Annotated in this window: 106 protein-coding genes, 5 tRNA genes and 1 pseudogene (1 of these 112 only partly in view); 80 read left to right on the top strand and 32 right to left on the bottom strand. The window is 72.1% G+C overall.

Annotated elements, in window-relative coordinates; genetic code table 11:
- From proB to ACZ6AQ_RS11730, 5 genes are all read left to right on the top strand, one after another.
- Nucleotides 1-666, top strand: partial view of a glutamate 5-kinase gene (gene proB, locus ACZ6AQ_RS11750; RefSeq protein ID WP_468759809.1) — the 3' portion only. It extends 438 nt beyond the left edge of the window; only the last 666 of its 1,104 coding nucleotides appear in the window; its start codon lies beyond the left edge, outside the window; it ends in the stop codon at nt 664-666.
- A 149-nt stretch (nt 667-815) separates the two neighbouring features.
- The gene (locus ACZ6AQ_RS11745) at nt 816-1,343 is read left to right on the top strand and encodes a hypothetical protein (RefSeq protein ID WP_388693153.1); all 528 of its coding nucleotides are present in this window, start codon (nt 816-818) and stop codon (nt 1,341-1,343) included.
- Nucleotides 1,344-1,461: 118 nt separating this feature from the next.
- Complete coding sequence (locus ACZ6AQ_RS11740) at nt 1,462-2,745, top strand: glutamate-5-semialdehyde dehydrogenase (RefSeq protein WP_468759399.1); 1,284 nt, start codon at nt 1,462-1,464, stop codon at nt 2,743-2,745.
- 76 nt (nt 2,746-2,821) lie between these two features.
- Nucleotides 2,822-3,373, top strand: a complete 552-nt coding sequence (locus tag ACZ6AQ_RS11735) for an SCO2584 family spore wall biosynthesis protein (protein ID WP_468759397.1) — start codon at nt 2,822-2,824, stop codon at nt 3,371-3,373.
- Nucleotides 3,374-3,523: 150 nt separating this feature from the next.
- The gene (locus ACZ6AQ_RS11730) at nt 3,524-4,606 is read left to right on the top strand and encodes an SCO2583 family membrane protein (protein WP_468759395.1); all 1,083 of its coding nucleotides are present in this window, start codon (nt 3,524-3,526) and stop codon (nt 4,604-4,606) included.
- Here the strand turns inward: ACZ6AQ_RS11730 and ACZ6AQ_RS11725 are convergent.
- Entirely contained in the window at nt 4,591-5,697 is a 1,107-nt protein-coding gene (locus tag ACZ6AQ_RS11725) for a M48 family metallopeptidase (RefSeq protein WP_468759393.1), read from the bottom strand. The genes ACZ6AQ_RS11730 and ACZ6AQ_RS11725 overlap by 16 nt on opposite strands.
- 128 nt (nt 5,698-5,825) lie before the next feature.
- Between ACZ6AQ_RS11725 and ACZ6AQ_RS11720 the strand changes: the two genes are divergently transcribed.
- The 8 genes from ACZ6AQ_RS11720 (at nt 5,826) to ACZ6AQ_RS11685 (ending at nt 10,636) form a co-directional block, all read left to right on the top strand.
- Nucleotides 5,826-6,044, top strand: a complete 219-nt coding sequence (locus tag ACZ6AQ_RS11720; protein WP_468759842.1) for a hypothetical protein — start codon at nt 5,826-5,828, stop codon at nt 6,042-6,044.
- An 83-nt stretch (nt 6,045-6,127) separates the two neighbouring features.
- Entirely contained in the window at nt 6,128-6,289 is a 162-nt protein-coding gene (locus tag ACZ6AQ_RS11715; protein ID WP_185893249.1) for a hypothetical protein, read from the top strand.
- Nucleotides 6,290-6,340: 51 nt separating this feature from the next.
- A complete protein-coding gene (gene nadD, locus ACZ6AQ_RS11710) occupies nt 6,341-6,961 on the top strand; it encodes a nicotinate-nucleotide adenylyltransferase (RefSeq protein WP_388693163.1) in 621 nt (206 codons plus the stop codon).
- A 19-nt stretch (nt 6,962-6,980) separates the two neighbouring features.
- Nucleotides 6,981-8,690: an LCP family protein gene (locus tag ACZ6AQ_RS11705; RefSeq protein ID WP_468759392.1), complete on the top strand. Its 1,710-nt coding sequence runs from the start codon at nt 6,981-6,983 to the stop codon at nt 8,688-8,690.
- Between the two features lie 184 nt (nt 8,691-8,874).
- On the top strand, nt 8,875-9,342 hold the full coding sequence (gene rsfS, locus ACZ6AQ_RS11700; protein WP_388693229.1) for a ribosome silencing factor: 468 nt from the start codon (nt 8,875-8,877) through the stop codon (nt 9,340-9,342).
- Nucleotides 9,339-9,992 carry a histidine phosphatase family protein gene (locus tag ACZ6AQ_RS11695; protein ID WP_468759808.1) on the top strand — a complete coding sequence of 218 codons (654 nt, stop codon included), beginning with the start codon at nt 9,339-9,341 and terminating at the stop codon, nt 9,990-9,992. The genes rsfS and ACZ6AQ_RS11695 overlap by 4 nt, the downstream gene beginning before the upstream one ends.
- Nucleotides 9,993-10,088: 96 nt before the next feature.
- Nucleotides 10,089-10,161 (top strand) — tRNA-Ala (locus tag ACZ6AQ_RS11690).
- Between the two features lie 241 nt (nt 10,162-10,402).
- Nucleotides 10,403-10,636, top strand: coding sequence for a hypothetical protein (locus tag ACZ6AQ_RS11685; protein WP_015033559.1), 234 nt, complete (start codon nt 10,403-10,405; stop codon nt 10,634-10,636).
- On the opposite strand, the gene ACZ6AQ_RS11680 is transcribed toward ACZ6AQ_RS11685, so the two are convergent.
- Nucleotides 10,615-11,961: a glycosyltransferase 87 family protein gene (locus ACZ6AQ_RS11680; RefSeq protein WP_468759390.1), complete on the bottom strand. Its 1,347-nt coding sequence runs from the start codon at nt 11,959-11,961 to the stop codon at nt 10,615-10,617. The genes ACZ6AQ_RS11685 and ACZ6AQ_RS11680 overlap by 22 nt on opposite strands.
- A 121-nt stretch (nt 11,962-12,082) precedes the next feature.
- On the opposite strand from ACZ6AQ_RS11680, the gene ACZ6AQ_RS11675 reads away from it, so the two are divergent.
- The 7 genes from ACZ6AQ_RS11675 (at nt 12,083) to ACZ6AQ_RS11645 (ending at nt 22,083) form a co-directional block, all read left to right on the top strand.
- Nucleotides 12,083-12,155: transfer RNA gene (locus ACZ6AQ_RS11675), tRNA-Ala, on the top strand.
- Nucleotides 12,156-12,443: 288 nt separating this feature from the next.
- A complete protein-coding gene (gene leuS / locus ACZ6AQ_RS11670) occupies nt 12,444-15,314 on the top strand; it encodes a leucine--tRNA ligase (RefSeq protein WP_468759388.1) in 2,871 nt (956 codons plus the stop codon).
- Between the two features lie 147 nt (nt 15,315-15,461).
- Nucleotides 15,462-16,184 (top strand): hypothetical protein, encoded by a 723-nt coding sequence (locus ACZ6AQ_RS11665; RefSeq protein ID WP_468759386.1) that lies wholly within the window; start codon nt 15,462-15,464, stop codon nt 16,182-16,184.
- A 122-nt stretch (nt 16,185-16,306) separates the two neighbouring features.
- On the top strand, nt 16,307-17,152 hold the full coding sequence (locus ACZ6AQ_RS11660; protein WP_468759385.1) for a DegV family protein: 846 nt from the start codon (nt 16,307-16,309) through the stop codon (nt 17,150-17,152).
- A 471-nt stretch (nt 17,153-17,623) separates the two neighbouring features.
- Nucleotides 17,624-18,355 (top strand): ComEA family DNA-binding protein, encoded by a 732-nt coding sequence (locus ACZ6AQ_RS11655; RefSeq protein ID WP_468759383.1) that lies wholly within the window; start codon nt 17,624-17,626, stop codon nt 18,353-18,355.
- Complete coding sequence (locus ACZ6AQ_RS11650; protein ID WP_468759382.1) at nt 18,352-20,862, top strand: ComEC/Rec2 family competence protein; 2,511 nt, start codon at nt 18,352-18,354, stop codon at nt 20,860-20,862. Before ACZ6AQ_RS11655 ends, ACZ6AQ_RS11650 begins: the two co-directional genes overlap by 4 nt.
- Nucleotides 20,863-21,189: 327 nt before the next feature.
- Nucleotides 21,190-22,083, top strand: a complete 894-nt coding sequence (locus tag ACZ6AQ_RS11645) for a YceI family protein (RefSeq protein ID WP_468759380.1) — start codon at nt 21,190-21,192, stop codon at nt 22,081-22,083.
- Here ACZ6AQ_RS11645 and ACZ6AQ_RS11640 read toward each other — a convergent pair.
- Entirely contained in the window at nt 22,080-22,322 is a 243-nt protein-coding gene (locus ACZ6AQ_RS11640) for a hypothetical protein (RefSeq protein WP_468759379.1), read from the bottom strand. The genes ACZ6AQ_RS11645 and ACZ6AQ_RS11640 overlap by 4 nt on opposite strands.
- Before the next feature lie 163 nt (nt 22,323-22,485).
- On the opposite strand from ACZ6AQ_RS11640, the gene holA reads away from it, so the two are divergent.
- A complete protein-coding gene (holA, locus tag ACZ6AQ_RS11635) occupies nt 22,486-23,478 on the top strand; it encodes a DNA polymerase III subunit delta (RefSeq protein ID WP_388693180.1) in 993 nt (330 codons plus the stop codon).
- Between the two features lie 378 nt (nt 23,479-23,856).
- On the opposite strand, the gene rpsT is transcribed toward holA, so the two are convergent.
- Nucleotides 23,857-24,123 (bottom strand): 30S ribosomal protein S20, encoded by a 267-nt coding sequence (rpsT, locus tag ACZ6AQ_RS11630; protein ID WP_388693182.1) that lies wholly within the window; start codon nt 24,121-24,123, stop codon nt 23,857-23,859.
- Nucleotides 24,124-24,306: 183 nt separating this feature from the next.
- Between rpsT and lepA the strand changes: the two genes are divergently transcribed.
- From lepA to hemW, 3 genes are all read left to right on the top strand, one after another.
- Nucleotides 24,307-26,175, top strand: coding sequence for a translation elongation factor 4 (gene lepA / locus ACZ6AQ_RS11625; protein WP_388693183.1), 1,869 nt, complete (start codon nt 24,307-24,309; stop codon nt 26,173-26,175).
- Nucleotides 26,176-26,436: 261 nt separating this feature from the next.
- A complete protein-coding gene (locus ACZ6AQ_RS11620) occupies nt 26,437-28,314 on the top strand; it encodes an AMP-dependent synthetase/ligase (RefSeq protein WP_468759377.1) in 1,878 nt (625 codons plus the stop codon).
- Nucleotides 28,315-28,373: 59 nt separating this feature from the next.
- Complete coding sequence (gene hemW, locus ACZ6AQ_RS11615) at nt 28,374-29,606, top strand: radical SAM family heme chaperone HemW (RefSeq protein WP_468759375.1); 1,233 nt, start codon at nt 28,374-28,376, stop codon at nt 29,604-29,606.
- 19 nt (nt 29,607-29,625) lie between these two features.
- Here hemW and ACZ6AQ_RS11610 read toward each other — a convergent pair whose 3' ends face one another.
- Both ACZ6AQ_RS11610 and ACZ6AQ_RS11605 read right to left on the bottom strand, forming a co-directional pair.
- Nucleotides 29,626-30,426 (bottom strand): DUF3097 domain-containing protein, encoded by an 801-nt coding sequence (locus ACZ6AQ_RS11610; RefSeq protein ID WP_468759374.1) that lies wholly within the window; start codon nt 30,424-30,426, stop codon nt 29,626-29,628.
- A 10-nt stretch (nt 30,427-30,436) separates the two neighbouring features.
- A complete protein-coding gene (locus ACZ6AQ_RS11605; protein WP_468759373.1) occupies nt 30,437-31,165 on the bottom strand; it encodes an MBL fold metallo-hydrolase in 729 nt (242 codons plus the stop codon).
- Nucleotides 31,166-31,311: 146 nt separating this feature from the next.
- Between ACZ6AQ_RS11605 and hrcA the strand changes: the two genes are divergently transcribed.
- From hrcA to era, 14 genes are all read left to right on the top strand, one after another.
- A complete protein-coding gene (gene hrcA, locus ACZ6AQ_RS11600) occupies nt 31,312-32,331 on the top strand; it encodes a heat-inducible transcriptional repressor HrcA (protein WP_388693193.1) in 1,020 nt (339 codons plus the stop codon).
- Entirely contained in the window at nt 32,332-33,468 is a 1,137-nt protein-coding gene (gene dnaJ / locus ACZ6AQ_RS11595; RefSeq protein WP_388693195.1) for a molecular chaperone DnaJ, read from the top strand.
- A gap of 184 nt (nt 33,469-33,652) precedes the next feature.
- On the top strand, nt 33,653-34,753 hold the full coding sequence (locus tag ACZ6AQ_RS11590; protein WP_468759372.1) for a nitronate monooxygenase: 1,101 nt from the start codon (nt 33,653-33,655) through the stop codon (nt 34,751-34,753).
- A complete protein-coding gene (locus ACZ6AQ_RS11585; protein ID WP_468759371.1) occupies nt 34,750-35,493 on the top strand; it encodes a 16S rRNA (uracil(1498)-N(3))-methyltransferase in 744 nt (247 codons plus the stop codon). Before ACZ6AQ_RS11590 ends, ACZ6AQ_RS11585 begins: the two co-directional genes overlap by 4 nt.
- 106 nt (nt 35,494-35,599) lie before the next feature.
- The gene (locus ACZ6AQ_RS11580) at nt 35,600-35,959 is read left to right on the top strand and encodes a histidine triad nucleotide-binding protein (RefSeq protein ID WP_388694775.1); all 360 of its coding nucleotides are present in this window, start codon (nt 35,600-35,602) and stop codon (nt 35,957-35,959) included.
- A gap of 3 nt (nt 35,960-35,962) precedes the next feature.
- Complete coding sequence (locus tag ACZ6AQ_RS11575; protein ID WP_388694773.1) at nt 35,963-36,868, top strand: ribonuclease Z; 906 nt, start codon at nt 35,963-35,965, stop codon at nt 36,866-36,868.
- 2 nt (nt 36,869-36,870) lie between these two features.
- On the top strand, nt 36,871-37,878 hold the full coding sequence (locus tag ACZ6AQ_RS11570) for an adenosine deaminase (protein ID WP_468759807.1): 1,008 nt from the start codon (nt 36,871-36,873) through the stop codon (nt 37,876-37,878).
- 222 nt (nt 37,879-38,100) lie between these two features.
- Entirely contained in the window at nt 38,101-39,219 is a 1,119-nt protein-coding gene (locus ACZ6AQ_RS11565; RefSeq protein ID WP_468759369.1) for a carbohydrate kinase family protein, read from the top strand.
- 121 nt (nt 39,220-39,340) lie between these two features.
- On the top strand, nt 39,341-40,387 hold the full coding sequence (locus tag ACZ6AQ_RS11560; protein WP_388694769.1) for a PhoH family protein: 1,047 nt from the start codon (nt 39,341-39,343) through the stop codon (nt 40,385-40,387).
- Between the two features lie 29 nt (nt 40,388-40,416).
- Complete coding sequence (ybeY, locus tag ACZ6AQ_RS11555; protein WP_388694767.1) at nt 40,417-40,914, top strand: rRNA maturation RNase YbeY; 498 nt, start codon at nt 40,417-40,419, stop codon at nt 40,912-40,914.
- Between the two features lie 5 nt (nt 40,915-40,919).
- Nucleotides 40,920-42,224, top strand: coding sequence for a hemolysin family protein (locus ACZ6AQ_RS11550; protein ID WP_468759368.1), 1,305 nt, complete (start codon nt 40,920-40,922; stop codon nt 42,222-42,224).
- Entirely contained in the window at nt 42,221-42,574 is a 354-nt protein-coding gene (locus ACZ6AQ_RS11545; RefSeq protein WP_468759367.1) for an MmcQ/YjbR family DNA-binding protein, read from the top strand. Before ACZ6AQ_RS11550 ends, ACZ6AQ_RS11545 begins: the two co-directional genes overlap by 4 nt.
- A gap of 71 nt (nt 42,575-42,645) precedes the next feature.
- Nucleotides 42,646-43,008 carry a cytidine deaminase gene (locus ACZ6AQ_RS11540; protein WP_388694760.1) on the top strand — a complete coding sequence of 121 codons (363 nt, stop codon included), beginning with the start codon at nt 42,646-42,648 and terminating at the stop codon, nt 43,006-43,008.
- Nucleotides 43,009-43,068: 60 nt separating this feature from the next.
- A complete protein-coding gene (era, locus tag ACZ6AQ_RS11535) occupies nt 43,069-44,019 on the top strand; it encodes a GTPase Era (RefSeq protein ID WP_388694758.1) in 951 nt (316 codons plus the stop codon).
- Between the two features lie 83 nt (nt 44,020-44,102).
- On the opposite strand, the gene ACZ6AQ_RS11530 is transcribed toward era, so the two are convergent.
- The 3 genes from ACZ6AQ_RS11530 to ACZ6AQ_RS11520 all read right to left on the bottom strand — a co-directional run bounded on the left by ACZ6AQ_RS11530 (nt 44,103) and on the right by ACZ6AQ_RS11520 (nt 46,728).
- Entirely contained in the window at nt 44,103-45,275 is a 1,173-nt protein-coding gene (locus ACZ6AQ_RS11530; RefSeq protein WP_468759365.1) for a phage baseplate protein, read from the bottom strand.
- Nucleotides 45,276-45,383: 108 nt separating this feature from the next.
- On the bottom strand, nt 45,384-45,656 hold the full coding sequence (locus ACZ6AQ_RS11525) for a protealysin inhibitor emfourin (protein ID WP_468759363.1): 273 nt from the start codon (nt 45,654-45,656) through the stop codon (nt 45,384-45,386).
- 19 nt (nt 45,657-45,675) lie between these two features.
- Entirely contained in the window at nt 45,676-46,728 is a 1,053-nt protein-coding gene (locus tag ACZ6AQ_RS11520) for a M4 family metallopeptidase (RefSeq protein WP_468759362.1), read from the bottom strand.
- A gap of 291 nt (nt 46,729-47,019) precedes the next feature.
- Between ACZ6AQ_RS11520 and leuA the strand changes: the two genes are divergently transcribed.
- Nucleotides 47,020-48,792 (top strand): 2-isopropylmalate synthase, encoded by a 1,773-nt coding sequence (gene leuA / locus ACZ6AQ_RS11515; protein ID WP_388694749.1) that lies wholly within the window; start codon nt 47,020-47,022, stop codon nt 48,790-48,792.
- A 301-nt stretch (nt 48,793-49,093) separates the two neighbouring features.
- Nucleotides 49,094-49,786, top strand: coding sequence for a TerB family tellurite resistance protein (locus ACZ6AQ_RS11510; RefSeq protein ID WP_468759360.1), 693 nt, complete (start codon nt 49,094-49,096; stop codon nt 49,784-49,786).
- 66 nt (nt 49,787-49,852) lie between these two features.
- Here the strand turns inward: ACZ6AQ_RS11510 and ACZ6AQ_RS11505 are convergent, their stop codons facing one another.
- Complete coding sequence (locus ACZ6AQ_RS11505) at nt 49,853-51,223, bottom strand: FAD-dependent oxidoreductase (protein WP_468759358.1); 1,371 nt, start codon at nt 51,221-51,223, stop codon at nt 49,853-49,855.
- Between the two features lie 827 nt (nt 51,224-52,050).
- Between ACZ6AQ_RS11505 and ACZ6AQ_RS11500 the strand changes: the two genes are divergently transcribed.
- The 3 genes from ACZ6AQ_RS11500 to ACZ6AQ_RS11490 all read left to right on the top strand — a co-directional run bounded on the left by ACZ6AQ_RS11500 (nt 52,051) and on the right by ACZ6AQ_RS11490 (nt 53,994).
- Entirely contained in the window at nt 52,051-52,266 is a 216-nt protein-coding gene (locus ACZ6AQ_RS11500; RefSeq protein ID WP_388694743.1) for a hypothetical protein, read from the top strand.
- A 134-nt stretch (nt 52,267-52,400) separates the two neighbouring features.
- Nucleotides 52,401-53,150, top strand: coding sequence for a DNA repair protein RecO (gene recO, locus ACZ6AQ_RS11495; protein WP_468759356.1), 750 nt, complete (start codon nt 52,401-52,403; stop codon nt 53,148-53,150).
- 19 nt (nt 53,151-53,169) lie between these two features.
- Nucleotides 53,170-53,994 (top strand): isoprenyl transferase, encoded by an 825-nt coding sequence (locus ACZ6AQ_RS11490; RefSeq protein ID WP_468759805.1) that lies wholly within the window; start codon nt 53,170-53,172, stop codon nt 53,992-53,994.
- A gap of 76 nt (nt 53,995-54,070) precedes the next feature.
- Here the strand turns inward: ACZ6AQ_RS11490 and ACZ6AQ_RS11485 are convergent, their stop codons facing one another.
- The 4 genes from ACZ6AQ_RS11485 to ACZ6AQ_RS11470 form a co-directional block, all read right to left on the bottom strand.
- A complete protein-coding gene (locus tag ACZ6AQ_RS11485; protein WP_468759354.1) occupies nt 54,071-54,481 on the bottom strand; it encodes a Fur family transcriptional regulator in 411 nt (136 codons plus the stop codon).
- Between the two features lie 74 nt (nt 54,482-54,555).
- Complete coding sequence (locus ACZ6AQ_RS11480; RefSeq protein WP_468759353.1) at nt 54,556-55,449, bottom strand: metal ABC transporter permease; 894 nt, start codon at nt 55,447-55,449, stop codon at nt 54,556-54,558.
- A 2-nt stretch (nt 55,450-55,451) separates the two neighbouring features.
- Nucleotides 55,452-56,225 carry a metal ABC transporter ATP-binding protein gene (locus tag ACZ6AQ_RS11475; RefSeq protein WP_468759352.1) on the bottom strand — a complete coding sequence of 258 codons (774 nt, stop codon included), beginning with the start codon at nt 56,223-56,225 and terminating at the stop codon, nt 55,452-55,454.
- Between the two features lie 26 nt (nt 56,226-56,251).
- On the bottom strand, nt 56,252-57,229 hold the full coding sequence (locus ACZ6AQ_RS11470) for a metal ABC transporter substrate-binding protein (protein ID WP_468759351.1): 978 nt from the start codon (nt 57,227-57,229) through the stop codon (nt 56,252-56,254).
- 176 nt (nt 57,230-57,405) lie between these two features.
- Here ACZ6AQ_RS11470 and ACZ6AQ_RS11465 point away from each other — a divergent pair, with 176 nt between their 5' ends.
- The gene (locus tag ACZ6AQ_RS11465) at nt 57,406-58,788 is read left to right on the top strand and encodes a glycine--tRNA ligase (RefSeq protein ID WP_388694729.1); all 1,383 of its coding nucleotides are present in this window, start codon (nt 57,406-57,408) and stop codon (nt 58,786-58,788) included.
- Nucleotides 58,789-58,864: 76 nt separating this feature from the next.
- Here ACZ6AQ_RS11465 and ACZ6AQ_RS11460 read toward each other — a convergent pair whose 3' ends face one another.
- Nucleotides 58,865-59,599: a VC0807 family protein gene (locus ACZ6AQ_RS11460; RefSeq protein ID WP_468759350.1), complete on the bottom strand. Its 735-nt coding sequence runs from the start codon at nt 59,597-59,599 to the stop codon at nt 58,865-58,867.
- Nucleotides 59,600-59,909: 310 nt separating this feature from the next.
- On the opposite strand from ACZ6AQ_RS11460, the gene ACZ6AQ_RS11455 reads away from it, so the two are divergent.
- The 4 genes from ACZ6AQ_RS11455 (at nt 59,910) to ACZ6AQ_RS11440 (ending at nt 66,147) form a co-directional block, all read left to right on the top strand.
- Entirely contained in the window at nt 59,910-60,134 is a 225-nt protein-coding gene (locus ACZ6AQ_RS11455; RefSeq protein WP_468759348.1) for a DUF6243 family protein, read from the top strand.
- Nucleotides 60,135-60,352: 218 nt separating this feature from the next.
- Entirely contained in the window at nt 60,353-61,489 is a 1,137-nt protein-coding gene (gene dusB / locus ACZ6AQ_RS11450) for a tRNA dihydrouridine synthase DusB (RefSeq protein ID WP_388694726.1), read from the top strand.
- Between the two features lie 356 nt (nt 61,490-61,845).
- Nucleotides 61,846-64,557: a pyruvate, phosphate dikinase gene (gene ppdK, locus ACZ6AQ_RS11445; RefSeq protein ID WP_468759346.1), complete on the top strand. Its 2,712-nt coding sequence runs from the start codon at nt 61,846-61,848 to the stop codon at nt 64,555-64,557.
- A 564-nt stretch (nt 64,558-65,121) separates the two neighbouring features.
- Nucleotides 65,122-66,147 carry an ArsR/SmtB family transcription factor gene (locus tag ACZ6AQ_RS11440; protein ID WP_468759344.1) on the top strand — a complete coding sequence of 342 codons (1,026 nt, stop codon included), beginning with the start codon at nt 65,122-65,124 and terminating at the stop codon, nt 66,145-66,147.
- Here the strand turns inward: ACZ6AQ_RS11440 and ACZ6AQ_RS11435 are convergent.
- A complete protein-coding gene (locus ACZ6AQ_RS11435) occupies nt 66,117-67,271 on the bottom strand; it encodes an alkaline phosphatase PhoX (protein ID WP_388694718.1) in 1,155 nt (384 codons plus the stop codon). The two genes, ACZ6AQ_RS11440 and ACZ6AQ_RS11435, sit on opposite strands and share 31 nt — an antisense overlap.
- A 470-nt stretch (nt 67,272-67,741) precedes the next feature.
- Between ACZ6AQ_RS11435 and ACZ6AQ_RS11430 the strand changes: the two genes are divergently transcribed.
- Together ACZ6AQ_RS11430 and ACZ6AQ_RS11425 are read left to right on the top strand one after the other, a co-directional pair.
- Complete coding sequence (locus tag ACZ6AQ_RS11430) at nt 67,742-68,191, top strand: group III truncated hemoglobin (RefSeq protein WP_468759343.1); 450 nt, start codon at nt 67,742-67,744, stop codon at nt 68,189-68,191.
- 131 nt (nt 68,192-68,322) lie between these two features.
- Nucleotides 68,323-68,736, top strand: a complete 414-nt coding sequence (locus ACZ6AQ_RS11425; RefSeq protein WP_468759341.1) for a VOC family protein — start codon at nt 68,323-68,325, stop codon at nt 68,734-68,736.
- A gap of 135 nt (nt 68,737-68,871) precedes the next feature.
- Here the strand turns inward: ACZ6AQ_RS11425 and nirD are convergent, their stop codons facing one another.
- Genes nirD through ACZ6AQ_RS11410 form a run of 3 tightly spaced genes read right to left on the bottom strand, consistent with a single transcriptional unit; the run spans nt 68,872 to nt 73,071 of the window.
- On the bottom strand, nt 68,872-69,213 hold the full coding sequence (nirD, locus tag ACZ6AQ_RS11420; RefSeq protein ID WP_468759340.1) for a nitrite reductase small subunit NirD: 342 nt from the start codon (nt 69,211-69,213) through the stop codon (nt 68,872-68,874).
- Complete coding sequence (nirB, locus tag ACZ6AQ_RS11415) at nt 69,210-71,768, bottom strand: nitrite reductase large subunit NirB (RefSeq protein WP_468759338.1); 2,559 nt, start codon at nt 71,766-71,768, stop codon at nt 69,210-69,212. The genes nirD and nirB overlap by 4 nt, the downstream gene beginning before the upstream one ends.
- A complete protein-coding gene (locus tag ACZ6AQ_RS11410; protein WP_468759336.1) occupies nt 71,758-73,071 on the bottom strand; it encodes an NAD(P)/FAD-dependent oxidoreductase in 1,314 nt (437 codons plus the stop codon). Before ACZ6AQ_RS11410 ends, nirB begins: the two co-directional genes overlap by 11 nt.
- Before the next feature lie 558 nt (nt 73,072-73,629).
- On the opposite strand from ACZ6AQ_RS11410, the gene ACZ6AQ_RS11405 reads away from it, so the two are divergent.
- Genes ACZ6AQ_RS11405 through ACZ6AQ_RS11395 form a run of 3 tightly spaced genes read left to right on the top strand, consistent with a single transcriptional unit; the run spans nt 73,630 to nt 76,009 of the window.
- On the top strand, nt 73,630-74,937 hold the full coding sequence (locus ACZ6AQ_RS11405) for a ferredoxin reductase family protein (protein ID WP_468759803.1): 1,308 nt from the start codon (nt 73,630-73,632) through the stop codon (nt 74,935-74,937).
- Nucleotides 74,930-75,187, top strand: coding sequence for a hypothetical protein (locus ACZ6AQ_RS11400; protein ID WP_468759334.1), 258 nt, complete (start codon nt 74,930-74,932; stop codon nt 75,185-75,187). The genes ACZ6AQ_RS11405 and ACZ6AQ_RS11400 overlap by 8 nt, the downstream gene beginning before the upstream one ends.
- A gap of 36 nt (nt 75,188-75,223) precedes the next feature.
- Nucleotides 75,224-76,009: a sulfite exporter TauE/SafE family protein gene (locus tag ACZ6AQ_RS11395; protein ID WP_468759332.1), complete on the top strand. Its 786-nt coding sequence runs from the start codon at nt 75,224-75,226 to the stop codon at nt 76,007-76,009.
- Nucleotides 76,010-76,024: 15 nt separating this feature from the next.
- Here ACZ6AQ_RS11395 and ACZ6AQ_RS11390 read toward each other — a convergent pair whose 3' ends face one another.
- The 3 genes from ACZ6AQ_RS11390 to ACZ6AQ_RS11380 form a co-directional block, all read right to left on the bottom strand.
- Nucleotides 76,025-76,642 (bottom strand): class F sortase, encoded by a 618-nt coding sequence (locus tag ACZ6AQ_RS11390; protein WP_468759331.1) that lies wholly within the window; start codon nt 76,640-76,642, stop codon nt 76,025-76,027.
- A 119-nt stretch (nt 76,643-76,761) separates the two neighbouring features.
- Nucleotides 76,762-77,292 carry a hypothetical protein gene (locus ACZ6AQ_RS11385; RefSeq protein WP_388694698.1) on the bottom strand — a complete coding sequence of 177 codons (531 nt, stop codon included), beginning with the start codon at nt 77,290-77,292 and terminating at the stop codon, nt 76,762-76,764.
- 253 nt (nt 77,293-77,545) lie between these two features.
- Complete coding sequence (locus ACZ6AQ_RS11380) at nt 77,546-78,334, bottom strand: aminotransferase class IV (RefSeq protein WP_468759329.1); 789 nt, start codon at nt 78,332-78,334, stop codon at nt 77,546-77,548.
- Nucleotides 78,335-78,426: 92 nt separating this feature from the next.
- On the opposite strand from ACZ6AQ_RS11380, the gene ACZ6AQ_RS11375 reads away from it, so the two are divergent.
- Both ACZ6AQ_RS11375 and cutA read left to right on the top strand, forming a co-directional pair.
- On the top strand, nt 78,427-79,068 hold the full coding sequence (locus tag ACZ6AQ_RS11375) for an NADPH-dependent FMN reductase (protein WP_468759328.1): 642 nt from the start codon (nt 78,427-78,429) through the stop codon (nt 79,066-79,068).
- Nucleotides 79,069-79,227: 159 nt separating this feature from the next.
- Nucleotides 79,228-79,563, top strand: a complete 336-nt coding sequence (gene cutA, locus ACZ6AQ_RS11370) for a divalent-cation tolerance protein CutA (RefSeq protein WP_468759326.1) — start codon at nt 79,228-79,230, stop codon at nt 79,561-79,563.
- A 108-nt stretch (nt 79,564-79,671) separates the two neighbouring features.
- Here the strand turns inward: cutA and ACZ6AQ_RS11365 are convergent, their stop codons facing one another.
- From ACZ6AQ_RS11365 to ACZ6AQ_RS11355, 3 genes are all read right to left on the bottom strand, one after another.
- Complete coding sequence (locus tag ACZ6AQ_RS11365; protein WP_468759324.1) at nt 79,672-81,753, bottom strand: molybdopterin oxidoreductase family protein; 2,082 nt, start codon at nt 81,751-81,753, stop codon at nt 79,672-79,674.
- Nucleotides 81,754-81,931: 178 nt separating this feature from the next.
- Entirely contained in the window at nt 81,932-82,618 is a 687-nt protein-coding gene (locus tag ACZ6AQ_RS11360; protein WP_468759322.1) for a SanA/YdcF family protein, read from the bottom strand.
- A gap of 31 nt (nt 82,619-82,649) precedes the next feature.
- Nucleotides 82,650-83,372: an aquaporin gene (locus ACZ6AQ_RS11355; RefSeq protein WP_468759321.1), complete on the bottom strand. Its 723-nt coding sequence runs from the start codon at nt 83,370-83,372 to the stop codon at nt 82,650-82,652.
- Nucleotides 83,373-83,521: 149 nt separating this feature from the next.
- On the opposite strand from ACZ6AQ_RS11355, the gene ACZ6AQ_RS11350 reads away from it, so the two are divergent.
- From ACZ6AQ_RS11350 to ACZ6AQ_RS11325, 6 genes are all read left to right on the top strand, one after another.
- Entirely contained in the window at nt 83,522-84,166 is a 645-nt protein-coding gene (locus tag ACZ6AQ_RS11350) for a hypothetical protein (protein ID WP_468759802.1), read from the top strand.
- A 277-nt stretch (nt 84,167-84,443) separates the two neighbouring features.
- Nucleotides 84,444-85,232, top strand: coding sequence for a sirohydrochlorin chelatase (locus tag ACZ6AQ_RS11345; protein WP_468759801.1), 789 nt, complete (start codon nt 84,444-84,446; stop codon nt 85,230-85,232).
- A 35-nt stretch (nt 85,233-85,267) separates the two neighbouring features.
- Entirely contained in the window at nt 85,268-86,653 is a 1,386-nt protein-coding gene (locus tag ACZ6AQ_RS11340; RefSeq protein ID WP_468759319.1) for a deoxyguanosinetriphosphate triphosphohydrolase, read from the top strand.
- 131 nt (nt 86,654-86,784) lie between these two features.
- Nucleotides 86,785-88,044, top strand: coding sequence for an NAD(P)/FAD-dependent oxidoreductase (locus tag ACZ6AQ_RS11335; RefSeq protein WP_468759317.1), 1,260 nt, complete (start codon nt 86,785-86,787; stop codon nt 88,042-88,044).
- Nucleotides 88,045-88,112: 68 nt separating this feature from the next.
- Nucleotides 88,113-90,005 (top strand): DNA primase, encoded by a 1,893-nt coding sequence (gene dnaG, locus ACZ6AQ_RS11330; protein ID WP_468759315.1) that lies wholly within the window; start codon nt 88,113-88,115, stop codon nt 90,003-90,005.
- 113 nt (nt 90,006-90,118) lie between these two features.
- Nucleotides 90,119-91,207 (top strand): RNA polymerase sigma factor, encoded by a 1,089-nt coding sequence (locus tag ACZ6AQ_RS11325; protein ID WP_468759313.1) that lies wholly within the window; start codon nt 90,119-90,121, stop codon nt 91,205-91,207.
- A gap of 74 nt (nt 91,208-91,281) precedes the next feature.
- On the opposite strand, the gene ACZ6AQ_RS11320 is transcribed toward ACZ6AQ_RS11325, so the two are convergent.
- The 4 genes from ACZ6AQ_RS11320 to ACZ6AQ_RS11305 all read right to left on the bottom strand — a co-directional run bounded on the left by ACZ6AQ_RS11320 (nt 91,282) and on the right by ACZ6AQ_RS11305 (nt 96,869).
- Nucleotides 91,282-93,210 (bottom strand): ABC transporter ATP-binding protein, encoded by a 1,929-nt coding sequence (locus ACZ6AQ_RS11320; protein ID WP_468759311.1) that lies wholly within the window; start codon nt 93,208-93,210, stop codon nt 91,282-91,284.
- Nucleotides 93,210-94,943 carry an ABC transporter ATP-binding protein gene (locus ACZ6AQ_RS11315; RefSeq protein WP_468759309.1) on the bottom strand — a complete coding sequence of 578 codons (1,734 nt, stop codon included), beginning with the start codon at nt 94,941-94,943 and terminating at the stop codon, nt 93,210-93,212. The genes ACZ6AQ_RS11320 and ACZ6AQ_RS11315 overlap by 1 nt, the downstream gene beginning before the upstream one ends.
- Nucleotides 94,944-95,089: 146 nt before the next feature.
- On the bottom strand, nt 95,090-96,529 hold the full coding sequence (locus ACZ6AQ_RS11310) for an FGGY family carbohydrate kinase (RefSeq protein WP_468759307.1): 1,440 nt from the start codon (nt 96,527-96,529) through the stop codon (nt 95,090-95,092).
- A 28-nt stretch (nt 96,530-96,557) separates the two neighbouring features.
- Nucleotides 96,558-96,869: a YtxH domain-containing protein gene (locus ACZ6AQ_RS11305; RefSeq protein ID WP_468759305.1), complete on the bottom strand. Its 312-nt coding sequence runs from the start codon at nt 96,867-96,869 to the stop codon at nt 96,558-96,560.
- Nucleotides 96,870-97,050: 181 nt separating this feature from the next.
- On the opposite strand from ACZ6AQ_RS11305, the gene ACZ6AQ_RS11300 reads away from it, so the two are divergent.
- From ACZ6AQ_RS11300 to ACZ6AQ_RS11290, 3 genes are all read left to right on the top strand, one after another.
- A tRNA-Asn gene (locus ACZ6AQ_RS11300) sits at nt 97,051-97,123 on the top strand.
- A gap of 5 nt (nt 97,124-97,128) precedes the next feature.
- A tRNA-Asn gene (locus ACZ6AQ_RS11295) sits at nt 97,129-97,201 on the top strand.
- Nucleotides 97,202-97,367: 166 nt separating this feature from the next.
- Nucleotides 97,368-97,441, top strand: a tRNA-Ile gene (locus tag ACZ6AQ_RS11290).
- 114 nt (nt 97,442-97,555) lie between these two features.
- On the opposite strand, the gene ACZ6AQ_RS11285 is transcribed toward ACZ6AQ_RS11290, so the two are convergent.
- Complete coding sequence (locus ACZ6AQ_RS11285) at nt 97,556-99,202, bottom strand: tyrosine-type recombinase/integrase (RefSeq protein ID WP_468759303.1); 1,647 nt, start codon at nt 99,200-99,202, stop codon at nt 97,556-97,558.
- 188 nt (nt 99,203-99,390) lie between these two features.
- Here ACZ6AQ_RS11285 and ACZ6AQ_RS11280 point away from each other — a divergent pair, with 188 nt between their 5' ends.
- Together ACZ6AQ_RS11280 and ACZ6AQ_RS11275 are read left to right on the top strand one after the other, a co-directional pair.
- Entirely contained in the window at nt 99,391-99,594 is a 204-nt protein-coding gene (locus ACZ6AQ_RS11280) for a DNA-binding protein (protein ID WP_468759301.1), read from the top strand.
- A gap of 101 nt (nt 99,595-99,695) precedes the next feature.
- Nucleotides 99,696-100,652, top strand: coding sequence for a recombinase family protein (locus ACZ6AQ_RS11275; protein WP_468759299.1), 957 nt, complete (start codon nt 99,696-99,698; stop codon nt 100,650-100,652).
- Here the strand turns inward: ACZ6AQ_RS11275 and ACZ6AQ_RS11270 are convergent.
- Nucleotides 100,641-101,414: a hypothetical protein gene (locus ACZ6AQ_RS11270; RefSeq protein WP_468759297.1), complete on the bottom strand. Its 774-nt coding sequence runs from the start codon at nt 101,412-101,414 to the stop codon at nt 100,641-100,643. The genes ACZ6AQ_RS11275 and ACZ6AQ_RS11270 overlap by 12 nt on opposite strands.
- Before the next feature lie 6 nt (nt 101,415-101,420).
- Entirely contained in the window at nt 101,421-101,948 is a 528-nt protein-coding gene (locus ACZ6AQ_RS11265) for a hypothetical protein (protein ID WP_468759296.1), read from the bottom strand.
- A gap of 284 nt (nt 101,949-102,232) precedes the next feature.
- On the opposite strand from ACZ6AQ_RS11265, the gene ACZ6AQ_RS11260 reads away from it, so the two are divergent.
- The 14 genes and pseudogenes from ACZ6AQ_RS11260 (at nt 102,233) to ACZ6AQ_RS11195 (ending at nt 112,628) form a co-directional block, all read left to right on the top strand.
- Nucleotides 102,233-102,406 carry a hypothetical protein gene (locus ACZ6AQ_RS11260; protein WP_468759294.1) on the top strand — a complete coding sequence of 58 codons (174 nt, stop codon included), beginning with the start codon at nt 102,233-102,235 and terminating at the stop codon, nt 102,404-102,406.
- A gap of 150 nt (nt 102,407-102,556) precedes the next feature.
- On the top strand, nt 102,557-103,789 hold the full coding sequence (locus ACZ6AQ_RS11255; protein WP_468759292.1) for a ParB/RepB/Spo0J family partition protein: 1,233 nt from the start codon (nt 102,557-102,559) through the stop codon (nt 103,787-103,789).
- A 62-nt stretch (nt 103,790-103,851) separates the two neighbouring features.
- On the top strand, nt 103,852-104,211 hold the full coding sequence (locus ACZ6AQ_RS11250; protein ID WP_468759290.1) for a hypothetical protein: 360 nt from the start codon (nt 103,852-103,854) through the stop codon (nt 104,209-104,211).
- On the top strand, nt 104,208-104,408 hold the full coding sequence (locus ACZ6AQ_RS11245; RefSeq protein ID WP_468759288.1) for a hypothetical protein: 201 nt from the start codon (nt 104,208-104,210) through the stop codon (nt 104,406-104,408). Before ACZ6AQ_RS11250 ends, ACZ6AQ_RS11245 begins: the two co-directional genes overlap by 4 nt.
- Nucleotides 104,409-104,659: 251 nt before the next feature.
- On the top strand, nt 104,660-104,866 hold the full coding sequence (locus tag ACZ6AQ_RS11240; RefSeq protein ID WP_468759286.1) for a hypothetical protein: 207 nt from the start codon (nt 104,660-104,662) through the stop codon (nt 104,864-104,866).
- Nucleotides 104,863-104,985, top strand: coding sequence for a hypothetical protein (locus tag ACZ6AQ_RS11235; RefSeq protein ID WP_468759284.1), 123 nt, complete (start codon nt 104,863-104,865; stop codon nt 104,983-104,985). The genes ACZ6AQ_RS11240 and ACZ6AQ_RS11235 overlap by 4 nt, the downstream gene beginning before the upstream one ends.
- A gap of 177 nt (nt 104,986-105,162) precedes the next feature.
- Nucleotides 105,163-105,822: a ParB/RepB/Spo0J family partition protein gene (locus tag ACZ6AQ_RS11230; RefSeq protein ID WP_468759282.1), complete on the top strand. Its 660-nt coding sequence runs from the start codon at nt 105,163-105,165 to the stop codon at nt 105,820-105,822.
- Entirely contained in the window at nt 105,819-107,264 is a 1,446-nt protein-coding gene (locus ACZ6AQ_RS11225; RefSeq protein WP_468759280.1) for a methyltransferase domain-containing protein, read from the top strand. Before ACZ6AQ_RS11230 ends, ACZ6AQ_RS11225 begins: the two co-directional genes overlap by 4 nt.
- A gap of 93 nt (nt 107,265-107,357) precedes the next feature.
- Nucleotides 107,358-107,795 carry a hypothetical protein gene (locus ACZ6AQ_RS11220; RefSeq protein WP_468759279.1) on the top strand — a complete coding sequence of 146 codons (438 nt, stop codon included), beginning with the start codon at nt 107,358-107,360 and terminating at the stop codon, nt 107,793-107,795.
- Nucleotides 107,796-108,471: 676 nt separating this feature from the next.
- The gene (locus ACZ6AQ_RS11215; protein WP_468759278.1) at nt 108,472-109,008 is read left to right on the top strand and encodes a hypothetical protein; all 537 of its coding nucleotides are present in this window, start codon (nt 108,472-108,474) and stop codon (nt 109,006-109,008) included.
- Nucleotides 109,005-110,543, top strand: coding sequence for a terminase large subunit domain-containing protein (locus ACZ6AQ_RS11210; protein ID WP_468759276.1), 1,539 nt, complete (start codon nt 109,005-109,007; stop codon nt 110,541-110,543). Before ACZ6AQ_RS11215 ends, ACZ6AQ_RS11210 begins: the two co-directional genes overlap by 4 nt.
- Before the next feature lie 116 nt (nt 110,544-110,659).
- Nucleotides 110,660-111,121: a hypothetical protein gene (locus ACZ6AQ_RS11205; RefSeq protein ID WP_468759274.1), complete on the top strand. Its 462-nt coding sequence runs from the start codon at nt 110,660-110,662 to the stop codon at nt 111,119-111,121.
- A gap of 51 nt (nt 111,122-111,172) precedes the next feature.
- The gene (locus ACZ6AQ_RS11200) at nt 111,173-111,784 is read left to right on the top strand and encodes a TIGR02391 family protein (protein ID WP_468759799.1); all 612 of its coding nucleotides are present in this window, start codon (nt 111,173-111,175) and stop codon (nt 111,782-111,784) included.
- 35 nt (nt 111,785-111,819) lie between these two features.
- Nucleotides 111,820-112,628: pseudogene (locus ACZ6AQ_RS11195) on the top strand (IS5 family transposase).
- Nucleotides 112,629-112,731: the final 103 nt, after the last annotated feature.

Raw genomic sequence — 112,731 nt, 5'->3', positions numbered from 1 at the left:
TTCGGCGACAACGACCGGCTCGCCGCCCTCGTCGCCCACCTCGTCCGCGCCGACCTGCTCGTGCTGCTCTCGGACGTCGACGGACTCTACGACGGCGACCCCTCCAAGCCCGGTACGTCGAGGATCGCGCAGGTCACCGGCCCCTCGGACATCGCCCACGTCGAGATCGGCTCCGCGGGCAGGGCGGGCGTCGGCACCGGCGGCATGGTCACCAAGGTCGAGGCGGCCCGGATCGCCGCCGCCGCCGGCATCCCCGTCGTCCTCACCTCCGCCAGCCGTGCCGCCGACGCCCTCGCCGGCCGGGACACCGGCACGTACTTCCACCGCACCGGCCGCCGCTCCGCCGACCGGCTCCTCTGGCTCGCCCACGCCTCCACCCCGCAGGGTTCCCTCACCCTGGACGACGGGGCCGTCCGTGCCGTGGTCGAGGGGAAGAAGTCCCTGCTCGCGGCCGGCGTCGTGGCCGCCGAGGGGGACTTCGTGGCCGGCGACCCCGTCGAACTGCGCGACACCGCCGGCCGGGCCGTCGCCCGCGGCCTCGTCAACTTCGACGCCAAGGAGATCCCCCGGATGCTCGGCCGCTCCACCCACGAGCTCGCCGGGGAGCTGGGGCCCGAGTACGAACGCGAGGTCGTGCACCGCGACGGCCTCGTCGTCATCCGCTGAGCCCCCGTGCCGAAACGGCCGAAACCACGGCCGTCCGGAAGGGACGTTCCCCAAAACCGCCCCACGCGCCGCCTCGGACTGGTCAACTTTGTCCCGGGGGTACGAGCAAGGCGGGTACAGCACCGCACGCATCACACAGGAGGCCGCCGGTGAGACGAGCGCGCCCTGGGGCACCGCCCCGCGGGACTGCCGAACGCGCCCTGACCAGTGTCGAGGCCGGAGCCGACTTCGACGAGGCACGGGACGGGTCCACGGACAGGAGGACCGGGTCCACCACCGACCCGCACGAGGCACGCGAGACGCACGAGGCACGCGCCGGGGAACGGCAGCGGCCCGTGTCCAGGCTCTGGCACATCACGCTCAGCGTGTCGGGCGTGGAGTCGCCGCTGAAGGAGGTGCGACGCGGGCTCGAACAGCTGGCCCACGACCACCCCTTCCTGCTGACCAGCCGTTACGCCGGTGATCACGCCGAGATCCGGTACTGGGAGGAGGCCCGCGACCTGCACGACGCGGCGGCCGTCGCCCTGCGCCTGTGGGGCGAGCACCGGCAGACGGCCAAGCTGCCGCCGTGGGAGATCGTGGGCCTGGAGGTCATCGACCGCGAGACCTACCACCAGCGGATCGCGGAGGGCTACGGCCCGCCGCCCGCCGCCCCGGTCGGCGTCCACCCGTACTGAGGGACCGGCCCGCCGCCCGGAGCGGGTCTCGGGGGCGGTGCGCGCCGCCCGGCCGGAGCACGTCTCGGAGTGCGGGATACGGGAGGGATGTCCGCAGGGGTGCCAGTACCCTGCGGACATGACCTCGCTCATGCCCCTCGACAACCTCTCCCCGGTCGTCCGGGCCGCCTACCGGGCCCGTGGCGCCGCCGCCGAAATCGCGCCACTCCCGCGCGCGGCCAAGGACGACGCCCTGCTGGCGATCGCGGACGCCCTCGACGTGCGCACCGCCGAGATCGTCGAGGCCAACGCCGTGGACATCGCCAGGGCGCGGGAGGCCGGGACCAGCGAGGCCGTCATCGACCGGCTCACCCTCACCCCGGAGCGCGTCCGGGCCATCGCCGCCGACGTCCGTGACGTGGCCGCGCTGCCCGACCCCGTCGGCGAGGTCGTCCGCGGCTCCACCCTCCCCAACGGGATCGACCTGCGCCAGGTCCGCGTCCCCCTCGGCGTCGTCGGCATCATCTACGAGGCCCGCCCCAACGTCACCGTCGACGCCGCCGCCCTCTGCCTCAAGTCCGGCAACGCCGTCCTCCTCCGCGGCTCCTCCTCCGCGTACGCCTCCAACAGCGCCCTGGTGACCGTCCTGCGCGACGCCGTCGGGGGCGCCGGGCTGCCCGCCGACGCGATCCAGCTCGTCCCCGGCGAGTCCCGCGAGTCGGTCCGCGAACTGATGCGCGCCCGCGGCCTGGTCGACGTCCTCGTCCCGCGCGGCGGTGCCTCCCTCATCCGGACCGTGGTCGAGGAGTCCACCGTCCCGGTCATCGAGACCGGCACCGGCAACTGCCACGTCTACGTCGACGCCGAGACCGACCTCGACATGGCCGTCGACATCCTGATCAACTCCAAGGCCCAGCGGGTCAGCGTCTGCAACGCCGCCGAGACCCTCCTCGTCCACCAGGACGTCGCCGGGGCGTTCCTCCCCAGGGCCCTCGACGCCCTCGCCGAGGCCGGCGTCACCGTCCACGCCGACGAGCGGGTCCTCGCCCTCGCCGAGGGCTCCCGGGCCACCGTCGTCCCGGCCACGCCCGAGGACTGGGAGACCGAGTACCTCTCGTACGACATCGCCGCCGCCGTCGTCGACTCCCTCGACAAGGCCGTGGAGCACATCCGGATGTGGTCCTCCGGCCACACCGAGGCGATCGTCACCACCTCGCAGGCCGCGGCCCGCCGCTTCACCCAACTGGTCGACTCCACCACGGTGACCGTGAACGCCTCCACCCGGTTCACCGACGGCGGTCAGTTCGGCTTCGGCGCCGAGATCGGCATCTCCACCCAGAAGCTGCACGCCCGGGGCCCCATGGGCCTCCCCGAGCTGACCTCGACCAAGTACATCGTCACCGGCGACGGCCACGTGCGGTAGCACCTTTCTCCGCCACGGGCGGGGAGGGTTCGCACTCTCCCTGCCCTCGACCCCCTTCCGGGTCTACCCTGAATCCGTGCCGGACGACGTGGGGGGCAGGCCGTTCCAGAACGGCGGGGACCCCGAGGACTCTGTCGACCGCGGAGGCGCCGACGAGGTCCACGCCGCCGTGGTCTTCGACGAGGAGTTCGTACGGGCCGCCCCCGTGCACGAACCGTCCGCGGTCGAACGGCTCCTGGCCGCGGCCCAGGCCCGCGCCGAGGCCGAGGTGGCCCGTGCCCGCGCGGGCGGACCGGCCGACGACGACCTCCACGGGGGCGACCCCGACCTCCCAGGCCCCGTCTACGAGCCCGACGACATCGGCGACGACGACAGCCCCTACGGCCGCCACGGCGGGGCCCTGCGCCCCTACCGGGGCCGTGCGCGCTGGCACCGGCCCGTCGCCTGGGTTCTCGCCCTCGTCATGGGGGTCGGCATGGTCGCCCTCGCCTTCAGCGCCGTCTACCGGGGCGCCGCGGCCAACCGTCAGGACCGCGTCCCGTCGCCGGCCACCACCGGCGTCGACGCCCCGAGCCCGGCCCCGCCCGCGGCCCGCGCACCCGCCGTACGCTCCGCGTCCCCCGAATAGCCCCCGGCGGTCCTCCGGATCCGCACCGCGTCCCGCTGCCCGGCCACCTCCGTGTCTTCGCCGCGTCCCCGCACCCTCATGGCGGAATTCTTCCGAATCTGTCGTGTACCTGGGCGTTTACCGAAGGCCCGGCGGACCTACCCTGAAGGTATGGCAGGGCGTGGCGACCCGCCCGAAGGGACGCCCGAGGGGTTCCCCGGCGGTGGTGAGGACGAGTACCGGTCCGTCGTCTTCGACGAGGAGTTCGTCCGCGCTGCCCGCCTCCAGGAGTTCTCCGCCCGCGAACGGCTGGAAGGGCACGCCCAGGCCGTCCGCAGCCTCCCCTCCCGGGAGAGGAGGAGCGGCCCCCGCCAGGCGGGCCTGCTGGTCCTGCTCGTCCTCCTCGCCTTCGGCACCGCCGTTTACCTGGGCATCCGCAACCCGTACCTGCCCCCGGCGGACCAGCGCGCCGAGCCCCTGCGGACCACCGTGGTCCCGCTCGCCCCCCGGAACCCCGTCCCGGGCGGCGAGCCCGCCCGGCTCTTCGCCCGCAGCCCGGCCGCCCACCACCGCACCGGGGCCGCCGGCATCGACCTGCCCGTCACGGGACGCACCCTTCACTTCGCCGAGAGTCAGGTCGTCACCGCCCTCACCATCGCCAAGGACTACCTGGTGGCCTCCTCCCTGGAGCCCGGCGTCCTGTCCGGAGCCACCGTGCGCCCCCCGCGCCTGCTGCTCGACCCCGACCAGTGGGAACAGTTCGACCGGAGCGTCGAGGCGCCCGCCGACGACGGCCGGCACGCCCTCGCCGCCTGGCTCGTCCGCTTCGACCCGCGCCGGGTCGCCCTCGCGGACCCCGAGGTCCGGGTGCGGGGCGCCCTGCGCTTCGAGGAGGTCGGCCCCGACACCCTGGACGTCACGGCGGACCACACGTACACCTACGCCCTCCGCCCGGCCACCGGGAACACCGGACCGGCCGCCGCGTCCCTCTTCACCGTCCACCGGGCGGTGCGCTTCCGCTTCGACCGCGAGGACCTGCGGACGCACCGCACCGAGCTGCTGACCAGCACCGCGGAGGCCGGACCACAGGCGTGCGGCCCGGACACCACGGGCTCCCTGAGGCCGCTCCTGGCGGGAGCGGAGGCGCCGGGGGCGGACGACGGGCCGGCGGTCACCGACCCGTACGCCACGGCCCGGCCCGCCGCCCCGCCGCTGTGCGGGGCGCTGGCGCCGAACGCTCAGCCCTCGCCCTGACCGTCCGCGCCGCCGCCGGCCTTCGGGGAGTCCTTCCCCCCGTCCGCCTTCGGAGCGCCCTGGCCGCCGAACCGGTTGCGCAGCCGCCCGCCGAGATCGCCCGCCAGGTCCCCGGCTCCGCCGGCTATGTCCCCGACCAGCTTGAACAGCGGATCCTTGCTGTTCCGTACGGTCTCGGCGTAGTGCCCGGCCGACTCGCGGAAGGAGTCCGTGACCGAGGTGTCCTTGTCCTCGGACCGCTTCGGGTAGTGGCCGTCCATGATCCGCTGGTAGTCGCGGCTCTCCGACCACTTCTTCAGCTCCGCCGCCCGGACGGCGGTGAAGGGGTGCGAGCGCGGCAGCACGTTGAGAATCTTCAGGACCGAGTCCCGCAGGTCACCGGCTTTCTCGTACTCGTCGGCCTGGGCGAGGAACGCGTCCACGTTCATCTCGTGCAGGTGGTTGCCGCCGGCGACCTTCATCAGACCGCGCATCGAGGCCCGCACGTCCTGTCCCACGAGGAGCCCGGCCCGGTCGGCGGAGAGCTCCGACTTGCGGAACCACTCGCGCAGCGCCGTCACGACGGCCGTGATCGCGACCGTCCCCAGCGGAATCCAGGCGATCTTGAGCGCCAGACTGGTGAGGAACAGCAGGACCGTGCGGTACACCGCGTGCCCGGAGAGGGCGTGGCCGACCTCGTGACCGACGACGGCCCGCATCTCCTCCTCGTCGAGGAGTTCCACGAGACCGGTGGTCAGCACGATGATCGGCTCGTCCAGACCGATGCACATCGCCTGGGGCTTCGGGTCCTGCGTCACGTACATCTGCGGGACCTTCTCCAGGTCCAGGATGTAACAGGCGTCCCGCAGCATCTCGTTGAGGTGGCTGAACTGCGCGTCGCTCACCCGGACGGAGTCCGAGAGGTAGAGAAGTCGCAGGCTGCGTTCCGGCAGCAGCCCGCTGAGCGCCTTGAAGGCCGTGTCGAAGCCGCTGAGCTTGCGCAGCGCCACCAGCGCCGAGCGGTCGGCCGGGTGCTCGTAGGCCCGCGAGGAGATGCCGGGGAACCGCTTCCGCTGCCTGCTCGGCGTGCTCCCCTGGACGTTCTCGGTCATGGATGCCCCCTGTTCGTACGAGTCGGTGCTCGTCCCCCTGACTGCGCCCAGCCTAGGCGTTGGCGTTACCGTGTGCCGAAGCCTGTGGACAACTCGGGCGCCGAGGACGGACGAAGGGCACGACCGACATGCCGGACACCACCGCCACCGCCCTGCTCGCCGCGGGAGAGGGTCCGGGCGACACGCTCCGGATCGTGCTGCTCGTCTCGATCGTGGGCGGCGCCCTGCTCGCCTGGTTCCTGCTGCGCGGATACCGCGGCGACGCCACCGGCACCGCCGACGGAACGGACGGCGGCCGGACGGCGGACGGCACGGACGGCAACACCGAGCGCGACGCCAACGCCTGAGTCGACGTGAGCACGCCGGGACGGCCCGCATACGATGTGCGCGAAGTCTCCGCTCCCGCCCCCGATCGATAGGTCTGCCGAAGATGAGCCTCCACAGCACCGCCGCCCACCTGGTCACCCTCGCCGAAGGGGCCGAGCACGGCGGCAACCACGAAAGCCTCAGCCCCTACCTCACCGGCTTCGGCGCCTTCGGTGCCCTGCTTCTGCTGCTGTGGATCACCACCCGCTTCAACCGCGACCGCTGAACCGACACCGCCGATCCGGCGGCCGCCGCCGTGCCAGTAGGCTCTGCACGCATGGGAGAGCAGGAAGTGCCTACTGGCGGGCGCGGGAAGCGCCGACTCGGCGTGATGGGCGGAACCTTCGACCCGATCCACCACGGACACCTGGTGGCGGCCAGCGAGGTCGCCGCCCTGTTCCATCTGGACGAAGTGGTGTTCGTGCCGACCGGGGAGCCGTGGCAGAAGAGCCACAAGGCCGTGTCCGCGGCCGAGGACCGCTATCTGATGACGGTCATCGCCACGGCGTCCAACCCGCAGTTCTCGGTCAGCCGGATCGACATCGACCGCGGCGGCGCGACCTACACCATCGACACCCTCAGGGACCTGAGCTCCCTCAACGGTGACGCGGACCTCTTCTTCATCACCGGGGCCGACGCGCTGGCGCAGATCCTCACCTGGCGCGACGCCGAGGAGCTCTTCTCGCTCGCCCACTTCATCGGCGTCACCCGTCCGGGCCACGACCTCACCGACGACGGGCTCCCCAAGGGCGGGGTCTCACTCGTCGAGGTTCCCGCGCTCGCGATCTCCTCCACCGACTGCCGGGCGAGAGTCGCCCAGGGCGACCCCGTCTGGTATCTGGTCCCGGACGGCGTGGTGCGCTACATCGACAAGCGCCAGCTGTACCGCGACCAGTGAGCTTCGGGGAGGGGGACCGGTGAACGACCAGCAGCACCCGTACGACCCGTACCGTCCGCAGCCGCAGATCATCGGCTACGACGAGTACGGGCAGCCGGTGTACCAGCAGCCGCAGCGGCAGGCGCCCGAGCGGCACCACGACCCGTACGGCGACCCGCAGCAGCCGCAGCAGGCGTACGACGACCGGCAGCAGCAGGCGTACGGCTACGACCCGTACGCCCAGCAGCCGTCGCAGGAGACCTGGCAGCCGCCGTACGACCCGTACGCCCAGCAGGGTTACGCCCACCCCTCCCACGACACCGGGCAGCAGTGGGCCGCCCCGTTCCCGTCGCAGTCCCCGCCCGAGCCCGTCCGGGCCGTTCCGGCGGCTCCCGAACCGCCGGCCGCGCCCGTCGCCGCCCCGCCCGGGGTCCCCGGCCAGCGCCCCGCCTCCGAGCGCTCCGCCGCGCCCCGGAGGGACGACGACCGCGAGTACCGCACCGAGCAGTTCTCGTTCATCGAGGAGCCCGACGAGGACTCCGAGGACGTCATCGACTGGCTCAAGTTCACCGAGAGCCGTTCGGAACGGCGCGAGGAGGCCAGACGGCGCGGCCGCAACCGGCTCGTCGCGCTCGTCGTCGCGCTCGTACTCGCCCTCGCCGGCGGCGTCGGCTACCTGTGGTCCGCGGGCATGCTCCCCGGAACGTCCGCCCCGGAGGAGAAGGGGACCGCCGCGGGCGGCCCCCAGAAGCGCGACGCCATCGTCGTCCACCTCCACGACACCACCGGCGGCGGGACCTCCACCGCCCTGCTCGTGGAGAACGGGACCACCCGCCAGGGCACCACGGTCCTGCTCCCGAACTCCCTCGTCGTCGCCGACGGCGAGGGCTCCCCGACCACCCTCGGCAAGTCGGTCGAGGAGGACGGGTCCAGCGGCACCCGGGAGGCGATCGACAACCTCCTCGGCACCCGGATCACCGGAACCTGGCGCCTGGACACCCCGTACCTGGAGAACCTCGTCGAGATCGTCGGCGGCATCGAGACCGACACCGACACCGACGTGCCCGCTCCCAAGAAGGGCGGCGAGCCGCTCGTCAGGAAGGGCGAGAAGCAGACGCTGAACGGCCGTGCCGCTGTCGCCTACGCCACCCACCGGGCCGCCGGCGAGACCGGGGCCGAGCAGCTCCGGCGGTTCGGCCAGGTCCTGTACGGGGTGCTGCGGAAGATCTCCGGCGACCCCGAGGCCGCCACCGTCACCATCGGGACCCTCCAGCAGATCCTCGACCCCTCGCTCCCGGAGAAGGACCTCGGCGCCTCCCTGGCCAAGCTCGCCGAGCACGCCAAGGTCGGCGCCTACAAGACGGCCCTGCTCCCGGTGGAGCAGGACGGCGCGCTCTCCGAGGGCGCGGGCGACACCCTGGTGAAGGACGTCCTCGGCGGCAAGGTCAGCGCCCCGGAGACGGGCGGGGTGCCCCGGGTCTCGGTGCGGGACGGATCGGGTGGGAAGGCGGCCGAGGCCGCCCGGATCGCCCTGGTCAACGGCGGCTACGCCTTCGTGGGGGCCACCGGCGCGCCGGCGCGGGAGAAGTCCCAGGTCCTCTACGGCGACGACGCCCGGAAGGCGACGGCGGTCGAGGTGGCCAGGACGCTGGGTCTGCCCGCCGGCTCCGTCCAGAAGGGCAGCCCGACCGGGACGGCCGCGGTCACCGTGGTCCTGGGCCGGGACTACAAGGCCCGGGGAGCCCGGTAGGGCGTGTTCTCCGGAGGTCCCGTCCGCCCCCCGGGCGGCCGGGTCGCTTCCGGAGCGCGCCCCGGGACCGCTCCGGCCGCACCCCGGCGGGGCGGTCCCGGCGGCGCTCCGGAAAAGGCAGACGGCGGTGTCGGCGGTCCGTGAGACCCTGGAGGGGTACTGGACCGCCGACGAAAGCCTGCTTGTGACCGCTACGGACCGTTCCATCGAGCTCGTCAAGACCGCCGCCCAGGCGGCCGCCGACCGGCTCGCGCACGACATCATCGCGTACGACGTCAGCGACGTGCTGTCGATCACCGACGCCTTCCTGCTCGCCTCCGCACCCAACGACCGCCAGGTCAAGTCGATCGTCGACGAGATCGAGGAGCGGCTGCTCAAGGAGCTGGGCGCCAAGCCGGTCCGCCGCGAGGGCGACCGCGACGCGCGCTGGATCCTGCTGGACTACGTCGACATCGTCGTCCACGTCCAGCACAGCGAGGAGCGGGTCTTCTACGCCCTGGAGCGGCTGTGGAAGGACTGCCCCGAGCTGGAGCTGCCCGAGGACGCCCTGAAGACCCGGGGCAAGGGCGCCGAGCACGCCGCCCTGACCGGCGTCGACACCGCGGACCACGCCTCCGGGCTCCCGGACGGAGCGGACGGTGAGCTGAGCTGAGCACCACCGGGGGCGGCAGTGGCCGCCGCATCGTCCTCTGGCGCCACGGCCAGACCGCCTGGAACCTGGAGCGCCGCTTCCAGGGCTCGACCGACATCGAGCTGACGGAGACCGGCGTCGCCCAGGCGCGCCGGGCCGCACGGCTGCTCACCGCGCTCGAACCGGACGCCGTCGTGGCCTCCGACCTGAAGCGGGCGGTGGCCACCGCCGCCGAGCTCGCCGCCCTCACCGGCCTCGACGTCGCCCACGACGCCGCCCTGCGCGAGACGTACGCGGGGGAGTGGCAGGGACTGACCCACGAGGAGATCGTGGCGCGGTACGGCGAGCAGTACGCCGCGTGGAAGCGCGGCGAGCCCGTGCGCCGGGGCGGCGGCGAGCTGGAGACCGAGGTGGCCGACCGGGCCGCCCCGGTGGTCCTGGAGCACGCCGACAAGCTCCCGGAGAACGGCACGCTCGTGGTGGTCAGCCACGGCGGCACCATCCGCACCACCATCGGCCGGCTCCTGGGCCTGGAGTCCCGGCACTGGGAGAGCCTGGGCGGGCTCTCCAACTGCTGCTGGTCCATCCTCGGCGAGGGCGCGCGCGGCTGGCGCCTGACGGAGCACAACGCCGGCACGCTGCCCACACCGGTCCTCGGCGACGACGACTGAGCTCCCGCGACCGGCCCGCCGGACCCGGATTTCACTTTCCGGCAGGTCACAGGCTAGAGTTCTTCTTGTTCGCAGCGCGGAGCGCGAAGAACACGAGGGGCTATAGCTCAGTTGGTAGAGCGCCTGCATGGCATGCAGGAGGTCAGGAGTTCAATTCTCCTTAGCTCCACGGTCACCGAATCCCGTCCCCATCAGGGGGCGGGATTCGTCGTTCCCCCGTCCTTCCCGCTCCGCGGCCCCGTCGCCGGGGGGTTCTCGTGCCAAGTCCGCCGACCCCCTTGCGGGGCCATGGCAGAATCGGACGGCCGGAGGGGGACGAAGATCCGGACGGGAGGGTGACCCACGTGCTCGGCGACAACGGCAGGGTGTCCTGTGGGTGCACGACCTGCGGCCACAGCTGGAGCTGACTGATGGGTGCACACAGGCGGAAGTGCGACTGGTGCGGCAGCGGCACGCCCATCGTGCGCGACATGGACCCCGTCAACCCCGGTTTCCAGTACTGGTGCGAGGAGTGCGCGCGGGCGCTGATCATAAAAGGCGACCCGATCGAGACCTACCGGGAGCTGGAGGGGGAGCCGATCTACGGCCGGCTCCTCGACGAGCACTGCACCCTCAAGCGGTTCTACTCCTTCGCCACGGCCTGACGCCGGTCTTCCGGAAGGCTCCGCTCCCCGGCCGCGGATCGGCTCCCGTTCTCCGGAAGATCCCGTTCCCCGGTCCCGGCCCGGCGCCCGTTCTCCGGAAGGCCCCGCTCCCCGGTCACGGCCCGGCGCCGCCGCGTCAGCACGTACCCCAGCAGCAGCGCCGTCGCCGTCAGCGGATAGACGGCGGAGAGCAGCATCTGCCCCGCGTTCTGGTCCAGTTCGGGGCGGCCCGGGTCGTGCGGGACCCACCACAGCGCGAACGACGCGAACACCAGGGCCACGGCCCCCGTCACCGCCCACGCGCGCGGGGAGCGGTCCGCGAGCAGGATCAGCAGCGGCACGCACCAGACCCAGTGGTGGGACCACGAGATCGGGCTGATCATCAGGGCGGTGAAGGCGCAGACGACCACCGCCACGGCCCTGTCGCCGCGCAGCGCGGCCCGTACGGCCACCACCATGGCCGCGCCGCCGAGGACGGCCGCCGTCACCGCCCACCACGTGCCCGGATCGTCGGTGTGCATCAGCCGCGCCAGGACGCCCCGGATCGACTGGTTGGCGGTCTCCTCGGCGAAACCGACCCGGCCGGTCTCGAACAGGGTCTCCGTCCAGAACCTCTTCGAGTCCGCGGGCAGGACGAGCGCCACGGCCAGCGTCGTCCCGAGGAACACCCCGGTCGCCGTCGCCGCCGTGCGCAGCCACCGGTTCCAGGAGCGGTCCCGGCGCCACAGCAGCAGGCCGGCGACGAGCAGCAGGACCACGAAGAGCCCCGGTGTGAGCTTCACCGCAGTGGCCAGGCCGATGCCGAGGCCGGCCCAGCGGCTGCTCTCGCGCCGCGTCAGGTCCCAGAGCACCGCCACCGCTATGAGCAGGTTGATCTGTCCGTACCGCAGCGTCGTCCACACCGGCTCGCACCAGACCACGGCCGCGGCGATCCAGAGTGTCGTCCGCCACAGGGCCGGGCGGGACAGCGACGGGCGGACCAGTTGGACCGACAGCTGGACCAGGGCGACCACCAGGAGCAGGTTCCCCGCGGTGGCGAGCGTCCGCATCAGCGGGACGCCCACCAGGGTCAGCGGGACGAACAGCAGGGCCGCGAAGGGCGGATAGGTCATGCCCAGGTTGGCCGAGGTGGCCCGCATCGCGTACAGGTCGCCGCCGGCCCGGACCGTCTCCCCCTCCGCCCGGTAGACCATCACGTCGAGCATGTTCACGTGGGCGAGGCGTTGCGCCACCCAGAAGGCCGTGAGCGAGAGCAGGCAGACCGCGGCGGCGGTGACCAGGGGCCACGGCCGGGCGCGGGTTTTCGAGAGCGGGGAGACGGACACAGTCGGCGACCCTACCCGGAGGGCCGGAAGGGCCCCGGGAATCGATTTGGAGATCTGCCGGGGAGCCGGTTAATGTTCTGTCTGTCGCCGCGAGGGAAACCGACACGGGGACGGAAAGCAAGGGGCTATAGCTCAGTTGGTAGAGCGCCTGCATGGCATGCAGGAGGTCAGGAGTTCAATTCTCCTTAGCTCCACAGGAACTCCACGGAAGGCTTGTGGAGGGGAGAGCGGGTCACCCGGATCGGGTGGCCCGCTTTCTCGCGTCCCGGTCCCGGAACGCCGGTGCGGCCCGCTCGGGCGCTGCGGTACCCTGGCGCCATGCGTGCCGTACGCCTCCTGCTTACCGAGCCGCGCTGACCAGTCCCGACGGGTGACAGACATTCCGTCGGAGTCGGCGCGGCATCCCCTCCTGTGCGAGGGGATTTTTCATTTCGGGCGGTCAGTGGCCGTGGGCAGAGACGATCGATGGAGCTTCAAGGACCATGACCGAGATCAATACGGCCGCCGAGACGGCGGCTCCGCATCGCTACACGGCGGCCATGGCCGCCGACATCGAGGCACGCTGGCAGGACTTCTGGGACGCCGAGGGCACGTACGAGGCTCCCAACCCCACCGGTGACCTGGCGGGCGATCCGGCGGTCGCCGCCCGGCCCAAGAAGTTCATCATGGACATGTTCCCGTACCCCTCGGGCGCGGGACTGCACGTCGGGCACCCGCTGGGCTACATCGCGACGGACGTCTTCGCCCGCCACGCGCGCATGTCCGGCCACAACGTGCTGCACACCCTGGGCTTCGACGCCTTCGGTCTGCCGGCCGAGCAGTACGCCGTGCAGACGGGCACGCACCCGCGCGTGTCCACCGAGGCCAACATGGAGAACATGAAGGTCCAGCTGCGCCGGCTGGGCCTGGGCCACGACAAGCGCCGGTCGTTCGCGACGATCGACCCGGAGTACTACAAGTGGACCCAGTGGATCTTCCTGCAGATCTTCAACTCCTGGTACGACGACGAGGCCGGCCGGGCCCGCCCGATCGCCGAGCTGGTCGAGCAGTTCGAGAACGGCACGCGTGAGGTTCCCGGCTCCACGCGCGCGTGGAGCGAGCTGAGCGCCGCCGAGCGCTCCGACGTCCTGGGCGGGTACCGCCTGGCGTACGCCTCCGACGCGCCCGTCAACTGGTGCCCCGGCCTGGGCACCGTCCTGGCCAACGAGGAGGTCACCGCCGACGGACGCTCCGAGCGCGGCAACTTCCCCGTCTTCAAGTCCAAGCTGCGCCAGTGGAACATGCGGATCACCGCCTACGCGGACCGCCTGCTCGACGACCTGGACGCGCTGGACTGGCCCGAGGCCATCAAGCTGCAGCAGCGGAACTGGATCGGCCGCTCCGAGGGCGCCCGCGTCGACTTCCGGGTCGGCGACGCCGGCGCCATCACCGTCTTCACCACCCGCCAGGACACCCTGTTCGGCGCCACCTACATGGTCCTGGCGCCCGAGCACGAGCTGGTCGAGAAGATCGTCCCGGCCGCCTGGCCCGAAGGCACCCACGACGTGTGGACCGGTGGCCACGCCACCCCGGCCGAGGCCGTCGACGCCTACCGCAAGCAGGCCGCCTCCAAGTCCGACGTCGAGCGCCAGGCCGAGGCCAAGGACAAGACCGGCGTCTTCACCGGCGCGTACGCGACCAACCCGGTCAGCGGCGAGCGGGTCCCGGTCTTCGTCGCCGACTACGTCCTGATGGGCTACGGCACCGGCGCCATCATGGCGGTCCCGGCGCACGACAGCCGCGACTTCGCCTTCGCGCGCGCCTTCGAGCTGCCGATGCGCTGCGTCGTCGAGCCCTCGGACGACCGCGGCACCGACCCCTCCACCTGGGACGACGCCTTCGCCTCCTACGAGGCGAAGCTGGTCAACTCGGCCAACGACGAGATCTCGCTGGACGGCCTGGGCGTCGTCGAGGCCAAGGCCAGGATCACCGCCTGGCTGGCCGACCGGGGCATCGGCGAGGGCACGGTCAACTTCCGGCTGCGCGACTGGCTGTTCAGCCGCCAGCGGTACTGGGGTGAGCCCTTCCCGATCGTCTACGACGAGGACGGCGTCGCCCACTCGCTGCCCGAGTCGATGCTGCCGCTGGAGCTGCCGGAGGTCGAGGACTACTCGCCGCGCACCTTCGACCCGGACGACGCGGACACCCGCCCGGAGACCCCGCTCTCCCGCAACGAGGACTGGGTGAACGTCACCCTGGACCTGGGCGACGGCCCCAAGAAGTACCGCCGCGAGACCAACACCATGCCCAACTGGGCCGGTTCCTGCTGGTACGAGCTGCGCTACCTGGACCCGCACAACTCCGAGAAGCTGGTCGACCCGGCCGTCGAGCAGTACTGGATGGGCCCGCGCGAGGGCATGCCGACCGGCGGAGTGGACCTGTACGTCGGCGGCGCCGAGCACGCCGTGCTCCACCTGCTGTACGCGCGCTTCTGGTCCAAGGTCCTGTTCGACCTGGGCCACATCTCCTCGGCCGAACCCTTCCACAAGCTGTACAACCAGGGCATGATCCAGGCGTTCGTCTACCGGGACGCGCGCGGGATCGCCGTTCCGGCGGCCGAGGTCGAGGAGCGCGACGGCGGCTTCTGGTACCAGGGCGAGAAGGTCTCCCGCGTCCTGGGCAAGATGGGCAAGTCCCTGAAGAACGCCGTGACGCCGGACGAGATCTGCGCCGAGTACGGCGCCGACACCCTGCGCCTGTACGAGATGGCGATGGGCCCGCTGGACGTGTCCCGCCCCTGGGACACGCGCGCGGTGGTCGGCCAGTACCGGCTGCTCCAGCGGCTGTGGCGCAACATCGTCGACGAGTCGACCGGCGAGGTCACCGTCGTGGACACCGCGCCCGACGAGGACACGCTGCGCGCCCTGCACAAGGCGATCGACGGCGTCGCGCAGGACATGGCCGCGATGCGCTTCAACACCGCCATCGCCAAGATCACCGAGCTGAACAACCACCTGACCAAGTCCGGCGGCGCGGTCTCCCGGACCGTCGCCGAACAGCTGGTCCTGCTGGTCGCCCCGCTGGCGCCGCACATCGCCGAAGAGCTGTGGCGCAGGCTGGGCCACACCGAGTCGGTCGTCCACCAGGACTTCCCGGTGGCCGACCCGGCGTACGTCGTGGACGAGACCGTGACCTGCGTCGTGCAGATCAAGGGCAAGGTCAAGGCCCGTCTGGAGGTCTCCCCGTCGATCACGGACGCGGAGCTGGAGACGCTGGCGCTGGCCGACCCGCACGTGGTCGCCGCGCTGGGCGGCGCCGAGATCCGCAAGGTGATCGTGCGCGCGCCGAAGCTGGTCAACATCGTCGCCGGTTAGCGGCGCGCGGCCGGTGAACGGCCGCGCATGGGGGGTTTCCCCTACGGGCAGGTTGGGGGTTCCGAGGGAACCCGCGGCCTGCCCGTTCCGTTTACCGTGGAAGAACCACAGCCGTGTGGTGAGTCGACCGATGCCGGAGGGGCGCCCATGGAAGCCACGATTGTCACGATCATGGCCCTGCTCTTCTTGTCCTTCGTGGTGCTCGGGGTGTACGCCGCCGTGAAGGTGACCAAGGCCGCCAAGCGCGGTGTCGACCGCACCCTGGACCAGGCCCGGCGCACGGTGGAGGACACCACGCTGCGGGCCAAGAGCTTCGGGCAGGCGGGGACCGCCGGGGAGCTGGCCCGGCTGCGGCTCTCGCTGCGCACCTCGATGCGCGCCACGCAGGAAGCGCTTCAGGCGGGAGTCGGGCAGGACGCCTCGCTGAAGGAGTCCCTCGACCTGTTCCACCGGCTCAGCGCGCACGGGCTCGAACTGGACGCGGACCTCAAGCGTCTGGAGCGGGAGCCCGACCGGACATGGGTGGCCGGACAGCTTCCCGAACTCGTCGCGCGGACCGAGCGGATCACGGGTTCGGCCGACGCGCTGCGCCGCGCCGCCCGCGACCGGGCCGTACGGTTCGCCGAGGACGACCTGTCGGCGCTCAGCGCCCAGATCGACGTCGAGGCCGGGGCCCTGCGCCACTGGACCACGTCGGGGACCGCGCCGGAGGCCGGTGCGGAGGAGCGGAAGAGTTCCGCCGGGGCCGCCGGGACCGCCGGCCGGGCGGGGTCCGGGGCCGGAAGCGGGCCGTCCGCGATCACGGGGCCCGATCCCCGGTCGACCGCCCACCCCTGGGAGAAGTCGGCCCGCCCGGAGACCACCACCTGACGGAACGGCCGCGCCGGGGCCGCCCGCCGGGGGTGGTCGCGCGGAGAACCGGCCGGACGCGCACCGGCGCCCGCCGGGGGCCGGAGTGCCGCGGAGCGGCCCCGGCGGGTAACCTCCCGGTCATGTCCCGGCATGTCGCGATCGTCACCGATTCCACGGCCTATCTGCCACGCCAGACGAGGGAGCGGCACGCCATCACCACGGTCCCGCTGACCGTCGTCATCGGCGACCGCGCCCTTGAGGAGGGCACCGAGATCTCGGCCCAGGCACTCGCCGAGGCCCTCCAGAAACGACGGTCCGTCACCACCTCGCGCCCGAGCCCCGAGGTCTTCGCCGAGGCGTACCGGGAAGCGGCCGAGGCCGGCGCGCGGGGCGTCGTCTCGCTCCACCTGTCCGCCGAGGTCTCCGGAACCCACGACGCCGCCGTGCTCGCGGCGAGGGACGCACCCGTACCGGTACGGGTGGTGGACACCCGCATGGTCGGGATGGCCCTGGGCTTCTGCGCCCTGGCCGCGGCACGGACCGCGGAGGCCGGCGGCTCGCTCGACGAGGCGGTCGCGGCGGCCGAGAAGCGTGCGGCGGGAACCTCCGCCTACTTCTACGTCGACACCCTGGACTACCTGCGCAAGGGCGGCCGCATCGGTGCCGCGCAGGCGCTGCTCGGCTCCGCGCTCGCGGTGAAGCCCCTCCTCGAACTCGACGACGGGCGGATCGAGCTGCGGGAGAAGGTGCGGACGGCCTCGAAGGCCATCGCACGCCTGGAGGAGATCGCGGTGGAGCGGGCGGGGAGCGGGGCGGTGGACATCGCCGTGCACCACCTGTCCGCGCCGGAGAGGGCCGCGACGCTCGCGGACCGGCTCAGGGAACGCGTGCCGGGCATCGAGGGCTTCCACGTCAGCGAGGTGGGCGCGGTCATCGGCGCCCACACGGGTCCCGGGCTCCTCGCGGTGGTCGTCTCGCCGTGCTGAGGCGTTCGGTCACCCGTGGGGGTGACGGAGTTCTCCACAACGGAGCCCCTGTCCACGGACCGTGATCGAGCCCGGCACGGGGCTTCCGCGCTCCCTACCGTCACGGGCATGACGCTTCGTACACGTATCGCATCCGACGCATCGACCCCCTTCGGGACCACGACCGGGGCGGTTCCCGGCCTCGGGAACACGGCCGTCTTCGAGGCCGGGGGCACGTCCGTCCCCCGAGGGGTGGGTGCGTCCGCCCCGGCCCCGGAGGCCGTGAGGAGGACCGGCGGAGATGTACGGCGGCGGGGGGACGCACTCTTTCCGCCGACGCCGACGCCGACGCCGGAACCGGCGGCAGGGACGGGGACAGGGGCGGAGACGTCCGGGCCGTCGGCCGGCGCGGGTGCGCCCGCACCACGGGGAGGGGGCTCCCCGCGAAGGGCGCGGGGACGGCCGGCGGCGGGGTTCCGCGACCGGCTGCCGGTGTGGGCGCAGACCCGGTGCGGCCTCGAACCGAGGACGCTGGCCGCGCTGACGGTGGTCCTGCTGGCGGCGGTGGGCCTCGCGGGCGGGTACTTCTGGACGGGGCGGCCGGAGCCGGTGCGCGCTCCCGAGGTCGTCCGTGCCGCCCCCGCGGCGGCCGTACCCGTCGCGCGGACCGGGACGGAGCCGGGGCCCGAACCGGGGGCGGCGCGCGCGCCGTCCGTCCCCGCCGACGCCATCGGGGTGTCCGGGAGCGGCGGAGCGGCCGGGGCTTCCGGGGGCGCCGGGGTCTCCGGGGCGAAGGTCGTCGTCGACGTCGGCGGCAAGGTGCGCAGGCCGGGGGTCCTCACCCTGCCCGCGGGCTCGCGGGTGGCGGACGCCCTGCGCGCGGCGGGCGGGGTGGAACCCGGCGCCGACCTCACCGGGGTCAACCGGGCCCGTGTCCTGTCGGACGGCGAGCAGGTCCTGGTCGGCGTACCGGGCACGGGGGCGGGCGGTCCCGCCCCGAGGGACGGCGGGACCGGCGGAGGAGGGCCGGGGGTTCCGGTGAGCCTCAACACGGCGACGGTGGAACAACTCGACACCCTCCCGGGCGTCGGACCGGTCCTCGCCCGGCACATCGTCGCCCACCGCACGCAGCACGGCGGTTTCCGTTCGGTGGGCGAGCTGCGGGAGGTCAACGGCATCGGTGAGCGCAGGTTCGCCGACCTCGAACCGCTGGTCCGGCCGTGAAACGGGACGGGGAGGCGGGGGAGGAACCGGCGACGGGGGAACCGCGATGGCGGGAGGGACCGGCCGACCTGCGGCTCGTCCCCCTCGCGGGGGCCGCCTGGGCGGCGGCGGCCTGTGCCGTGGGCCCTGCCGGGTGGTGGACGGCGGCCGGGGTCGCCGTCTGCGTGGTGGGAGCGGCGGTCCTGCTGGCGCGGGGCCCGTTCCGGCGGCGCGGGGACCCGGACGGTGTTCGGGGCGTGGCCGGGAGGGCCGCGTCCGGGCGGCGGCTGCGGGCCACCGCGTGGGCGGGGGTCCTGCTGTGCGCCGCGGCCGGGGGCGCCTCGGCGGGGCTGCACGCGGCGGACCTGCGGCGCGGTCCCGTACCGGCCCTGGCCGAGGAGTACGCGCGGGCACGACTGGAAGTGACGGTGGCCTCCGACCCACGGCTCACCCGGCCCAAGGTGCGGGGCGACACGACGGTTCCGGTCTCGATCGTCCTGGACGGCGAGGTGACCCGGGTCGAGCGCCCGGACGGTTCGGTCCACCGGACCCGGACCCCGGTCCGCCTGCTCGTGACGGCGGGGGAGAGCCGGGAGGAATGGCTGCGGCTCCCGCCCTCCACACGGCTGCGGACCGACGCCCGGCTCGCGCCGCCGATGAACCCGGGGGAGCCGTTCGCGGCGGTGCTCAGGATCGGCGGAACGGAACCGCCCCGGATCGTCGGGCCGCCGAACGCCCTGCAACGAACGGCGGGAGACCTGCGCGCGGGACTGCGGAGGGCGACCGAAGGGCTCGCGCCGGACGCGCGGGCGCTGCTGCCCGGCCTGGTGGTGGGGGACACCTCGCGGATCGGCCCCGACCTGCGGGACGCCTTCGAGGCGACCGACCTCACGCACCTCCTGGCGGTGTCCGGCAGCAACCTGACCATCGTGCTGCTCCTGTTGATCGGGCGTCCCGGTCGAGCGCACCGGGCGGAACGGGGCGGACTCGCGCCCCGCCTCGGTCTGTCGCTGCGGGTGACCGCGACGACGGGAGGATGTCTGACGCTCGCCTTCGTGGTCGTCTGCCGGCCCGATCCGAGCGTGCTGCGCGCCGCGGCCTGCGGTCTCGTCGCGCTGCTCGCGATCGGCACCGGCCGCCGGAGATCGCTGATCCCCGCACTGTCCGCCGCCGTCCTCGTCCTGGTGCTCTACGATCCGTGGCTCGCGCGGAGTTATGGTTTCCTCCTCTCGGTCCTGGCCACCGGGGCGCTGCTGACCGTCGCACCCCGGTGGAGCGACGCGCTGCGGCGCCGCAAGGTGCCCGGCCGGCTCGCGGAGGCGCTGGCCGCGGCCCTGGCGGCACAGGCGGTGTGCGCACCGGTCGTGGCGGTCTTCGCCGCCCGGGTCAGCCTGGTCGCGGTCCCGGCCAACCTCCTCGCCGAACTCGCGGTGGCGCCCGCGACGGTGCTCGGGTTCGCCGCGCTGGGACTGGCGCCGCTCTGGACGCCGGGTGCGGAGGGCCTGGCGTGGCTGGCGGGGTGGCCGGCCGGGTGGATCGCGCGGGTGGCGCGCACCGGCGGGGCGCTGCCGGGGGCGGAGTCGGCCTGGCCCGACGGGTGGTGGGGCGGGCTGGCCCTCGCGCTGCTCACCGCGGCCGTGGTCCTCGGGGCGCGCAGGCTGCCGTACCGGGGCGCGATCGGCGGCCTCGCCGCCGTTCTGCTCCTGCTCGCCGTGGTCCGTCCGGCGCCGCTGACCCGGTGGGCCACCGGATGGCCGCCGCCGGGCTGGGTGTTCGCGATGTGCCAGGTGGGGCAGGGGGACGCGACCGTGCTCGCGGCGGGCGAGGACTCCGCCGTCGTGGTGGACGCGGGCCCCGATCCCGTACCGGTGGACCGTTGCCTGCGTGAACTCGGCGTGAGACGCGTGCCGTTGTTGGTGCTCACCCACTTCCACGCGGACCACGTGACCGGGCTGCCGGGCGTGCTGCGGGGGCGGTCGGTGGGCGCGATCCAGACCACCGGGCTCGAGGAGCCGCCCGCGCAGGCCGCGTTCGTGAGGCGGACGGCGGCCGCCGCCGGTGTGCCGCTGGTCCGTGCCGAGCCGGGGGAGGTGCGGAGGGCCGGGGGCCTGGAGTGGCGGGTGCTCTGGCCCCCGGCGGACGGCGGGGGACTCTTCGAGGGGCCCAACGACGCCAGCGTCGTGCTGCTCGTCCGTACCGCCGGGGGACTGAGCCTGTTGCTCCTCGGGGACCTTGAGCCACCGGCGCAGCGGGCACTGTCGCGGCTCCGTCCGGAGCTGGCCCCGGTGGACGTGCTCAAGGTGGCCCACCACGGGTCCGCGCATCAGGACCCGGGGCTGATACGGGCCGTGCGGCCCAGGCTCGCGCTGGTCTCAGTGGGACGGGACAACCCGTACGGACATCCTTCGTCCCGGACGGTGGAGGCGCTGCGGGACGGTGGGGCGCGGGTGCTGCGGACCGATCGGGACGGGGCGGTCGCGGTGGTGGAGGAGGGGCGGTCGCTCGTGGCCGTACCCGGGGGCGGGTGAGGAGGGCGGCCGGGTCGGTCCGCCGGCGTCCGCGCGAGTCCGTCGGTGTCGCGGCCGGGTGCCGGTTCCACGGCCGGGTGCCGGTGCCACCGGACCTCGCCCGGCTTTCCCGCCCTCCGTACGGAGCCGGTCCCTCGACGGGGCTTTCCGCTCGTCGCGCGGAGCCGGTCCCCCGATCGGTCTTCCCCCCGCCGCGCGGAGCCGGCCTCTCAATTCGGACCCTCGGTAACACTTGCCGACACTTGCCCTGTTTGCCTCGAACGGGTCAATGGTGATCGAATGCGACTTCGTTGCATAATGAATGAACCGCACAGGGGTATGTGAAGAATGTTCGATCGTCTCTTCGGGAAGCGCGTGGCGGGTGCCGCCCGGGGCGGGCCGCTCGCCGGTCTCGTCGTCCCGTCCTCGGCGGGAGTGCTGAGCTGCCGGGTGCTCGACCCCGTGCACGAACCGGTCCGGCAGGCCGAGTTCGTCATCAGCGACACCGCGGGACGCAAGGTGCTGTCCGGGGAGACCGACCCGTACGGCAGCGCGTTCGTGACCGTGCCGGCGGGTGAGTACCGGCTGGTGGTCACCGCCGAGGGATACACCCCGCAGCACGGCACCGCCGTCGTCACCGAGGGCGGTCACACCGGCCTCGGCGACGTCCTGCTCCAGGTCGCCCCGCAGCCCCCGCTCCCGGAGCCGGGCGACTGGGAGATCGACCCGACGCACTCGCAGATCGGCTTCACGGCCCGGCACATCGGGCTGGCCCGGATCCACGGCCGGTTCAGCAGTTTCGCGGGCGCGGTGCGGATCGCCGACCGCATGGAGGACTCCGCGATGCACGTCGTCATCGACGCGGCCTCCATCGACACCGGGGTGCGGATGCGCGACGACCACCTGCGGTCCGGCGACTTCCTCGACGTCGGTCTCCATCCGACGCTGGAGTTCTACAGCGAACGCTTCACCCACCGGGGCGGCAGCCGCTGGGCCGTGACCGGGGCGCTCACCCTCCACGGGGTGAGCCGCACGGTGACGCTCGACACCCAGTACCTGGGTCTCGGGAGCGGGCTGGAGGGCGAGACCCGGTGCGCCTGCCGGGCCACCACCGAACTGCACCGGGAGGACTTCACCCTCACCTGGCAGACGCTGCTCGCGCGCGGCATCGCGGTCGTCGGGTCCAGCATCGCCATCGACCTCGACGTCCAGATCGTGCCCACGAAGCCGACGACCGGCTAAGGCGCCTCCAACCAGCCCTCGTACTCGGCGGCCAGCCCGTCGAGGGCCGCCGGGTCGAGCCGGCCGTCGGGGTCCTCGACGACCACCAGCCACTGCGCGTCCTCGGCGTCGTCCTCCCCGGCCAGGGCGTCCCGTACGAGCTGGGGTTCCTCGGCGAGGCCGAAGCGGTCGGGAAGCTCCCCGGCGACCTCCTCGGCGGCGTCGCGGTCGGGGAGCACCAGTACGTGTCGTTCACTCACCCCGCCATTCTCGGGTACGGCCGCCCGTGGGTCCTGGCCGTCCGTGGGGCCCGCCGCCTGTGGGCCTGCCGTCGGCGGACCCCGCTGTCCGAAGGGCCCGGCGCCCCCGGCGTCCGCCGTCCCTGAACCGGGCTGTCGGTGGCCCGTGGGATGCTGGAGCGCGATGGCCACCAGAAAGACTTCCCCCGACGACCTCCTCGGCCCCGTGACGCTCGCCGTGGGGCAGGAGGACCTGCTCCTCGACCGCGTCGTCCAGGAGGTGGTGGCGGCCGCCCGCGCCGCCGACGCCGACACGGACGTGCGCGACCTCGCGCCCGAACAGCTCCAGCCCGGGACGCTCGCGGAGCTCACCAGTCCCTCGCTCTTCGCCGAGCGCAAGGTCCTGGTCGTGCGGAACGCGCAGGACCTCTCCGCCGACACGGTCAAGGACGTCAAGGTCTACCTCGGCGACCCGGTCGAGGACATCTCCCTCGTCCTCCTCCACGCGGGCGGCGCCAAGGGCAAGGGCCTGCTCGACGCCGCGCGGAAGGCGGGGGCGCGGGAGGTGGCCTGCCCGAAGACGACGAAGCCGGCGGAGCGGCTGACGTTCGTGCGGCAGGAGTTCCGGGCGCTCGGGCGCTCGGCCACGCCGGAGGCGTGCCAGGCCCTCGTCGACTCGATCGGCAGCGACCTCCGGGAGCTGGCGTCCGCGGTCGCCCAGCTGACCTCCGACGTGGACGGGACGATCGACGAGGCCGTCGTCGGGCGGTACTACACGGGCCGTGCCGAGGCGTCCTCCTTCAACGTCGCCGACCGGGCCGTCGAGGGACGGGCGGCCGAGGCCCTGGAAGCCCTGCGCTGGTCGCTCTCGACCGGAGTCGCGCCCGTGCTGATCACCAGCGCGCTCGCGCAGGGCGTACGGGCCATCGGCAAGCTCTCCTCGGCCCGGGGCGGTCGCCCCGCCGACCTGGCGCGTGAGCTGGGGATGCCGCCCTGGAAGATCGACCGCGTGCGCCAGCAGATGCGCGGCTGGACCCCGGACGGGGTCGCGCTGGCGCTGCGCGCGGTCGCCGAGGCGGACGCGGGGGTGAAGGGCGGCGGTGACGACCCGGAGTACGCCCTGGAGAAGGCGGTCGTGACGGTGGCACGGGCGGCGAGGATGCGCCGGGGCACCTGACCGGGCCGCACGCGACCGGAGCGGTACGGGCCGACCCCGTACGGCCGGCATCGGCTCTTCACGGCCCCCGCAGGGCACGGCCCCCCGCAGGGCACGCCCCCCGCAGGGCACGCCCCCCACAGGGCGCGGCCCCTCATGGGCACAGCCCCCGGAAGGCACGGCCACCACAAGGCACGGCCCCCCTCCCCCCTCACGGACCGACCCCCCGCACGCCGAAGGCCCCGCCGTCTCCTGGGGAAGGAGGCGGCGGGGCCTTCGACGTTCAAGCCGATGGGCTCGTACCCGCGTGGCGAACGCGTCCGCGCACGAGCCCGGGGTGGCCGGGCGGGAGCGGGAGAGAGGGCCCGCTGGGTCCCGTACGGCCGTTCACATCAGAGCTCAGCCCTGGAGGGAGGCAACCTTGGTGGCCAGCGCCGACTTCTTGTTGGCGGCGGCGTTCTTGTGGATGACACCCTTCGAGACAGCCTTGTCGAGCTGACGCGAGGCGGCACGAGCGGCGACGGTGGCCTGCTCGAGGTCGCCGGCGGCGACGGCCTCACGGGCCTTGCGGATCGCGGTCTTGAGCGAGGACTTGACGGCCTTGTTGCGCAGGCGCGCCTTCTCGTTCGTCTTGTTCCGCTTGATCTGGGACTTGATGTTCGCCACGAAAAGAGCCTTTACAGGTTCGGTGTTCCTTCTGGATGCGCCTCGCGGCTGAGAGGGCACACGGGACACAGCTGTCCACGGTATCAGCCCCCCTCGGGGCCGCCCAAACCGGGCGTCGGCCGCCGGGCATGGGACCATGGAGCCTACGTATCGATCCGACATCGCCCCGAGACGAGACCCTGCGTGCCCGCGACTCCTCCCCACGTGCCCGAGCCGAGCCGTACCGACCCGGCTCTGATCCGCAACTTCTGCATCATCGCGCACATCGACCACGGCAAGTCCACGCTCGCCGACCGGATGCTCCAGCTCACCGGTGTGGTCGACCAGCGGCAGATGCGCGCTCAGTACCTCGACCGCATGGACATCGAGCGGGAGCGCGGCATCACGATCAAGTCCCAGGCGGTCCGGTTGCCCTGGGCGCCGGGCGAAGGGCCGGACCAGGGCACCACGCACATCCTGAACATGATCGACACCCCCGGTCACGTCGACTTCACCTACGAGGTCTCGCGATCGCTGGCGGCCTGCGAGGGCACGATCCTGCTGGTGGACGCGGCCCAGGGCATCGAGGCGCAGACGCTCGCCAACCTCTACCTGGCGATGGAGAACGACCTCACCATCGTCCCGGTCCTCAACAAGATCGACCTGCCGGCCGCGCAGCCGGAGAAGTTCGCCGAGGAGCTGGCCAACCTCATCGGCTGCCAGCCGGAGGACGTGCTCAAGGTCTCCGCGAAGACCGGCATGGGCGTCGAGGCGCTGCTCGACCGCGTGGTCCGGGACGTACCGGCCCCGGTCGGCGTCGCCGACGCCCCCGCCCGCGCGATGATCTTCGACTCGGTCTACGACTCCTACCGGGGCGTCGTCACCTACGTGCGCGTCATCGACGGGCAGCTCAACAAGCGCGAGCGCATCAGGATGATGTCGACCGGCGCCACCCACGAACTCCTGGAGATCGGCACCAACTCGCCGGAGATGCTGCCGGCCGACGGCCTGGGCGTCGGCGAGGTGGGCTACCTCATCACCGGCGTGAAGGACGTCCGCCAGTCCAAGGTCGGCGACACGATCACCTCGCAGTCCAAGGGCGCCACCGAGGCGCTCGGCGGCTACAAGGACCCGAAGCCGATGGTCTTCTCGGGCCTCTACCCGCTGGACGGCTCGGAGTACCCGGACCTGCGCGAGGCGCTGGACAAGCTCCAGCTCAACGACGCCGCGCTCGTCTACGAGCCGGAGACCTCCGCGGCGCTCGGCTTCGGCTTCCGCGTCGGCTTCCTCGGCCTGCTCCACCTGGACGTGATCCGCGAGCGCCTGGAGCGCGAGTTCGGCCTCGACCTGATCGCCACCGCCCCCAACGTGGTCTACCGCGTGCTCATGGAGGACGGCAGCGAGCACACGGTCACGAACCCGAGCGAGTTCCCCGAGGGCAAGATCGACAAGGTGTACGAGCCGGTCGTCCGCGCGACGATCCTCGCGCCCAGCGAGTTCATCGGCGCGATCATGGAGCTCTGCCAGAACCGGCGCGGCACCCTGATCGGCATGGACTACCTCTCCGAGGACCGGGTCGAGATCCGTTACACCCTGCCCCTCGCGGAGATCGTCTTCGACTTCTTCGACCAGCTGAAGTCGAAGACGCGCGGGTACGCCTCCCTCGACTACGAGCCCACGGGCGAGCAGGCGTCCAGCCTGGTCAAGGTCGACATCCTGCTGCACGGCGACAAGGTGGACGCCTTCTCCGCCGTCACCCACAAGGACGCGGCGTACGCCTACGGCGTGCGGCTCGTCGCCAAGCTGCGCGAGCTCATCCCGCGGCAGGCGTTCGAGGTGCCGATCCAGGCCGCGATCGGCTCCCGGGTCATCGCCCGCGAGACCATCCGCGCCATCCGCAAGGACGTCCTCGCCAAGTGCTACGGCGGTGACATCTCCCGGAAGCGGAAGCTCCTCGAGAAGCAGAAGGAAGGCAAGAAGCGCATGAAGATGGTCGGCTCGGTGGAGGTGCCGCAGGAGGCGTTCATCGCCGTCCTGTCGAGCGACGAGTCCTCCGGCAAGGGAAAGAAGTAGCCACCGACGGACGAACCGGAACGAACCGGTGCCGGAGCCGGAATCGAAGCCGGAGCCGGGCCGGCGTCCGGAAGCGGAACGGCCGCCCCGTGCGGCGGACGGGCCCACGCGCGGAGTGCGCGTGGGCCCGTTCGTTATGAAGCGACGACCTGCAAGACCTTACGTGTCCGACCCCTGAGCCCTAGTCTGATCCCGGCTCGAAGGTTACTCGCCAGTTAGTTACGAACCACCAGAAGGCACCGCCGCCGCCCGGAGGACGTCGTGAGCGACACACAGACCCAGATCGAGAACCGGCCGCCCTCCGTGGCGACCCTCTTCCTTGAGCGAGTCGAGCGGACTCCCGACGCGGAGGCGTACCGCCACCCGGTACCCGCCGCGTCCGGCTCCGGCCCGGACGAGTGGAAGTCGCTCACCTGGGGGCAGGCCGCCGAACGGGTCTACGCCATCGCCGCCGGCCTGATCGACCTGGGCGTGCGGCCCGAGGAGCGGGTCGCCCTCGCCTCCTCCACCCGGGTGGAGTGGATCCTCGCGGACCTCGGCGTGATGTGCGCCGGCGCCGCGACCACCACGGTCTACCCGCAGACCAACGCCGAGGAGTCGGCGTTCATCCTCTCCGACTCCGAGTCCAGGGTCCTCATCGCGGAGGACGCCGCCCAGCTGGCCAAGGCCGTCGAACGCCGTGCCGAGCTGCCGGACCTCCATCACGTGATCGTCGTCGACCCCACGGGCGTCGAGGGCGACGACGAGTGGGTCCTCTCCCTCGCCGACCTGGAGGAGCGCGGCCGGGCGTACCTGGAGAAGCATCCGGAGGCGGTCAAGGAGCGGGTCTCCGCGATCACCCCCGCGCAGCTCGCCACCCTCATCTACACGTCGGGCACCACCGGCCGCCCCAAGGGCGTCCGCCTCCCGCACGACAACTGGTCGTACATGGCCAAGGCCATCGCCGCGACCGGTCTCGTCACCCGGGAGGACGTGCAGTACCTGTGGCTGCCGCTGGCCCACGTCTTCGGCAAGGTCCTCACCTCGGGCCAGATCGAGGTCGGCCACGTCACCGCCGTCGACGGCCGTGTCGACAAGATCATCGAGAACCTGCCGGTGGTCCGGCCGACCTACATGGCGGCCGTGCCCCGCATCTTCGAGAAGGTCTACAACGGGGTCGCCGCCAAGGCCCGCGCCGCCGGCGGCGCCAAGTACAAGATCTTCCAGTGGGCGGCCGGGGTCGCCCGCGAGTACGCCAGGGCCACCCAGGACAACTTCCGCCGCACCGGCACCGCCTCCGCGCCCTTCGGCCTCACCGCCCGGCACAAGGTCGCCGACGCCCTCGTCTACGGCAAGATCCGCGAGGCGTTCGGCGGCAACCTGCGCGCGTGCGTCTCCGGCTCCGCCGCCCTCGCCCCCGAGATCGGCTACTTCTTCTCCGGCGCCGGCATCCACATCCTGGAGGGGTACGGCCTCACGGAGTCCTCCGCCGCCTCCTTCGTCAACCCGGGCGAGGCGTACCGCACCGGCACCGTCGGCAAGCCGCTGCCCGGCACCGAGGTCCGGATCGCGGACGACGGCGAGATCCTGCTGCGCGGTCCCGGCATCATGGAGGGCTACCACGGCCTGCCGGAGAAGACGGCCGAGGTCCTGGAGTCCGACGGCTGGTTCCACACCGGCGACATCGGGGAGCTGTCCGCCGACGGCTACCTGCGGATCACCGACCGCAAGAAGGACCTGATCAAGACGTCCGGCGGCAAGTACATCGCGCCGGCCGAGGTCGAGGGCCAGTTCAAGGCGGTCTGCCCCTTCGTCTCGAACATCCTGGTCCACGGCGCCGACCGGAACTTCTGCACCGCCCTGATCGCCCTCGACGAGCCCGCCATCCTCGGCTGGGCCGCCGAGCACGACCTCGCGGGCAGGTCGTACGCCGAGGTGGTCGCCGCCCCGCAGACCCAGAAGCTCGTCCAGGGCTACGTGGACCGTCTCAACGAGGGCCTCCAGCGCTGGCAGACGATCAAGAAGTTCCGCCTGCTGCCGCGCGACCTCGACATCGAGCACGGCGAGCTGACCCCGTCCCTGAAGCTGAAGCGGCCGGTCGTGGAGCGGGAGTACAAGCACCTCATCGAGGAGATGTACGCGGGCTCGCGGGAGGCCTGACCGGCGTCCCCGGCGGCGGGCCGGCGGTTCACCCCGGGCGGTACGGGACAATGGGACCCATGCCTTCCGTACTGCCCGATGGTGAGACCGTTCCCGAGGACGGGGCGCTTCCCCCGTACGCCCTGGAAGGGGCCGGGGAGCGCCCGCTCGGGTTCTACCTGCACGTGCCGTACTGCGCGACGCGCTGCGGCTACTGCGACTTCAACACCTACACGGCGAGCGAGCTGCGCGGCACGGGGGGCGTGCTCGCCTCCCGGGACAACTACGCCGGACAGGTCGTCGAGGAGGTCCGGCTCGCCCGGAAGGTCCTCGGGGACGACCCCCGGCCGGTGCGGACCGTCTTCGTCGGCGGCGGCACGCCCACGCTGCTCGCCGCCGGCGACCTCGTCCGCATGCTGGGGGCGATCCGGGACGAGTTCGGGCTCGCGGACGACGCCGAGGTCACGACCGAGGCCAACCCGGAGTCGGTCGACCCCGCCTACCTGGCGGAGCTGCGCGAGGGCGGCTTCAACCGGGTCTCCTTCGGCATGCAGAGCTCCCGGCAGCACGTCCTGAAGGTCCTCGACCGCACCCACACGCCCGGACGCCCCGAGGCGTGCGTCGCGGAGGCGCGGGCCGCCGGGTTCGACCACGTCAACCTCGACCTGATCTACGGCACGCCCGGCGAGACCGACGACGACTGGCGGGCCTCGCTCGACGCGGCGATCGGCGCCGGCCCCGACCACGTCAGCGCCTACGCCCTGATCGTCGAGGAGGGCACGCAGCTGGCCCGCCGCATCCGGCGCGGCGAGGTCCCGATGACCGACGACGACGTGCACGCCGACCGGTACCTGATGGCCGAGGAGGTGCTGTCCGGAGCCGGTTTCGAGTGGTACGAGGTGTCCAACTGGGCCACCTCGGAGGCCGGGCGCTGCCTCCACAACGAGCTGTACTGGCGCGGCGCGGACTGGTGGGGCGCGGGCCCCGGCGCCCACAGCCACGTGGGCGGGGTCCGCTGGTGGAACGTGAAGCACCCGGGCACGTACGCGGCGGCCCTCGCCGCCGGGAGGTCGCCCGGTGCCGGACGCGAGCTGCTCTCCGGGGAGGACCGGCGGGTGGAGCGGATCCTGCTGGAGCTGCGCCTCCGGGACGGAGTCGAGCTGGCCCTGCTCAGGCCCGCGGGGCTCGCCGCCTCCCGCAAGGCCCTGGAGGACGGCCTCCTCGACCCCGGCCCGTACGCGGCCGGGCGGGCGGTCCTGACCCTGCGCGGGCGGCTGCTCGCGGACGCGGTGGTGCGGGACCTGGTGGACTGAAGCGGGCTCCGGGGGCGCCCTACGGCGCCGTCACGAAGTCGATCAGCTCCTCCACCCGGCCCAGCAGCGCCGGCTCCAGGTCCTTGTACGACGTGACCCGCGACAGGATGTGCCGCCAGGCCGCGCCCGTGTTCTCCGGCCAGCCCAGGGCGCGGCAGACGCCCGTCTTCCAGTCCTGGCCGCGCGGGACCGCCGGCCAGGCGGGGATGCCCACCGAGGACGGCTTCACCGCCTCCCAGACGTCGATGTACGGGTGGCCGACGACCAGCACGTCCGGCGAGGTCACGCGCGCCGCGATCCGGGACTCCTTCGAGCCCGGGACCAGGTGGTCCACCAGGACGCCGAGGCGCGCGTCGGGCGCCGGTCCGAACTCCGCGACGATCGCCGGCAGGTCGTCCACGCCCTCCAGGTACTCCACGACCACGCCCTCGATCCGCAGGTCGTCGCCCCAGACCCGTTCCACCAGCTCGGCGTCGTGCCGGCCCTCCACGTAGATCCGTCCCGCCCGCGCCACGCGCGCGCGTGCGCCCGGCACCGCCACCGAGCCGGAGGCCGTGCGGGTGGGGCGCGCCGGCCCGGCGGAGGGACGGACCAGGGTCACGGCCTTCCCCTCCAGGAGGAAGCCGCGCGGTTCCAGCGGGAAGACCCGGTGCTTGCCGAAACGGTCCTCCAGGGTGACCGTGCCCGCCTCGCAGCGGATCACCGCCCCGCAGAAGCCCGTCGTCACCTCCTCCACGACGAGGTCCCGGTCGGCCGGGACCTCCGGGACGGGCGCCGAGCGCTTCCAGGGGGGCGTCAGGTCCGGGTTGTAGCTGCGCATTCGCAGGACGTTATGACACCTCGAAGCGGCGTGCCAGTTCCTCCCGCTGGCGTCGTACGAACGAGGCGTCCACCACCGCTCCGTGCCCCGGTACGTACACCGCGTCCTCGCCCCCGAGCGCGAGGAGCCGGTCCAGGGCGTCCGGCCAGCGGGACGGGATCGCGTCCGGGCCCGCCTGCGGCTCGCCCGACTCCTCCACCAGGTCCCCGCAGAAGACCACCTCGGGCGGGCCGGGCACCAGGAGCACCAGGTCGTGGCCCGTGTGCCCGGGGCCGACGTTCGCCAGGAGCACCTGCCGGCCGCCCAGGTCGAGGGTTCGCTCGCCGGAGACCACGTGCTTCGGCGCCACCAGCACGTCCACCGCCTCCGCCGCGGCCTCCGGGTCCAGGCCGTGCCGCACCGCGTCCGCGCGCAGCGCCTCCCGGTCCCGCTCCCTGCCCAGCAGTTCGTCCGTCCCGACCGCGCCGAGGACCTCCGCGCCCGAGAAGGCCGCCGCGCCGAGCACGTGGTCGAAGTGCGGATGGCCCAGTGCGATGTGCGTCACCCTCCGGCCGCCCGTGAGTTCCGCCACCTGCGCCCGCAGCCCGGCGCCCTCGGTGAGTGACGACCCCGTGTCGTACAGCAGGACCGCCCGTTCGCCCAGGACGAGGCCCACCGTGGCGTCCCACCGGGGCAGCCGCCGCCGTCCCACGCCGTCCGCGAGCCGTTCCCATCCGCACGCTTCCCAGTCCACATCCATGCGGCGACGCTAACCGGTGGGACGCCGCCTCCTTGCCAGGAGCGTCGTGTGCCGCCGTACACTGGCCGGGGCCCGTTGGCACTCGGGCAGGGCGAGTGCCAAAAGCGGAGCAACCGGAACGACGACGACAGCTGGAGGTGCGCACGATGCTCAGCGAACGCAGACTCGAAGTGCTGCGCGCCATCGTCCAGGACTATGTCGGGACGGAGGAGCCCGTGGGCTCCAAGGCGCTCACGGAGCGCCACAAACTCGGCGTGTCGCCCGCCACCGTGCGCAACGACATGGCCGTACTGGAGGACGAGGGCTACATCGCCCAGCCCCACACCAGCGCCGGCCGCATCCCGACCGACAAGGGCTACCGGCTGTTCGTGGACCGGCTCGCGGGCGTCAAGCCGCTGTCGACGCCCGAGCGGCGCGCCATCCACAACTTCCTCGACGGCGCGGTCGACCTGGACGACGTCGTCGGCCGCACGGTCCGGCTGCTCGCGCAGCTCACCCGTCAGGTCGCCGTCGTCCAGTACCCTTCGCTGACCCGTTCGACCGTCCGGCACGTGGAACTGCTCTCGCTGGCCCCCGCCCGCCTGATGCTCGTCCTCATCACGGACACCGGCCGGGTCGAGCAGCGGCTCGTGGACTGCCCGGCGCCCTTCGGCGAGACCTCCCTCGCCGACCTGCGGGCCCGGCTCAACAGCCGGGTCGTCGGCCGTCGCTTCGCCGACGTGCCGCAGCTGGTGCAGGACCTCCCCGAGTCCTTCGAGGAGGCCGAGGACCGCGCCACGGTCTCGACCGTGCTCGCGACCCTCCTCGAAAGCCTCGTCGAGGAGCACGAGGAGCGGCTGATGATCGGCGGCACCGCCAATCTCACCCGCTTCGGACACGACTTCCCCCTGATGATCAGGCCCGTCCTGGAGGCACTGGAGGAGCAGGTCGTGCTCCTCAAGCTGCTGGGCGAGGCCAAGGAATCGGGCATGACCGTACGCATCGGGCACGAGAACGCCCACGAGGGACTGAGCTCCACGTCCGTCGTCTCGGTCGGCTACGGTTCGGGCGGCGAGACAGTCGCCAAACTCGGCGTGGTCGGACCGACCCGCATGGACTACCCCGGAACGATGGGAGCGGTACGCGCAGTGGCACGTTACGTCGGACAGATCCTGGCGGAGTCGTAAGTGGCCACGGACTACTACGCCGTACTCGGCGTGCGCCGCGACGCGTCCCAGGACGAGATCAAGAAGGCGTTCCGGAGGCTCGCGCGCGAGCTGCACCCGGACGTCAATCCCGATCCGAAGACGCAGGAACGCTTCAAGGAGATCAACGCCGCCTACGAGGTCCTCTCGGACCCGCAGAAGAAGCAGGTCTACGACCTCGGCGGCGACCCGCTCTCGTCCTCCGGCGGAGGCGGCGCGGGCGGCTTCGGGGCCGGCGGCTTCGGCAACTTCTCCGACATCATGGACGCCTTCTTCGGCACGGCCTCGCAGCGCGGCCCGCGCTCGCGCACCCGCCGCGGCCAGGACGCCATGATCCGCCTGGAGATCGACCTCAACGAGGCGGCCTTCGGCACCACCAAGGACATCCAGGTCGACACGGCCGTCGTCTGCACGACCTGCTCGGGCGAGGGCGCCGCCCCCGGCACCTCCGCGCAGACCTGCGACATGTGCCGCGGCCGGGGCGAGGTCTCCCAGGTCACCCGTTCCTTCCTGGGCCAGGTCATGACCTCCCGCCCCTGCCCGCAGTGCCAGGGCTTCGGCACCGTCGTCCCCACCCCGTGCCCCGAGTGCGCGGGTGACGGACGGGTCCGCTCCCGCCGCACGCTCACGGTCAAGATCCCGGCCGGCGTCGACAACGGCACCCGCATCCAGCTCGCGGGCGAGGGCGAGGTCGGCCCCGGCGGCGGCCCCGCCGGCGACCTGTACGTCGAGATCCACGAGACCCCGCACGACACGTTCCAGCGGCGCGGCGACGACCTGCACTGCACGGTCACGATCCCGATGACGGCGGGCGCGCTCGGCACCAAGGTGCCGCTGCAGACCCTCGACGGCGTCGAGGAGATCGACATCCGGCCCGGCACCCAGTCCGGCCAGTCGATCCCGCTGCACGGGCGCGGCGTCACCCACCTGCGGGGCAACGGGCGCGGCGACCTCATCGTGCACGTCGAGGTCCAGACCCCGAACAAGCTCGACGCCGAGCAGGAGCGCCTGCTGCGCGAACTGGCCGAGCTGCGCGGCGAGGAACGGCCCACCGGCCAGTTCCACCCGGGCCAGCAGGGGCTGTTCTCGCGTCTGAAGGACGCGTTCAACGGGCGCTGACCGGCGCCCGTACGGGAGGGGGGGCGGCATCCCGGTGCCGCCCCCCTCGCGTGTCTCCCGCGCGGGTCCGCGCGGTCGTGGGCGCCGGGCGGGCCGCCGCGCTTCCCCGCGCCCGTCCGCTGTCCTTCCCCGCCCTCGTCCGGCGGCGCGACGTGCCCGTCCGGCGGCATGAAACGATGCCCATATGTCCACCACCGCACTGAACGGCCTCTCCCGGCTCCCGATCGTGCAGGCTCCCATGGCGGGTGGCGCCTCCTGTCCCGAGCTCGCCGGAGCCGTCTGCGAGGCCGGGGCGCTCGGCTTCCTGGCCGGCGGCTACAAGAGCGCCGGGGGCATGTACCAGGAGGTCAAACAGGTGCGCCGGCTCACCGCGCGCCCCTTCGGCGTCAACCTCTTCGTGCCCCCGGGCGGCCCGGCCGCCGACCCCGCCGCCGTCGAGGTCTACCGCCACCAGCTCGCGGGCGAGGCCGCCTGGTACGAGACCCCGCCCGGCGGGACCGACGACTCCCGCGACGACGCCTACGACGCCAAGCTGGCCATCCTCCTGGAGGACCCGGTCCCGGTCGTCTCCTTCACCTTCGGCTGCCCCGCGCCCGAAGTCCTCGCCTCCTTCGCCCGCGCGGGCACGTACACGATCGTCACCGTCACCTCCGCCGAGGAGGCCCTGGCCGCCGAGCACGCCGGGGCCGACGCCGTCTGCGTCCAGGGCGTCGAGGCCGGCGGGCACCAGGGCACGCACCGCGACGACCCGGACGAGGACGGCGCGCCCGGCACCGGACTGCTCGCCCTCGTCACCCAGGTCCGCGAGAGCGTGGGACTGCCGGTCGTCGCCGCCGGCGGGATCATGCGCGGCGCCCAGATCGCCGCCGTCCTCGCCGCCGGGGCCGACGCCGCGCAGCTCGGCACCGCCTTCCTCCGCTGCCCCGAGTCGGGCGCGCACCCGCTGCACAAACAGGCCCTGACGGACCCGCTGTTCACCCGGACCGCCCTCACCCGGGCCTTCTCCGGGCGCCCGGCGCGCGGACTCGTCAACCGCTTCATGCGCGAGCACGGGCCGTACGCCCCCGCCGCCTACCCCGAGGTCCACCACCTCACCGCCCCCCTCCGCAAGGCCGCCGCCGCCGCGGGCGACACCCAGGGCATGGCCCTGTGGGCGGGCCAGGGCCACCGCCTGGCCCGCGAACTCCCCGCCGCGCGGCTGGTCGAGGTCCTCGCCGCCGAACTCGGCACCGCGCTCTCCGAGCTGTCCCGGCCGTCCCGGCCCTCCCACAGGAGCACCCCATGACCGCACCCGTCTTCGTCGTCGACGCCGTCCCCGGCGCCGGGAGCTTCCTCCTGGACGGACCCGAGGGCCGCCACGCCGTCTCCGTGAAGCGGCTGCGGGAGGGCGAGGAGGTCGTCCTCGTCGACGGCCGGGGCCGCTGGGCCGCCTGCGAGGTGCTCGCCGCCGAGGGCAAGGACCGGCTCACCGTACGGGTCGCCGAGGTCCACGAGGACCCCGGGGAGGAGCCCCGGATCACCGTCGTCCAGGCACTCCCCAAGGGCGACCGGGGCGAGCTGGCCGTCGAGACCATGACGGAGACCGGCGTGGACGCGATCGTGCCGTGGGCCGCCTCCCGCTGCATCACCCAGTGGAAGGGCGACCGGGGCCTCAAGGCGCTCGCCAAGTGGCGCTCCACCGCCCGCGAGGCCGGCAAGCAGTCGCGCCGCACCCGCTTCCCCGAGGTCGCGGACCCGATGACGACCAAGCAGGTCGCCGCCCTCCTCGCGGGGGCCGACTTCGCGGCCGTCCTGCACGAGGACCGCGACCACCCCAGCGGCGCGCTCGCCACCGCCGCTCTCCCCGCGAAGGGGTCGATCGTGCTGGTCGTCGGCCCCGAGGGCGGGGTCTCCCCGGAGGAGCTGGCCGCCTTCGAGGCGGCCGGGGCGAAGCCGTACCGACTGGGCCGCAGCGTGCTGCGCACCTCCACGGCCGGTACGGCGGCGGCGGCCCTGGTCCTGGGACGCACGGGCCGCTGGAGCTAGCCGGTCTTCCGGAACCCTCCGGAAGGCCGGCCGGGAGAACGGGCCCGTCAGTGGCGGCCGATAGCATGCGCGTGTACTGACCGACGGAGGCGAGGAGGCCCGGACCATGGCCGGAGAGCCGCAGAGCGACTGCCTGTTCTGCAAGATCGTGGCGGGGGAGGTGCCCGCGACGATCGTCCGCGAGACGGAGACGACCGTCGCGTTCCGCGACATCAACCCGCAGGCGCCCACCCACGTCCTGGTGATCCCGCGCCTCCACTACCCGGACGCCGCCTCCCTCGCCGCCGCCGAGCCGGCCGTCGCCGCCGACCTGCTGCGCGAGGCCGGAGAGGTCGCCGCCCAGGAGAAGACCGACGACAGCGGCTACCGGATCGTCCTCAACACCGGCGCGGGCGCGGGACAGACCGTCTTCCACACCCACGCGCACGTCCTCGGCGGCCGCGGCCTCACCTGGCCCCCCGGATAAGCCGTGTCCGTACGCGAACTGGTCGTCCTCGGGACCGCCAGCCAGGTCCCGACCCGGCACCGCAACCACAACGGCTACCTGCTGCGCTGGGACGGCCGGGGCATCATGTTCGACCCCGGCGAGGGCACCCAGCGCCAGATGCTGCGGGCCGGGGTCGCCGCGCACGACCTCGACCGGATCTGCGTCACGCACTTCCACGGAGACCACTCGCTCGGCCTGGCCGGGGTGATCCAGCGGATCAACCTCGACCAGGTCCCGCACCCCGTCACCGCCCACTACCCGGCGAGCGGACAGCACTTCTTCGAGCGGCTGCGGTACGCCACGGCCTACCGCGAGACCGCACGGCTGGTCGAGGCGCCCGTCACCGCCGACGGGCCGCTCGCCGTCACCGACGCCTACACCCTGGAGGCGCGCCGGCTCTCGCACCCCGTCGAGTCGTACGGCTACCGCCTCACCGAGCCCGACGGGCGCCGCCTGCTGCCGGAGAAGCTGGCCGCCCGCGGCATCGCGGGCCCCGACGTGGGACGGCTCCAGCGCGAAGGGGTCCTGGACGGCGTCGCCCTGGACGAGGTCAGCGAGGTCCGGCGCGGGCAGCGCTTCGCCTTCGTCATGGACACCCGCCTCTGCGACGGCGCCCACGCCCTCGCGGAGGGCGCCGACATGCTCGTGATCGAGTCCACCTTCCTCGACGAGGACGTCCGCCTCGCCACCGACCACGGCCACCTGACGGCCGGACAGGCCGCCGCGGTCGCCCGGGACGCGGGCGTGCGGCACCTCGTCCTCACCCACTTCTCGCAGCGTTACCACGACCCCGCCGCGTTCGAACGACAGGCGCGGGAGGCCGGGTTCGACGGCGAGCTGAGCATCGCCCGGGACCTCATGCGGGTCCCCGTACCGAAACGAACGTGACCATGCCCCTCCCCACCGGCCTCCCCAAGGCCGAACTGCACCTCCACATCGAGGGCACCCTCGAACCCGAACTGGCCTTCGCGCTCGCCACGCGCAACGGCGTCACCCTGCCGTACGCGGACACCGACGCCCTGCGCGCGGCGTACCGGTTCGACGACCTCCAGTCCTTCCTGGACCTGTACTACGGCCTGATGGCGGTCCTGCGCACCGCGGAGGACTTCACCGAACTCGCCGACGCCTACCTGGAGCGGGCCGCCGCCCAGGGCGTCCGGCACGCCGAGATCTTCTTCGACCCGCAGGCGCACACCGCCCGGGGCGTCCCGATCGGCACCGTGATCGAGGGCCTGACCGCCTCCCTCGACCGGGCCGAGGAACGGTACGGGATCTCCACCCGGCTCATCATGTGCTTCCTGCGCGACGAGTCCGCAGAGTCGGCCCTCGCCACCCTGGAGGCCGCCGAGCCGTACCTCGGCCGGATCACCGGCGTCGGCCTCGACTCGGCCGAGGCCGGCCACCCGCCGGCCGCGTTCCGCGAGGTGTACGAGGAGGCCGCCCGGCTCGGCCTGCGCCGCGTCGCCCACGCGGGCGAGGAGGGCCCGGCGGCCTACGTCCGCGAAGCCCTGGACGTCCTCGGCGTGGAGCGGATCGACCACGGCCTGCGCTGCATGGAGGACCCGGACCTCGTCGCCCGGCTGGCCCGCGAGCAGGTCCCGCTCACCCTCTGCCCCCTCTCGAACGTCCGGCTCCGCGTCGTCGGCACCCTCGCCGACCACCCGCTCCGCGCGATGATGGCGGCGGGCCTGCTCGTGACCGTCAACTCCGACGACCCGGCGTACTTCGGCGGCTACGTCGGCGACAACTTCACCGGCGTCCGCGACGCCCTCGGCCTCACCGAGGACCAGCTCCGGGAGCTCGCCCGCAACTCCTTCCGGGCGTCGTTCCTGGAGGACGACGAGGAGCGGCGGGCGCGGTACCTGGCCGAGGTGGAGGCGTACGAGTTCGGCGGATAGCGGCCGGGAGGGCGCCGCCGCCGCGCGGGACGCCGCTCCCCGCCCCACCGAGACCGGGCCGGGAGGGCGGCGCCCGCCGGCCCCGGGCGTGGTCCCGGCCGCTCGCGGCCCGGAGGGAAACCGTTCCCGGGTGCGGGGCGCGCCCTCCTCCGCGCACCCGGCCCGCCGCCGTCCCCCGTCGGGCACACTGGGCTGATCCGCACCACGACCGGGGAGCCCGCCGTGACCACACCCAGGGGAGAGCAGCCGCGACACGACGCCGGGGTCGACCCGCTGGAGCGCCTGCGCGAGCCCACCGACCCCGCCTGCGACGTCTTCCTGACCGGCACGGTCTTCCTCGACATCGTCTTCACCGGCCTCGACAGCGCCCCCGTCCGCGGCACCGAGTCCTGGGCCCGCGGCATGGGCTCCAGCCCCGGTGGCGTCGCCAACATGGCCACCGCCCTCGCCCGCCTCGGCCTGCGCACCTCCCTCGCCGCCGCCTTCGGCGACGACCACTACGGCGAGTACTGCTGGGACGCCCTGGAACAGGGCGAGGGCATCGACCTCTCCCTCTCCCGCACGGTCCCCGGCTGGCACTCCCCGGTCACCGTCTCCATGGCCTACGAGGACGAGCGCACGATGGTCTCCCACGGCCACGAGGCCCCGCCGGCGGACGACACCCCGCCCGCCTGCCCGCCGCACGCCCGCGCCGCCGTCGCCTCCCTCGTCCCCGGCCGCTCCGAGGAGTGGGTCGCCCGGGCCGCCCGCGACGGCGCCAAGGTCTTCGCCGACGTCGGCTGGGACGACACCGGCCGCTGGGACCTGGCGGAACTCCCCGACCTGGAGCACTGCGAGGCGTTCCTCCCCAACGCCGCCGAGGCGATGCGCTACACCCGCACCGACTGCCCCCGGGCCGCCGCCCACGCCCTCGCCGACAAGGTCCGTCACGCCGTGGTCACCCTCGGTTCCGAGGGCGCCTACGCCGTCGACGGCGCCACCGGCGAGACCGCCGAGGTCCCCGCCATCCAGGTCTCCGCCCTCGACCCGACCGGCGCCGGGGACGTCTTCGTCGCCGGGTTCGTCACCGGCACCCTCGCGGACTGGCCCCTCGCCGACCGGCTCGCCTTCGCCGGCCTCACCGCCGCCCTCTCCGTCCAGGAGTTCGGCGGCTCCCTCTCCGCCCCCACCTGGGAGGAGATCGCCGCCTGGTGGCAGCGCGTCCAGGGCGACGCCCGGCAGGACCCCGAGGCGCTGCGCGACCGCTACGCCTTCCTGGAACGGCTCCTGCCCGCCCCCGCCCGGCCCTGGCCGCTGCGCCGGGCGGTCCCGACGATCGGTTTCCGCGCCGCGGGGACGTGAGCGGCCGCTCCGTAAACCGCTTCGGCCTTGTCGCCGGCACGTCGTAGGCTTGGTGGCCCAGAGGTTGTCGAGCAGCGAGAACCCCGGGACAGGAGGTATGCGCAGGCCCCAGTGCCGGCCCATGACCCAGACACCCACAGCCCACGACGGAGCGTCCCGTGACGAGGGACGCGGACAGGCCCGCGCCCACTTCGCCGTCCCCGCCAAACACCCGATGGTGTCCCTGCTGGGCTCCGGCGACGCCCTGCTCCGCGTCATCGAGCGCTCGTTCCCCGGCACCGACATCCACGTCCGGGGCAACCAGGTCAGCGCGGTCGGCGACGCGGCGGAAGTCGCTCTGATCCAGCGCCTGTTCGACGAGATGATGCTGGTGCTCCGCACCGGTCAGCCGATGACGGAGGACGCAGTGGAACGCTCGATCGCCATGCTCAGGGCGAGCGGGGACGGAACGGCGGAGGGCGGCGAGGAGACTCCCGCCGAGGTGCTCACCCAGAACATCCTCTCCAGCCGGGGACGCACGATCCGTCCCAAGACGCTCAACCAGAAGCGGTACGTCGACGCCATCGACAAGCACACGATCGTCTTCGGCATCGGCCCCGCCGGTACCGGCAAGACCTACCTCGCCATGGCCAAGGCGGTCCAGGCCCTGCAGTCCAAGCAGGTCAACCGGATCATCCTGACCAGGCCCGCCGTCGAGGCGGGCGAGCGGCTCGGCTTCCTGCCGGGCACGCTCTACGAGAAGATCGACCCGTACCTGCGCCCGCTCTACGACGCCCTGCACGACATGCTCGACCCGGACTCGATCCCCAAGCTCATGGCGAGCGGGACGATCGAGGTCGCGCCCCTGGCGTACATGAGGGGTCGCACCCTCAATGACGCGTTCATCATCCTGGACGAGGCCCAGAACACGAACCCCGAGCAGATGAAGATGTTCCTCACCCGCCTCGGCTTCGACTCGAAGATCGTCATCACCGGTGACATCACCCAGGTCGACCTGCCGAACGGGACGAAGAGCGGTCTGCGACAGGTCCGCGACATCCTGGACGGCGTCCGGGACGTCCACTTCTCGACGCTCACGTCGCAGGATGTCGTACGGCACAAGCTCGTCGGCCGTATCGTCGACGCGTACGAGCAGTACGACAGCCGCAACGGCCGCAACGGCCTGTGACGATTTAACGAGAGAAGTCCAGAAGCACCATGTCGATCGACGTCAACAACGAGTCCGGAACCGAGGTCGACGAGCAGGCGATCCTCGACATCGCCCGCTACGCGCTCGCGCGCATGCGCATCCACCCCCTCTCCGAACTCTCGGTGATCGTCGTGGACGCGGAGGCGATGGAGCAGCTCCACATCCAGTGGATGGACCTGCCCGGCCCCACCGACGTCATGTCCTTCCCGATGGACGAGCTGCGTCCGCCGGCGAAGGACGACGCGGAGCCCCCGCAGGGGCTCCTCGGCGACATCGTGCTCTGCCCCGAGGTCGCCACCCAGCAGGGCAAGGACGCGCCGACGCGGCACTCCATGGACGAGGAGCTCCAGCTCCTCACCGTCCACGGAGTGCTGCACCTCCTCGGGTACGACCACGAGGAGCCCGACGAGAAGGCCGAGATGTTCGGCCTCCAGGCGGCGATCGTCGACGGCTGGCGCGCGGAGAAGGGCCTGACCGGCCCGTCCCCGGCGCCGACCGTCTCCTGACCCCGATGGACGTGTCACTGGTCCTCGGGGCGGTCGCCCTGGTCGTCGTGGCCTGGCTCGCCGCCTGCGCCGAGGCCGGCCTCGCCCGCGTCTCCGCCTTCGGCGCCGCCGAGGCCCTGCGGTCCGGGCGGCGCGGGGCGGAGAAACTGTCCCAGGTCGCCTCCGACCCGACCCGCTACCTCAACGTGGCGCTGCTCGTCCGCGTCGCCTGCGAGACGGCGGCCGGCGTCCTCGTCACGTACGCCTGTCTGGAGGCGTTCCCGGAGACCTGGGAGGCCCTCCTCGTCGCCATCGCCGTCATGGTCCTCGTCTCGTACGTGGCCGTCGGCGTGTCGCCGCGCACCATCGGCCGCCAGCACCCGCTGAACACGGCCACCGCCGCCGCGTACGTCCTGCTGCCGCTGGACCGGATCATGGGTCCGATCCCGCAGCTCCTGATCCTCATCGGCAACGCGCTCACCCCCGGCAAGGGCTTCCGCAAGGGCCCCTTCGCCTCCGAGGCCGAGCTGCGGGCCATGGTCGACCTCGCCGAGCGGGAGTCGCTGATCGAGGACGAGGAGCGCCGCATGGTGCACTCCGTCTTCGAGCTGGGCGACACCCTCGTGCGCGAGGTGATGGTGCCCCGCACCGACCTGATCAGCATCGAGCGGTACAAGACCATCCGGCAGGCCCTCACCCTCGCGCTGCGCTCCGGCTTCTCCCGGATTCCGGTCACCGGCGAGAACGAGGACGACATCGCCGGCATCGTGTACCTGAAGGACCTGGTCCGCCGGACGCACGTCAACCGGGAGTCCGAGGCCGACCCGGTGTCGACCGCGATGCGGCCCGCCACCTTCGTCCCCGACACCAAGAACGCCGGCGACCTGCTGCGCGAGATGCAGCAGGAGCGCAACCACGTCGCCGTCGTCGTCGACGAGTACGGCGGCACGGCGGGCATCGTCACCATCGAGGACATCCTGGAGGAGATCGTCGGCGAGATCACCGACGAGTACGACCGGGAGCTGCCGCCCGTCCAGGACCTCGGCGGGGACCGGTACCGGGTCACCGCCCGCCTCGGCATCGGGGACCTCGGCGAGCTCTACGGCCTGGGCCCCGACGAGTACGACGACGAGGACGTGGAGACCGTCGGCGGCCTCCTCGCCAAGGCCCTCGGCCGCGTCCCGATCGCGGGTGCCGAGGCCGTGGTGGAGCTTCCCGACGGCCGGGGACTGCGGCTGACCGCCGAGTCCCCGGCCGGCCGCCGGAACAAGATCGTCACCGTGCTCGTGGAGCCGCTGGAACCGGCCGGAGCGGAGGAGGAAGCGGCATGACGCCCGAGGAACTGCGCGCCTTCTGCCTGGACTTCGGCGACGCGACGGAGGAGTTCCCGTTCTCCCCGGAGACCTCCGTCTTCAAGGTCGCCGGAAAGGTGTTCGCGCTGTCGGCGCTCGACTCCGAGCCGCTGCGGATCAACCTCAAGTGCGACCCGGACGAGGCGGTACGGCTCCGGGGGGAGCACCCGGCGATCGTCCCGGGCTACCACATGAACAAGCGGCACTGGAACACGGTGACCGTCGGAGACCTCCCGGCCGGCCTGGTCCGGGAGCTGATCGAGGACTCGTACGACCTCGTCGTCGCCGGCCTGCCGAAGGCGGTACGGCTCCGCCTCGACCGACCCTGAACGGGTCCGGCCCCCGGAAGCGGGGGCCGGGGCCCGCCGGGGGCGCGCGGGGCCCGGCCTATGCTCGGTCCATGACACTCAGCAGCGAGCACGGCGACCTCGGCGCCGAGGACCTCAAGATCATCACCCTCGCGCGGAGCGCGCGGGCCCGCAACGGCGTGGCCGAGGGCGCGGCCGTACGCGACGAGACCGGCCGGACCTACGTGGCGGGGACCGTGGCCCTCGACTCGCTCCGGCTGAGCGCGCTGCGCACGGCGGTCGCGATGGCGGTGGCCAGCGGCGCCGAGTCCCTGGAGGCGGCGGCCGTCGTGACGACCGCGGAGACCGCCTCGGACGAGGACCGCGCGGCCGTCCGGGACCTCGGCGGCCCGGAGACTCCCGTGCTGCTGGCGGGTCCGGACGGGCGGCTCCGCCGGGCCGTCACGGCGGGCTGAGACGCGACGCCGGGCACTCCGTACCCACGGAGTGCGTGACGCGGGCGCTCATCGGGGACAATGGCCCCCATGAGCGCTCGCAACCAAGAAACCGAAGCCGTCCACCGGGCCGGCTTCGCCTGCTTCGTCGGCCGCCCCAACGCGGGCAAGTCCACCCTCACGAACGCTCTGGTCGGCCAGAAGGTGGCCATCACCTCGAACCGGCCGCAGACCACCCGGCACACCGTCCGGGGCATCGTGCACCGACCCGAGGCGCAGCTGATCCTGGTCGACACCCCCGGCCTCCACAAGCCGCGCACCCTCCTCGGCGAGCGGCTCAACGACGTCGTGCGCACCACCTGGGCCGAGGTCGACGTGATCGGCTTCTGCCTGCCCGCCGACCAGAAGCTCGGCCCCGGCGACCGGTTCATCGCCAAGGAACTGGCGGAGATCAGGAAGACCCCCAAGGTCGCCATCATCACCAAGACCGACCTGGTCGACTCCAAGACCCTCGCCGAACAGCTCATCGCCGTCGATCAGCTCGGCAAGGAGCTGGGCTTCGAGTGGCAGCAGATCGTCCCGGTCTCGGCCGTCGGCAACAAGCAGGTCCAGCTCGTCGCGGACCTGCTCATCCCGCTGCTTCCGGAGTCCCCGCCGCTCTACCCGGAGGGCGACCTGACGGACGAGCCCGAGCAGGTCATGGTCGCGGAGCTGATCCGCGAGGCCGCGCTCGAAGGCGTACGGGACGAACTGCCGCACTCCATCGCGGTGGTCGTGGAGGAGATGATCCCCCGCGAGAACCGTCCGGCGGACCGGCCGCTGCTCGACATCCACGCCAACGTGTACATCGAGCGTCCCAGCCAGAAGGGCATCATCATCGGCCCCAAGGGCAGCCGTCTGAAGGAGGTCGGCATGAAGTCCCGCAAGCACATCGAGGCCCTGCTCGGCACCCCGGTCTACCTCGACCTCCACGTGAAGGTCGCGAAGGACTGGCAGCGGGACCCCAAGCAGCTCAGGAAGCTGGGCTTCTAGAAGGACGACGACGAGGGCCGCGCCCGGGAACCTCCCCGGACGCGGCCCTTTCCCGTGCGGTCACGCGGTCACGGCGCCGTGCCTCACGGCTGGATCAGCGAGTCCTTGTAGTAGACCGACGCCGTGCGCCCGCCCGGGGTGTCCCCCGAGGCGAAGCCCATGCAGAGGCGGAACACGTCGGGCTCGGACGCCTTCGGGATCTGGATGGCCAGGCCCTCCGGCTCGCGGAACGGCAGGGTGTAGCCGGCCTTCGAGTGGAAGGTCCGGATGATCTGCCCGGTGTTCAGGTCCACCGAGGTGAGGTGGGTGTTGCCCTCGCCCGGCGGGGAGATGACGATCTTGGGCGTCGATGCGTTGCCGTCGTGGTCCTGGGTGTAGCCGTACGAGTTGCCGTGCAGCATGTACAGGTACTGGCCCGCCACCGCGTACCCCTGGAACGAGGGCTTTCCGTAGCGCTCGCGGTCGATCGAGATCGCGGGCTCGGCGATCTCGGCCAGCGGCGTGCTGAAGTCGCCCGCGCGCGCCGCGGCCAGGTCGAAGATCCGGTAGCGCATCCCGTTGAGGCTGTACCGGACCACCAGGCGGTTGTTCAGCGGGTCGATGCCCGCCGTGTTGTTCACGCTGCCGGGGACGGGGGTGAACTTCTGCAGCGAGGTGCTGGTGGCGTCCAGCGGCGTGCTGGAACTCGCGAACTTGAAGCGGCAGAGGCGGCGGCCCCGGCTCGTTCCCCCCTCGGTGTCCTGGACGGCGTCGACCTCGGTCCACAGGTAGGTGCTGCTGCCCGACGGCTCGACGCCGATGCCGACGCCGTGGCCGAAGCCCCGCAGGTACATGTAGCCCGTGATCTTCGCGCTTCCGGCGCCCTCCGCCGTGTCGGCGCCGAGGGTCCACTCGGTGATCGCCAGGTCGCCGTGGAGGTCGCGGACATCGGCGGAGACCGGCGCGGACTCGCCCTTGAGCTGGAGGCCGCCGCCGATGAGCTGGGCGAAGTAGAGACGGCGGTTGACGTTGTCGAAGCCGAGGGACTGGATGACCGTCCCCCGGTGCACGGCCTTCTCGCGGAAGTAGGCCGGACCGGTGTTGCCCTCGACCCGGATCAGCTTCGACGGCGGCAGCGCCAGGGCCGTGGCCGCCGTGCCGGCGCCCGTGCCCGCGGCGCTCGCGGTCCCCGCCGCCGTTCCGAGCCCGGCGACGGCCAGGGCGGCGACGCCGCTCAGGGAGAGGAAGTCGCGCCGGTTGAGCTGACTGTCATTCATGTGCGGTTCACTTTCGCGAGAGGGACGAGGTCGCGCCATCCTTTCAACTCATGGCGCAAATCTCGAACATCAGGGCGAAATCAAGAGAAGGGGAAGGGAGTCGTCCGGCTACGCGCCCTCCTTCAGGATCCGTGTGATCAGGGCCCGCTGCTCCTTCGTGACCGCCGGATCGCCGCACCGGACGGTCCGGCCGTCGATCGTGATCTCGTACGAGAAACCGTCCGGGACGCCTCCCCGGTCGCCTCCTCGGCCGTCGCCGCCGGCGAGGACCGCCCCGGCCAGGGCGGTCCACTCCCCGGCGTCGGGCCGGCCGGAGGTGTCCACCTCCGCCGACCGCTCGATGCCCGCGAAACCGCCCGTGCGCCGTACTCGAATCCGCATGGGCCCTGTCTACCCCGGCTCAGTCCGTCGGCACGCCCACCGCCGCCCAGGACTTCAGTACGGCCTGGATCTCCGGTCCCTCGCCGTACCGGTCCTTCGCCGCCTTCGCCGTCGCCGCCGCGAACTCGGCGAAGCGGGTCTCCGGGGTGAGGGAGCCGCCGGTCATCACGTCGTACCAGATCTGTCCGGCCCGCTCCCAGGCGTTGCCGCCCAGCTCGGTCGCCGTCAGGTAGAAGGCGTGGTTGGGGATGCCGGAGTTGATGTGCACCCCGCCGTTGTCGCTGCCCGTGCGGACGTAGTCGTCCATGTGGGCGGGCTGCGGGTCCTTTCCGAGGACGTCGTCGTCGTACGCCGTGCCCGGGGCCTTCATCGAGCGCAGCGCCCTGCCCTGCACGTTCGGGTGGAAGAGCCCCTCGCCGACGAGCCAGTCCGCCTGCTCGGCGCTCTGCCCCAGCGTGTACTGCTTCACGAGGGAGCCGAAGACGTCCGAGACGGACTCGTTGAGGGCGCCGGACTGGCTGAAGTACTCCAGGTTCGCCGTGTACTGGGTGAAGCCGTGGGCCAGTTCGTGGCCGATGACGTCCACGGGCAGGGTGAAGTCGAGGAAGATCTCGCCGTCGCCGTCCCCGAACACCATCTGCTCGCCGTTCCAGAAGGCGTTGCCGTAGTTCTCGTCGTAGTGCACGGAGGCGACCAGGGGCAGCCCCGAGCCGTCGATCGAGTCGCGCCCGAAGGCGTTCAGGAAGAGGTCGAAGGTGGCGCCGAGCCCCGCGTAGGCCCGGTTGACGGTCGCGTCGCCCGTCGCCTCCTGGCCCTCGTCGCGGACCTTCCCGCCCGGCAGGTCGGTGCCGTGCCGGCAGTCGTGGACGGTGCGGTGCGGCCGGGCGGCGTCGCGCGGGGCGGCCGTCCGCGCGGTGCCGGGCAGCGGCCGCGCCCGGAACGCGCGGGCCGTGGCGTCCGCTGCCAGGGTGCGGCGGGCGGCGGCGGCGACGGCCTCGTCGGAGGAGCGTGCCAGGTGCTCCAGGAGGTGCGGCGGCACGATCGGACAGAACACGGGTGTGCGGTGAGTCATGACAGCAATGTGGCAGTGCGTGACGGAACTGTCACGAGGAGATACGGGGATTGGCGAAATGGAGTGATCCGTCACTGTTCGAGTTTGACGACGCGACCGTCCCGCATACTGGAACGAGACGTCCGCCTCCGCGTCCCTGGGCTAAGCTGCGGCACATCATGCGTTTCGGGCTGCTTCTCCTTAGCTGCCGCGGCGAGGGCCTGTAGTCGTAGGCCGACCCCCTCCCCGCGGGACCTGGCGTTGCGTTCGACAGTCGGCCGTCCCGTTGCTGGACCCGAGGAGCCCCGCGCCATGACCCAGTCCCCCTTCGTCGGCCGCCCCACGCCCGTCACCAACGCGACGCACACCCAGAAGCCGTCTGGGATGCCGATCCACAAGTACGGCCGGTACGAGGCGGTGGAGATCCCCGACCGCACCTGGCCCGAGAAGCGGATCACCAAGGCCCCGCGGTGGCTGTCCACCGATCTGCGCGACGGCAACCAGGCGCTGATCGACCCGATGTCCCCGGCCCGCAAGCGCGAGATGTTCGATCTGCTCGTACGCATGGGCTACAAGGAGATCGAGGTCGGCTTCCCGTCCTCCGGCGAGACCGACTTCGCGTTCGTGCGCTCCATCATCGAAGAGGGCGCGATCCCGGACGACGTCACCATCTCCGTCCTGACCCAGGCCCGCGAGGACCTGATCGAGCGGACGGTGGAGTCCCTGGTCGGCGCCAGGCGCGCCACCGTCCACCTGTACAACGCCACCGCGCCGACCTTCCGCCGGGTCGTCTTCCGCGGCTCGAAGGAGCAGATCAAGCAGATCGCCGTGGACGGCACGCGGCTGGTGATGGAGTACGCCGAGAAGCTGCTGGGCCCGGAGACCGCCTTCGGCTACCAGTACAGCCCCGAGATCTTCACCGACACCGAGCTGGACTTCGCCCTGGAGGTCTGCGAGGCCGTCTGCGACGTGTGGCAGCCCGGACCGGACCGCGAGATCATCCTCAACCTGCCCGCCACCGTGGAGCGTTCGACGCCGTCCACGCACGCGGACCGGTTCGAGTGGATGTCCCGGAACCTGACCCGCCGCGCGCACGTCTGCCTCTCCGTCCATCCGCACAACGACCGCGGCACGGCCGTGGCGGCGGCGGAGCTGGCGCTCATGGCGGGCGCCGACCGCGTCGAGGGCTGCCTGTTCGGGCAGGGCGAGCGCACCGGCAACGTCGATCTGGTCACCCTGGGCATGAACCTCTTCAGCCAGGGCGTCGACCCGCAGATCGACTTCTCCCAGATCGACGAGATCCGCCGCACCAGCGAGTACTGCAACCAGATGGAGGTCCACCCGCGCCATCCCTACGCGGGCGACCTGGTCTACACCGCCTTCTCCGGCTCCCACCAGGACGCCATCAAGAAGGGCTTCGACGCCATGGAGGCCGACGCGGCCGCGCGGGGCAAGACCGTGGACGACATCGAGTGGGCCGTCCCGTACCTGCCGATCGACCCGAAGGACGTCGGCCGCTCCTACGAGGCCGTCATCCGGGTCAACTCGCAGTCCGGCAAGGGCGGCATCGCGTACGTCCTGAAGAACGACCACAAGCTGGACCTGCCGCGCCGGATGCAGATCGAGTTCTCGAAGATCATCCAGCAGAAGACCGACACCGAGGGCGGCGAGGTCACGCCGGCCGCGATCTGGTCCGTCTTCCAGGACGAGTACCTGCCCAACCCGGGTGACACCGCGGCCCGCTGGGGTCGCATCCAGCTGCGCTCCGGCCAGACGACGTCCGACACGGACGGCACGGACACGCTGACCGTCGAGGCGGTCGTGGACGGCGTCGACACCGTCCTGACCGGCTCCGGGAACGGCCCGATCTCGGCCTTCTTCGACGCCCTCCAGGCCGTCGGCGTGGACGCCCGGCTGCTGGACTACCAGGAGCACACGATGAGCGAGGGCGCCTCCGCGCAGGCCGCCTCGTACATCGAGTGCGCCATCGACGGCAAGGTCCTGTGGGGCATCGGCATCGACGCCAACACCACCCGCGCCTCCCTGAAGGCGGTCGTCTCGGCGGTCAACCGCGCCGCCCGCTGACCCCGCCCGACCGGCCGCGGCCCCGCTCCCTCCCGGAGGGCGCGGGGTCGCGGCGCACCCGGTCCGGGCGGTTCCGGGACCACCCCGGAGGGTGATCCCGCGCCGTCCGGCCTCCCGGTGGCCGGGGCGGCCCTCCGGAGGCCGGGGAACACCGCCACCGGGCCTTCCGGGGCCCGCCGGGCGGTGACGTGTCTCGGCCATCTCCGGGTGGAAGTGGTTCCGGGGTGCTGACGGCGCGTCGAGGATGTGGTTAACATCACGCCCACGCCGGCAGTGCAGCCGGGCCGTCGAGGAGGTGCGTATGCGGTCTGCCCGGAATTCGCGGGACGGAAAGGCGGGCGTCTGCGGGATCCGCACCTCCTGGAACACCGTGGGGGACGGCGAGTTCTTCTGCGAGGAGTGCGGAGGCGACCGCAACTACCGGCGCCGCACCGGCCGCCGCAGGTTCGCCGTCCTGGGCGTCCCGGTCCTGCCCCGGGGACGCACGGGCCCCGTGGTCGAGTGCGCGGCCTGTCACACGCGCTTCGGTACGGAGGTGCTCGGCCGCCCGACGACCGGCCGCTTCTCCGCGATGCTGCGGGACGGCGTGCACACCGCCGCCCTGGCCGTACTCGTGGCCGGGGGCACCGGCTCCCGCGCCGCCCTGGAACAGGCCGTCAGCGCCGTGCGGTCCGCCGGCTTCACCGAGTGCACGGCCGTCCAGCTCGTCGACCTCGTGGAGGCCCTGGAGGCGGACACCGGGCGCTTCATGCCCGAGGTGAGCCCCGAGGGCGCGCTCCTCACGATCGAACTCCACGAGGCCCTGGGGCCGCTCGCCCCGCACCTGGAGCCCTCCGGGCGGGAGTCGATCCTGCTCCAGGCCGCCCGGATCGCCCTGGCCGACGGCGCCTACACCCCGGCCGAGACGGAAGTGCTCGGTACCGTCGGCGACGCGCTGGCGCTCGCCCCCGGCGACGTCGCCCGTCTCCTGGCCTCCGCGCGGACCGTTCCGTAGAAGGCCGCGGGAGGCCCGTGAGGGGACACGGTCCCGCGGGGCCCGGGCCCCAGCGGGCCGTCTCCCCTACTGGATCGCGCCGCTGGCGCGCAGCATGTCCTCACGCTCCACGATCTTCACGCGCTCGCGGCCCTGCGGCTCGCCGAGCGCCTTCTCGGCGGCGTCCAGGGCGTACCAGCCCTCCCACGTCGTGTACGTGACGCCCTTGTCCTCCAGGAAGGACACGACCGCGTCCGCCTCCGGGGCGGACGGGGACAGCAGGCGTCCGTTCGCGAAGTCGTCCAGGAGGTTGGCCACGGTCTCGTTGGCGTCGCCCTTGGTGTGGCCGATGAGGCCGACGGGGCCGCGCCGGATCCAGCCGGTGACGTAGGTGGACGCCAGGTGCTCGCCGTTCTCCTGGAGGACCCGGCCGCCCTCGTCCGGGACGGTGCCGGTGGCGGTGTCCCAGGGGAGCTTGGGCAGCTCGTCGGAGAGGTAGCCGACCGCGCGGTAGACGGCCTGGACGTCCCAGTCGGTGGTCCGCCCGGTCCCCCTGACGTTGCCGGTGCCGTCCAGCTCGGTGCGCTCGGTGCGCAGGCCGACGACCCTGCCGTCCTCGCCGAGGATCTCGACGGGGGACTCGAAGAAGTGCAGGAAGAGCTTGTGCGGGCGGTCGCCGGTGTCGCGGATCGCCCAGTTCTCCAGGGTCTTCGCGACCATGTCGGTCTGCTTGTTCTTGCGCCGGTCCGCGATCGAACCCTCGTCGTAGTCGATGTCCTCGGGGTTGACGACGACCTCGATGGTGGGGGAGTGGTCCAGCTCGCGCAGCTCCATGGGGCTGAACTTGGCCTGCGCCGGGCCGCGGCGGCCGAAGACGTGGATCTCCACGGCCTTGTTGGCCTTGAGGCCGTCGTAGACGTTGGCCGGGATCTCGGTCGGCAGCAGCTCGTCCGCCGTCTTCGCCAGGATGCGGGCGATGTCGAGGGCCACGTTGCCGACGCCGAGGACGGCGACCTTCTCCGCGGAGAGGTCCCAGGTGCGCGGGACGTCCGGGTGGCCGTCGTACCAGGAGGCGAAGTCGGCGGCGCCGAGGGAGCCGTCCAGCTCCACGCCGGGGATCCGCAGCTCGCGGTCGGCCATGGCGCCGGTCGAGAAGACCACGGCGTCGTAGAAGGCGCGCAGGTCGTCCAGGTGGACGTCGGTGCCGTAGTCGACGTTGCCGAAGAGGCGGACCTGCGGCTTGTCGAGGACCTGGTGGAGCGCGGTGATGATGCCCTTGATGCGCGGGTGGTCGGGGGCCACGCCGTAGCGGATGAGGCCGAAGGGGGCCGGCATCCGCTCGAAGATGTCGATCGACACGCCCGGCTCGGCGGCGGCCTCGGACTTCAGCAGCGCATCGGCGGCGTAGATCCCGGCGGGGCCGGCGCCGACGATCGCGACCCGGAGGGGGCGGGGCATGACTGGGTTCCCTTCGCAAGCGACGTGGCGGCGAAGCCGCCGACACTTAGGCCACCCTAAATAACATCCCGGGAAAAGTGGTACCCGGGCCCATTCTATGGACTCATAAGGTGAACTTATGACTTCCCCAAGGGGTGCCTGGGGTGCCGGGGGTGGCCTTCCGGGGGTCGCTTCCGGGGCGCCGGCGGGCGGGTGCGGAGGGGGCGCGGGCCGTTCGCGTCGGCCCGGGGGCGAGGCGCGGAGCGGATGAGGCGAATCGCCGCTCGACGCGCTCCCCCTTTGTTCGAGAATTCCTCCGGTCCGCACGGAGGGGCGGGCCGCTTTTCCACGCTCTGTCACTTTTTTCGAAACGTCGCGCCCGGCGGGATCGCACGGATTCCCGGGGCGAACACCCGTCCGGCCGGATCGCCCCGGAGGGGGTCGCGTTCCTCTTCCTCGTTCCTCCGGGAATTCCCCGAAGGCTTCCGGGCGTTCTGCGGCCTGCCTCTGGCCATGGGTTAACTCCCTCGCGGTGTCGCGCAGTTGTACGCCCGCGTGCGCGCCGGTTCCACGGACGGGGGGCCGTTCTGGAGAGGCGGAGCCGGAAATGGATTCAGAAAGGCATACGTTGGTGGAGGAAGACACCACGAAGGCGTTCACGGAGGCGATCGGAACCGCCCGACAGGCGGTGGAGGAATGGCGCGAGATGCCCGCGAGGGCCGGAATCCCGCTTTTCCGCCAGGTTGTGCCGCCGATCGCCCGGGGCCGCTCGTGGAATCGGGATGCCGCACGGCGGGAACGGCCCGGCTCCTCGCCGCCGCCGTACCGCAGAGGGAGGAGAGTCGGTCGTGGCGCTGCCCATCGGGTCGTACGTCGTCGAGATCCGCACCGGACGGGTCGGGAAGGTCATGGGGAACGAGGGGGCCCGCGTCCAGGTCCGCCCGCTGGGCGGCGGGCGCGTGTGGGACGTGGAGCACGAGGGGGTGCGGGAGGCCACCACGGCCGAGCGGCTGAGCGCGGCCACCGCGCACGTCAACGCCCGCAGCCGGGGAGAGGTGCCCTGAGGGGGCCGTACGGCGCCTCCCCGGCCGGAGGCGCCCCCGGGAGGGCCCCCGCACGGCGCCGGGCGCCCCCGGTCCGGCCGTACGGCTCCCGACCCCGGGCCCGGGTGTCCGAGCCGTACGGGAGAATGGACCGCATGAGTCTGTTCCGCGACGACGGCATCGTGCTGCGCACCCAGAAGCTGGGGGAGGCGGACCGCATCATCACCCTCCTCACGCGCGGTCACGGGCGCGTACGCGCCGTCGCGCGGGGCGTGCGGCGCACCAAGTCGAAGTTCGGGGCCCGGCTCGAACCCTTCTCCCACGTCGACGTCCAGTTCTTCGCCCGGGGGAGCGAGCTGATCGGGCGCGGCCTGCCGCTCTGCACCCAGAGCGAGACCATCGCTCCCTACGGCGGCGGGATCGTCACCGACTACGCCCGCTACACCGCCGGTACGGCCATGCTGGAGACGGCCGAGCGGTTCACCGACCACGAGGGCGAGCCCGCCGTCCAGCAGTACCTGCTCCTCGTCGGCGGCCTGCGGACCCTCGCCCGGGGCGAGCACGCCCCCCACCTCATCCTGGACGCCTTCCTGCTCCGCTCCCTGGCCGTGAACGGCTACGCGCCGAGCTTCGACGACTGCGCCCGGTGCGGGCTCCCCGGACCGAACCGTTTCTTCTCGGTCGCGGCGGGCGGTGTGGTCTGCGGCGACTGCCGGGTGCCCGGAAGCGTCGTACCCTCTGCGGAGGCCATCGGCCTGCTCGGCGCGCTGCTCACCGGCGACTGGGCGACGGCGGACGCGTGCGAGCCGCGTCACGTCAGGGAGGGCGGCGGACTCGTCTCCGCCTATCTGCACTGGCACCTGGAGCGCGGCCTGCGCTCGCTGCGGTACGTAGAGAAGAGCTAGGAGACCCATCGCCATGGCCATCGCACGACGCGGAATCCTCGGGCGGCAGCGCCGGGAGTACAAGATTCCCGAGCCGCACCCCTCCGGTGCCCACCCGCCGAAGCTCCCGCCCGAGCTGGTGCCGAACCACGTGGCCTGCGTGATGGACGGGAACGGCCGCTGGGCCAAGGAGCGCGGCCTGCCCCGCACCGAGGGGCACAAGGTCGGCGAGGGCGTCGTCCTCGACGTGCTCAAGGGCTGCCTGGAGATGGGCGTCAAGAACCTCTCCCTCTACGCCTTCTCCACCGAGAACTGGAAGCGCTCGCCCGACGAGGTCCGCTTCCTCATGAACTTCAACCGGGACGTCATCCGCCGCCGCCGCGACGAGATGGACGAGCTGGGCATCCGCATCCGCTGGGTCGGCCGCATGCCCAAGATGTGGAAGTCGGTCGTCCAGGAGCTCCAGGTCGCCCAGGAGCAGACCGTGGGCAATGACGCCATGACCCTCTACTTCTGCGTCAACTACGGCGGCCGCGCGGAGATCGCGGACGCGGCGCAGGCCGTCGCCCGGGACGTGGCGGCCGGCAGGCTGGACCCGGCGAAGGTCAACGAGAAGACCTTCCAGAAGTACCTGTACTACCCGGACATGCCGGACGTGGACCTCTTCCTGCGCCCGAGCGGCGAGCAGCGCACGTCCAACTACCTGCTCTGGCAGAGCAGCTACGCCGAGATGGTCTTCCAGGACGTGCTGTGGCCGGACTTCGACCGCCGCGACCTGTGGCGGGCCTGCGTCGAGTACGCCTCGCGCGACCGGCGCTTCGGCGGCGTCGACCCGGCCGACATGGCCGTCCTCGACAAGGCCTGACCGGACGGAACACGCCGGGGGCCCGCGCCGGAACCGTCCGGCGCGGGCCCCCGCGCGCGTCCCGGCGCGCGCCGGGTCACTTCGCGGCGCACTCCGCGCACGTGCCGAAGATCTCCACGGTGTGGGCCACGTTCACGAAGCCGTGCTCCGCGGCGACGGCCTCGGCCCACTGCTCCACCATCGGGCCCTCCACCTCCACGGCCTTGCCGCAGACGCGGCAGACCAGATGGTGGTGGTGGTCGCCGGTCGAGCAGCGCCGGTAGACCGTCTCGCCGTCGCTGGTGCGCAGGGCGTCGACCTCGCCCGCGTCCGCGAGGGACTGGAGGGTGCGGTAGACGGTGGTGAGGCCGACCGAATCGCCGCGGTGCTTGAGCATGTCGTGCAGCTCCTGAGCGCTGCGGAACTCGTCCACCTCGTTCAGTGCCGCCGACACGGCGGCCCTCTGCTTGGTCGAACGGCCGCGTACGGGGGGTCCTGCCGTCACCACGGGGGCCTCCTTGGATGCTTGTCTGCCCCCGTCATTCTGCCAGTCCCCCGTACGCCCCCGGGGCCGGTCGCGGTTCAGACCTTCACGTCGTCACCGGGCCGCCGGCTCGCCGGGACCGGCGCGTCGCAGGCCGCCGTCCCCGCCTCGGCCGCACGGGCCCGCCGCTTCGCGAGCGGGGTGGCGAGCACCGTGAGCAGGACGAAGACCCCGATCGCGTACAGCACGATCGTCGCGCCGGGCGGGGCCTCCACGTAGTACGTGGTGACCGTGCCCGAGAGGGAGACGACGACCCCGATGAGGACCGCGCCGGCGAACGTCGTCCGGAAGGAGCGGGACAGCTGCTGGGCCGCCGCGACCGGCACCACCATGAGCGCGCTCACCAGGAGCAGGCCCACGACCCGCATGGCGACCGTGACGGTCACCGCGGCCGTGACGGCGATCAGCAGGTTCAGGGCGCGCACCGGCAGACCGGTGACCCGGGCGAACTCCTCGTCCTGGCTGACGGCGAACAGCCGGCGGCGCAGGCCGACCGTGACCAGGACCACGAAGGCGGCCAGGACCGAGATCGCGGTGATGTCCTCGGGCGAGACGGTGGTGAGCGAGCCGAAGAGGTACGAGGTGAGGTTGGCGTTGGAGCCGGTCGGCGAGAGGTTGATCAGGAGGACGCCGCCCGCCATGCCGCCGTAGAAGAGCAGCGCGAGCGCCAGGTCGCCGCGGGTCTTGCCGTACGCCCGGATCAGCTCCATCGCGACCGAGCCCGCGACGGCGACGAGGGTCGCCATCCAGACCGGGCTGGAGTTCAGCAGGAAGCCCAGGCCGACGCCGGTCATGGCGACGTGGCCGATGCCGTCGCCCATCAGGGCCTGGCGGCGCTGGACGAGGTAGACGCCGACGGAGGGGGCGGTGACGCCGACGAGGAGGGCGGCGATCAGCGCCCTCTGCATGAAGGCGGGTTCGAGGAAGTCCATGGTCAGGTCAGCAGTCCCGTGCGGAGCGGCTCGCCGGCCGCGTGCGGATGTACGTGGTCGTGGCCGGGCAGGGCGTGCTGGCCGACGGCCTCGGGCGGCGGGCCGTCGTGGACGACGCAGCCGTCGCGCAGGACGACGGCCCGGTCGATCAGCGGCTCCAGGGGGCCCAGCTCGTGCAGGACGAGGAGGACGGAGGTGCCGTCCGCCACCTGCTCGCGCAGGGTCGCGGCCAGGATCTCCTGGCTGGCGAGGTCCACGCCCGCCATCGGCTCGTCCATGATCAGGAGTTCGGGCCCGGAGGCGAGTGCGCGGGCGATCAGGACCCGCTGGTGCTGGCCCCCGGAGAGGGCGCCCACCGGGTCCCCGGCGCGGTCGGCGAGGCCGACGAGGGCGATGGCCCGCTCGACGGCGGCCCGGTCCTCCCGGGACAGCCGGCCGAACCTGCGGCGGGAGAGCCGGCCCGAGGTGACGACCTCGCGGACGGTCGCGGGGACGCCGCTCGCGGCGGTGGTGCGCTGCGGTACGTAGCCGATGCGGGCCCAGTCGCGGAACCGCTTCCGCTCGGTGCCGAACAGCTCGATCGTGCCGCCGGTCAGCGGCACCTGGCCGATGACGGAGCGGACGGCGGTGGACTTGCCGGAGCCGTTGGCGCCGAGCAGGGCGACGACCTCGCCGCGGTGGACGGTGAGGTCGACGCCCCGGAGGACGGGCCGGGCACCGAGGGCGGCCGTGGCGCCGCGGACGGAAATGACGGGTGCGACGGGTTCCTGGGCCATGGGCCGTACCTCCTGCTGTGCGGTGGTCACTTGGCGCCGAGGGCCTTCTTCAGCGCGGCGAGGTTGGAGCGCATGACCTCGAGGTAGTCGGCGCCCCGGGACTTGTCCGTGATTCCCTCCAGCGGGTCGAGCACGTCGGTCTTCAGACCGGTGTCGCCGGCGAGGGTCTTCGCGGTCCTGTCGCTCGCGAGGGTCTCGAAGAAGACGGTGGAGACCTTGTCCCTGGCCGCGACGGACTGGAGCTCCTTGATGCGGGCGGGGCTCGGCTCGGACTCGGGGTCGACGCCGGAGATGCCCTCCTGCTCCAGGTGGTACCGCTCGGCGAGGTAGCCGAAGGCGGCGTGGGTGGTGATGAAGGTGCGGGTGGCGGTGTTCCTCAGGCCCGTCTCGAACTCGGCGTGCAGGCCGTCGAGCTTCTTCACCAGGGCGTCGGTGTTCTTCGCGTAGTCGGCGGCGTGGTCCGGGTCCGCCTTCGCCAGGGCGGCGCCGACGCCCTTGGCGACCTCGGCGTACTTCACGGGGTCGAGCCAGACGTGCGGGTCGGAGTCGGCGCCGGAACCGTGGTCGTGGTCCTCTTCCCCGGCGTGCGCGTCGCCGTGCTCGTGTTCGTGGCCGGCCCCGGTGCCGTGCGCCTCGAGCTTCGTGAGGGTGGCGGCGTCGACCGTGTTCTTGACGCCGGCCTGGGCGACGGCGTCGTCGACGGCGGGCTGGATGCCCTTGAGGTAGAGGATGACGTCGGCCTCGCCGAGCGCGCCGATCTGCTTCGGCTTCAGCTCCAGGTCGTGGGGTTCGACGCCGGGCTTGGTGAGCGTGTCGACGGCGACGTGGCCGCCGCCTATCTGCTCGGCCAGGTACTGCATCGGATAGAACGAGGCCACGACGTCCAGCCTGCCGTCGCTCCCCTTCCCGGCGGCGTCCGAGGTGCCGCAGGCGGAGAGGGAGACGAGGCCGAGGGCGACGGCTCCGCCGAGGGCGGTGGCGGGTATGAGGCGGCGTACGTTCATGACACTCATTTTCAACAAAGATGGAAACGGTTGTCAATTGCCTTCCGTGTGGTCCCTCCCACGGAGACCCGGGAGGGTCCGCCCGCGCGCGGACGCCGGAACCGATTTGATGCGGGGGGTACGGGCGCCGGTAACCTGTGGCATTCGCACTTCGTCGTCGTAATGAAGAGAGCACCGTGGCCGCCGACAAGATCGACACCATCGTCAGCCTGAGCAAGCGCCGTGGCTTCGTCTATCCCTGCAGCGAGATCTACGGCGGTCAGAAGGCCGCCTGGGACTACGGGCCGCTGGGTGTCGAACTCAAGGAGAACATCAAGCGCCAGTGGTGGCGTTACATGGTCACCGCGCGCGAGGACGTCGTCGGCATCGACTCGTCGGTCATCCTGGCCACCGAGGTCTGGGAGGCGTCCGGTCACGTCGCCACCTTCAGCGACCCGCTGACCGAGTGCACCTCCTGCCACAAGCGCTACCGCGCCGACCACCTGGAAGAGGCGTACGAGGAGAAGCACGGCCGCCTCCCCGAGAACGGCCTGACCGACCTCAACTGCCCGAACTGCGGCAACAAGGGCACCTTCACCGAGCCCAAGCAGTTCTCCGGCCTGCTCTCCACGCACCTGGGCCCGACCCAGGACACCGGCTCGGTCGCCTACCTGCGCCCCGAGACCGCCCAGGGCATCTTCACCAATTTCGCCCAGGTCCAGCAGACCTCGCGCAAGAAGCCCCCGTTCGGCATCGCCCAGATGGGCAAGTCCTTCCGGAACGAGATCACTCCGGGCAACTTCATCTTCCGCACCCGCGAGTTCGAGCAGATGGAGATGGAGTTCTTCGTCAAGCCGGGCGAGGACGAGCAGTGGCAGGAGTACTGGATGGAGCAGCGCTGGAACTGGTACACGTCGCTGGGTCTCCGTGAGGAGAACATGCGCTGGTTCGAGCACCCGCAGGAGAAGCTCTCCCACTACTCGAAGCGCACCGCCGACATCGAGTACCGCTTCCAGTTCGGCGGCAGCGAGTGGGGCGAGCTGGAGGGCGTCGCCAACCGCACCGACTACGACCTGAGCGCGCACTCCAAGGCTTCCGGCGCCAACCTGACCTACCTGGACCAGGAGACCGGCGAGCGCTGGACGCCGTACGTCATCGAGCCCGCCGCCGGTGTCGGCCGCACGATGCTGGCCTTCCTCCTCGACGCGTACGTCGAGGACGAGGCCCCGAACGCCAAGGGCGTCATGGAGAAGCGCACCGTCCTGCGCCTCGACCCGCGCCTGGCCCCGGTCAAGGTCGCGGTCCTGCCGCTCTCCCGCAACCCGCAGCTCTCCCCGAAGGCCAAGGGCCTCGCGGCCGACCTGCGGCAGAACTGGAACATCGAGTTCGACGACGCCGGTGCCATCGGCCGCCGCTACCGCCGCCAGGACGAGATCGGCACCCCGTTCTGCGTCACCGTCGACTTCGACACCCTTGAGGACAACGCGGTGACCGTGCGCGAGCGCGACACCATGAAGCAGGAGCGCGTCTCCCTCGACCAGATCCAGTCCTACCTGGGCAGCCGTCTCCTCGGCTGCTGATCTCCGCCCGCCCTGCGGGAAGGCCCCCGGTTCCGTCTCCAGGAACCGGGGGCCTTCCCCTTGCGGCGCGGTCCCGTCAGGCCGGGGCCGCCGCGCCGTCCGCCGCTTCGGCCGCGGCCTGCCGGCGGGCCCCCTCGGCCGCCCGGCGCTTGCTGAACCACGCCGTCCAGAGGGCGAGCGTCCCGAGCACGCCGTAGATCATCACCGGGCTGAGCACGACCATGACCGAGGTGTCCAGGGCGTACGCCAGGGCGATGCGGACCAGGGCCTCGGCCAGGTAGGCCACGCCCCAGACCAGCGTGATCGTGCGCATGGTGGAGCGGAAGCCGTCGAACTGCCAGAGCCCGTTCCACCAGGCGGCGGACTCCGGGGAGCCGTCGGTCGCGAACTTGCGCCCGAAGTAGAACATCAGCGGCCGGGGCGCGAGCAGGGTCCCCAGGCAGAGCAGCCCGAAGAGGCCGGTCACGCCCGAGTCCTTGATCAGCAGGGCACGGGCGGTGTGCGCGCCGATCAGCGAGACCAGGGCCGTGATCACCAGGAAGACGAGGGTGACGACCGCGAACTCGTCGAGCTTGCGCCGCCAGGCGACCATGAGGGCGCTGTCGAGCAGTGGCCAGACGCCGCTGACGAGCAGGGCTCCGAACTCGCTCCAGCCCCGGTCCTCGGTCAGGGCGTCGTACGTGAGGATCGGCGCGACGACGTTCAGCCCGATGGTCAGGAACCAGCCGATCGCCGCCGAGGCCCCGGAGCGTGCCGGTGGTCCGGGCCGGCCGGCCGGGGCGGCGGCGGCCGTCCGCTCGTGCGCTGACATGGTTCCCCCTGTGAGTGGTGCTCGTGGTGCGGTGCTCGCCGCTGCGGCGCGGTCACGATGCGGGGGAACGCTAGTCGGCGACCGGGTACGGAACGGGAAAGTCCGCTCAAAATGATCACCAAGTCGGGGGCGCGCGGCGCTCCCCGTACGCGGGCGGCGGGGCGGGAGTGGTGCGGGAAAAATCGGGTGCCGGCGGGCCGCGGCGGGGTAGCGTCCCCGGCATGTACGCGTTCTTCCAGATCTACGAGTGAGCGTCCGGCTCCGGCCGATCCGATCCGACCACCGCCCACCCCACTGACGGGAGAACCTCGTGGCGAAGAGCCGCAACAACCTCCTCGGCGTCGGTGGACAGCGCAAGAAGCTGTCCCGCGCCGACCGGCAGGGCGCCGGCCAGGGCCGCGCCGCCGCCCGGTCCACGGCCGACGACCACAAGCAGGAGCTGCTGAGGAAGATGCGCGCACGCGCGCAGGGAACCGCGCGTGCCGAAGGCACCGCGAGCCCGGAGGGCACCGGCACCAGCGCCGCCCGGGAGTAAGGCGTTCCGCGACGGGGGCCGGGGCGTCCGCACGCCTCGGCCCCCTCCGTTCGCCCCGTGCTCCCCGCTCTCCCGCCCCTCACGGCACTCTCCCGCCTCTCGCTGCCCGCTCCCGCCCGGAGGCTCCGGGGGTGCGCGCGTGCCGTGGAGATGTGAACTCCGACATGTCCGGACGGCGCGGCCGACGTGCGGCCGCCGTCGTGCGCGACAATGGGCGGATGACCGCGTTCACCCCTCTCGCCATCGGGCCGCACATCGTGCAGCCCCCGGTGGTGCTCGCCCCGATGGCCGGCATCACCAACGCCCCCTTCCGCACCCTCTGCCGCGAGTACTCCGGCGGCAAGGGCCTGTTCGTGAGCGAGATGATCACGACGAGGGCGCTGGTCGAGCGCAACGAGAAGACGATGCAGCTCATCCGCTTCGACGAGACCGAGAAGCCGCGCTCGATCCAGCTCTACGGAGTGGACCCGGTGACGGTCGGCAAGGCCGTGCGGATGATCGTGGACGAGGACCTGGCCGACCACATCGACCTGAACTTCGGCTGCCCCGTCCCCAAGGTGACGCGCAAGGGCGGCGGCTCGGCCCTGCCCTACAAGCGGCCGCTGCTGCGGGCGATCCTGCACGAGGCCGTGACCAACGCGGGCGACCTGCCGGTGACGATGAAGATGCGCAAGGGCATCGACGACGACCACATCACCTTCCTGGACGCGGGCCGGATCGCGGTCGAGGAGGGCGTCACGGCGATCGCCCTGCACGGGCGGACGGCGGCCCAGCACTACGGCGGTACGGCCGACTGGGACGCCATCGCGCGCCTCAAGGAGCACGTGCCGGAGATCCCGGTCCTCGGCAACGGCGACATCTGGTCGGCCGACGACGCCCTGCGGATGATGCGCGAGACCGGCTGCGACGGCGTGGTCGTCGGGCGCGGCTGCCTGGGCCGCCCGTGGCTCTTCGGGGACCTGGTGGCGGGCTTCGAGGGCACGGGCGCGTACGCGCGGCCGGAGCTGCGGGAGGTCGCGGACGCGATGGTGCGGCACGCGCGGCTGCTCGGGGAGTGGCTGGGGGACGAGGCACGCGGTGTCATCGACTTCCGCAAGCACGTGGCCTGGTACCTCAAGGGCTTCGCGGTCGGTTCCGAAATGCGCAAGAAGCTGGCGGTCACCTCCTCCCTGGACGAGCTGCGTGCTCAGTTGAGCGAACTCGACCTGGACCAGCCGTGGCCGGTCGGCGCGGACGGGCCCCGGGGCCGTACGTCCGGAAACAACCGGGTTGTCCTGCCGGACGGCTGGTTGAAGGACCCCTACGACTGCTCGGGCGTGAGCGAGGACGCGGAGCTGGACACGTCCGGCGGCTGAGATCATGCCTTTCCCGGGGAGTGATCCTCGCCACCCTTGAGGGGTCATGCGCTCACATGAGCGCATGAGGATCGGTTGCGGGACCTGAAGGGTGGCACTGGGTGCCACCCTTTTTGTGTTCACAAGTTGAACGCAAGTGCTCGTGTGCCTGCTCGTATGAGCGTGGATCTTCCGGTTTTTCCGCAGGCGGCCTTCGGAGCCTGAAGCCGGAGGCTACCCATTGGTTACTTTCGAAGTGCTGGCGGACGAGTGGTTAAGACCATATGACCGCTAGGCGTACCTCCCTAGAAGCCTTCGATCTGGGTATGTTCCTCGCCGTCAGGGCAGCCAACCGAGTCGTCGAGGAGTCGTGGCCCGTGTCGGAAAACAATGATCAGAAGTTCGTGTACGACTTCACCGAGGGCAACAGGGACCTGAAGGACCTCCTCGGCGGCAAGGGCGCGAACCTGGCCGAGATGACCAACCTCGGTCTGCCGGTCCCCCCCGGCTTCACGATCACGACCGAAGCGTGCAAGGTCTACCTCGAGAGCGGCTCCGAGCCGGCCGAGCTCCGCGACGAGGTGAGCGCCCACCTCGACGCCCTGGAGCGGAAGATGGGCAAGAAGCTCGGCCAGGCCGACGACCCGCTGCTGGTCTCCGTCCGCTCCGGCGCCAAGTTCTCCATGCCGGGCATGATGGACACCGTCCTCAACATCGGCCTCTCGGACGAGTCCGTCGTCGGCCTCGCGCGCCAGGCCGACAACGAGCGCTTCGCGTGGGACTCGTACCGCCGGCTCATCCAGATGTTCGGCAAGACCGTCCTCGACGTGGACGGCGAACTCTTCGAGGACGCCCTCGACGAGGTCAAGGCCGCGAAGAAGGTCGTCAGCGACACCGAACTCGACGCCGCCGACCTCCAGGAGGTCGTCCGGCGGTTCAAGGAGATCGTGAAGGCCGGGACCGGCCGCGACTTCCCGCAGGACCCGCGCGAGCAGATGGACCTCGCCATCGAGGCCGTCTTCAACTCCTGGAACACGGACCGCGCCAAGCTGTACCGCCGCCAGGAGCGCATCCCGCACGACCTCGGCACCGCCGTCAACGTCTGCTCGATGGTCTTCGGCAACCTCGGCCCGGACTCCGGCACCGGCGTCGCCTTCACCCGCGACCCCGCCTCCGGCCACCAGGGCGTCTACGGCGACTACCTCCAGAACGCGCAGGGCGAGGACGTCGTCGCCGGCATCCGCAACACGGTGCCGCTGGCCGACCTGGAGTCGATCGACAAGACGTCGTACGACCGGCTCATGCACATCATGGAGACCCTGGAGACCCACTACAAGGATCTCTGCGACATCGAGTTCACCATCGAGCGCGGCCAGCTCTGGATGCTCCAGACCCGCGTCGGCAAGCGCACCGCCGGTGCCGCCTTCCGCATCGCGACCCAGCTCGTGGACCAGGGCCTGATCGACGAGGCCGAGGCGCTCCAGCGGGTCACCGGCGCCCAGCTCGCCCAGCTGATGTTCCCCAAGTTCGACGAGGGCGCGAAGGTCGAGCAGATCGGGCGCGGCATCGCCGCCTCCCCGGGCGCCGCCGTCGGCAAGGCCGTCTTCGACTCGTACACGGCCGTCAAGTGGTCCCGTTCGGGCGAGAAGGTCATCCTGATCCGCCGCGAGACCAACCCGGACGACCTGGACGGCATGATCGCCGCCGAGGGCATCCTCACCTCCCGCGGCGGCAAGACCTCGCACGCCGCCGTCGTCGCCCGCGGCATGGGCAAGACCTGTGTCTGCGGCGCCGAGGAGCTGGAGGTCGACACCAAGCGCCGCCGCATGACCACCTCCGGCGGCCAGGTGGTCGAGGAGGGCGACGTCGTCTCCATCGACGGCTCCACCGGCAAGGTCTACCTCGGTGAGGTGCCCGTCGTGCCGTCCCCGGTCGTCGAGTACTTCGAGGGCCGGATGCACGCCGGGGCCGACGACGCGGACGAGCTGGTCGCCGCCGTCCACCGGATCATGGCCTACGCCGACCGCGTCCGCCGCCTGCGGGTCCGCGCCAACGCCGACAACGCCGAGGACGCCTCGCGCGCCCGCCGCTTCGGCGCCCAGGGCATCGGCCTGTGCCGCACTGAGCACATGTTCCTCGGCGAGCGCCGCCAGTACGTCGAGCGGCTGATCCTCGCGGACACGGACGCCGAGCGCGAGGACGCCCTCAAGGCCCTCCTGCCGCTCCAGAAGCAGGACTTCGTCGAGCTCTTCGAGGCCATGGACGGGCTGCCCGTCACGGTCCGGCTCCTCGACCCGCCGCTGCACGAGTTCCTGCCCGACATCACCGAGCTGTCGGTCCGCGTCGCCCTCGCCGAGTCCCGCAAGGAGCCGCACGAGAACGACCTGCGCCTGCTCCAGGCCGTGCACCGGCTGCACGAGCAGAACCCGATGCTGGGTCTGCGCGGCGTCCGCCTCGGTCTGGTCATCCCCGGCCTGTTCACCATGCAGGTCCGGGCGATCGCGGAGGCCGCCGCCCAGCGGATCGACGCCAAGGGCGACCCGCGCGCCGAGATCATGATCCCGCTCGTCGGCACCGTCCAGGAGCTGGAGATCGTCCGCGAGGAGGCCGAGCAGGTCATCGCGGAGGTCCAGGCGCGGACCGGCGTGGAGCTGAGGCTCGCGCTCGGCACCATGATCGAGCTGCCGCGCGCCGCCGTGACCGCCGGTCAGATCGCGGAGGCCGCCGAGTTCTTCTCCTTCGGCACCAACGACCTGACGCAGACGGTGTGGGGCTTCTCCCGCGACGACGTGGAGGCGTCGTTCTTCACCGCGTACCTGGAGAAGGGCATCTTCGGCGTCAGCCCCTTCGAGACCATCGACAAGGACGGCGTGGGCGCCCTGGTGCGCAGCGCCGTCGAGGCCGGCCGGGCCACCCGCCCCGACATCAAGCTCGGCGTCTGCGGCGAGCACGGCGGCGACCCGGAGTCGGTGCACTTCTTCCACGAGGTGGGTCTCGACTACGTCTCCTGCTCGCCCTTCCGGATTCCGGTGGCGCGCCTGGAGGCGGGCCGCGCGGCGGCCGGGTCGAAGGGCAGCGACAGCCGCTGAGCCGGGCCTTCCGCGGCGGGGTTCCCCGTCGCGGAAGCCCCGCCACCGGGCCCCGGGGCCGCCGCCGGCCCGTTTTCCCACCCTCACCGGCGGGCGGCGCGGCCCCGGAATCGCGGGACGGGACGGACACCTTTGTGCGGAGGTGTCCGTCCCGTCGTTCTCCTCCCGGACGCCGGCCGTTCATTTCACCCGGCCGTGGGCCGGAGGCGGGCTCGCGTCCAATCGGAGCGGATTGAATTATCGGGAATTGAACTTTTCTGTTTCCGTGCCGCAAAGAGCGGGGCGGGCGCGGCCTCCGGATCCCCACCCGGAGGCCGCTCCCTTTACCGGTGCCGGGCGGGTGAGCCGTTACCCTCGCCGACCGCCGCCGGACGCGCGAAGCCCCCCACGGTCTTCGTCGCGTCACCTCGGTCCTGAAGGTTTCCCGCCCGACCCGTACAGCTTTTCGGTTCCGCCCGGTTTGCCGCGATGCTTTTCAACTGTGGCTGAAACACCCTGGTAACGTGCAGTGATGCTGTGCATACTCGACAACGGGGTGGTTGCGAGTGCACAGGTGGGGACGTCATGCTGCGAATTCATTTCACCGGAAACGACTTGGCGGGGGTGCGAACGGCCGCCCGGCCGGACGTTCTGTGGGAAACGATTCTGAGCTTTCACCGGTTAAGGGACCGGCGGGGGCCCGTCGTCTACGGGGAATGGCGCTCGGAAGTCCGGACGCGGCTCGGCGGTGAGACCCGCCTCCTCGCCGCCCTCATTCCCAGCCGGGGCTATTTCCCCGACTTCCTGACGCCCGCGGAGGGCCTCCACGGCCTCGACGAGGGACTCCAGGCGATCCGCGCGACCGACCCCGGCCGGCTGCGCGGCGAACTCTCGCTGCTCGCCGCCGACCGCTCCGGCGGACGGACCGTGCCCCACTCGCTGCGCGCCCTCGCGGACGGGGGAGCGGAGCCCTTCGACCGGCTCGTGGGGGCGCTGCGCGGCTACCACCGGGCCGTCGTCGAACCGTACTGGCCGCACATCCGGGCCCGCGTCGAGGCCGACCGGGCCCGCCGCGGCCGGGCCCTCCTGGACGGCGGCGCCGACGAACTCCTCGCCTCGCTGCCGCCGACGCTGCGCTGGCGCGCGCCCGTCCTGGAGGCCGACTACCCCGTGGACCGGGACGTCCACCTCGACGGGCGGGGACTGCTGCTCCAGCCCTCGTACTTCTGCCGGGGGACCCCCGTCGTCCTGCGCGACCCCGCGCTGCCGCCGGTCCTCGTCTACCCCGTCACCCACGGCGAGGCGCCGACCGTCCGCGCGCCGGGCGGCTCCTCGCTCGCCAAGCTCGTCGGCCAGACCCGGTCCGCCGTGCTGCACGCCATCGGGGACGGCGGGACGACCAGTGAACTCGCCCGCCGCGCCGGGGTGTCGATGGCCTCGGCCAGCCAGCACGCCGGCGTCCTGCGCGAGGCCGGGCTCATCGCGACCCTGCGCCACGGCAACGCGGTCCTGCACACCCTGACGCCGCTGGGCGCCGCCCTCCTCGGCGGCGCCCGGCAGAAGAAGGTGGACCTGCGCTGCTACGCGCGGAACGGGCCGGTCACCTCGTAGGTGATGCCGCCCGAGGAGCTGCCGCTCGTGCCCCGCTGGCTGGAGAAGTACAGCCGCCTGCCGTCGGGGGAGAAGGCCGGTCCGGTGATCTCCGATCCGGACTGGCCGTTGATCCGCAGGAACGGCGCGACGACGTCGTCCGGGGTGATGAGGCAGATCTCCATGTTCCCGCCGTCCTCGGCGACGTACAGGTCCCCGGAGGAGGTGCCGGTGACGTTGTCGACACCGGTGAGCGGGGCGCCGCCGGAGACCAGGGAGTCGTCGTAGGCCAGCTCGTACGTGCCGGCGGCGAGGTTGACCTGCCAGACCCGGTTGTCGCCCTTGGTGGTGAACCAGACGGTGTCGTTCGCGTAGTAGCAGCCCTCGCCGCCGTTGAAGCGCTTGGCACCGGAGACCTGGTTGCGGGTGGTGGTCGGGGAGCCGTCGGGGTCCGGCACGTTCTGCCAGGTGAAGGTGCCGGAGGTGGCGGTGGACGCCTTGAAGACCTGGAGGGTGCCGGAGGAGAGGTCGCCCCAGGTGGTGGGCAGGAAGCGGTAGAAGCAGCCGTCCGTCTCGTCCTCGGTCAGGTAGATCGCCCTGCGGACCGGGTCGGCCGCCGCCGCCTCGTGCTTGAAGCGGCCCATCGCGTCGCGGCGGTGGGCCGTGCCGCCCCACGGGTTCGACTCGTAGACGTAGCCCAGGGACACCTCCTCGCAGGACAGCCAGGTGTTCCACGGGGTGGCGCCGCCCGCGCAGTTCTGCCGGGTGCCGGAGAGGATGCGGTACGCGCCGGTGATCGTGCCCGCCGCGTCGAACCTGACCGCGCTCGCGCCGCCGCCCGGGTTGATCTCCGAGTTCGAGACGTAGATCCAGCCGGTGCCGTCGGCGAAGCAGGCACCGCCGTCGGGCGCGTTGTGCCAGGTGTACGAGGTCCCGGCGACCGTCTGCCCGGACCGGGCGATCACCCGGCTGGTGAATCCGGCCGGCAGCTGGATGCCGTTCGCGTTCGCCGGACCGAGAGCCCCGTAGGGGCCGGCGCCGGGCTGGGCGGGGGCGGCGAAGGCCGCGCCGTGCCAGAGGCTGCCGCCGAAGGCGGCGACCGAGGTGCCGAGGACCGCTCCACGCAGGAAACCGCGTCGCTCCACGTCTCACTCCCGAGAAGGATGGTGAACCGCCCCGCCGCACCGGTCGGCGGCGGGGTCGCGCGTTCCGGAACCTAGGGGTACGGAATTGACGGGGCGTCAACGAGCGGTGAAGGGGAGGCGGCGGACACGGGGAGGCTTTCGCGGACGGGAGGACGCGGGGGCGCGGGGACGCGGGGACGGGAGGACGCGGGGACGCGGGGACGCGGGGACGGGAGGACGCGGGGACGCGGGGACGGGAGGACGGGAACGGGTGCGCGTACGGGTGCGGGCATGGGTAAGGGCACGGGTGTGCGGGCACGATCGCCGGTGATCCCGGTGATCCCGGTGATCCCGGTGATCCCGGTGATCCCGGTGATCCCGGCGTCCCCTTCCCCGGGGCACCCCGACTCCCGGCCCCCCGGCCCCGGGAAGCCGGTCCGCCGGGACCTTCGGCACTGGAGGAGGGGACGGAGGGAGGGGACACTGGGGACATGCGTGCCACCCGGGACATCAGCGACCGCGCCGACCTCGACGTACTGCTGCGCCGCTTCTACACCGCGGCCTTCGCCGACCCGCTCGTCGGGCCCTTCTTCACCGAGATCGCCGGTACGGACCTGGAGGCCCACCTGCCGAGGATCGGCGACTTCTGGGAGCGCGCCCTCTTCCGCACCGCCGGCTACGGGCGGGACGCCTTCGCCCCGCACGCCGTGATCCACTCCGCGCGCCCCCTCACCGCCGCCCACTTCGGCCGGTGGGTGCAGCTCTGGCACGCCTCCGTCGACGGCCTGCACCGGGGACCGAGGGCCGACCGGGCCAAGGCGCAGGGGGAACGGGTCGCCCTCGCGCTGCTGCGGCGGCTCGCCGGACCCGACGCCTCCACCGGGGGCACGGGCGGCGGGTTCGTACCGCTGTCGGCGCTCACCCTGAGGACCGTGGCCTGAGCGGACCCCGGGCCGGGACGGGGAGGAGATTCCCTCCCGGAGAGCGATGAGTTCCGGGCCCGGCCCCCGTCCTACCTCCTGAGAACGCCGGAACGCACAGGGCGGACCGGACGACCCGAGGAGAGAGCGCCATGGCCCCGCAGATGATCTTCGTGAACCTTCCCGTGAAGGACCTCGGCGCCAGCAGGGCGTTCTTCGAGAAGCTCGGCTACTCCTTCAACCCGAAGTTCAGCGACGACACCGCCGCCTGCCTCGTGATCAGCGACACCATCTTCGCGATGCTGCTGACCGAGGAGAAGTTCAGGGACTTCACCGCCCCCGGCAAGGAGATCTCCGACGCGACGAAGGCCACCGAGGTGCTGATCACGCTGAGCGCCGAGAGCCGGGAGAAGGCCGACGAGCTGGCCGACGCGGCCCTCGCCGCGGGCGGCACCCCGGCGAAGGAGCCGATGGACATGGGCTTCATGTACGGGCGCTCCTTCACCGACCTGGACGGCCACCACTGGGAGGTCTTCTGGATGGACCCGGCCGCCGCCCAGGGCTGAGCCGGTCCGGAGCCCGACGGGCCGGTCCGGAACCGCGCCGGGCCGGAGCCGCACCGGACCACGACGCCGCCGCCGGGCACCCGGCCCGGACGGCGGCGCCGGCCGCGGAGGAGCGCGCCCCGGGAGCCGGGCCCCCTACGGGAGGGGCCGGACCGTTCGCACCGGGTACACCGCCACCGCGACCCCCTCGTCGTCCAGGCAGCGGCCCGTCTCCAGGTCGAACCGCTGCTTCAGGAGCGGCGAGGCCACGAACGGCCGCCCGTCCGCCGAGCCGAGCAGCCCCCGGGAGAGCACCTGCGCCCCCGTGAACGGGTCGCGGTTGTCGATCGCGTACGTCCGGCCCGACCGGTCCCGGAAGAGCGCCGCCTGCCGGCCGTCCGGCAGCAGTGCCGCCACGCCGCGGCCCGGGGTCAGCCGGGACTCCTCGCAGACGGCCATCCAGGAGGCGGGGGACGGGGAGAGTTCGAGCGTCGTCATCGGGAGAAGGCCCCTTCCGGAGTGAGAAGTGCGAGGTCGGGCTTGATCTGGTCGCGCTCCGGGACGAACCGGACCGAGGGGTCCGGCGCCTCCGGGGCGTTCACGAAGGAGACGAAGCGCCGCAGCCGCTCCGGGTCGTCGAGGGTCTGCGCCCACTCGTCCCGGTAGCCCGCGACGTGCGCGGCCATCAGCGCCTCCAGCTCGTCGCAGAGCCCGAGCGAGTCGTGCACCACCACGTCCCTGAGGTGGCCGAGCCCGCCCTCCAGGCGCTCCAGCCAGGCCGACGTCCGCTCCAGGCGGTCCGCCGTCCGGATGTAGAACATCAGGAACCGGTCGATCAGCCGCACCAGCTCGGCGTCCGACAGGTCCTGGGCGAGGAGGTCCGCGTGGCGCGGGGTCGCGCCGCCGTTCCCGCCGACGTACAGGTTCCAGCCGTTGGCCGTGGCGATGACCCCGAAGTCCTTCGACTGGGCCTCGGCGCACTCGCGCGCACAGCCCGACACCGCCGACTTCAGCTTGTGCGGGGCGCGCAGGCCCCGGTAGCGCAGTTCGAGCCGGATCGCCATCCGCACCGAGTCCTGGACGCCGTAGCGGCACCAGGTCTGCCCGACGCAGGACTTCACCGTGCGCAGCGACTTGCCGTACGCGTGCCCCGACTCGAAGCCCGCGTCCACCAGACGGGACCAGATCGCCGGGAGCTGGTCCACCCGGGCGCCGAAGAGGTCGATCCGCTGACCGCCCGTGATCTTCGTGTAGAGCCCGAAGTCCCGGGCGACCTCACCGATCACGATCAGCTTGTCGGGGGTGATCTCCCCTCCGGGGATGCGCGGCACCACCGAATAGGAGCCGTTGCGCTGGAGGTTGGCGAGGAAGTGGTCGTTGGTGTCCTGCAGGGCGGCCTGCTCGCCGTCCAGGATGTAGCCGTCCAGGCCGATCGCCGGCGCGAGCGAGGCCAGGATCGAGCCGACGGCCGGCTTGCAGACCTCGCACCCCTCGCCGCCCCGCGCCTCCGGCCGCCCGTGCGAGTCGAGCAGCGCGGCGAACGAGGTCACGCGCAGGGCGCGGGCGATCTCGTACAGCTCGCTCCTGGTGTGCGGGAAGCAGCCGCAGAGCCCCTGGTCGGCGGCGGCCGGCAGCAGCTTCTCGATCGTCTTCACACAGCCGCCGCAGCCCGTGCCGGCCCTGGTGCACCTCTTCACCTCGGCGAGGGACGCGCACCGGCCGATCGCGTGCTTCGTGACGTTGTGGCACGAGCAGATCACCGCGTCGTCCGGGAGCGCCGAGGGCCCGAGCGCCACCGGCGCGCCCGTGCCCGCCGGAAGGACCAGCTGCTCGGGCGAGACCGGCGGAACGCTGCCGGTGAGCGGCTTCAGCAGCCCGTACGCGTCGGCGTCGCCGACCAGGACGCCGCCGAGCAGCACCCCCTCGCCGTCCACCACCAGCTTCTTGTAGACGCCCGAGCGGGAGTCGGAGTACACGACGTCCAGGCAGCCCTCGGCGGTGCCGTGCGCGTCGCCGAACGAGGCCACGTCCACGCCGAGCAGCTTCAGCCTGGTCGACGTGTCGGCGCCCGTGAAGCCCCGGTGCTCCTCCTCCGCGAGGACCGCCGCCACCGTCTGCGCCATCTCGTACCCCGGCGCCACCAGGCCGTAGACCCGCCCGTCGGCGGCGAGCGCGCACTCCCCGATCGCGAAGACCGCCGGGTCCGAGGTCCGGCACCGCTCGTCCACGGCGATGCCGCCGCGCTCGCCCACGGCGAGTCCGCAGTCCCGGGCGAGCTGGTCCCGGGGCCGCACCCCGGCGGAGAAGACCACCAGGTCCACGGCCAGCTCGGAGTCGTCCGAGAGGCGCATCCCCGCCACGGCGCCGTCCGCCGTCACGACCTCCCGCGTGCCCTTCCCCGTGTGGACGGTCAGCCCCGTCCGCTCGATCGTGCGCAGCAGGGCCGCGCCGCCGCCCTCGTCCACCTGCACCGGCATCAGGCGCGGCGCGAACTCCACCACGTGGGTGTCGAGCCCGAGTCCCTTGAGCGCGCCCGCCGCCTCCAGGCCGAGCAGCCCGCCGCCGACCACCGCGCCGGCCGTCGCCGTCCCCGCGTACTCCTCGATCGCCAGCAGGTCCTCGATCGTGCGGTAGACGAAGCAGCCCCGGGCGTCCCTGCCGGGCACCGGCGGGACGAAGGGGTACGAGCCGGTGGCGAGGACCAGGGTGTCGTACGCGAAGACCCGCCCGGAGCGGGCGGTGACCGTCCGGGCCTCCCGGTCCACCGACTCGGCCGGCTCGCCCACGTACAGCTCGATGCCGTGCTCCTCCAGGAAGCCCTCCCCGACCATCGACAGGTCGTCGAGGCCCCTGCCGGAGAAGTACGAGGTGAGCCGCACGCGGTCGTAGGCGGGGCGCGGCTCCTCACAGAGGACCACGATCCGGGCCCGCTCGGTGACGCCACGGTCGGCCAGCGCCTCCAGGAACCGCTGGCCGACCATTCCGTGGCCGACCAGGACGATCGTCGGGGTGCGCGCGGCCGTGCGGGCACGCGTGCCGGTGTCAGCGCTCATGTCGGGAGCCTCCGTCGTGGGTGAGCAGATGGAGCAGGGGGGCCTCGGGGAGGGCCTCGTCGCCCTCCCAGGCCCGGGCGAGCGCGCCGACCGCCGCGAGGTCGTTGAGGAGGACGCCGCCGACGAGACGGTCCCCCCGGACGACGACCTTGCGGTAGGCGTTGCGGGTGGCGTCGGTGAGCCGGACGGTGTCGTCGCCCGGCCGGGCGGTCACCTCGCCGAACGCGGCCAGGTCGAGCGGCCGCGGGCCGGCGAGGGTCAGGCGGGTCAGGGCGCGGGTGCCGGTGTAGGCGGGCGGGGGAGGGGACGCGGAAGGGGACGCGGGGCCGGCGGACGGAGCGGGAATCCCGGCTCCCGGCGCCGCGGCTTCCCGGACCTCCGCCCCCGGCGCCTCCGCCGGCCCGGCTCCCCGGGCCTCCCGCTCCAGCACCTCCGCCAGCGCGTCCGCCTGTTCGAGGGCCGGGCCCGCCAGGCCGTACACCCGCCCCCTGTGTTCCGCGCAGTCGCCCACCGCGTGGACGTACGGGTCCGAGGTGCGCAGCTCGTCGTCGACCACGATCCCGGTGGCGACGGCGAGGCCCGCCTCCCGGGCCAGGGCCACCCGGGGACGGACCCCGCAGGCCAGGACCACCACCTGGGCGTCGAGGACGAAGCCGTCGGCGAGTTCGACGGCCGTCACCGCGCCGTCCCGCTGCCGCAGACCGCTCACCCGGCACTCGGTGTGCACCTCGGCCCCGAGGGACTCGACGTGCTCGCGCAGCAGGGCCGAGGCCGGGGCGTCGAGCTGTCGTTCCATCAGGCGCTCGCCCTGCTGGGCCAGGACCACGTCCGCGCCGAGCGCCGCGAGCGCCCGCGCGGCCGACACGCCGAGCAGTCCGCCGCCGACGACCACCGCCCGCACCCCGGGCCGTACCGCCGCGCGGAGCGCCAGACAGTCGTCGAGGGTACGGAAGGGGTGGACGCCCCGGGGCGGCGCGCCCCCGGCCAGTCCGCGCAGCGGCGGCAGCACCGGATGGGAGCCCGTCGCCAGGACCAGCCGGTCGTAGCCCACGAGCGAACCGTCCGCGCACTCCACCGTCCGCGCCGCCCGGTCGATCCGCACCGCCCGCACCCCGAGCCGCGCCGGCTCCCGGGTCCCGGGCAGTGCGATCACCTCGGGGCCGTACCGCCCGGCGAGGACGTCCGCGAGCAGCACCCTGTTGTACGGCGCGTGCGGTTCCTCGCCCACGAGCGTGACCGGCAGGCGCCGGGCGAGCCGGGCGCCCGCCGGTCCGCCCCCGATCACCACGATGCGTGTCCTCATGACGGGAAGCGTGCGCGACCGGTGTTACCCGGCGGCATCCCGGCTGTTTCCCGCACGGAACGCCGGTCTCAGGTCCCGGGCCCGCGCGCTGTGAGGTTCCGGGTCCGCGCGCTGAGGGATCCCGGGTCCGCGCGCTGAGGGGCCCGTGGTTCCGTGGGTCCCGTGCCTCCGTCGCCCGGTCGAAGCCCGCCCCGGCCCGCTCCGGCCGCCCCCGCCCCGGCAGGCCGGCCCTCCTCCGGGCCGCCCGGCGTCCGCCGCCGTCCCGCCCGCCCGCCCGCCCCAGGATTAATCCGTGGTCAGCCTTGCCTCAAGCCCGCCTTAAGGATCGGGGCGGCGCGGCCGGAGCACGGTTTCCCGCGCACCGGCGGACCTAGGGTGCCGGATGTGACCACCGAGGCCAGCCACCCTCTCTACGTATCCCTCACCGTGCCGCAGGCCCCCGCCGCGCCCCGCCGTCCGCCCGCGCCCGGCCGCCGTCGTCGCCCGCCCGCGCCCCGCCGCCGTCCGGCCGAGCGCCGTCGTCCGGCCGAGCGGCGCCCGGCCACGCCCGTGCCCGCGCTGCGGCTCGCTCCCGAGCGCCTGCGCACCGGGATCGTCGCCGGTGCCGGGGCCGTGGCCCTCCTCTGGGGCCTCCAGGCCCGGCCCTCCGCGCGGCTCGACGCCTTCTTCGCCAGTGGCGCCCACCTCACCGGTCTCCTCGCCGGGTACGGCGTCCTCGTCCTCCTGCTGCTCATGGCCCGCGTCCCGGCCGTCGAGCACGGCGTCGGCGCCGACCGGCTCGCCCGCTGGCACGCCCTCGGCGGCCGGTACGTCCTCGTCCTGATCGCCGCCCACGCCGCCCTCGCCCTCTGCGGCTACGCGGTGCACACCCACACCGACCTGCTCACCGCGACCGGGGGCCTCCTCTCGTACGGGGCGATCGCCGCCGCGGCCGCCGGCACCGTCCTCCTCGCCGCCGTCGGCGTCACCTCCGCCCGGAGCGTGCGCCGCCGGCTCCGGCACGAGACCTGGCGGGCGGTCCACCTCGGCGCGCTGCTCGCCGCCGCGCTCGGCTTCGTCCACCAGCTCGCGGGCCCGGACATCGCCGGCGGCCTCCTCACCCGCTGGCTCTGGTCCATGGCCCACGGCACCGTCGCCGTCCTCCTCGTCTGGTACCGGGCCGTCGTTCCCGTCCGCGCCGCCCTCCGCCACGACCTGCGGGTGGCCGAGGTCCGCGACGAGGGCCCGGGGGTCGTCTCGGTCCTCGTCCGGGGCCGGGGGGTGGCCCGGCTGCGCGCCGAACCCGGCCAGTTCTTCCGCTGGCGGTTCCTGCGGCGCGGGCTCTGGGCGACGGCCCTGCCCTTCTCCCTCTCCGCGCCGGTCCGCGACGACACCCTGCGCATCACCGTCAAGGCCCTCGGCGACCACACCCGCCGCGTCCGGCGCCTCCGCCCCGGCACCCGGGTCCTGGCCTCGGGCCCCTTCGGGGCGCTCACCGCCCACCGCCGCACCCGCCGCAAGGTCCTGCTGGTCGCGGGCGGGGTCGGCATCACCCCGCTGCGGGCCCTCTTCGAGACGCTGCCCGGCGGGCCCGGCGACGTGACCCTCCTCTACCGCGCCTCGAACGCGTCCGCCGTCGTCCTGCGCGAGGAACTGCAGGCCATCGCCCGCGAACGGCAGGCCGCCCTGCACTTCCTCCTCGGCCCCTCGGACGGCTCCTTCGACCCGCTCGCCCCCCGCGCGCTGCGCGACCTCGTGCCCGGACTCGCCGCCCACGACGTGTACCTGTGCGGCCCGCCCGCGATGGCCCGGGCCGCGTTCGCCTCCCTGCGCCGGGCCGGAGTGCCCGCCTCCCGCATCCACAGCGAGGACTTCGACCATGCCTAGACACGGAGCGCCGTCCGCGCCGCCCCTCCCCGGCCCCCGGCGTCCGTACGCCCCCGGCCCCCGCCGGGCCCGGCACCGGCCCGCCCCCGACTTCCGGCGGACCCGGCGCCTGTTCGCCGCCGGGGTCCTCGGGGCCGGGGCGCTCGCCGCGACCCTGCTGGCCTCCTCCGTCACCCCGGCCGCCCCGCCCGCGCCCGACCGCGCGCCGGGCACGGCAAGCTCAGACGTAGCTCAACTCTCCCGGGACTGATGGACGGGACGACGAGCCCGTCCCTAGGCTCACGGGGTGCCCGACATATCGCTGACCACGCTCGTCCTGCTCTGTCTCGCCGCCCTCGTGGCGGGCTGGATCGACGCCGTGGTCGGCGGTGGCGGACTGCTCCTGCTGCCCGCGCTGCTGCTCGGGCTCCCGCACGCCCCCGCCGCCCAGGTCCTCGGCACCAACAAGGCCGTCGCCGTCGTCGGCACCACCGGGGCGGCCGTCACTTACGCCCGCAAGGCACCGGTGGACGTCCGGACGGCGGTGAGGATCGGGCTCGCGGCCCTCGCCGGCTCCATGGGCGGCGCCTTCTTCGCCGCCGGGATCGGCAGCGAGGTCCTGCGCCCGCTGATCATGGTGGTCCTGCTCGGGGTGGCGGCCTTCGTGATGCTGCGGCCCTCCTTCGGCGCGCGGGCCGAGGGGGAGGAGCGGGTGCCGCCGACCCGGGCCCGGATCGTGACCGCGATCGTGGTCGTCGGCGGCGGGATCGGCTTCTACGACGGCCTGTTCGGGCCCGGCACCGGCACCTTCCTGGTCCTCGCCCTGACCGCCGTGCTCCACCTGGACCTGGTGACCGCCTCCGCCACCGCCAAGATCGTCAACGTCTGCACCAACGTGGGCGCCCTCGCGATGTTCGCGTACCAGGGCACCGTGTACGGGCAGCTCGCCGCCGTCATGGCGGTCTTCAACCTGGTCGGCGGGACGGCCGGGGCCCGGATGGCGCTGAGCAGGGGCACCGGGTTCGTCCGCGGGGTGCTGCTGGCGGTCGTCCTCTCCCTGATCGCGAAGCTCGCCTTCGACCAGTGGGCGTGAGCCGCCGGGACCGGTCTACCGCACGCCGATGAGGTGACCGAAGGCGACCACGTTCCCCTGGTAGCCGTTCTTCTTCGAGAAGCCGCCGCCGCAGGTGATCACCCGGATCTCGGCACGGTCCGCCTCGTCGTACACCTTGGCGTCGGGGAAGGCGTCGTTCTCGTACACCTCGACCGCGTCGACCGTGAACACGGCGGTGCGCCCGTCCTCCCGGTCCACCTCGATCCGGTGGCCCTTCTTCAGCGCGCCGAGGGTGTAGAAGACGGCGGGTCCGTCCGCGTTGTCGACGTGGCCCGCGACGATCGCGGTGCCCTTCGCGCCGGGCGCGGTCCCGCCCCCGTACCAGCCGGCCAGATTGCGGTCCTCGGCGGGCGGCACGTCGAGCGAGCCGTTCGCCGCCAGGCCGAGCCGTGTCACGGGGGCGTCCACGTCGGTCTCGGGGATGCGCAGCCGTACGGGCGCCGAGGGCGGCAGCGGATCGGCGGCGGCGTCGGTGTGCACGCTCGGCCCGGCGGCGAACGCCTGGGCGGCGGACGGCACGGGCGGAGTGACGTTCTCCGACCCGTTCTGGACGAGCCAGAGCCCGGCGCAGGCGGCCGCCGCGATGCCCCAGCCCTTGAACCTGTTGCTCACCTGGATCCCCTCGGTCTCTCCGGTCCACGGCCCCGCCGGACCCACGGGCCCGGCGGGAAGCGGACCCGCCCCCGCCGGGCCCCTGTGCGGGCGCGCGGCGGGGGCGGGAAGGCGGTGCCTCAGTGCCCCCGCGCGCCGCTCGCCCGGCGGCGCAGGAGCCAGACACCGCCGACGGCGGCCGCGGCCAGCACCGCCACGCCCGCCGTGACCTGGGCGGTGTCGGGGCCGACGCTGCCGCCGACACCGGTCTGGACGTGGCCGCTCGGCCGCCGGTGGGTGACGCTCAGGTCGCCCCGGGCCCTCTTCCCGTTGTCGCAGACGACGCCGATGCGGTACGTGCCGGGCCTGGCGTGTTCCGGCACGGTGAACTGCCCGACCACGACCTCCTTGTGCGTGCTCGGGCTCAGCCGGAACTCGCCCGCGCCGAGGCCGTCCGTGTTCCCCACGCCGTGTCCGTGCTTGCCGCAGGCGGCGGTGTTCACGGTGACCGTGGTGCCGGGTGCGGCGGCGGCCGGGTAGATCTCGAGGGGTTCGTGCCGTCCCCCGGACTCGTTCCACTCCTCGCCGGCGTGCGCCGCCGGGACGGCGAACGCCCCGATCGCGGCGATCGTCAGCGCGGTGGCGGTGAACAGACGGGCGGTGGTGCGCATGGGGTCCTCCGGAGCGCGCGTACGGTCATGCCGGGGCGGCCCTCCCGGGAGGGACTTCCCGGAGAAGGACCTGCTGTGACCGACATAAAGCCCGGTGCGCCCCCGCCGCCTCCTGAGGAGCCGTCAGAAAGGGGCCGTCCGATACGGCGTGTCGCCTGGATCTCGGACGTTCCCGCAGGTCGGAGCCGTTTTCGCCGCGCCGGGTCGAGGACCGTGCCGATCGGGTGACCGGGACCTCCGCCCGCCGTGCCCCTCAGGGGCGGACCTCCTCCGCCGGCACGCTCCCGTACGCCGCGTGCACCTGCCCCATCAGCTCCTCGTCCACCGCGAACGTCACCCCGTCGACCGCCGTCACGGGTGCGATCGTCCGCGCGCTGGTCACGAACGCGGCCCGGTGGTCCCGGAGGCCGGCCAGGGTGACCGGCCGGCGGACCGACTCCAGGCGCGGTTCCAGGAGGGCCATGGTGACGCCGTGCAGGCAGGGGGCCGACGGCCAGACCACCGAGGTCCCGTCCCAGAAGGCGATGTTGGCGACGGCGCTCTCGGCGATCTCGCCGGACGGGGAGGTCAGCAGGGCCTCGTCGTAGCCCGCGCGCCGGGCCGCCTCGCCGTGGTACCGCTGTCCGAAGCCGCCCAGGTGCTTGATGTGCGGCGCGGGCCGCCCGTACGCGACGCTCGCCAGGCGCTGCGGGGCGCCGGGCCCGTCCGGGGCCGGGGCGCGGACGGTCACGACCGTGCGGACGCCCTCGTACACGTACACCCGGACCGAGGCGTCCCGCCGTCCGGCGGCCTCCAGGGCCCCGGCGACCAGCCTCCGGACCCGTCCGCCGTCCAGACCCCGGCCGAAGAGTTCGCGGGTCGAGCGGTCGAGCCGTTCGAGGTGCGGTCCGAGCCCCTTCACGGCCCCGTCCCGCACCTGCATCGCCGTGAAGTGGCCGTAGCCGCTCATCAGGGCGCCGAGGAGCTCCGGATCGGTCACCGGGACGCCGTCGGCCTCGACGTGGGCGCGGTCGCCGGCGGGGGGCGGGGGAGGGGGCGTCATGCCCTCACGGTAGGGGGCTCCGTCGCGTCCGCGCCGTACGGCCCGGGGAACCGCTTGACCTCAACCAAACATGAGGTACCACGATCACCGTCATGGACCTCACGAACTCCTCGCAGCCCGTCGCCCCCTCCGCCCTTTCCGCCCTTTCCGCGCTTCCCGCCCCCCTCTCCCTCGCCCTCGTGGTCGCCAGCGACCGGGAGGGACGCTTCGCCCCCGTCCTCGCCGACTGGTTCCTCTCCCGCCTCGCCGGGCGCGAGGACTTCGCCGTCACCGTCGTGGACCTCGCCGGGGTGAACCTCCCCACCTCCCTCTCGCACAGCCCCTCCCCGGCCGTCCGTGCCGAACTCGCCCGGGTCACCCCCGTCCTCGCCGCCGCCGACGCCTTCGTCGTCCTCACCCCCGAGTACAACCACTCCTTCCCGGCGTCCCTCAAGAACCTGATCGACCGCCACTACACCGAGTGGCGGGCCAAACCCGTCGGCTTCGTCTCCTACGGCGGGATCTCGGGCGGTCTGCGGGCCGTCGAGCAGCTCCGCCAGGTCTTCGCCGAGCTGCACGCCGTCACCGTCCGGGACACCGTCTCCTTCTCCCACGTCCACGGCCTGTTCGACGAGGACGGGCAGCACAAGGACCCCACGGGGGCCGAGGGCGCGGCCAAGGTCCTCCTCGACCAGCTCGCCTGGTGGGGACACGCGCTCAAGGACGCCAGGTCCGTCCGCCCGTACGCCGGGTGAGGGGGCGGAGCCGCGCCGTTCCGGCTCCTCCTTCCCCGCCTCCGCGCCGTTCCGGCTCCTCCTCGTCCCGCCGCCGGGGGCGCCCGCGCCCCGCGCCCGGCGGCGGGACGCGGTTCGCGGGCGCGTGAACGGCGCGGCCCGGTTCAGTACGGTGAGGGCGTGACCACCCCCGAACCTCCCGCCCTCACCGTCCTGACCACCACCGACAGCCGCGAGAAGGCCGAGGCGCTCGCCCGTGGCGCCGTCGAGGCCCGGCTCGCCGCCTGCGCCCAGGTCTCCGGGCCCGTGACCTCCGTCTACCACTGGAAGCAGGCCGTCGAGACCGCCGAGGAGTGGCAGGTCGTCCTCAAGACCACCGGGGCCCGCTACGAGGCCCTGGAGGCCCATCTGCTCGCCGCCCACGACTACGAGACCCCCGAGGTCCTGGCGACCCCGGTCGTCCGCGCCTCCGCCGCCTACCTGGCCTGGCTGGAGGAGGAGGTCTCCGCCGGGTGACCCCGGCGCCCGCCCCGGCGGACGGGACGCCCGGTCCGGGCGCGCGCGACCACGGCCGGACCCCGCCCGGGGCGGACGGCCGGTGCGGGCGGACGGCCGGGGAACGGGTCAGGCGCGCTCCAGCCGCACCGCGCACACCTTGAACTCGGGCATCCGCGACACCGGGTCGAGCGCCGGGTTCACCAGGGTGTTGGCCCGCCCCTCCCCCGCCCAGTGGAACGGCATGAAGACGGTGTCCGGCCGGATCGACGGGGTGATCCGGGCCGGGGCCACGGCCCGCCCGCGCCGCGAGACCACCGCGACCCGCTCGCCCTCGCCCACCCCCAGCCGCTCCGCGAGCCGGGGGTGCAGCTCCACGAAGGGGCCGGGCGCCGCCGCGTTCAGTTCGTCGACCCGCCGGGTCTGCGCCCCCGACTGGTACTGGGACACGACCCGCCCGGTGGTCAGGACGACCGGGTACGCGGCGTCCGTCTCCTCGGCCGCCGGCCGGTGCGTCACCGGTGTGAACCGGGCCCGCCCGTCCGCCGTGGCGAACCGGTCGAGGAACAGCCGGGGCGTACCCGGGTGTTCGGGGGAGGGGCAGGGCCAGAAGACCCCCCGCTCCTCCTCGACGCGGCGGTAGTCGATGCCCGCGTAGTCGGCGGGGCCGCCCGCCGAGGCCCGGCGCAGCTCCTCGAAGACCTCCTCGGGATCGGTCGGGAACCCCTTCCCGTCCCCGAGGAGTTCCGCCAGTCCGTGCAGCACCTCCAGGTCACCGCGCACCCCGGGGGGCGGGTCGAGGGCGCGGCGGCGCAGCAGGACGCGCCCCTCCAGGCTGGTCATGGTCCCGGTCTCCTCCGCCCACTGGGTCACGGGCAGCACCACGTCGGCGAGCGCGGCGGTCTCGGAGAGCACCACGTCCGCGACGGCGAGGAAGTCCAGCGACCGCAGCCGTCCCTCGACGTGCGCGGCGCGCGGCGCGGAGACCACCGGGTTGGAGCCCATCAGGAGCAGGGCCCTCACCTCCCCGCCGAGCGCGTCCAGGAGTTCGTACGCGCTCCTGCCCGGCCCCGGCAGCGACTCCGGATCGACCCCCCACACCCCGGCCACGTGTGCCCGCGCGGCCGGGTCGTCCAGCCGGCGGTAGCCGGGCAACTGGTCGGCCTTCTGGCCGTGTTCGCGGCCCCCCTGCCCGTTCCCCTGGCCCGTGAGGCAGCCGTACCCGCTCAGCGGCCGGCCGGCCTTCCCGGTGGCCAGGCACAGGTTGATCCAGGCGCTCACGGTGTCGGTGCCCTTGGACTGCTGCTCGGGGCCGCGCGCGGTCAGGACCATGCCGGTGGGCGCGTCGCAGAACATCGTGACCGCCTCGCGCAGCAGCGGCACGGGCACACCGGTGATCCGCTCGACCTGCTCGGGCCAGTGGGACATGGCCCCGGCCCGCGCCGCCTCCCAGCCGGTGGTGCGCCCGGCGACGAACTCCTCGTCCACCCGCCCCCCGGCCACCACCAGGTGGAGCATGCCGAGGGCGAGCGCGAGGTCGGTGCCGGGGCGCGGCGCCAGGTGCAGGTCGGCCTGCTCGGCGGTGCGGGTGCGGCGCGGGTCCACGACGATCAGCCTCCCGCCGTTCTCGCGCAGTTCGGTGAGGTAACGCAGGGCGGGCGGCATGGTCTCGGCGAGGTTGGAGCCGACGAGGATCACGCACCCCGTCCTCGGGACGTCCTCCAGCGGGAAGGGGAGGCCCCGGTCGAGGCCGAAGGCCCGCTGGTGCGCGGCGGCCGCCGACGACATGCAGAAGCGTCCGTTGTAGTCGATCTGCGAGGTGCCGAGGACGACCCGGGCGAACTTGCCCAGGCTGTACGCCTTCTCGTTGGTGAGGCCGCCGCCGCCGAAGACCCCCACGGCGTCGGGGCCGTGGCCGGCGCGGGCCCGGCGCAGCCCGTCGGCGACGGCGGCGAGCGCCTCCTCCCAGGACGCGGGCGTCAGCGCCCCCGTGCCGGGGTCCCGGACCAGGGGCTCGGTGAGCCGCACCCGGGAGGAGAGCACGGCGGGGGCGGTGCGGCCCTTGCCGCACAGGGCGCCCCGGTTGACGGGGAAGTCCGTCCGCTCGACCACCTCGACAAGCGGCTCCGGGAGGCCGGTGGGGCGCAGCGACATCCCGCACTGGAGGGCGCAGTAGGGGCAGTGGGTGGGGACGGCGGTGGCGTCGGACATGCGGCCAGGGTGCGGCGGGAGTGTTACGGGGAGCGGCGCGGCGCGTTACGGGAGCGGTGCCGTGCCCTCCGCCGGGCGGGCGGCGGAGGGTGAGGGCGCCCGCCCGGTCCCGCTGTCCGTGGGCGGTGGGGGCGTCCGCCCGGCCCCACCGCCCGCGGGTGGGGGCGTCCGCCCGGCCTCACCGTCCGCGGGACGACGCGAGGGCCTCCGTGACGCCCTTCTCCTCCGGGCCGAGGAAGCGCGGCGCGGGCCGCAGCCCCGCGTCGAGGGCGGCCTTGCCCGCCGCGAACAGCTCCCGGGTGGTGCCGTAGTACCAGGTGCGGTCGCGGGGCTCGGCGACCCCGACCCCGTACGCGTCGACGCCCGCCCGTCCGCACAGGGCGACGGCCCGCTCGATGTGGAAGTCCTGGGTGACGAGGACGGCCCGGTCGACGCCGAAGACCTCCTTGGCCCGGACGCAGGAGTCCCAGGTGTCGAAGCCCGCGTGGTCGCTGACGATCCGTTCGTCCGGCACCCCGCGCCCGGTGAGGTACGCGCGCATGGCGCCGGGCTCGTCGTACGCGGTCCGGCTGTTGTCGCCGGTGACGAGCAGGACCCGCACCCTGCCCGTGCGGTACAGCTCGGCGGCGGTGTCGAGGCGGTGCGCGAGGTACGGGGTCGGGCGCCCCCGCCACAGGCCGGCGCCGAAGACGAGGGCGACGTCCCGGGCGGGCACGTCCGCGGTGGTGCGGAGCCTCCCGGCGGCGGCCGCGTGCGTCCAGGTGACGGGCAGGAGGGCGAGGACAACCCCCGCCATCACGGCCTGGACGGCGCGGCGGCGGGCCCGGACGGTGCGGGGGAGCCACCGGGTGAACCGTGCCGGCATGCGGGAACCTCCGTGGATCGGCGTCGTGCTGTCACCCGGTCCGACGCGCTCCGGCCGGGTTCGGTTCGCCGGACGTCCGGTCCGTTCCGTAGAGCACCCCGGTCAGGACCAGGCCGAGCAGCATGCCGAGGAGCTGGGCGGCGGCGAAGGCGGGGACCGAGGCGGGGGCGATGCCGGTGAAGGAGTCGGAGAGGGAACGGCCCAGGGTGGCCGCCGGGTTGGCGAAGGAACCGGAGGAGGTGAACCAGATCGCCGCGCCGACGTACCCCGCCACCGCGACCGGCGCGAGGGCGGTCCGGCCGGTGTGGCGCAGGCCCTGGACGACGAGGACGAGCCCCGCGGTGGCGACGGTCTCGCCGAGCAGCAGGTGGGGCGCCGAGTACGGCTCGGTGGCCCAGGAGCCGGGCGCGCGCCCGAACATCGCCTCCGCGAGCAGGGCGCCCGCGACGGCCCCGGCGAACTGGGCGCCGAGGTAGGCGAGGGCCTCGCGGCCACCCCGCTCGGGGCGCCGGGACCACCACTCGGAGAGGGTCACGACGGGGTTGAGGTGGGCCCCGGAGAGCGGGCCGATCAGGGCGATGAGCAGTCCCAGGCCGAGGGCGGAGGCGGCGGCGTTGGCGAGCAGCCGCACGCCGGCGTCCTGGCTGAGGGCGTCGGCCCGGATGCCGGAGCCGACGACGACGGCGACCAGGGCGGCGGTGCCGATGAACTCGGCGGCGGCGCGCCGGGGAAGCGACGCGGAGGACATTCTCATGACGGAAAAGATATTCCGTCACCCGGAATGAAAAAAGAGAGGAAGAGAGACGGACGAGTCCGTACGATCCGTTCGTGATCACCGACGCCGCCGCCCGCGCGGACCTCCTCGACGCGACCGTCCGCAACAACGCCGAGTGGTGCCGGGCCATGTGCCGCGCCCACGGGCACCCCGGCACCTTCGGGCCCCGCGCCTGGACCAGCGACCGGCGCACCCCGCTCTACTACCCGGACGCCGTGACCCTGACGGAGGACGCGGACGCGCGGGACGTCCTCGGCGCCATCGACCGCTCCGCCCCCGGCGCCTCCGTCAAGGACTCCTTCGCCCGCCTCGACCTGGCCGCCGAGGGCTTCCGGCTCCTCTTCGAGGCGCGCTGGATCCACCGGCCCGCCGGCCTCCCCGCCCCCGTCCCCGCCGCCGGTGACTGGCGGCCCGTCCGCACCCCGGAACAGCTCGCCGCCTGGGCCCTGGCCTGGAGCGGCGGCGACGCCGGGGAGGCCGCGCTCTTCCACCCCCGCCTCCTCGACGACCCGGACACCACCGTCGTCGGCGGACACGCGCCCGACGGCCGTCTCGTCGGCGGCGCCGTGCTGAGCGCGAGCGCCCGCGTCACCGGCGTCTCCAACCTCTTCGCGGTGGACGGCACCGATCCCGCCCGCGTCTGGGCGGGCGTCCTCGCCGCCGCCCCCGCCGGTCTCCCCGTCGTCGGCTACGAGTCAGGCGACGCCCTCACCGACGCCCTCGCCGCCGGCTTCGAGGAGACCGGCCCGCTCCGGGTCTGGCTGGACGCCTGACAGCGCCCCGGGGCCGGACGTGAGGTCGCGGCAACCGGCCGTGACCCCCGGCGCAACGGGCGCGCAACGCGCCTCCGTCAGGATCGGTCCGTGACGGACCCGCGCCGCGCGTCCGTACGACCGCCGGGCGCCGGTGGGGCCGGGTGGGCGCGTCCGCGCGGACACCGGAGCGGCCCCCGCTCGCCGGAGCGACCGGACGAGGTGCGTCCGTACGGCCGTCCACGAGGGAAGCCGGACGAGGAGGTCCCCCATGCCCGGTCCCACCGCCCGTCCCCCCATGCCCGGTCCCACCGCCCGTCCACCGGCCGCCCGCCCGCCCCGTCCGGACGCGCCCGCCCCCGTCCTCGTCGCCGTCGGTCACGGCAGCCGCGACCCCCGTGCCCGCGCCACCCTGGCCCGGCTCCTCGACCGCGTCCGCGCCCTGCGCCCCGGACTCGACGTCCGCCTCGCCCACCTCGGCCTGAACGCCCCGCTCCTGGACGAGACCCTCGCCGCCCTCGCCGGCGAGGGCCGGGAGGCGGTCCTCGTCCCCCTGCTCCTCGCCCCCGGCCACCACGTCACCCACGACCTGCCCGCCGCCGTCGCCGCCGTGCCCGGCCTCCGGGCCCGCGTCGCCGGCCCCCTCGGCGCCCACCCCCTCCTCGCCGAAGCCCTCGCCGGGCGGCTCGCCGAGGCCGGCCGGGGCGCCCCGGCCGCCACCGGGGTCGTCCTCGCCGCCGCCGGCTCCCGTGACCCCCGGTCCGCCGCCGAGACCCGCCGCACCGCCGCCCTCCTCGGCGAACGCCTCGGCGGCGTGCCCGTCCTGCCCGCCTACGCCTCCGCCGCCGCGCCCACCGTCCCCGACGCTGTCGCCGCCCTCGCCGCCCGGGGCCACCACCGGATCGCGGTCGCCTCCTGCTTCACCGCCCCCGGCCTCTTCGCCGCCCGCGCCGCCGCCCACGCCCCCTGGACCGCCGCCGAACCGCTCGGCGACCATCCGGCCCTCGCCCGCCTGGTCCTCCACCGCCACGACCGCGCGTCGGGGCCCCGCGCCGCCGCCCCCGCGCGGGAACCCACCGCCGTCTGAGGGCTTCTGTCGGTCCTTCCGGTTACCTTCGAGACATGGAAGGCATCGCAGACACCAGGGACAGCGCAGACACCACGGACACCACGGGCATCACCGGCACGGGCATCACCGGCACCGGCGGCGTCCCCGGCTACGATCCCGCCGACACCGACCGCTGGGACGCGGAGCCCGACAAGCGGCCCGGACGCACCGCCTTCCAGCGCGACCGCGCCCGCGTGCTGCACTCCGCCGCGCTCCGCCGCCTCGCGGGCAAGACCCAGGTCGTCACCCCCGGCACGCGGAGCCACGCCTGGGACGCCAGCCCCCGCACCCGGCTCACCCACTCCCTGGAGTGCGCCCAGGTCGGCCGCGAGCTGGGCGCCGCCCTCGGCTGCGACCCCGACCTGGTCGAGGCCGCCTGCCTCGCCCACGACATGGGCCACCCGCCCTTCGGGCACAACGGCGAGCAGGCCCTCAACGAAGTCGCCGGGGACTGCGGCGGGTTCGAGGGCAACGCCCAGTCGCTCCGCCTCCTCACCCGCATCGAGCCCAAGCGCTTCGTCCGGGAAACGGACGGCGGCCTCGTCAGCGTCGGCCTCAACCTCACCCGGGCCACCCTCGACGCCGCCACCAAGTACCCCTGGGGGCGCGGCGGCCACCCCACGGACCCCGGCTCGCCCAAGTTCGGCGTGTACGAGGACGACCTCCCCGTCTTCGAGTGGATCAGACGGGGCGCCCCCGCCCACCGCAAGTGCTTCGAGGCCCAGGTCATGGACTGGGCCGACGACGTGGCCTACTCGGTCCACGACTTCGAGGACGGGCTGCACGCCGGGCACATCGACCCCAACCTCCTCCTCGCCGAACCCGAACGCGCCGACATCTGGCGGGTCGCGATCGGCCGTTACGTCCCGGAGGACACCGACCCGCAGGAGCTGGCCGACGCCCTGGACCGGCTGCTCGACCAGGAGTGGTGGCCGCACGGCTACGACGGATCGGCCGTCGCCCAGGCCCGCCTCAAGGACGCCACCAGCCAGCTCATCGGCCGCTTCTGCCTCGCCGCCGAGCACGCCACCCGCCGGACGTGGGGGTACGGCCCGGACGCCGGGGGAGGCCCCGGACGCCTCACCCGCTACCGCGCCGAGCTGGTCGTCCCCCGCGAGACCCGCAACGAGTGCGCCGTCCTCAAGGCCGTCGCCGACCGGTACGTGATGCAGCGCGCCGAGCAGGAGGCCCTCCGTGCCGACCAGCGGATCGTCGTCGCCGAACTGGCCGAGGCCCTCGTCGCCCGCGCCCCCGACGGGCTGGAGCCGCAGTTCCGCGCCGCGTACGACACGGCCCCCGACGACCGGGCCCGCAAGCGCGTGATCGTGGACCAGATCGCCTCCCTCACCGACGCCTCGGCCCGCGCCCTCCACGCCCGCCTCCGCCCCGGACGGCGGTAGGGGAGGGGCCCCGCGGCCCTCTTCCGCCGCTCTCCTCCGTGCGGGACGCTCGCATGCGGCCCCGGGGAGATACGGCCCGAAGAACGTCCGGGGGCGTAGGTTGGAAACGGTCGCAACGAGGAGGAAACGACGTGGTCGACGCAGATCAGACCTTTGTCATCGCCGGCGGGGGCCTGGCAGGGGCCAAAGCGGCGGAGACCCTGCGCGCCGAGGGGTTCAACGGCCGGGTGATCCTCATCGGGGACGAACGCGACCACCCCTACGAGCGCCCGCCCCTCTCCAAGGGGTACCTCACCGGTGCCGGGGAACGCGACGACGTCTTCGTCCACGACGCCGCCTGGTACGCGGCCAACGACATCGAGCTGCACCTCGGGCAGGCCGTCACCGCGATCGACCGCGAGGCCCGCACCGTCCGCCTCGGCGACGGCACCGTCATCCGCTACGACAAGCTGCTCCTGGCCACCGGCTCCGAGCCGCGCCGCCTCGACGTCCCCGGCACCGACCTCACCGGCGTCCACCACCTGCGCCGGCTCGCCCACGCCGACCGGCTCCGCCAGGTCCTCGCCGGCCTCGGCCGGGACAACGGCCACCTGGTGATCGCCGGCGCCGGCTGGATCGGCCTGGAGGTCGCCGCCGCCGCCCGCGGCTACGGCGCCGAGGTCACCGTGGTCGAGTCCGACCCCACCCCGCTCCACCGGGTCCTCGGCCCCGAGCTGGGCCAGCTCTTCGCCGACCTGCACAGCGACCACGGCGTCCGCTTCCACTTCGGCGCCCGGCTCACCGAGATCGTCGGCCAGGACGGCCTGGTCCTCGCCGTCCGCACCGACGACGGCGAGGAGCACCCGGCGCACGCCGTCCTCGCCGCGATCGGCGCCGCCCCCCGCACCGCCCTCGCCGAGAACTCCGGGCTCGCCCTGGTGGACCGGGCCGACGGCGGCGGCGTCGCCGTGGACGAGTCCCTGCGCACCTCCGACCCCGACATCTTCGCCGCGGGCGACGTGGCCGCTGCCCACCACCCGCTGCTGCGCACCCGCCTCCGCGTCGAGCACTGGGCCAACGCCCTCAACGGCGGCCCCGCCGCCGCCCGCGCCATGCTCGGCAAGCCGGTCTCCTACGACCGGCTGCCCTACTTCTTCTCCGACCAGTACGACCTGGGCATGGAGTACACGGGCTGGGCGCCCCCCGGCTCGTACGACCAGGTCGTGGTCCGCGGCGACACCGGGAAGCGCGAGTTCATCGCCTTCTGGCTCAAGGAGGGCCGGGTCCTCGCCGGCATGAACGTGAACGTGTGGGACGTCACAGAGCCGATCCGGCGGCTCGTCCGCTCCCGGGTCCGCGTGGACCCCGACGCCCTCGCCGACCCCTCCGTCCCCCTGGAGAGCCTGGTCTGAGGCTCCCCGGACCCCCGGCCGCGCGCATTCCCGGAAGAAGGCCCCCCGCACCCCCGTAGAATTCACGCGTGGCAGGCAGGATCAACGATGACGACGTGAAGGCGGTACGGGACGCGGTCCCGATCGACGCCGTCGTGTCCGAGTACCTCCAGCTGCGCAACGCGGGCGGCGGGAACCTCAAGGGCCTCTGCCCCTTCCACGACGAGAAGTCGCCCTCCTTCCAGGTCAGCCCGAGCAAGGGACTCTTCCACTGCTTCGGCTGCCAGGAGGGCGGCGACACCATCGCCTTCGTGATGAAGATCGACCACCTCTCCTTCTCGGAGACGGTCGAGCGCCTCGCCGCCAAGGCGGGCATCACCCTGCGGTACGAGGAGGGCGGCTACAACCCCGGCCATCAGCGCGGGGAGCGCATCCGCCTGATCGAGGCCCACCAGGCCGCCGCCCGGTTCTACGCCGACCAGCTCGGCTCCGCCGAGGCCGAGACCGGCCGGAAGTTCCTCGCCGAGCGCGGCTTCGACCAGGCCGCCGCCGAGCACTTCGGCGTCGGCTACTCCCCGGCCGGCTGGGACCACCTCACCCGCTTCCTGCGCGGCAAGGGCTTCTCCGACCGGGAGCTGGTCCTCTCCGGACTCTCCCAGGACGGCCGCCGCGGCCCCATCGACCGCTTCCGCGGTCGGCTCATGTGGCCGATCAAGGACGTCGGCGGCGAGATCGTCGGCTTCGGCGCGCGCAAGCTCCGCGACGACGACAACGGCCCCAAGTACCTCAACACGCCCGAGACGCCGATCTACAAGAAGTCCCAGGTCCTGTACGGCATCGACCTCGCCAAGAAGGACATCGCGAAGGCCAGCCGGGCCGTCGTGGTCGAGGGCTACACCGACGTCATGGCCTGCCACCTCGCCGGGGTCACCACCGCCATCGCCACCTGCGGGACCGCCTTCGGCGGCGACCACATCAAGATCCTCCGCCGCCTCCTCATGGACAACGGCTCGGCCCGCGTCATCTTCACCTTCGACGGCGACGCCGCCGGCCAGAAGGCCGCCCTGCGCGCCTTCGAGGACGACCAGAAGTTCGCCGCCGAGACGTACATCGCCATCGCCCCCGACGGCATGGACCCCTGCGACCTCCGGCTCGCCAAGGGCGACGAGGCCGTCGCGGACCTGGTCGAACCCCGCACCCCGCTCTTCGAGTTCGCCCTCCGCCAGATCGTGCGGCGGTACGACCTGGAGACCCCGGCGGGCCGGGCCGCCGCCCTGGACGAGGCCGCCCCCGTCGTCGCCCGCATCAAGAACGTCGCCTCCCAGCACGAGGTCGCCGTCCAGCTCGCCGGCATGCTCGGCATCCTCGACACCCAGTTCGTCGTCCGCCGGGTCGCCCAGATCGCCCGCTGGCAGCGGCAGGGCGGCAACAAGGGCCCCACCCAGCAGCAGCCCTCCCGGCGCACCTACGACACTCCCGCCCCCGCCGCCGCTCCCTCCGGGCCCGCGCTCAACCTGCGCAGCCCCGCCCACCGCACCGAGCGCGAACTCCTCAAACTCGCCCTCCAGCGGCCCGAACTGGTCTCCCCCGCCTTCGACGCGTACGGCGCGGACGAGTTCACCGCCCCGCCCTACGCGGCCGTCCGGCAGTGCATCCAGGACGCGGGCGGCGCCACCGGCGCCCCCGCCGACTACCTCGACGCCGTCCGCGAGGCGGCCCCCGACGACACCGTCCGCGCCCTCGTGACCGAACTCGCCGTTGAGACGATCTTCGCCAGGACCGTGGACGAGGCGTACGCCGGCGACCAGCTCGTCACGGTCCGCCTCCGGGCCGTCGACCGCCGCATCCGTGACGTCCAGGGCACCCTGGCCCGCCTCGGCCCGAACGGCGACCCGGAACGGACCGCAGCCGTGCAGAACGAACTGTGGGTGCTCACCCAGTACGGGCAGTCCCTCAGGAACAACGGCGCCGCCGCCCTCTGACGCTCGGTCACCCGGCGGACCCAAAAAGTCACCGCACGCCCCTCGTGGCGGCGATGTGTCGTACCCCACACTGGACGACGGTGCCGTTCCGCCCTTCCTGGAGGTCGCCCGCCGTGCAGACCCAGACCGTGCCGCAGGACCGGGCGGAACCCGGCGGGGACCGGGCAGAACCCGACGAGAACCAGCCGGAACCCGGTGAGGCGCCGGACGAGGTCACGGAAGGCCCCGGCGACGACCCGGAGGAGGCCGCGGTCCCGCCCCGGCGGCAGCGTCCCGGCCCCGGCGACAACGGCCTCTCCTCCGACCTCTTCCGGCAGTACCTGCGCGAGATCGGCCGCATCCCGCTCCTCACCGCCGAGGAGGAGGTCGAACTGGCCCGCCGCGTCGAGGCCGGCCTCTTCGCCGAGGAGAAGCTCGCCGGCACCCCGGACCTGGACACCCGCCTCGCGGACGACCTGGACCGGCTGGTCGTCCTGGGCCGGATCGCGAAGCGCAGGCTCATCGAGGCCAACCTCCGCCTCGTCGTCTCCGTCGCCAAGCGGTACGTGGGCCGCGGCCTCACCATGCTCGACCTCGTCCAGGAGGGCAACCTCGGCCTCATCCGGGCCGTCGAGAAGTTCGACTACGCGCGCGGCTTCAAGTTCTCCACCTACGCCACCTGGTGGATACGCCAGGCCATGTCCCGGGCCCTCGCCGACCAGGCCCGCACCATCCGCGTCCCCGTCCACGTGGTGGAGCTCATCAACCGGGTCGTCCGCGTCCAGCGCCGCATGCTCCAGGAACGCGGCTACGAACCCACCCCCGAGGAGGTCGCCGCCCAGCTGGACCTGTCCCCCGAACGGATCGGGGAGGTGCTCCGCCTCGCCCAGGAGCCGGTCTCCCTGCACGCCCCCGTCGGCGAGGAGGACGAGGTGGCCCTCGGCGACCTCATCGAGGACGGCGACGCCGCCTCCCCGGTCGAGTCCGCCGCCTTCCTGCTGCTCCGCCGCCACCTGGAGGACGTGCTCTCCACCCTCGGCGAACGCGAACGGAAGGTCGTCCGGCTCCGCTACGGCCTGGACGACGGCCGCCCCCGCACCCTGGAGGAGATAGGACAGCTCTTCGGCGTGACGCGCGAACGCATCCGGCAGATCGAGTCCAAGACCCTCGCCAAACTCCGCGCCCACACCTACGCGGACCAGCTCAGGGGATACCTGGACTGAGGGGGGCGGACCGCGACGGAAGCGGAAAGGGGCCCGCGCCGGACGCGGCACGGACCCCCCGGAGCGGTCGCCGGTCAGTCGACCTCCGCCACCGCCTGCGCGAACTGCGCCGCGTACAGCCGCGCGTAGGCCCCGCCGGACGACAGCAGGTCCTCGTGCGTGCCCTGCTCCACGATCGAGCCGTTCTCCATCACCAGGATCACGTCCGCGTCCCGGATCGTGGAGAGCCGGTGCGCGATCACGAACGAGGTGCGCCCGTGGGCCAGGCGGGCCATCGCCTTCTGGATCAGCACCTCGGTACGGGTGTCGACCGAACTGGTCGCCTCGTCCAGGACGAGGATCACCGGGTCCGACAGGAACGCGCGCGCGATGGTGATCAGCTGCTTCTCGCCCGCGCTGACCCCCGTGCCCTCGTCGTCGATGACGGTGTCGTACCCGTCGGGCAGCGTCCGGACGAACCGGTCGGCGTGGGCCGCCCGCGCCGCCTCCTCGATCTCCTCCCGGGTCACCGGACGCGTCGCGCCGTACGCGATGTTGTCCGCGATGGTGCCGCCGAAGAGCCAGGTGTCCTGGAGGACCATCCCGAGCGCGGCCCGCAGCCGCTCGCGGGAGAGCGTCGAGACGTCCACCCCGTCCAGGGTGATCCGGCCGCCCGTCACCTCGTAGAACCGCATCAGCAGGTTCACCAGGGTCGTCTTGCCGGCGCCCGTCGGGCCGACGATCGCGACCGTCTGGCCCGGTTCCACGGTGAGCGACAGGTCCTTGATGAGCGGCTTGTCCTCCTCGTAGCGGAAGGAGACGTGCTCCAGGGCGACCTTCCCCCTGAGCTCCAGCGGCTTTTCGTCCGCCGGGGCGTCCGGCTCCTGCTCCTCCGCGTCGAGCAGCTCGAAGACCCGCTCGGCCGAGGCGACGCCCGACTGCACCAGGTTCGCCATCGACGCCACCTGCGTCAGCGGCATCGAGAACTGGCGCGAGTACTGGATGAACGCCTGCACGTCACCGATGGAGAGCGTGCCGCTCGCCACCCGCAGACCGCCGACCACGGCCACCAGGACGTAGTTGATGTTCGAGAGGAAGAACATCACCGGCTGCATCACGCCGGAGTTGAACTGCGCCCTGAACCCGGCCTCGTACAGCGCCTCGTTCTGCTCGCGGAAGTCCCGCGCGGACTCCTCCTGCCGCCCGAAGACCTTCACCAGGGCGTGCCCGCTGTACATCTCCTCGACGTGCGCGTTGAGCGTGCCCGTGGACTTCCACTGCTGCACGAAGTGCGGCTGCGAGCGCTTGCCGATCCGCGCCGCGACGAACACCGACAGCGGCACCGTCACCAGGGCCACCAGGGCGAGCAGCGGCGAGATCCAGAACATCATCGCGAGCACGCCGACGATCGTGAGCAGCGAGTTGATCAGCTGGCCCATCGACTGCTGGAGCGTCTGGGAGATGTTGTCGATGTCGTTGGTCGCCCGGGACAGCACCTCGCCGCGCTTGGCCCTGTCGAAGTACGACAGCGGCAGCCGCGCCAGCTTCGTCTGGACGTCCTCCCGCATCCGGTAGACCGTCCGGTTGATCACCTTGATCGACAGGCGGGTGGAGACCAGCATCAGCAGGCCCGCCGCCACGTACACCGCCAGGACCAGGAGCAGCACCCCGCCCACGGCGGAGAAGTCGATCCCCCGCCCCGGCGTGAAGTCGACCCCGGACAGCATGTCCGCCATGCCGCCCTGGCCCCGGGCGCGCAGCCCCTCCAGGGTCTGCTCCTTCGTGGCGCCCGCGGGCGTCTGCCGCCCGACCACACCGGCGAAGATCAGGTCCGTCGCCCGGCCGAGGATCTTCGGCCCGACCACGGAGGCCGCCACCGAGAGCACGCCGGCGGCCAGCATCGCCCAGAGCGCGCCGCGTTCGGGCGCGAGCTGCCGCAGCAGCCGTTTCCCCGACCCCTTGAAGTCCATCGACCGCTGGTCGGGGCCGCCACCGGCCATCATGCGTCCGCCAGGACCGGCCATCAGGCTGCCTCCGCCTCGGTCAGCTGGGAGAGCACGATCTCCCGGTACGTCTCGTTGTCCGCCATCAGTTCGTGGTGCCGTCCGGTGCCCACGACCCGGCCCTCGTCGAGGACCACGATCCGGTCGGCGTCCCGGATGGTCGACACCCGCTGGGCGACGATCACCACGGTCGAGTCCGCCGTCTCCTCGGCCAGCGCGGCCCGCAGCAGGGCGTCCGTCTCGTAGTCGAGCGCGGAGAACGAGTCGTCGAAGAGGTAGATCTCCGGCCGCTGCACCAGCGTCCGCGCGATCGCGAGCCGCTGCCGCTGCCCGCCGGAGACGTTGGTGCCGCCCTGCGCGATCGGGGAGTCCAGCCCGTTCTCCAGCTTCCGCACGAAGTCGGCGGCCTGGGCGACCTCCAGGGCGTGCCACAGCTCCTCGTCGGTCGCGTCGGGCTTCCCGTACCGCAGGTTGGTCGCCACCGTCCCCGAGAAGAGGTACGGCTTCTGCGGCACCAGGCCCACCGTCCGCGCCATCAGGGCGGGGGCGAGCCTGCGCACGTCCACGCCGTCGACCAGGACCTCGCCGCCGGTCGCGTCGAAGAGCCGGGGCACGAGCCCGAGCAGGGTCGACTTGCCGCTGCCCGTCGAACCGATGATCGCGGTGGTCTCGCCGGGCCGGGCCACGAGCCCGACGTCCTTGAGGACGGACTCCTCCGCGCCCGGGTACCGGAAGTCCGCGTTCCTGATCTCCAGGTGCCCCCGTCGGTCGAGCGTCGTCACCGGCTCGGCCGGCGGCACCACGCTGGAGTCGGTCGCGAGGACCTCCTCGATCCGCTCCGCGCACACCTCGGCGCGCGGCACCATCATGAACATGAAGGTGGCCATCATGACGGCCATCACGATCTGCATCAGATAGGCGAGGAAGGCGGTCAGCGCGCCGATCTCCATCCCGCCGCCGTCGATGCGGTGGGCGCCGAACCAGACCACGGCCACGCTGGACACGTTCACGACGGTCATCACCGTCGGGAACATCAGCGCCATCAGGCGGCCGGTCGCCAGCGACACGTCGGTCAGCTCGCGGTTGGCACCCCGGAAGCGCTCCTCCTCGTACGCGTCCTTCACGAAGGCCCGGATGACCCGGTTGCCGGTGATCTGTTCGCGCAGCACCCGGTTCACCGTGTCGAGGCGCGTCTGCATGGTCCGGAAGAGCGGCCGCATCCTCCGCACGATCAGCGAGACGGCGACGCCGAGCACCGGCACCACCGCGAGCAGCACGCCCGACAGGGGCACGTCCTGGCCGAGCGCCATCACGATGCCGCCGACGCACATGATGGGCGCGGAGACCATGAGCGTGAACGCCATCAGGACCAGCGTCTGGACCTGCTGCACGTCGTTGGTCGTACGGGTGATCAGCGAGGGCGCGCCGAAGTGCCCCAGCTCGCGGGCGGAGAAGGACTGCACCCGGTCGAAGACGGCGCCGCGCACGTCACGGCCGAGGGCGGACGCGGTCCGCGCACCGTAGTACACGGCTCCGACGTTGCAGACGACCTGGACGACGGAGACGCCGACCATCAGGGCGCCGAACCGGAGGATGTAGCCGGTGTCCCCCTGGACGACACCGTTGTCGATGATGTCGGCGTTCAGGGTCGGCAGGTAGAGGCTCGCGCAGGTCTGCAGGAACTGGAGGAGGACGAGCAGCGCGATGGGTTTTCGGTAGGGCCGGAGGTGGGTTCGGAGAAGTCTTATGAGCACGGGACTTACTATCGCCCGCGACCCCGCGCCGTTACGACCGGTTTCCGGGGCGCGCGGAAGCCTGGCGAAGACTTTGCGAAAGGGCCGGCCCCGGGGGCTCGCGGGCCCCGGCCTCCGGCCCCCGCGAGCCCCCGGCCGGAACCCGCCTACCCGCCGAACGCGCCCGGGTGGATCTGTTCCCGCGTCGCCGTGTACTGCTGCCGCACGGCCCGTCCCGCCGCCAGCTCCTCGCCCGGCTCCAGGACCTGCGTGGCGGCGCCCTGCCAGGCCGGGGGAGCGCTGGGGGAGAGCGTTCCCCGCGCGACCCCGAGGGCCCAGGCGGCCTGCCGGGCCGCGCCGAGCGCCGCGTAGTCGGCGGGCTGCGGGACGACGACCTGGGCGCCGAAGACCGCCGGCGCGAGCGCCTGCACCGACGCCAGCGCGGCGGCCGCGCCGAGCAGGAAGACCCGCCGCACCTCGACGCCCCGCCCCCGCAGCACGTCCATGGCGTCGGCGAGCGAGCAGAGCATCCCCTCGAACGCCGCCCGCGCCAGGTGCTCGGGCTTCATCGCCTCGCGCCGGAGGCCGCTGAGCGTGCCCGCGGCGTTCGGCAGGTTCGGGGTCCGCTCGCCCTCCAGATAGGGCAGCAGGACGAGGCCGGAGGCGCCCGGCGTCGACTTCAGGGCGAGCGTCGAGAGCTCTTCGAGGGAGTCGAGGCCCAGCATCTCGGCGGTGCCGCGCAGCGCCCGCACCGCGTTGGAGGTCGAGACGACCGGCAGGTGCATGCCGGTGGCGTCGGCGAAGGAGGTGATCATGCCGCTGGGGTCGGCGAGGGCCTCGTGGTGGACGGCCATCACGGAGCCCGAGGCGCCGAACGAGACCACCGCGTCCCCGGGACCGAGCCCGAGCCCGAGCGCGGCGGCCATGGTCTCGCCGGTGCCGGCGGAGATCAGCAGCCCCTCGGGGGTGGTGCCGGCGGCCTCGGCGGGGCCGAGGACCTCCGGCAGCACGGCCTGGTGGCCGAGGGCGAGCTCCACGAGGTCGGGGCGGTACGCGCCGGTGCGGGCCGACCAGTAGCCGGTGCCGGAGGCCGCGCCCCGGTCGGTGGTGCGGCGGACGGGACGGCCCAGGAGCTGCCAGACCAGCCAGTCGTGCGGCTGGAGGATCATGGCCACCCGCCGGGCGTGCTCGGGCTCGGTCCTGGCCAGCCAGCGCAGCTTGGCGACCGGCCGGCCCGATCCGGGCACGCTGCCGACGGCCTCGGCCCACGCCTGCCGCCCGCCCAGCGACTCCACCAGGTCGGCGGCGGCCACCTGGGCCCGTTTGTCGTTGCGGACGAGCGCGGGCCGCACGAGGCCGCCCTGCGCGTCGAGCGGCACGAGCCCGTGCTGCTGCGCGGAGACCCCGATGGCCTCCACGCCCTCCAGGAGGCCGCCGGTGGCGGCCTCCCCGAGCGAGAGCAGCCAGGTCTGCGGATCGACGTCCACCGCCTTCGGCTCGCCGGGGTGCGGAGCGTACCCCTGGCGCAGTACGGCACCCGTGTCCGTGTCGCAGACGACGATGCGTGTGAACTCAGCAGAGCTGTCCAGTCCGGCGACTATCCCCATGCCGACCGATTCTGCCGCACGCGGGGCCTCATGTGTTGCTGGTGCCCCACTCGTCGTTCCCGACCTTGCCGTCGCCCTGGCCGCGCTCGCGCAGCGCCTGGACCTTGTCGGCCACGGCGGGCGGCAGGCGGTCGCCCACCTTGTCGCCCACCACGTGTGCGGCCTTGCCGGCGACCTGCCGCCCGGTCTGGGCGGCGGACTCGGCGGCGTTCCGCACGGCCGGGTTCTCGGTGAGGTCCTTGGCGGACCTCTTCAACTGCTCGTAGCGCTCGCGTCCGGCTCGTGTGCCGATGACGTAACCGAGGGCGAGTCCCATGACGAACGTCAGCTTGTATCGCATGGCCACCACCTTCCCTGGAGAGCTTCACTGATGCATGGCCGGTGCGTACCGGTGGCTTCGCCGGTGCCCGCGGTGATACCGATTGGCGGAGCACCCCCCTGCTTGCGCTAATGTATGTGTCGCAGCGAGCGCACGCCGCCCGGGAAGGCCCGAGGTGCAACCGTTCGGTGCAACGCAGCAATCCCCTGTAGCTCAATTGGCAGAGCAGCCGGCTGTTAACCGGCAGGTTACTGGTTCGAGTCCAGTCGGGGGAGCGCGGTCCCCTGTAGCTCAATTGGCAGAGCATTCGGCTGTTAACCGGAGGGTTGCTGGTTCGAGTCCAGCCGGGGGAGCGGAACGGAGAAGGACCCTTCGGGGTCCTTTTTCGCGTCTCCGGGAACCGCGCGAAGCCCCCCGGGGTCTTCATGGTCGAGCAGAGCCGATCATCCGGAGCAGGAGATCGTATGAGCGGCTATGCTGCGGCAGACGGCGCGCACACATGTACGCGTCTCGTCGTACGGGGCGGTAGCTCAGCCGGTTAGAGCAGCGGACTCATAATCCGTCGGCCGTGGGTTCGAGTCCCACCCGCCCCACAACAGATAAACGTTCTGACCAGGCACTTTGCCGGTCGAGCATGAGTCCGAAGGGCCCTGGCGGCCCGCCCCAGCTAGGGAATCACACCTGTTGGGACAAAGTTGGGACGCGGGTCAGGCGGCGCGTTCGATTCCCTCGTTCGGCCCTTCACCCTCGGTGACCTGCGTCACCTCTGCCGTCTCGACGGCTTCTCCTGCCGTCGCCTCCGGTGCCTGATCCGGTACGGCCTTCTTCGTCCTTCGCCGGTCTGCTGAGTCCTTCGGTTTTGCCGGAGCTGGAGCTGACTGCCCGGGGCGGGGAACGACCGCGCTCGTAGTCTCGGCCTCGGTGGTCAGGAGTTGCGGCAGGACGGTCGTGTACGTGTCCGAGGTGATCTGGAAGGACCGGTGTCCCAGCCGTTCCTGTACGACCTTCATGGGCGCTCCGCCGAGCAGAGCCAGCGCCGCCGACAGATGCCGGGTGTCGTGCAGGCGGACCGGAGGAAGACCGGAAAGTTCCACGAGCCGGTTGAACCTTCGGCTCACCCAGTCCGGGTGCAGCGGAGTTCCGTCCTCGTGGACCCAGAAGCGGTCGCTCTCGACATAGGCTGCCCCCCACTCTTCACGCTCCCGGTCGCGCGTCACCGCGTACGCCGCCCACCGGGCGGCCGTGTAGGCGTCCAAGGAGACGGTACGGACGCTGTCCTGCTTCGGGGCCTCGTCGTACAGCCGGTAGGCGACTTCGACCACCTGTGCCGAGATCCGGAACCACGGCGCCGGCCCCGACAGGCTGACCTCCGCTCTCGGGAGCGCGCACATCTCGCCGCGGCGGGGGCCCCGGAAGATGAACCCGTGCCACATGGCCGCCAGCCGGTCTGAGGAGATGAAGTCCAGGAACTCGGCAGTGTGCTCCGGGGTCCACACCATCACCGGGGAAGGCTTCTCGCCCGTCCGCCTCCACTCGAGGACGCGCTCCGGTGTCCAGATGAGGGGCTTGGGCTTCTTGGTCGGCGGCAGCTCGACCATCTTGGCCCAGTTGGTGGTGTAATCGCCCCGCTTGATACCGCTGGTGAAGAACGAGCTGAGGGTGGCGTTGATGCGGTGCACCGTGTTGACGTCGGTGACCTTCCGCTTCCCCTTGCGACCCTCACGGAGTGCGGCGTTCGCGTCGAGGTAGGCGCGACGCGCGGTACGGCGTTCCTCCGTCTTCCCCGAGGCGCGAACCCATGCGGTGTGGGCGGCGTCGCGTGCCTTCTCCAGCTCGTCTATGCGGGCCTGGTGGAGGATGCGCTCGGCGTTCTCCGCAGAGATCGCCGCGTACATCGCTTCGACGTGCCGCAGCTTGAGGTTCCGCCGCTTGATGTGACCGAGGTGGGGCTTGAGGTAGAGCCGGATGTGGCTCTCGTACCCGTGGACCGTCGTACGGCCGAGCGCCTTCTTCCGGGTGATCCAGGCTTCCAGGTCCTCGCCCACTGTGACGTCGCTGAGCACGTCCGTGCCCTTCATGACGTCTCGGTAGACCTCGGACGCCTTCTTCTTCGCGTCGTCCTTGGTGCGGAAGCCCCCGCGGCGCACACGTCGCCGGGCGTTGTTCTCGCCGGGCTCCAGCTCGAAGTAGAAGAACCAGCTGCCGTGCCCCTTGGTTTTCAGGCCGGGACAGCCGGCGCCGACGAGCTTCCGCTTGGGGCGCCCCTGAGTGTCGAGCTCCGGCTCCCCGTTCTCGCCGATCACTGGCTCTCGGCAGGCGCACTGCCGGTAGTAGCTGGGGGCGAATGTGTCCATATCCGTCCTATCTGCAAGTCTGCAAGCTTCAGTCGTGGACCTTCCGTGCCAGTCCTTTCGGACCGATGCTCTATCTTGCCCCAACGCTTCAGTGTTGGCGTATCCTTATGGGACGTTGGCGCGGGGGAGAACGCGACAACGGGATGACAACGCAAAACGCTGTAGCTACGTCCTCCGGGGCCGATCAGATGACTCTTGAGGAACTGCTCGCTCTGCCGCCGACGGTGAACGTCGTCACGGCCGCGCGGGCGCTCGGAATCGGTGTGCACAAGGCATACGCCCTGATCAAGGCAGGAACCTTCCCCGTCAAGACGCTCAAGTTGGGTGACACGGTGAAGGTGCCCACCGCCGCACTCTGGGACGTGCTGGAGGTGACGCCGCCGACGCGCTGATCTTCGCGGCCTGACCCGACCACTGTCCTAGGCCACAGCCCGCACGAGGGGTTGTGGCCTAGGATCGGGCGGCTACACGCGTACGAGAAGAGGGACACCGCATGCCACGGCTCTATGGTTTCGATGACCAGTCGCGTCGTCGACTTCGTGATGACGAGGTGGGGCCGCTTCGCCAGATGGTGAGCCGGGCGCTGGCGGACCAGTCCAACGCAGAGGTCGCCGCGTGGGCGAACGGTGAGGGCTACCGGGGGACCCTGGGCGGAGAGTGGAAGGACGCATCCGTTGGGCGGCTCTTCCGCAACCCGGCGATCGCCGGGTTGCGCTGGGAGGGCGATGAACTCGTGGACGCCGGCCACCCCGGTGCGATCACGCGTGAAGAGTTCCTGGCTCTGTTGAAGCGCGAACAGAAGCGGAAGACGGCCACCCCGGACGAGGCGCACGACTACCTTCTCAACGACGAGGCGAGCACGTGCGGCAACTGCACGAAGCCGCTCCAGGGGGCCCGCTCGAACGCGGGTGCGCCGGGATACCGCTGCCGTCCGAAGGACAAGCAGGGGCGCGGCGGATGCGGCGAGGTCCGTATCGACGCAGACCTTCTGGAGAACTACGTCGGCGAGTACGCCGTAGCCGAACTCCTCAAGCCCGGCATCCGCAAGCAGATCCTTGATGCCCAAGCGATCATCAAGGAGCGGGTCGGCCAGCTCGCTGAGGAGATCAAGGACTTGAAGCTGCGCCAGGCGGAAGCGGGCAAGCTCTACGGGCGGCGGGAATTGAGCAGCGACGCGTTCGTGACTGCCGACCGCGAGCTCATGGCCAACATCAAGGAGGCGCAGAAGCGCCTGCGGTACGCCGAGCAGATGGCCGACTTCAAGCTCGGCGCCGCTGAGGATCTGGTGCGATGGTGGAACACCGCCCCGACAGTTTCCAAACGAGCGATCGTTCTGCTCTTCTTCGAGAAGATCGAGGTCTTCCCCGCGCGGGCGCGGGGAGTTCGCACGGTAGAGCCTGGTCGTGTCGTCCTGCACTGGCGCAAGCTGGGCGGCCCATCAGGCAGCTGAGACGGCGGCCTTCCGGGCGATGATGCGCCGCCCGACCATCGCCATGGTCAAGCCAGTGATCAGGGCTACCACGGCCAGGCCGGCCAGAACGGGCGAGACGATCTCCTCGGCGTGAAGAGACCAGGGGTGGCCGAGGTAACGGGTGATCAGGTACGACCCCTTGCTCATCGCATAGGCCACGCCGAACAGGGCGGCTACGGCTGACGTGGCGAGTCCCCGGGCCGTCCAAGCGTGACCGACGCGGCGCGCGGAGAGCGCCATCCCGGAGCACAGGAACGCGATCTCCCCGCAGGTGACCGCCACGTAGACGAGGTAGACCAGAAGGTAGACGGTGACCCCGGGCGCCGATGAGTGCGCGGTCGTGAACTCGATGCTCTCATCAGTGGTCTTGACGAACAGCGGGAGCATGACGGCGAGCACGCAGATACCGAAGGCGATGCGTGCGTACAGGCTCGCCTTCAGGACTTCCTGGTTGTACGACCAGTCCACCAGCATGAGCTGGAGGCTTCCGCACCACAGGACGGCGCAGAGGTGGGCGCCGAGCTTCGCGGCATTGTTCATGCCGGTCATTGACTCCACGATGCTCTCGACCGCAGGTACGGCGAGAAGGACACCGACTGTGCATACGCCGAATGCAACGGCCCGCGCAGCTCGTGCGACGCGGTAGGCGTCTCGGTCGCGCTGCCGCCAGGCTTCACGGGCGGAGAGCACCGTGCCGGCCAGACCAACCAGGGCGCACAGGCCGAAGACTATGCCGTCCATGTCGTTCTAACTTCCTTCCAGGTCGGAGACGGCCCGGTGGGCTGCTTCCTCGAAACTGAGGCGACGCCGCCGGCCTGGCCGCGGTGGCTCGGTGACGGGCGGCAGAAGCTCTGGGACTTCGGGGACCGTGAGATCGCTGTGGCCGTGCCGTGAGCGAATCTCACGTGCGGCCTTCAGGAGATCGGCGGCTCCTTCCTCTCCCAGGTCGTGGATCAGACGTAGTGCTTCACGGGCGTCTGGCTGTTCCTCGTAGACCGACAGTGAGGTCAGACCGTTGTAGCCCGGGAGCAGGTAAGTTACCGGAGAGTCGAAAGCGCGTGCGAGGCCGATGAGCTGCGAAAGCTTCGGGTCTGTCTTCACGCCGTTCAACAGTTCGTTGACGACCTGGTGGGTCATGACCGGTTTGCTGCCGGGAGTTTCGGCGGTCGCGGCTGCGAGGGCGCGAGTGCTGGGCGTCTTTCCGGCCGCGTCGCGCTTCCTGCCGAGCAGTAGGGCCAACTTGCTGGCGAGAGGGATGAACGGACCGGGCGACATCTGCGGGTAACTCCTCTGAATATGTCAAGTCCGACCTAGGGGGAGGCGGGTGCGGCAGCTGCGTTGTCTATGTTGGTTGACAATAGCGACGACCCGAAGCAAGATCTATAACGGTTGAAATACGAACGCTTACCGAGCGTGCGGGCGTCATCCCTCGCCTTCGAGGCGAGCCGGGGGGCGCCCCTCTTCGGCCCTCAAGGTGTGCCGCAGCTTCTGCTGTGTAGGGATCTAAAACGCTGCCGCTCGTCCAGGGTGGTGCGGCGTCACGACGCAAAGAGGTAAGGGTGGGGATCGAGTTGGGACGGGTGCTGGCTCGACTGGAGAAGTCCGGGGGTGAGGCGAATGTCGTCCTTGACGATAAATCGATGCGCAACCTGCTGGGTGCTCTGTCGGTCGTGGATGTGAGGCGCGCCGACCTCGAGGAGGGGCGTTCGGGCGGGGCGGAAAGGCGAGAGTGACGAGCATGGAGCGCGGGCCTGGGGCTCGCGCTCCACGGCTGTGACCTGGGAAAACTTCGAATTTTTATGGACTCCCCCCTGGAATGCATATAGAATAAAAGCATGAGGAGGAGGGGAAAGGCCCCATTCACCGACCTCTTGGAGACCGAAATGCCGCACAAGTACGCCACCCTCAAGATGCGCCAGATCCGCCGCAACGAGAACCAGCCCCGCGAGACCTTCGCCGAGGAGCCGCTGAAGGAGCTGGCCGACTCGATCAAACAGCACGGCCTGCTCCAGCCGGTCGTCGTCCGGGCGCTCGGGGCCCCGGGCGCGCGGCGCAAGAACGAGGCCATCACCTACGAACTCGTCGCCGGCGAGCGCCGCTTCCGCGCCAACGAGATTGCCGGGAACGCCACCATCGAGGCCAAGATCCTCCTCGCCGACGGCGAGGACGGGATCAGCGACATCGACTCCTTCAAGAAGGCCATGGCCGAGAATCTGAACCGCGAGGACATGCTTCCGCTGGAGGAGGCGCGCGGCTTCAAGCGGGTCCTGGACGACGAGTACGCCGGCGACCCCGAGCACGTCCCCGACGTCGCCGCGGCCTTCTCCAAGTCGGTCCCGTACGTCACGCAGCGCCTGGCCCTCCTCAACCTCCGCCCCGAGATCCAGAAGGCCGTGGACCTCGGCCACATCGGCACCCAGGCCGCCGTGCAGATCGCCGCGCTCTCGCCCGGCAATCAGAAGGCCGTCTTCGAGGACTGGAAGAAGGGCGACAAGAGCGACAACCAGCTCGTCCACATCGCCTACGCCATGCGCAAGCAGGAGAAGGCGGCGAAGCAGGACTCCATGGTCGAGGTCGAGGAGATGACCCCGGAGGAGAAGGCCGAACGCAGCCGCACGCAGGCCAAGACCAAGAGCGACCTCGATGCCATCGAGCGCATGTGCGAGCTGCTGGACGGCATCGGCAAGGCGGACCCGATGGAGCTGGCTCGCCTCCTGGAGGGCCAGGTCGGCAAGCGACTGGAACAGATGGACCGTGTCGCCGCCAGCCTCCAGAAGGCTCGCTTCCAGCTCCGTCAGGCCAAGGCCCACGCCGACGCCAGCGAACTCATGGTCAGCTCCGAGGCCGCCGCCCCCGACCTGGTCGCGGAGGCCGAAGTCGTTCGCGCCCGGCTGGAGCCCGCAGCTGGTGAGTCGCAGGAGCAGGCCGACGCCGTGGCACAGGGCGAGCCCGCCCTCCAGGAGGAGAACCAGGCCGGGCCCACCGCCGAGAAGGACGCGAGCCCCGAGGGCGACAGCTCGCAGCAGGACGACGTGGAGGTGGTCGTCGGCGCCGAGCCGGAGCAGAAGGGTGCCGACACCGGCGCCGAGGTCGAGCCGGTCGACCTCGCTGCCTGACCTACCCAGCAGGGGCGGCCCGCCCACCGGGTCGCCCCTCCTCTTACCTGGAGCCTCTCGTAGTGAACCCCATCAATGCCATGCGGAACATCAACTGCAACCTGTTCGAGCACCTGCCGGACACAGCCGACGCCCTCCTGGAGTACGACCCCGACGCGGCCGACCTCGTCCGCGAAGCCGCCGGAGCCCTGCATGAGGCCCGCCGTACCCACGACGCCGCCAGCTTCAAGCAGGCCGACACGCTTACCCGCCGCGCCGCCGTCATCCTGCTGGCGGGCGCCGGCAGCTCCGTCTCCGTGCGATACGCCCTCATGATCGCGGCACGCCTGGTCGAACTCGAAGCGGCTGCCCTCGCCAGTCGGGAGCGGAACGCTGCGCCGGAGATGTGCGAGCCCTCCGCGTCCGTACGGTCATCGCCGTGATCTCGGTTCGCGAGGCCCCGCAGGCGCCCTGCTTCAACTGGGGTGCCCTGCGGTCCAAGGACTTCGCCGCTCGCCCCCGAGCCGATCGGCAGGCTCATTTCTTCACCGACGAGCCGACCTGGCACGCCAAGGCGCCGCTCGACGGCTACGGGGGTGGAGAGCCGGTCGACAGGGCTCGCGATCGCGATCAAAAGTAGATCCCAACACTGAATGGTGCTACGGTCTATCTCGTTGACGGAAACGGCCTCAGCCGAGGAACCGGCCCATCAGCACGCCGTGGCATGCGGCATCCCCTTCGGTGTCTGGCGGGTGGCCAACCCCCCGCGCCCTACCCGCCAGGCACCGGCTCCGCACCGAAGCGAAGCCACCCGCCGAGCCACGTGCACGAACGCGAACGGACCCGCCCCGGCCCAGACCGACGGCGGGTCCACGTGCACCCGGGAGCGTCATGACGCCAAAGGACTTCCACGGCCACCCCGAGGACCGCGAGCTCTACCACCGCCTCGTAGCCGAACGAGACGGCAAGCCGATCAAGGCCACCCCTGAGGGTGACCCCGGCCTCCGGACCGACCGCGAATTCGATCCCGACGCGGCACGGCACCGGGCGGAACTCGAAGCAGTCATATACACACGCATGGAGAGAAAAGCAGCATGAGCGAGCAGCAGACGACCAAGGCGAAGGAAGCCGTCCCGCCCGTTCCTGGAGCGGTGTGGTGCGAATCCTGCGACTCCTGGTGCCTGCCTCCCGGCATCTGCCGCTGCAACAACCGGTAGAGGCGCCATCTCGAACCCTGTGTCGGCGGCGGTCGGCCGCCGCCGACACCCCTCGGGCAAGACGGGCTACCGCCCCATCAACGCTTCAACCGGCCTCCGGCCCACGTGGGCGAACTCGATGATCGTCTACTGTGAATGTGCGTAGGGCGCGGGGAACGGCCTACACAGAGGACGCCCGTGACCGCGCTCGCCAACATCCCCGAACAGCTGCTCCCGCTCGCCGTCGCGATCTCGGAGCTGGCCCCCTACCACCGCAACCCCCGTACCGGTGACATCCCGGCCATCGCCGAGTCCCTGACGGTCAACGGCCAGTACCGGCCGGTCGTCGTCAACAAGGGCACGCACACCGGACGCCCCAACGAGATCCTGGCGGGCAACCACACCGTCGCCGCCGCCCGAGAACTCGGCTGGGAGCAGATCGCCGCAACCTGGGTCGACGTCGACGACGAGGCCGCCGCCCGCATCGTCGTGGTCGACAACCGGACCAACGACCTCGCCGGGTACGACACCGAACTGCTCGCCGAAGTCCTCTCCGAGATCCCCGACCTCGAAGGCACCGGTTACGACCGCGAGAGCGTCGACCGGCTCCTGGACGATACCTCCCTGCCCGAGACCCTGGAGCTGACCTCCGACGGCGCCGGCACCGGTGCGGCTGCCACCGTCGACTACCTCCAGTGGGGCTACCTCCAGTGGGAGTCCAAGCGGGTCCGGATCACCTCCGAGGAAGTCGAAGCCCTGAACGCCATCTACACGAAGTTCGTGGACGACACCAACAGCGACATGGGCTTCGGCTGGCACGTCCTCCAGCAGGCCCACCAGGAGGCCGAAGCCTCATGAGCAAGGCGCCCACCACGACGTTCCACGAGGCGTACCCGCTCGACCAGTTGCGGCCCGCCGACTACAACCCGCGCCGCCTCAGCGAGACCGCGTTCCTCCGGCTCCAGGCATCCCTTCGCCGTCACGGCGTCGTCAAGCCGGTCATCCTCAACGCCGACGGGACCCTGGTCGCCGGCCACCAGAGGACGAAGGGCCTCAAGGCGATCGGGCTGACGCACACGCCCGCGGTCATGCTCGGCACCAAGGTCCGCCTCCAGGACGAGATCCAGTTCAACCTGCTCCACAACCGCGTGGAAACCGAAGCCAGCATCGTCTACGCCGAGCCCGGTGAACTCGGCGCCTGGTCCTGGATTCCGTGGCAGACCATCCGCGTCACCGAGCGGAAGAACCTCTCCTTCGTCAACGCCATCGGACACATGACCGCCGGCCACGGCCCCTGGGGCAGTGTCGTCATCGATGACCAGGGCCGCATCGTCCTCAACGCCGAATACGCCGTCGTCGCCGCCATCAACCGCTTCGACCTCCTCGCCTGGACCGTCCCCTCTTCCGAAGCCGCGCAGCTCCACGCCGACCTCACCGGCGAGTACGGCGTCTACGACTGGAGCGCCATCGAGGACAAGGCGCCCGTCTGGAACCAGCACATCGTCCAGCCCAAGAGGCTGCGGCAGTTCTCCTCGAAGGCCAAGGCCGGGAAGCTGGCCTACGGTTCCGAGACCTGGGACCAGCTCGTCACCCCCTGGCTCAAGCCCTCTCACCGCGTGGTCGACTTCGGCGCCGGGTACGGCGACTACGCCAAGCACCTGCGGGCCAAGGGCTTCAACATCCACGACTACGAGCCCTACCGCTGCAAGGACGGCTCGTACGCCGTCGACATCAGGGCCGTCGTCGGCATGATCCGCGACATCGACAAGGACATCCGGGCCAACGGCCTCTACGACGTCGTCGTCCTCGACTCCGTCATCAACGCCACCACCAGCCTCGACTACCAGCACTGGGTACTGACCACCGTCAACGCCCTGTGCGCCGCCGACGGCGTCGTCTGCCTCGGCACCCGCAGCCTCGGCCGGGAACTCCGCGACGAGCAGGCCAAGCGCGTCACCTCGCAGACGGCCACCACGAAGATGAGCTTCCTTGACGAGAACAACGTCGAGATGAACTTCGTCAAGGGGAAGTGGCAGAAGCTCCGCTTCCACACACCCGAAAGCCTCGAACCCCTGCTCCGGCGCTACTTCGAGGACGTCAAGGTCACCGACCTCAGCGGGTCCAACCTCAAGGCCACCTGCCGCCGCCCCATCCCCCTCCCCAAAGAGGAGTACGAAAGGGCCTTCGAGGAGGAATTCAACATGCCTTACCCGAATGGCTTCCGGCATGACAGGCACCTGGAATTGGTGGGAAATTTGATAAAATTGGTTATAGAGAGGAATCGTTCTCTCGGGAACTGAGAATCCAGTGGGGAATTCATGCCGGAACGAATAAAGGTGGAAATCGAGTCGCGTTCTCGATATCACATCATGTGGCTCGCAGGGATACGCCACGTGGCCCTCGACCAGCACTGCCTGCGGGCCTTCGGACAGCCGGGCCGCCCGCGGGTCGACCCGAAGCGCCGGCACCAGCTCATCGAGCTGCCGACCGCCAACCAGCCGCTCGCCTGGTACCTGTGCGCACTGCCCAACCCCTGGCGGTGGAGCGACAACGCCCACCTCGCCTTCGAGGCCGCACCGGGGGAGGACTGGGAAGGACCCGCCCTCGTCCCCGGCCTCCACGTCCGACTAGAGAACGCTCGCCCCATCACCGGATGGGGCGAGCACGACATCCCCGCTACCGAACCCCGCCGCAACTCCGTCCGCTTCCGGACCTGCCGCAACTACCAGTTCGCCTGGTGGCTGCGCGCGAACCGAAACGCGCCGGACGCGCCGCCAGAGTTCATCCCGCCGAAAAAGCCCGGCGAAGGTGAGCAGATGTCACTTATGTGACGCCTGTGCTGGTGTGGGGGATTCCTCGGCGCATTGCTTCCCGTCAGCCCCCGACTCATCAGCTCCAGGCTGCACTGGGTCGGGGGCCGCCGCTGCCGCCTGCTCCTGAGTGGGTGCTGACTCGCTGTCGGACGGAGCCTCTTGCGCGACGTCGTCTCGAAAGGTGTCGAGTAGCTTGCGCCACGCCTCGATCAAGGGGAGCAGCTGGCCCAGGATTCCGGTCACTACGAAGATCGCGATCGAGATCACGCCTGACCAGGCAAGAATTCAGAGAACCGCAGAGGAGTCCACCGTTCGATCCCTTCTTAATCAGGGCCGAACTGAATGCGGGCAGGCGTACTCAGCTCGGCCACACTTGTGGCTGAACTGAGTTCCGTGCCAGCGATAGAACTCAGAACTTCGTCTTCTGTCTTGCGTGGATCAACTAAGAGGTGACAAACAGCACCGTGGCGGGTCGGAGCGGGTCGCTGGATCCACTCCGTCTATTCGGTACCCGGGTTCACGAATTGCCTGGTGTAGACAGGCGATTCGTGCGCCCACTCTTACCCGCGAGCATACCGGACGCCTGGCAGCGCCGTCTGGCGAATCCATGAAGATCGAGAGCGCGGCACTCTAACGAGTGATGCGATCATGAAGACGGGCGCGGGGGCGCACCCGATTCGTGAAGGACCCCGACGTGGGACGCCCCGACAAGGCCGCGCGTGCGGCCATCGCGCGCCGCCGCTCGGATGCCATCGACCTCCGCCTCGCCGGCGTGGACTGGCTGACGATCGCCCGCAAGCTCGCCGCCGACCCCGCCGTCAACAGCGACGGCATCGCCTACCCGCAGGGGTACGGCATCGAGCGGTACCGGAAGAAGCAGGACCCACCGAGCGACGAGGCCCTGATCCACGCCGCGTGCCGCGACGTTCGCCAGGCCCTCGCCGACCGGCGCGCCGAACTGAACGACGACGTGGACGAGCTGCGCTCCCTGGAAGCCGACCGGCTCGACCGGCTGTTCTTCGTCGCCTACAAGAAGGCCGTCCGCGACCAGGACCTCGCGGCCGTCGACCGCACCCTGCGGATCATGGAGCGCCGCGCACGGCTCCTCGGCCTCGACATGCCCGTCCGCACCGAGCTGTCCGGCCCGGACGGCGGGCCGCTCCAGGTCGAGAGCGCCACGGCGGACGAGCTGGAGAAGCTGATCGCGCTCACCGACCCGGACGCCGAGTGAGGCCCCGGGACAACGCGAGCGTCGTCGCCCGCTACAAGACGCTCCCGCCCGCGCAGCGCCGCTCGATCGTTCGTGCCGCCTCCCCGGAACTGCGGGCCGAACTCGTACGCGCCGAGCGCCAGCTAGCGATGGACCGCTCCCCGGGCGCACTTGCCGCCGTGCTCACCGGCGGACAGGAGATGCAGGCCCGCCACCTCGACCTGATCGACCAGGCGTTCATCGACATGGCCGAGGGCCGGTGCGACCGCGTCATGCTCACCATGCCCCCGCGGCACGGCAAGAGCAGACGCGCTTCCCGCTGGGCCCCGCTGTGGTACCTGCGACGCAACCCCGGCCACCGCCTGATGATCGCCAGCTACTCCGCCGACCTGGCCGACGACCACGGCCGATGGATCAGGGACGCCATCCTCACCTGGGGCGACGACCTCGGCCTCCAGCTCAAGCCCGGCAGCCAGGCCGCCAACCGCTTCGACATCGCCGGCGGCGAAGGAGGACTCCTCGCGGCCGGCCTCGTCGGCGGCCTGACCGGACGCGGCGCACACATCGCCATCGTCGACGACCCGGTCAAGGACATGGCCGACGCCGACTCCCCGACCATGCGAAGGCGCGCCTGGGACTGGTGGACCTCCGTCATCCAGACTCGACTCGAACCCACCGGTGCCATCTGCCTGATCCAGACCCGCTGGCACGAAGACGACCTCGCCGGACGCATCCTCGCCACCGAACGCGATGCCTGGCGCGTCATCGACCTTCCCGCGCTCGCCGACAGCCCGGACGACCCCCTCGGCCGCGCGCTCGGAGAGGCCCTGTGGCCCGAACGCTTCGACGCCGCCCACCATGCCAAGACCCGCAAACGCGTCGGCGAACGCGTCTGGGGCGCCCTGTACATGCAGAAGCCCCGCCCGCCCGCGGGAGGCGTGTGGCAGCGCGAGTGGATCGACAACGCCCGCATCAACGCCGTGCAGTTCTCCGGCCTCGACATGGCCCGCATCATCGTCGCCGTCGACCCCGCCGGCGGCGAGAGCACCGTCGGAGACGAGACCGGCATCGTCGGCGTCGCCCGCGACTTCGACCGACAGCTCTACGTCCTGGCCGACCGGTCCGGCTCGATGGGCGCCAACGACTGGGGCCTGGCTGCCTGCCGCCTCGCCCTCGAACTCAAGGCCGACGCCATCGTGGTGGAGAAGAATTACGGCGGCGACATGGCGAAACAGGTGGTCACCCAAGCGTGGGAGCAGCTACGCCGCGACGGCGTCACCAAGGGCCTGCTCATGCCGATGATCCTGGAGGTCACCGCGAAGGTCGGCAAGCGGCTCCGCGCGGCGCCCGTGGCCCAGCTGTACGAACAGCAGCTCGTCCATCACGTTGGCGAGTACACCGAGCTGGAGGACCAGATGGTCACCTGGGTCGAAGGCATGGACAGCCCCGACCGCATGGACGCCGCCGTGCACGGCCTCACCGAACTGGCCGACCCGGACCAGCTCGACACCCTCTCGCCTGCTTCGGACGACGACCGCTTCGATGGGCGACGGTGACCCGGATTTTGGGATAACGGCCCCAGAAGGAAACTGCCCGAACACAGTCGCTTGATGACCCCGCCATCCGATAACCTTCCTGGCCTCTACGGTTACAGACAGTCGCGGGGGCGTTCATGAACATGCGCATACGCGCCACCCTGCCTGAGGGCATGCCTTGCCCCTCAGGCGACGAGGGGTACAAGCTGCTCAATTTGATTTGGCAACACCTCGTCAGGGAGCGGCAGTGGCCTACCTTCGAGCAGGTGGATAGGGCTCTCTATCGCGCTGATACCCAATTTGAGGACGCAGCCAAGCGGCTTCCAAGTGGTCTACTTTTGGGAATCGATCCCGACCTGAAACGCCGACCACCTCACCCTGATCAGAAGATTCAGCTTTCTTTGGCTGGCGCAGCGAATTGCGACGGAACCGCGGAAGAGATCAAGGCATTCCTTGGATTGTTGCGCCTGGCGGGCGCAATCGAACGGGATTGGGAGCCCGTGCGCGATGATCCATCGGCTCCCACTCATCCATACATGGACTCGGATAACCTGCAGTCCTACCCTTCCTTCGATCCTGGAATTTTCCCGCCGAAATAAGTTGTTTATCGGGCTGCGCATGTAATCCTCTATGAGCCTTGGGTGTCGGGCATGGGCTGGCGCCCTGATGAACTTTATTGGCGTGTCTCGTTTGATCGCAAAATTCGTCCTTTCAAGGGGGTGGCTAATCTTGCTGATTACTGGAGGGTGAGGACCGAAGTGATCCAACCGAATGTGCCGACTATCGAGCCTGTTCAAGCTTCAATTGTTTCGGATGCCACCCCCGTGTCAACATCTGCGCTAACGTTCATGCTTTCTATCCCGCTTCACCCGCAAGTAGCAGCGGTGGCAGCTGAACGACTTGAGAATGGCCAGTATGCCGACGCTGTGCTGCGCGCCTTTCAGGCCGTAGAGCACCGGGTACAGACGCAGTCCGGCCTGGCGGAAGTAGGTAGCCGACTTATGGGCTTGGCGTTTGGGTCCGAGACGCCCAAGCTTGTTGTCACCACGGCTAGTGGGGCATCAGTGCAGAGCGAGCGTGAAGGATTCCGTGATCTCTTCAAGGGGGCTATGACCGGGCTGCGCAACCCCAGGGCGCACGGCCCGCATGCTGAAGATGACCTCGAAGAGGCTCAGGAAATGCTAGCTTTCGCTAGTCTGTTGATGCGACGGCTCGACCATGCTGAGAAACAGCTCGACGCGTCGGTTGGTTCCACCCTCTAAGACGTCATCTCAATTGGCTCGCTAGGCTGTGGGCTGTGGCGGGGATCGTTGAGCGGCTGGTGCCGGATGAGTTGTGGGAGTTGTTCCAGCGGGTAGTGCCTGAGGCTCCTTCGCGGCCTCAGGGTGGTGGCCGGCGTCGGCATGGTGACCGTGAGGTGCTGGCGGCGATCGTGTTCGTGGCGACCTCGGGGTGCACGTGGCAGTAGCTGCCCGCCGCGTCGTTCGGGCCTTCCGGGGCCACGGCCCACCGCCGGTTCACCGAGTGGTCGAAGGTCCGGGTGTGGGCCAAGCTGCACCGCCTGGTCCTCGACGAGCTCGGCTCCCGGGGTGAGCTGGACTGGTCGCGCTGCGTGATCGACTCGGTCAACATGCGGGCGATGAAAAGGGGGACCTGACAGGTCCGAATCCTGTCGACCGGGGCAAGTACGGGTCGAAGATCCACCTGATCACCGAGCGGACCGGTCTGCCCATCTCCGTCGGAATTTTCGGCGCCAACCTCCACGACAGCCAGGCCCTGATCCCGCTGGTGAAGGGCGTACCCCCGATCCGATCACGCCGCGGCCGACGCAGACGCAAGCCCGGCAAGCTCCACGCCGACAAGGGCTACGACTACCACTACCTGCGGCAATGGCTCTCCGGCCGCGGCATCCGACACCGCATCGCCCGCAAAGGCATCGAGTCCTTTACCCGGTTGGGTCGGCATCGCTGGACGATCGAGCGCACGATGTCCTGGCTGGGCGGCTGTCGCCGTCTGCACCGCCGCTACGAACGCAAGGCTGAGCACTTCCTGGCCTTCACCGCCATCGCCTGCACCCTCATCTGCTACCGCAGACTCACCAAATGAGATGACTTCTACTGATCTTTTCGTTAGTTCCGTGGGTGCGCTGGCCTCGTTGGTGGGATCCTGTTGCGGTGTCTTTCAAGCCTTCGCCTGTTGTTCCTCCTTT

This window comes from Streptomyces sp. NPDC041191 (genome assembly GCF_055591945.1).
The sequence above is the reverse complement of the archived record's forward strand: the minus strand, read 5'-3'. Positions and strand labels throughout refer to the sequence as shown.

Bases quoted from the DNA above. Each gene is read 5' to 3' on its own strand.
- ACZ6AQ_RS11275 (WP_468759299.1), top strand. From the start codon at position 99,696: ATGCCACGGCTCTATGGTTTCGATGACCAGTCGCGTCGTCGACTTCGT.
- ACZ6AQ_RS11740 (WP_468759399.1), top strand. From the start codon at position 1,462: ATGACCTCGCTCATGCCCCTCGACAACCTCTCCCCGGTCGTCCGGGCC.
- ACZ6AQ_RS11585 (WP_468759371.1), top strand. From the start codon at position 34,750: ATGACCGCACCCGTCTTCGTCGTCGACGCCGTCCCCGGCGCCGGGAGC.
- ACZ6AQ_RS11410 (WP_468759336.1), bottom strand. From the start codon at position 73,071: ATGAGGACACGCATCGTGGTGATCGGGGGCGGACCGGCGGGCGCCCGG.
- ACZ6AQ_RS11530 (WP_468759365.1), bottom strand. From the start codon at position 45,275: ATGAATGACAGTCAGCTCAACCGGCGCGACTTCCTCTCCCTGAGCGGC.
- ACZ6AQ_RS11505 (WP_468759358.1), bottom strand. From the start codon at position 51,223: ATGCCCCGCCCCCTCCGGGTCGCGATCGTCGGCGCCGGCCCCGCCGGG.
- ACZ6AQ_RS11545 (WP_468759367.1), top strand. From the start codon at position 42,221: ATGACGCCCGAGGAACTGCGCGCCTTCTGCCTGGACTTCGGCGACGCG.
- ACZ6AQ_RS11345 (WP_468759801.1), top strand. From the start codon at position 84,444: ATGCCCGGTCCCACCGCCCGTCCACCGGCCGCCCGCCCGCCCCGTCCG.
- ACZ6AQ_RS11375 (WP_468759328.1), top strand. From the start codon at position 78,427: ATGGACCTCACGAACTCCTCGCAGCCCGTCGCCCCCTCCGCCCTTTCC.
- ACZ6AQ_RS11430 (WP_468759343.1), top strand. From the start codon at position 67,742: ATGCGTGCCACCCGGGACATCAGCGACCGCGCCGACCTCGACGTACTG.
- ACZ6AQ_RS11385 (WP_388694698.1), bottom strand. From the start codon at position 77,292: ATGCGCACCACCGCCCGTCTGTTCACCGCCACCGCGCTGACGATCGCC.
- ACZ6AQ_RS11580 (WP_388694775.1), top strand. From the start codon at position 35,600: ATGGCCGGAGAGCCGCAGAGCGACTGCCTGTTCTGCAAGATCGTGGCG.
- ACZ6AQ_RS11725 (WP_468759393.1), bottom strand. From the start codon at position 5,697: ATGACCGAGAACGTCCAGGGGAGCACGCCGAGCAGGCAGCGGAAGCGG.
- ACZ6AQ_RS11235 (WP_468759284.1), top strand. From the start codon at position 104,863: ATGAGCGAGCAGCAGACGACCAAGGCGAAGGAAGCCGTCCCGCCCGTT.
- ACZ6AQ_RS11320 (WP_468759311.1), bottom strand. From the start codon at position 93,210: ATGGCCGGTCCTGGCGGACGCATGATGGCCGGTGGCGGCCCCGACCAG.
- ACZ6AQ_RS11265 (WP_468759296.1), bottom strand. From the start codon at position 101,948: ATGTCGCCCGGTCCGTTCATCCCTCTCGCCAGCAAGTTGGCCCTACTG.
- hemW (WP_468759375.1), top strand. From the start codon at position 28,374: ATGCCTTCCGTACTGCCCGATGGTGAGACCGTTCCCGAGGACGGGGCG.
- ACZ6AQ_RS11470 (WP_468759351.1), bottom strand. From the start codon at position 57,229: ATGAACGTACGCCGCCTCATACCCGCCACCGCCCTCGGCGGAGCCGTC.
- leuA (WP_388694749.1), top strand. From the start codon at position 47,020: ATGACCCAGTCCCCCTTCGTCGGCCGCCCCACGCCCGTCACCAACGCG.
- ACZ6AQ_RS11305 (WP_468759305.1), bottom strand. From the start codon at position 96,869: ATGCGATACAAGCTGACGTTCGTCATGGGACTCGCCCTCGGTTACGTC.
- nirD (WP_468759340.1), bottom strand. From the start codon at position 69,213: ATGACGACGCTCGAACTCTCCCCGTCCCCCGCCTCCTGGATGGCCGTC.
- ACZ6AQ_RS11310 (WP_468759307.1), bottom strand. From the start codon at position 96,529: ATGGGGATAGTCGCCGGACTGGACAGCTCTGCTGAGTTCACACGCATC.
- ACZ6AQ_RS11660 (WP_468759385.1), top strand. From the start codon at position 16,307: ATGTCCCGGCATGTCGCGATCGTCACCGATTCCACGGCCTATCTGCCA.
- nirB (WP_468759338.1), bottom strand. From the start codon at position 71,768: ATGAGCGCTGACACCGGCACGCGTGCCCGCACGGCCGCGCGCACCCCG.
- ACZ6AQ_RS11270 (WP_468759297.1), bottom strand. From the start codon at position 101,414: ATGGACGGCATAGTCTTCGGCCTGTGCGCCCTGGTTGGTCTGGCCGGC.
- ACZ6AQ_RS11365 (WP_468759324.1), bottom strand. From the start codon at position 81,753: ATGTCCGACGCCACCGCCGTCCCCACCCACTGCCCCTACTGCGCCCTC.
- ACZ6AQ_RS11540 (WP_388694760.1), top strand. From the start codon at position 42,646: ATGACACTCAGCAGCGAGCACGGCGACCTCGGCGCCGAGGACCTCAAG.
- hrcA (WP_388693193.1), top strand. From the start codon at position 31,312: ATGCTCAGCGAACGCAGACTCGAAGTGCTGCGCGCCATCGTCCAGGAC.
- holA (WP_388693180.1), top strand. From the start codon at position 22,486: ATGGCCACCAGAAAGACTTCCCCCGACGACCTCCTCGGCCCCGTGACG.
- ACZ6AQ_RS11560 (WP_388694769.1), top strand. From the start codon at position 39,341: ATGACCCAGACACCCACAGCCCACGACGGAGCGTCCCGTGACGAGGGA.
- ACZ6AQ_RS11425 (WP_468759341.1), top strand. From the start codon at position 68,323: ATGGCCCCGCAGATGATCTTCGTGAACCTTCCCGTGAAGGACCTCGGC.
- ACZ6AQ_RS11225 (WP_468759280.1), top strand. From the start codon at position 105,819: ATGAGCAAGGCGCCCACCACGACGTTCCACGAGGCGTACCCGCTCGAC.
- ACZ6AQ_RS11610 (WP_468759374.1), bottom strand. From the start codon at position 30,426: ATGCGCAGCTACAACCCGGACCTGACGCCCCCCTGGAAGCGCTCGGCG.
- ACZ6AQ_RS11480 (WP_468759353.1), bottom strand. From the start codon at position 55,449: ATGGACTTCCTCGAACCCGCCTTCATGCAGAGGGCGCTGATCGCCGCC.
- ACZ6AQ_RS11355 (WP_468759321.1), bottom strand. From the start codon at position 83,372: ATGAGAATGTCCTCCGCGTCGCTTCCCCGGCGCGCCGCCGCCGAGTTC.
- ACZ6AQ_RS11570 (WP_468759807.1), top strand. From the start codon at position 36,871: ATGCCCCTCCCCACCGGCCTCCCCAAGGCCGAACTGCACCTCCACATC.
- ACZ6AQ_RS11720 (WP_468759842.1), top strand. From the start codon at position 5,826: ATGCCGGACACCACCGCCACCGCCCTGCTCGCCGCGGGAGAGGGTCCG.
- ACZ6AQ_RS11240 (WP_468759286.1), top strand. From the start codon at position 104,660: ATGACGCCAAAGGACTTCCACGGCCACCCCGAGGACCGCGAGCTCTAC.
- ACZ6AQ_RS11520 (WP_468759362.1), bottom strand. From the start codon at position 46,728: ATGACTCACCGCACACCCGTGTTCTGTCCGATCGTGCCGCCGCACCTC.
- ybeY (WP_388694767.1), top strand. From the start codon at position 40,417: ATGTCGATCGACGTCAACAACGAGTCCGGAACCGAGGTCGACGAGCAG.
- ACZ6AQ_RS11380 (WP_468759329.1), bottom strand. From the start codon at position 78,334: ATGACGCCCCCTCCCCCGCCCCCCGCCGGCGACCGCGCCCACGTCGAG.
- ACZ6AQ_RS11350 (WP_468759802.1), top strand. From the start codon at position 83,522: ATGTGCCGCGCCCACGGGCACCCCGGCACCTTCGGGCCCCGCGCCTGG.
- ACZ6AQ_RS11440 (WP_468759344.1), top strand. From the start codon at position 65,122: ATGCTGCGAATTCATTTCACCGGAAACGACTTGGCGGGGGTGCGAACG.
- ACZ6AQ_RS11255 (WP_468759292.1), top strand. From the start codon at position 102,557: ATGCCGCACAAGTACGCCACCCTCAAGATGCGCCAGATCCGCCGCAAC.
- ACZ6AQ_RS11605 (WP_468759373.1), bottom strand. From the start codon at position 31,165: ATGGATGTGGACTGGGAAGCGTGCGGATGGGAACGGCTCGCGGACGGC.
- ACZ6AQ_RS11200 (WP_468759799.1), top strand. From the start codon at position 111,173: ATGGGCTGGCGCCCTGATGAACTTTATTGGCGTGTCTCGTTTGATCGC.
- leuS (WP_468759388.1), top strand. From the start codon at position 12,444: ATGACCGAGATCAATACGGCCGCCGAGACGGCGGCTCCGCATCGCTAC.
- ACZ6AQ_RS11665 (WP_468759386.1), top strand. From the start codon at position 15,462: ATGGAAGCCACGATTGTCACGATCATGGCCCTGCTCTTCTTGTCCTTC.
- ACZ6AQ_RS11280 (WP_468759301.1), top strand. From the start codon at position 99,391: ATGACTCTTGAGGAACTGCTCGCTCTGCCGCCGACGGTGAACGTCGTC.
- ACZ6AQ_RS11525 (WP_468759363.1), bottom strand. From the start codon at position 45,656: ATGCGGATTCGAGTACGGCGCACGGGCGGTTTCGCGGGCATCGAGCGG.
- ACZ6AQ_RS11550 (WP_468759368.1), top strand. From the start codon at position 40,920: ATGGACGTGTCACTGGTCCTCGGGGCGGTCGCCCTGGTCGTCGTGGCC.
- ACZ6AQ_RS11685 (WP_015033559.1), top strand. From the start codon at position 10,403: ATGGGTGCACACAGGCGGAAGTGCGACTGGTGCGGCAGCGGCACGCCC.
- ACZ6AQ_RS11460 (WP_468759350.1), bottom strand. From the start codon at position 59,599: ATGTCAGCGCACGAGCGGACGGCCGCCGCCGCCCCGGCCGGCCGGCCC.
- ACZ6AQ_RS11340 (WP_468759319.1), top strand. From the start codon at position 85,268: ATGGAAGGCATCGCAGACACCAGGGACAGCGCAGACACCACGGACACC.
- ACZ6AQ_RS11730 (WP_468759395.1), top strand. From the start codon at position 3,524: ATGGCAGGGCGTGGCGACCCGCCCGAAGGGACGCCCGAGGGGTTCCCC.
- ACZ6AQ_RS11510 (WP_468759360.1), top strand. From the start codon at position 49,094: ATGCGGTCTGCCCGGAATTCGCGGGACGGAAAGGCGGGCGTCTGCGGG.
- ACZ6AQ_RS11590 (WP_468759372.1), top strand. From the start codon at position 33,653: ATGTCCACCACCGCACTGAACGGCCTCTCCCGGCTCCCGATCGTGCAG.
- ACZ6AQ_RS11285 (WP_468759303.1), bottom strand. From the start codon at position 99,202: ATGGACACATTCGCCCCCAGCTACTACCGGCAGTGCGCCTGCCGAGAG.
- ACZ6AQ_RS11475 (WP_468759352.1), bottom strand. From the start codon at position 56,225: ATGGCCCAGGAACCCGTCGCACCCGTCATTTCCGTCCGCGGCGCCACG.
- ACZ6AQ_RS11205 (WP_468759274.1), top strand. From the start codon at position 110,660: ATGAACATGCGCATACGCGCCACCCTGCCTGAGGGCATGCCTTGCCCC.
- ACZ6AQ_RS11715 (WP_185893249.1), top strand. From the start codon at position 6,128: ATGAGCCTCCACAGCACCGCCGCCCACCTGGTCACCCTCGCCGAAGGG.
- ACZ6AQ_RS11360 (WP_468759322.1), bottom strand. From the start codon at position 82,618: ATGCCGGCACGGTTCACCCGGTGGCTCCCCCGCACCGTCCGGGCCCGC.
- ACZ6AQ_RS11400 (WP_468759334.1), top strand. From the start codon at position 74,930: ATGCCTAGACACGGAGCGCCGTCCGCGCCGCCCCTCCCCGGCCCCCGG.
- recO (WP_468759356.1), top strand. From the start codon at position 52,401: ATGAGTCTGTTCCGCGACGACGGCATCGTGCTGCGCACCCAGAAGCTG.
- era (WP_388694758.1), top strand. From the start codon at position 43,069: ATGGCCCCCATGAGCGCTCGCAACCAAGAAACCGAAGCCGTCCACCGG.
- dusB (WP_388694726.1), top strand. From the start codon at position 60,353: ATGACCGCGTTCACCCCTCTCGCCATCGGGCCGCACATCGTGCAGCCC.
- ACZ6AQ_RS11645 (WP_468759380.1), top strand. From the start codon at position 21,190: ATGTTCGATCGTCTCTTCGGGAAGCGCGTGGCGGGTGCCGCCCGGGGC.
- nadD (WP_388693163.1), top strand. From the start codon at position 6,341: ATGGGAGAGCAGGAAGTGCCTACTGGCGGGCGCGGGAAGCGCCGACTC.